The 93170-nt window shown below is 54.8% G+C and carries 87 protein-coding genes and 1 pseudogene; 77 read left to right on the top strand and 11 right to left on the bottom strand.

From position 1 onward, the window contains the following. The 5 genes from D7024_RS01375 to D7024_RS01395 all read left to right on the top strand — a co-directional run. Nucleotides 1-360 (top strand): hypothetical protein (locus D7024_RS01375; protein ID WP_121450219.1); only part of this gene is annotated, 360 nt, incomplete at its 5' end. A 119-nt stretch (nt 361-479) separates the two neighbouring features. Then, complete coding sequence (locus tag D7024_RS01380) at nt 480-1583, top strand: helix-turn-helix domain-containing protein (RefSeq protein ID WP_165859230.1); 1104 nt, start codon at nt 480-482, stop codon at nt 1581-1583. 114 nt (nt 1584-1697) lie between these two features. Beyond that, entirely contained in the window at nt 1698-1862 is a 165-nt protein-coding gene (locus tag D7024_RS01385; protein WP_243113653.1) for a PIN domain-containing protein, read from the top strand. Between the two features lie 299 nt (nt 1863-2161). Next, a complete protein-coding gene (locus D7024_RS01390) occupies nt 2162-3100 on the top strand; it encodes an ATP-binding protein (RefSeq protein ID WP_121450221.1) in 939 nt (312 codons plus the stop codon). Continuing rightward, nucleotides 3097-3396: an STAS-like domain-containing protein gene (locus D7024_RS01395; protein WP_121450222.1), complete on the top strand. Its 300-nt coding sequence runs from the start codon at nt 3097-3099 to the stop codon at nt 3394-3396. The genes D7024_RS01390 and D7024_RS01395 overlap by 4 nt, the downstream gene beginning before the upstream one ends. 92 nt (nt 3397-3488) lie before the next feature. Here the strand turns inward: D7024_RS01395 and D7024_RS15540 are convergent, their stop codons facing one another. From D7024_RS15540 to D7024_RS14900, 5 genes are all read right to left on the bottom strand, one after another. Continuing rightward, nucleotides 3489-3827: a zinc ribbon domain-containing protein gene (locus tag D7024_RS15540; RefSeq protein ID WP_353961296.1), complete on the bottom strand. Its 339-nt coding sequence runs from the start codon at nt 3825-3827 to the stop codon at nt 3489-3491. Between the two features lie 197 nt (nt 3828-4024). Continuing rightward, nucleotides 4025-4168, bottom strand: a complete 144-nt coding sequence (locus D7024_RS14670) for a hypothetical protein (RefSeq protein ID WP_165859231.1) — start codon at nt 4166-4168, stop codon at nt 4025-4027. 287 nt (nt 4169-4455) lie between these two features. Next, nucleotides 4456-5166: an exonuclease domain-containing protein gene (locus D7024_RS01405; RefSeq protein WP_121450224.1), complete on the bottom strand. Its 711-nt coding sequence runs from the start codon at nt 5164-5166 to the stop codon at nt 4456-4458. Nucleotides 5167-5202: 36 nt separating this feature from the next. Next, the gene (locus tag D7024_RS01410; protein ID WP_121450225.1) at nt 5203-5571 is read right to left on the bottom strand and encodes an ImmA/IrrE family metallo-endopeptidase; all 369 of its coding nucleotides are present in this window, start codon (nt 5569-5571) and stop codon (nt 5203-5205) included. Between the two features lie 109 nt (nt 5572-5680). Beyond that, complete coding sequence (locus tag D7024_RS14900; RefSeq protein WP_207666871.1) at nt 5681-6118, bottom strand: hypothetical protein; 438 nt, start codon at nt 6116-6118, stop codon at nt 5681-5683. 176 nt (nt 6119-6294) lie between these two features. Here D7024_RS14900 and D7024_RS01425 point away from each other — a divergent pair, with 176 nt between their 5' ends. From D7024_RS01425 to D7024_RS01450, 6 genes are all read left to right on the top strand, one after another. After that, the gene (locus D7024_RS01425; RefSeq protein ID WP_121450226.1) at nt 6295-6570 is read left to right on the top strand and encodes a hypothetical protein; all 276 of its coding nucleotides are present in this window, start codon (nt 6295-6297) and stop codon (nt 6568-6570) included. Between the two features lie 35 nt (nt 6571-6605). Further along, a complete protein-coding gene (locus D7024_RS01430; protein ID WP_121450227.1) occupies nt 6606-6800 on the top strand; it encodes a Spo0E family sporulation regulatory protein-aspartic acid phosphatase in 195 nt (64 codons plus the stop codon). Nucleotides 6801-6814: 14 nt separating this feature from the next. Continuing rightward, a complete protein-coding gene (locus D7024_RS01435; RefSeq protein WP_121450228.1) occupies nt 6815-7003 on the top strand; it encodes a hypothetical protein in 189 nt (62 codons plus the stop codon). Nucleotides 7004-7151: 148 nt separating this feature from the next. Next, a complete protein-coding gene (locus D7024_RS01440; protein ID WP_165859232.1) occupies nt 7152-8117 on the top strand; it encodes a hypothetical protein in 966 nt (321 codons plus the stop codon). A 469-nt stretch (nt 8118-8586) separates the two neighbouring features. Continuing rightward, nucleotides 8587-8829, top strand: a complete 243-nt coding sequence (locus tag D7024_RS14550) for a hypothetical protein (RefSeq protein WP_125185603.1) — start codon at nt 8587-8589, stop codon at nt 8827-8829. Further along, a complete protein-coding gene (locus tag D7024_RS01450) occupies nt 8777-10426 on the top strand; it encodes a recombinase family protein (protein WP_165859233.1) in 1650 nt (549 codons plus the stop codon). Before D7024_RS14550 ends, D7024_RS01450 begins: the two co-directional genes overlap by 53 nt. 163 nt (nt 10427-10589) lie before the next feature. Here the strand turns inward: D7024_RS01450 and D7024_RS01455 are convergent, their stop codons facing one another. Together D7024_RS01455 and D7024_RS01465 are read right to left on the bottom strand one after the other, a co-directional pair. Beyond that, a complete protein-coding gene (locus D7024_RS01455) occupies nt 10590-10823 on the bottom strand; it encodes a DUF2922 domain-containing protein (protein WP_013824350.1) in 234 nt (77 codons plus the stop codon). A 445-nt stretch (nt 10824-11268) separates the two neighbouring features. Beyond that, nucleotides 11269-11493, bottom strand: a complete 225-nt coding sequence (locus D7024_RS01465; protein WP_121450233.1) for a DUF1659 domain-containing protein — start codon at nt 11491-11493, stop codon at nt 11269-11271. Nucleotides 11494-11767: 274 nt separating this feature from the next. Here D7024_RS01465 and metK point away from each other — a divergent pair, with 274 nt between their 5' ends. The 29 genes and pseudogenes from metK (at nt 11768) to pdxA (ending at nt 44889) form a co-directional block, all read left to right on the top strand. Continuing rightward, nucleotides 11768-12958, top strand: a complete 1191-nt coding sequence (gene metK, locus D7024_RS01470; protein WP_121450234.1) for a methionine adenosyltransferase — start codon at nt 11768-11770, stop codon at nt 12956-12958. A gap of 316 nt (nt 12959-13274) precedes the next feature. Next, nucleotides 13275-13763: a hypothetical protein gene (locus D7024_RS01480; RefSeq protein WP_125185604.1), complete on the top strand. Its 489-nt coding sequence runs from the start codon at nt 13275-13277 to the stop codon at nt 13761-13763. Between the two features lie 67 nt (nt 13764-13830). Continuing rightward, nucleotides 13831-15519, top strand: a complete 1689-nt coding sequence (locus D7024_RS01485) for a GGDEF domain-containing protein (RefSeq protein WP_121450237.1) — start codon at nt 13831-13833, stop codon at nt 15517-15519. Between the two features lie 16 nt (nt 15520-15535). Then, the gene (locus D7024_RS01490; RefSeq protein ID WP_121450238.1) at nt 15536-16408 is read left to right on the top strand and encodes a ComF family protein; all 873 of its coding nucleotides are present in this window, start codon (nt 15536-15538) and stop codon (nt 16406-16408) included. 550 nt (nt 16409-16958) lie between these two features. After that, nucleotides 16959-17138 carry a hypothetical protein gene (locus D7024_RS15045; protein WP_243113654.1) on the top strand — a complete coding sequence of 60 codons (180 nt, stop codon included), beginning with the start codon at nt 16959-16961 and terminating at the stop codon, nt 17136-17138. A gap of 308 nt (nt 17139-17446) precedes the next feature. After that, complete coding sequence (locus tag D7024_RS01500; RefSeq protein ID WP_121450239.1) at nt 17447-17644, top strand: cold shock domain-containing protein; 198 nt, start codon at nt 17447-17449, stop codon at nt 17642-17644. Between the two features lie 126 nt (nt 17645-17770). Then, nucleotides 17771-18295, top strand: coding sequence for a ribosome hibernation-promoting factor, HPF/YfiA family (gene hpf / locus D7024_RS01505; protein ID WP_121450240.1), 525 nt, complete (start codon nt 17771-17773; stop codon nt 18293-18295). A gap of 133 nt (nt 18296-18428) precedes the next feature. Continuing rightward, nucleotides 18429-21068: a preprotein translocase subunit SecA gene (gene secA / locus D7024_RS01510; protein WP_121450241.1), complete on the top strand. Its 2640-nt coding sequence runs from the start codon at nt 18429-18431 to the stop codon at nt 21066-21068. 30 nt (nt 21069-21098) lie between these two features. Beyond that, nucleotides 21099-22200 (top strand): peptide chain release factor 2 gene (gene prfB / locus D7024_RS01515; protein WP_121450242.1). Its coding sequence is split into 2 segments (ribosomal slippage): nt 21099-21167 and nt 21169-22200, totalling 1101 coding nucleotides; the frame shifts between segments, so codons are not numbered across the junction. Between the two features lie 128 nt (nt 22201-22328). Next, nucleotides 22329-23054, top strand: coding sequence for a hypothetical protein (locus D7024_RS01520; RefSeq protein ID WP_121450243.1), 726 nt, complete (start codon nt 22329-22331; stop codon nt 23052-23054). Nucleotides 23055-23520: 466 nt separating this feature from the next. Then, complete coding sequence (locus D7024_RS01525) at nt 23521-24198, top strand: response regulator transcription factor (RefSeq protein WP_121450244.1); 678 nt, start codon at nt 23521-23523, stop codon at nt 24196-24198. 71 nt (nt 24199-24269) lie between these two features. Further along, a complete protein-coding gene (locus tag D7024_RS01530) occupies nt 24270-25625 on the top strand; it encodes a sensor histidine kinase (protein ID WP_121450245.1) in 1356 nt (451 codons plus the stop codon). A gap of 35 nt (nt 25626-25660) precedes the next feature. Then, nucleotides 25661-27199 (top strand): HlyD family secretion protein, encoded by a 1539-nt coding sequence (locus D7024_RS01535; RefSeq protein ID WP_121450246.1) that lies wholly within the window; start codon nt 25661-25663, stop codon nt 27197-27199. A 141-nt stretch (nt 27200-27340) separates the two neighbouring features. Then, a complete protein-coding gene (locus tag D7024_RS01540) occupies nt 27341-28096 on the top strand; it encodes an ABC transporter ATP-binding protein (protein WP_121450247.1) in 756 nt (251 codons plus the stop codon). After that, complete coding sequence (locus tag D7024_RS01545) at nt 28093-29310, top strand: ABC transporter permease (RefSeq protein WP_121450248.1); 1218 nt, start codon at nt 28093-28095, stop codon at nt 29308-29310. The genes D7024_RS01540 and D7024_RS01545 overlap by 4 nt, the downstream gene beginning before the upstream one ends. A gap of 180 nt (nt 29311-29490) precedes the next feature. After that, nucleotides 29491-30633, top strand: a complete 1143-nt coding sequence (locus D7024_RS01550; protein WP_121450249.1) for a TolC family protein — start codon at nt 29491-29493, stop codon at nt 30631-30633. Nucleotides 30634-30653: 20 nt separating this feature from the next. Next, nucleotides 30654-30797: pseudogene (gene prfB / locus D7024_RS01555) on the top strand (peptide chain release factor 2); the annotation flags it as partial. A gap of 281 nt (nt 30798-31078) precedes the next feature. Then, nucleotides 31079-31888 carry an IclR family transcriptional regulator gene (locus tag D7024_RS01560; RefSeq protein ID WP_121450250.1) on the top strand — a complete coding sequence of 270 codons (810 nt, stop codon included), beginning with the start codon at nt 31079-31081 and terminating at the stop codon, nt 31886-31888. A 165-nt stretch (nt 31889-32053) separates the two neighbouring features. Beyond that, nucleotides 32054-32902, top strand: coding sequence for a 3-methyl-2-oxobutanoate hydroxymethyltransferase (gene panB, locus D7024_RS01565; RefSeq protein ID WP_121450251.1), 849 nt, complete (start codon nt 32054-32056; stop codon nt 32900-32902). A 20-nt stretch (nt 32903-32922) separates the two neighbouring features. After that, nucleotides 32923-33951, top strand: coding sequence for a TRAP transporter substrate-binding protein (locus D7024_RS01570; RefSeq protein WP_121450252.1), 1029 nt, complete (start codon nt 32923-32925; stop codon nt 33949-33951). Between the two features lie 101 nt (nt 33952-34052). Beyond that, complete coding sequence (locus D7024_RS01575) at nt 34053-34526, top strand: TRAP transporter small permease (RefSeq protein WP_121450253.1); 474 nt, start codon at nt 34053-34055, stop codon at nt 34524-34526. Between the two features lie 25 nt (nt 34527-34551). Beyond that, nucleotides 34552-35829 carry a TRAP transporter large permease gene (locus D7024_RS01580; protein WP_121450254.1) on the top strand — a complete coding sequence of 426 codons (1278 nt, stop codon included), beginning with the start codon at nt 34552-34554 and terminating at the stop codon, nt 35827-35829. Between the two features lie 51 nt (nt 35830-35880). Then, the gene (locus tag D7024_RS01585; RefSeq protein WP_165859234.1) at nt 35881-37284 is read left to right on the top strand and encodes an FAD-binding oxidoreductase; all 1404 of its coding nucleotides are present in this window, start codon (nt 35881-35883) and stop codon (nt 37282-37284) included. Between the two features lie 21 nt (nt 37285-37305). After that, nucleotides 37306-38388 carry an FAD-binding oxidoreductase gene (locus D7024_RS01590; RefSeq protein WP_121450256.1) on the top strand — a complete coding sequence of 361 codons (1083 nt, stop codon included), beginning with the start codon at nt 37306-37308 and terminating at the stop codon, nt 38386-38388. Beyond that, on the top strand, nt 38381-39610 hold the full coding sequence (locus D7024_RS01595; protein WP_165859235.1) for a (Fe-S)-binding protein: 1230 nt from the start codon (nt 38381-38383) through the stop codon (nt 39608-39610). Before D7024_RS01590 ends, D7024_RS01595 begins: the two co-directional genes overlap by 8 nt. After that, a complete protein-coding gene (locus D7024_RS01600; RefSeq protein ID WP_121450258.1) occupies nt 39607-40851 on the top strand; it encodes a nickel pincer cofactor-dependent isomerase, group 22 in 1245 nt (414 codons plus the stop codon). The genes D7024_RS01595 and D7024_RS01600 overlap by 4 nt, the downstream gene beginning before the upstream one ends. 39 nt (nt 40852-40890) lie before the next feature. Continuing rightward, a complete protein-coding gene (ilvD, locus tag D7024_RS01605) occupies nt 40891-42609 on the top strand; it encodes a dihydroxy-acid dehydratase (RefSeq protein ID WP_121450259.1) in 1719 nt (572 codons plus the stop codon). Between the two features lie 19 nt (nt 42610-42628). Further along, a complete protein-coding gene (locus tag D7024_RS01610; RefSeq protein WP_121450260.1) occupies nt 42629-43888 on the top strand; it encodes a four-carbon acid sugar kinase family protein in 1260 nt (419 codons plus the stop codon). Beyond that, complete coding sequence (pdxA, locus tag D7024_RS01615; RefSeq protein WP_121450261.1) at nt 43885-44889, top strand: 4-hydroxythreonine-4-phosphate dehydrogenase PdxA; 1005 nt, start codon at nt 43885-43887, stop codon at nt 44887-44889. The genes D7024_RS01610 and pdxA overlap by 4 nt, the downstream gene beginning before the upstream one ends. A 64-nt stretch (nt 44890-44953) precedes the next feature. On the opposite strand, the gene D7024_RS01620 is transcribed toward pdxA, so the two are convergent. Next, nucleotides 44954-45490: an APC family permease gene (locus tag D7024_RS01620; protein ID WP_243113655.1), complete on the bottom strand. Its 537-nt coding sequence runs from the start codon at nt 45488-45490 to the stop codon at nt 44954-44956. 421 nt (nt 45491-45911) lie between these two features. Here D7024_RS01620 and D7024_RS01630 point away from each other — a divergent pair, with 421 nt between their 5' ends. The 15 genes from D7024_RS01630 to D7024_RS01700 all read left to right on the top strand — a co-directional run bounded on the left by D7024_RS01630 (nt 45912) and on the right by D7024_RS01700 (nt 60237). After that, complete coding sequence (locus D7024_RS01630) at nt 45912-46676, top strand: DeoR/GlpR family DNA-binding transcription regulator (RefSeq protein ID WP_121450263.1); 765 nt, start codon at nt 45912-45914, stop codon at nt 46674-46676. 26 nt (nt 46677-46702) lie between these two features. Beyond that, a complete protein-coding gene (gene pfkB, locus D7024_RS01635) occupies nt 46703-47653 on the top strand; it encodes a 1-phosphofructokinase (RefSeq protein WP_165859236.1) in 951 nt (316 codons plus the stop codon). 41 nt (nt 47654-47694) lie between these two features. Then, nucleotides 47695-48837 carry a PTS fructose transporter subunit IIC gene (locus D7024_RS01640; RefSeq protein ID WP_207666872.1) on the top strand — a complete coding sequence of 381 codons (1143 nt, stop codon included), beginning with the start codon at nt 47695-47697 and terminating at the stop codon, nt 48835-48837. A 69-nt stretch (nt 48838-48906) separates the two neighbouring features. Next, on the top strand, nt 48907-49359 hold the full coding sequence (locus D7024_RS01645; protein WP_121450265.1) for a PTS sugar transporter subunit IIA: 453 nt from the start codon (nt 48907-48909) through the stop codon (nt 49357-49359). A gap of 6 nt (nt 49360-49365) precedes the next feature. Then, nucleotides 49366-50487, top strand: a complete 1122-nt coding sequence (ptsP, locus tag D7024_RS14675) for a phosphoenolpyruvate--protein phosphotransferase (protein ID WP_165859383.1) — start codon at nt 49366-49368, stop codon at nt 50485-50487. Nucleotides 50488-50957: 470 nt separating this feature from the next. Then, nucleotides 50958-51800 carry a YitT family protein gene (locus tag D7024_RS01655; RefSeq protein WP_121450266.1) on the top strand — a complete coding sequence of 281 codons (843 nt, stop codon included), beginning with the start codon at nt 50958-50960 and terminating at the stop codon, nt 51798-51800. 41 nt (nt 51801-51841) lie between these two features. After that, nucleotides 51842-52660 (top strand): transketolase, encoded by an 819-nt coding sequence (locus D7024_RS01660; RefSeq protein WP_121450267.1) that lies wholly within the window; start codon nt 51842-51844, stop codon nt 52658-52660. A 17-nt stretch (nt 52661-52677) separates the two neighbouring features. Beyond that, nucleotides 52678-53622, top strand: coding sequence for a transketolase family protein (locus D7024_RS01665; RefSeq protein ID WP_121450268.1), 945 nt, complete (start codon nt 52678-52680; stop codon nt 53620-53622). A 292-nt stretch (nt 53623-53914) separates the two neighbouring features. Further along, nucleotides 53915-54601 carry a cell division ATP-binding protein FtsE gene (gene ftsE / locus D7024_RS01670; protein ID WP_121450269.1) on the top strand — a complete coding sequence of 229 codons (687 nt, stop codon included), beginning with the start codon at nt 53915-53917 and terminating at the stop codon, nt 54599-54601. Further along, nucleotides 54591-55478: a permease-like cell division protein FtsX gene (ftsX, locus tag D7024_RS01675; protein ID WP_121450270.1), complete on the top strand. Its 888-nt coding sequence runs from the start codon at nt 54591-54593 to the stop codon at nt 55476-55478. Before ftsE ends, ftsX begins: the two co-directional genes overlap by 11 nt. 20 nt (nt 55479-55498) lie before the next feature. Next, nucleotides 55499-56632: a murein hydrolase activator EnvC family protein gene (locus D7024_RS01680; protein WP_121450271.1), complete on the top strand. Its 1134-nt coding sequence runs from the start codon at nt 55499-55501 to the stop codon at nt 56630-56632. Between the two features lie 169 nt (nt 56633-56801). Continuing rightward, nucleotides 56802-57962, top strand: a complete 1161-nt coding sequence (locus D7024_RS01685) for a S41 family peptidase (protein ID WP_121452409.1) — start codon at nt 56802-56804, stop codon at nt 57960-57962. Between the two features lie 21 nt (nt 57963-57983). Next, nucleotides 57984-59225, top strand: coding sequence for a PDZ domain-containing protein (locus tag D7024_RS01690; protein ID WP_121450272.1), 1242 nt, complete (start codon nt 57984-57986; stop codon nt 59223-59225). Between the two features lie 97 nt (nt 59226-59322). Next, nucleotides 59323-59514: a CooT family nickel-binding protein gene (locus D7024_RS01695; protein ID WP_121450273.1), complete on the top strand. Its 192-nt coding sequence runs from the start codon at nt 59323-59325 to the stop codon at nt 59512-59514. 84 nt (nt 59515-59598) lie between these two features. After that, nucleotides 59599-60237, top strand: coding sequence for a uracil-DNA glycosylase (locus D7024_RS01700; RefSeq protein WP_207666873.1), 639 nt, complete (start codon nt 59599-59601; stop codon nt 60235-60237). 21 nt (nt 60238-60258) lie between these two features. Here the strand turns inward: D7024_RS01700 and D7024_RS01705 are convergent, their stop codons facing one another. Next, the gene (locus D7024_RS01705; RefSeq protein ID WP_121450274.1) at nt 60259-60564 is read right to left on the bottom strand and encodes a DUF2508 family protein; all 306 of its coding nucleotides are present in this window, start codon (nt 60562-60564) and stop codon (nt 60259-60261) included. Nucleotides 60565-60765: 201 nt separating this feature from the next. On the opposite strand from D7024_RS01705, the gene D7024_RS01710 reads away from it, so the two are divergent. Continuing rightward, entirely contained in the window at nt 60766-62250 is a 1485-nt protein-coding gene (locus tag D7024_RS01710; RefSeq protein WP_121450275.1) for a sugar ABC transporter substrate-binding protein, read from the top strand. Nucleotides 62251-62805: 555 nt separating this feature from the next. Here the strand turns inward: D7024_RS01710 and D7024_RS01715 are convergent. Further along, nucleotides 62806-63024: a transposase gene (locus D7024_RS01715; protein WP_121450276.1), complete on the bottom strand. Its 219-nt coding sequence runs from the start codon at nt 63022-63024 to the stop codon at nt 62806-62808. A 100-nt stretch (nt 63025-63124) separates the two neighbouring features. Further along, nucleotides 63125-63721, bottom strand: a complete 597-nt coding sequence (locus tag D7024_RS01720) for an IS110 family transposase (RefSeq protein WP_121450277.1) — start codon at nt 63719-63721, stop codon at nt 63125-63127. Between the two features lie 470 nt (nt 63722-64191). On the opposite strand from D7024_RS01720, the gene D7024_RS01730 reads away from it, so the two are divergent. From D7024_RS01730 to eno, 21 genes are all read left to right on the top strand, one after another. Next, on the top strand, nt 64192-65895 hold the full coding sequence (locus tag D7024_RS01730; RefSeq protein WP_121450278.1) for an IS200/IS605 family accessory protein TnpB-related protein: 1704 nt from the start codon (nt 64192-64194) through the stop codon (nt 65893-65895). A gap of 297 nt (nt 65896-66192) precedes the next feature. Further along, entirely contained in the window at nt 66193-66345 is a 153-nt protein-coding gene (locus tag D7024_RS15050; protein ID WP_243113656.1) for a lactate utilization protein, read from the top strand. 28 nt (nt 66346-66373) lie between these two features. Beyond that, nucleotides 66374-66844: a lactate utilization protein gene (locus D7024_RS01735; protein ID WP_243113657.1), complete on the top strand. Its 471-nt coding sequence runs from the start codon at nt 66374-66376 to the stop codon at nt 66842-66844. 279 nt (nt 66845-67123) lie between these two features. Further along, a complete protein-coding gene (locus D7024_RS01740; protein ID WP_243113658.1) occupies nt 67124-67831 on the top strand; it encodes a YkgJ family cysteine cluster protein in 708 nt (235 codons plus the stop codon). Nucleotides 67832-67858: 27 nt separating this feature from the next. Then, nucleotides 67859-69901 carry an excinuclease ABC subunit UvrB gene (gene uvrB / locus D7024_RS01745; protein ID WP_121452412.1) on the top strand — a complete coding sequence of 681 codons (2043 nt, stop codon included), beginning with the start codon at nt 67859-67861 and terminating at the stop codon, nt 69899-69901. Between the two features lie 25 nt (nt 69902-69926). Then, nucleotides 69927-72821, top strand: coding sequence for an excinuclease ABC subunit UvrA (gene uvrA, locus D7024_RS01750; protein WP_121450279.1), 2895 nt, complete (start codon nt 69927-69929; stop codon nt 72819-72821). Between the two features lie 14 nt (nt 72822-72835). Beyond that, nucleotides 72836-74695 carry an excinuclease ABC subunit UvrC gene (gene uvrC, locus D7024_RS01755; RefSeq protein ID WP_121450280.1) on the top strand — a complete coding sequence of 620 codons (1860 nt, stop codon included), beginning with the start codon at nt 72836-72838 and terminating at the stop codon, nt 74693-74695. A 102-nt stretch (nt 74696-74797) separates the two neighbouring features. Beyond that, the gene (locus D7024_RS01760; RefSeq protein ID WP_121450281.1) at nt 74798-75607 is read left to right on the top strand and encodes a Cof-type HAD-IIB family hydrolase; all 810 of its coding nucleotides are present in this window, start codon (nt 74798-74800) and stop codon (nt 75605-75607) included. A 15-nt stretch (nt 75608-75622) separates the two neighbouring features. Beyond that, nucleotides 75623-76609, top strand: coding sequence for an ROK family protein (locus D7024_RS01765; protein ID WP_121450282.1), 987 nt, complete (start codon nt 75623-75625; stop codon nt 76607-76609). Between the two features lie 71 nt (nt 76610-76680). Further along, on the top strand, nt 76681-78651 hold the full coding sequence (locus D7024_RS01770) for an amylo-alpha-1,6-glucosidase (protein ID WP_121450283.1): 1971 nt from the start codon (nt 76681-76683) through the stop codon (nt 78649-78651). A gap of 300 nt (nt 78652-78951) precedes the next feature. Next, nucleotides 78952-80013, top strand: a complete 1062-nt coding sequence (locus tag D7024_RS01775; RefSeq protein ID WP_121450284.1) for a bifunctional phosphoglucose/phosphomannose isomerase — start codon at nt 78952-78954, stop codon at nt 80011-80013. Nucleotides 80014-80399: 386 nt separating this feature from the next. Then, complete coding sequence (gene rapZ, locus D7024_RS01780; protein WP_207666874.1) at nt 80400-81251, top strand: RNase adapter RapZ; 852 nt, start codon at nt 80400-80402, stop codon at nt 81249-81251. A 17-nt stretch (nt 81252-81268) separates the two neighbouring features. Beyond that, nucleotides 81269-82603: a gluconeogenesis factor YvcK family protein gene (locus D7024_RS01785; protein ID WP_121450285.1), complete on the top strand. Its 1335-nt coding sequence runs from the start codon at nt 81269-81271 to the stop codon at nt 82601-82603. Between the two features lie 509 nt (nt 82604-83112). Beyond that, entirely contained in the window at nt 83113-83973 is an 861-nt protein-coding gene (locus tag D7024_RS01790; protein ID WP_121450286.1) for a polysaccharide deacetylase family protein, read from the top strand. A 138-nt stretch (nt 83974-84111) separates the two neighbouring features. Beyond that, the gene (gene whiA / locus D7024_RS01795; RefSeq protein ID WP_121450287.1) at nt 84112-85077 is read left to right on the top strand and encodes a DNA-binding protein WhiA; all 966 of its coding nucleotides are present in this window, start codon (nt 84112-84114) and stop codon (nt 85075-85077) included. Between the two features lie 220 nt (nt 85078-85297). Next, nucleotides 85298-86713 carry an RNA polymerase factor sigma-54 gene (gene rpoN, locus D7024_RS01800; RefSeq protein ID WP_121450288.1) on the top strand — a complete coding sequence of 472 codons (1416 nt, stop codon included), beginning with the start codon at nt 85298-85300 and terminating at the stop codon, nt 86711-86713. A 242-nt stretch (nt 86714-86955) separates the two neighbouring features. Further along, nucleotides 86956-87987 carry a type I glyceraldehyde-3-phosphate dehydrogenase gene (gene gap / locus D7024_RS01805; RefSeq protein WP_121450289.1) on the top strand — a complete coding sequence of 344 codons (1032 nt, stop codon included), beginning with the start codon at nt 86956-86958 and terminating at the stop codon, nt 87985-87987. Nucleotides 87988-88194: 207 nt separating this feature from the next. After that, a complete protein-coding gene (locus D7024_RS01810; RefSeq protein ID WP_121452414.1) occupies nt 88195-89361 on the top strand; it encodes a phosphoglycerate kinase in 1167 nt (388 codons plus the stop codon). Between the two features lie 13 nt (nt 89362-89374). Then, the gene (tpiA, locus tag D7024_RS01815; RefSeq protein WP_121450290.1) at nt 89375-90136 is read left to right on the top strand and encodes a triose-phosphate isomerase; all 762 of its coding nucleotides are present in this window, start codon (nt 89375-89377) and stop codon (nt 90134-90136) included. Between the two features lie 68 nt (nt 90137-90204). Then, nucleotides 90205-91773 carry a 2,3-bisphosphoglycerate-independent phosphoglycerate mutase gene (gene gpmI, locus D7024_RS01820; protein WP_121450291.1) on the top strand — a complete coding sequence of 523 codons (1569 nt, stop codon included), beginning with the start codon at nt 90205-90207 and terminating at the stop codon, nt 91771-91773. Continuing rightward, nucleotides 91770-93071 (top strand): phosphopyruvate hydratase, encoded by a 1302-nt coding sequence (gene eno, locus D7024_RS01825; RefSeq protein WP_121450292.1) that lies wholly within the window; start codon nt 91770-91772, stop codon nt 93069-93071. Before gpmI ends, eno begins: the two co-directional genes overlap by 4 nt. Nucleotides 93072-93170 lie beyond the last annotated feature (99 nt).

Here is a 93170-nt window from a genome sequence, read left to right on the forward strand (position 1 = left end):
ATGCGTTCGAAGTTCTGCCTGGCCTTCCTGCCGGACGGTACGCCCCCCGCAAAACTGCGGGTGCTGGATTATGAAAAGTTTCCGGAAGCGAAAGAACTGAAGAGTTTAAACAGAACTCAACCCTTGGGAAAGAATCGGTTACAGGATGAGCCGATGAAAGGAACCGTGATGGGAGAACGGCAGACAGAATTTTCCCGGGCGTGGGGATCCCGGTTGAAGCAAGCTGCAGGGCCCGGTATTTCCCTAACTGAACAACAAAAACTGGGTGCCGAAGCACAGACCGCAGGCGAAATGGCAGCGGAGCAAAAAGAAACCCCGGACGATGCTGCCGGTACCAGACGTGCAGCATTGCCGTGGTAAAAAAGAGAACCCGCGTGAGGTACACGCGGGTTTTTTTATGGACTTCCGGGAGGGAGGTTCAAAACAAAATGCCATTCGCTCCTGCAAGCGGATGGCAAAGAAAGGAGATCTCTGAGGTTATGGTAGTGGAAAAACCGGCCGCTGTCAAGCAGGAAATCGTCACGGAGCCTAATGTGACTTTGCAGGACGGTAGAAGGAAGAACTGGTTCTGGGATTACAACGATGTTTTCGAATCGGACCTTTCAGCCAACGCCATGCTGGTGAGATTGTACCTTGCCAGGTGTGCCAACGGAGACCGTCATGCGTGGCCATCGCTGAATACTATAGCCAGGAATTGCAAGATCAGCAAGCCGACGGTAATAAAAGCTCTCAAGGAACTTGAGGAAAAAGGATGGTTGGAAAAGATCATTCGGAAACGGCCCAATCAAGAGTACGAAACAACCGTATACGTTCTCAAGGATCCACCGGCCGCGTATGCCTCCGGTTCGGAGGAGGGGGGTGGTAAAGCAGATTTACCACCGGTAAAAAATAAAACCGGTGAAGGTGGGGGGGTGGTAAACGACGTTTACCACCTGGTAAATCAGATTGACAACCTGGTAAAGCAGGTTGACTCTAACAATACCCAGATAACAATACCCAATGAACAAGAAAAAGATCTGTCGTTTGTATCCTCACTTCGTTCAGATACAAACGACAGCGCATCGGCCTTTCAGGCCTCCGGCGCTGCCGGCGGCAGTGCCACACCTGAAAACAGAGCAGACCAACGCGATAGCCACCCACGGGCGGGTGCAGCAGATGCAGCAGGAAAGAGAAAGAGGGACGAAGATCAGGGGAACGAAAGAACCGGTGTGGATGGAGTGCCGTCGAGCAAAGAGCTGATTGCTGAACTGGTCAAAGAATACCGTGCCGTGGAGGGCGTGGAGGGAAAAAAGGGGGACTATGCCTTCATAGGGGCGCTTTACAACCGCTACGGTTATGACCGTGTACTGGAAGCAATCAACGAGCTCTCCCTCGCAACTGCCGTTCAGGAGATCGAGAAGCCCCTTTTGTACCTGAAGGCTGTTGTACAGGCCATTGCCCGACGGGGAGATCGGGAACGGGACGGGGGGAGATCTGACCGCGGGTCCGGCCGGAAAAAGGTGGAGCCGGGGATGAGCGACTGGTCCACCTGCGGGGATAAGGAGAAAAAGCGGGAACTGCTCAGGTCGCTTTATTTGAGCTAGGACCGTTGATTCCAAAATTTTTAAGAGACAAATTTTCCTTACAGGCATTGCATTTGTTTCCATGCGGTGATACAATTACCGCAATATCATTGGAACCTGGGCGACGATGCGAGTATGGACCGGGCGTGGAAGATCAGCCGTTATTTTGACCTGCCCACCCTGTACGACGCGGCTTTCATGGCCGTTGCTGAAGTGGTGGCGGAGAGGACAAGGGAAGAATGTGAGTACTGGACTGCGGATGAAAAGCTCGTAAGTGCGGTTGCCCCCGAGGAAAACTAGAAAGAATTATACCAAAATAGCTCTAAAGAGTTTGAGATGTAAAGGAAAAACCGATCTGTTGAATAGATATCCCACGAAAACCATTGTTTTTGGAGAACAAAGAAAGTGGACAGAAAAAAGATCTCTAAAATAAAATTTAGCTAATATTATTTTTCTAAAATTATTGGGGACAAACGGGCTGATATTCTTCAATTTTAATTGATTTTAGGCTACAAAGATATTTGACAAAATCCTGCATATCCATCTTTTCTCACATTTGCAACTCTCGAACTTTTTGGTTTTAAGAGGGGAGTAGTAGGGTGGGAAAGAATGAATTAATCATTCCCCTTCCAACTGTATTAAGCGTGGATAGTTTATGCGAAATAGATTTTGCATCTTTTTGGAATGCTAGGTATAATCCGGTGGGCAAGATCGTTTTCGACTTTTCCCCGATCGATTTTGTACGACCAGCAGGACTCGTTTCCATCGTATCTTTAATGAAGCTTTCAAAGTATTTAAAAGTTGCAGATCAGTATTATCTCAGGGAACCAAAAGATGATAATGTAAAACAATACCTAAAACGAATGGGGTTTTATGAACAATTCAGGATCATAAAAGAGACAGTAAGTCCAAAAGTAGAATCCTCATCTCTTTGTGAGTTGAGGGAAGTAAAAGACGAATTGGAAGCATATAAATTAACAAGTCAACTTACCAGAATCGTTAAAGAACAAGTACAACTTGAAGAAAAAATGATGCGAGCCATTTCTCATGCTCTCGGTGAAATAATAGATAACATATTTCATCATAGTAATTCGCCAATAAATGGTTTTGTCTGCGCACAAACATACAAAGGTGCAGGGGAAATCGAAATTGCTGTAGCAGATTGTGGCATTGGTATTAAAGAATCGTTAAAAGGAAATCCTATTTACAGGAAGATTAGGGACGACGAAGAAGCCATTACTACTGCGGTGGGGAAAAGAGTAACAGGCAAGCCGCACACCAATACCGGGCAAGGTCTCTTTATATGTCGAAGATTCATAAAAGAAAATTTTGGTCGAATGGACATTATTTCCGGAAGTGCACAATATACCTTAAGAAACACCGATGCTCATGTGAAATGCTACCCCTTTTGGCAAGGAACAGTAGTTTCTTTGGTATTCAATTTAAAACATCCCATTGATCCTAAGAGAATTTTGGATAGCGAATTTCCGATGGATGCCGAACTTGATGATTTGTTTGGGGAGACGGATGAAAAATGATCATGCTAGGAAGTATTAGCACTCACCTGACAACCCGAGCATTAGGAAAGAGAGTTAGGGAGTTGATTTTGAAGAGGCTAGAAAGCTCAACTCAAGTATTATTAGATTTTACCGGAGTAGAAATGGCATCACACTCTTTTTGTGATGAGGCGTTTGGTAAGCTACTCCAAGAACTAGGATTTGTAAAATTCAAGCGCAGAGTAAAATTCTCTGGTTGTTCTGCTGAAGTCGAATCTGTTATCAAGTTTGCCTTGAGAAATAGGCTTGTGGAAGAAAAGGTGTACGTTACATGCTAATTTAGTAAAGTTTTCATTATAACACATTTTTTTAGTTAGTCAAAAGTGATAAAATAAATGAAAATTTACAGGAAATTTATACTGATTTACATTTACCAACCGATAGCACTGTTAATGAATTGGTAAATAACTGAGAAGAACTTAAAGGGACTGGGCATATATCCGTCAACGGATTTAGCGTGGGGTACCCAATGGTACCTGTTCCACCGCAGTGCAACTGGCGCAGGGGTTTCGGCCTCCACCCCGTGCCTCTTCGCGGGTCCCTCAAGCAGTATGTTCAAAGCCGCGTTGGCATCGGCGTGCCAGATACAACCGCACTCTCGGCAGAAAGCCTTGTGCCTGGTTATCCGATCCACCGGGGAGTCGCAAGCTGCGCAAACGGCAGAAGTCCCGGTGGGATCGACTGCGACCACTGATACCGTACCGGGCACAGGTGGCTTCAATGGTCCTCCTCAACATGCGGAAGGCCCAGAAGTTATGCACAAGGAGGTTCTTCGGTCCGAAGTCTATATCTTTTCGGATGCCGGTCAGGTCTTCGAGGAAAACCGTGGTCACCCCGTGCTGCTTGTCCTAGAATGCGGGCAATTTCCGCGGCCAGGGCAATGAAAGCGTGTTTGAGCCTCTTCGCTCAGATGCGGTAGAGCAGGTGCAGGATGCGGGAAGTTTTCCGCTCGGCCTTGTTGAGTCTGGACTGCTCTGCCGAAATCCGCCCTGTCCAGTAGAGGAAATCTTTCCAGGGCTCGCGGCTCGAGAAGAGCAGTTGGTGACCCAAACTTGATCCTTTTCGAAATTTGGATATTACATAGTAAGGGGGGGATGCGCATTGGCCCAGTTTTTGTGCATCCTCCGCGGCCAGGTTCCGTGAGAGCCGGAACAGAAACCCACAACCTCAATGCGTAAAACACCAGAAGATTTAAGCCAGCGCCTGGCCACCCGACCGGAGGTTTAACAATAGTCGGGAAGGGGTTCCTGGTGTGCCCCTACAGAGGTTGAAAGCCCCCCAACAAATGGGGAGCTTTTACTTTTTCTCTATAAGAGCACGCTATGTAAATACGCAATTTACTTTACCCAAGACAAAGCCAATACCAACAATGCCCCCATTAATATTGGTAACAGACACCCACCGGCCTTAGAGGCCTTTTGGAGGGATGCTTCTTCTCTCGGTTCCTCTCTTGGTCCGGTAGAAGCTGCAACCTCTTTTCGTGCGACCTCCCTTTGATAGGAAGGACTTTGTAACAACTCCCAAAAATATGTTTTCCCGTTGCTGTTGCACATGGACAATAGTGTTAGGGTGGCTCTGGTGTCATGGCCAGCTCTATGCTTGGTTTCAGGCTCGATGCCATGATCTTTCAACAGGTTCTGTAACCCTTTAGATAAAAAGCCCTTTTCTTTCCAGTTGATCCCGTTCATTGAGCAAAGCCAGGGTTTTTCGGCGGCAGATGGGAACATCCGCACCACAAAACCCCAGTCGAAACGGGCATTATGTGCCACAAAAAACTCGGCCCTGGCAATCATAGATTCTATCTTGGAATGGTCCAATGTCTTTCCGCGAACCGTCCTCTTATAAATCCCATGAATCCGGCTTGTCTCCTTCCTGATTGGAACAGACGGTTCGCGTAATCCGCAATACTCATCAACGATTTCCAGGATTTCTCCCGTTTTTCGGTTGAACGTAAAGAGGATTAAGCTGAGTTCCACGATTTCGTCCGCTTTTGAATCCAGCCCGGTGGTTTCTACATCCAAAATACCGGCAATTCCAACAGATTCCATCTAGACACCTCTTCGGTTTTTGTCCTCCATTTACAATTACTTACTCGCAGCAACCTGGTAAGCAGCCGCTACTTCCCTGAAAAACATATCTGCACGTATTTCTATTTCGTGACGCTGCATGTCCAATCCCAGTATGTAGCCGGAACGGGGCATGTCCTCGATGATGTGGCATAGCTCGTGAAAAAAGACCTCCTGCCTGGTTTCATAGCTGAGGTGCTGGTTGACTATTATGTAAAACCGGTCCTTTCTGGAACGGTAGACGAAGGCGGCAACGTCCGGTTCCAGGTCTGCCAGGCTGGGGAAAATATCGAATGACCGCATGACCTCATCCGGACTGATGGTGCCCTCCAGCAGGGCCCTGATAACGGCATACCTGGACTTTTGTCTCAAGTCGTCTGCACGCATAGTCCCAATTAGTCACATCCAGTCGAATAGTGTCGATAAACCAACTGCTGCCCGTGCAGGCAGCAGTTGTGGTTTTATACGCAAATTTTTCACGAGGGCGGCCGGTCCTTTAATCTTCCATGGCTTCGGCGTCCTCGATGGCCTTGATTACCTTGATTATCTTTTTGATGGATTTTGGTGTGAGGGGCTTAACCTGCTTGAAAAGGAGCTGCAGATCCTCGCGCTTGACGAGTTCCTGCCAGAATTCCAGAAGTTCCGGATCGTCTGAGATGGCAGCCTCTATTGTCCTGGCCGCCGATTCGTTGGGATCTTGTTCTTTTTCGGGTAGATAACCAGCAGCAGCCATGAGGTCTTCGTAGGTAACATTATTATAGGCATGATCAGCTAACTTTTTTATTGTCTGTGGGGTAGGTGGAGAATCAAGTAGAGCTCGGGAAAGCCTTGAAATATGGGCAGCAGTGACTCCAGAATGTAAGGCATACTGGTTAATTGATCTGTCTCCCCTTGCTTTATTTAGTAATCGAGCAAATTCTTTTTTGTCAAACATAAGATATCCCCACCTTTGTCTTCAATAATTATACACAAAGATATTGACTATAAACAATGTAATTGAAAAACTCGCTAGAAATTTTTTAAAAAGTATTGACGGCATGTAACAACAGTAGTATAGTATTACATATAAACAATATTGACTTTATGTAACGTTCAGGGGGTGTGAAAGTCTTGTATCTGAATAAAGAAAAAATCAAAGAACTAATGCAAGTAAAAGCCGGTGGGAACTATCACGAATTTGCAAGGCAGTTAAGAATTGATGTAGCTCAACTTCATAGAGTTTTAAATACACAGGCAAAAGCTGGACCAAAACTCTTAGGCTGCTTTATGCGGTATTGTCAAGATAATGGGTTGGATTTCAAACAATATATTTTTTTAGAAGAACCATTACATGTATGTAACAGTAGTCAAACGACCGTTTTGGATACCGGTACCGAAGGGAAATAACACCTACCGACCCGTCAGCAAAGAGGAAGTGGTACATGAATAACAAGTTCTGTCTTCTACTACGGATCGAGCGCCTGCGCCGGCGGCTAAACGAAACAGGTTGGAAAGAACAGGACAGGTTGCTGACCTTGAGCCGGCGTCTTGATACGTTGATTGTTCAGTACCAGCGGCTGCTGCTGAAAATTCAAAAACCACCGCCCGGAGAAAGGAGGTGGCATGAACGTTCATAGCAGGATTAATTCTGGTGGCAGTATGCGGCAGCCTGGCCGACAGCCGGGGTCCGGTAGAATGGGTAGCCCTGGCCGGAACCCTGGCTGGAATGGGAATCATCAGCCTGCCCGACGCCATGCAGGTAAAAAGAAAAAGGGCTTTCGCCCACAAACCTCAAGCACAAACTATCACAGTAAAGAGAAAAAGTCAACTGGTTGGTTAACTCTCTTCAGAAAGGAAAGGGGCCGGGATTTTGGCCCGGCCCGCGTACATAACAATTTTCGCTGCCCCCGTACGGAACACCTGAAGCAAAACGTCAAACAAATCGCGGTCCGGCCCTTAAAAGGCGGGACGGAAGGGTGTGGGGTAAAGTGTGTCCAAGAGCCTGTCCTCCACAAAAAACCGACATGCTGGATCGCTACTTGGACGGGTTCTACCTCTGCGGCTTGACATTGGTGGCGGTGGCGGAGCGGTGTTCCGTTTCCCCCGATGCAGTGGAAAAGGCGCTGAAGCGCTACGACAGGGAAGCATATATGGTGGAGCGTGCACGCCGCAAGCAAGAAAACGGCCGCAGGCGCCGGCAAAAGGATCAGGAACGGAAGCGCACTCCAGAAGCCAGGAAAAAGGACCGCGAAAGGAAACGGCGCGAGCGCGTGGAGGAGCGCACCTATGTTGAAGCCGTGCGGGAAGCCCTCCGGGACCTGGAAGTGATCGACCTCCTCCGCCGGGCTGCCAGGGAGGCCGGAGTGGCGGAAGAGCAACTGGCGTGTGCCAGGTACCTACCCGGAGCGGCCTCGGTGCACCACCCCTGCCCCGGCAGGGCCAGGGAGGCTGCCGAGGCCATGACCCCCTCGGAGGCCGGGGGCCGGGCCGAGTACGAGTTCCGCCTGATCAGGGGCGTTATGGTGGGCGTACCCGGGCCAGCAGTACTCCTCATCAGGGAAGCCCTGGACGCGGGTGATCTGTGCCTGGCGCTACGGCTGGCCAGGGAGGCGGTACTGGGAGCCGGGTTCGTGAACCCGTTTGCCAGCGTGGAGGACCTACGGGACGGCGTCACGAGGACCTACCTGCCCGAAGAGGTGGAGACCCTGCGGGAAAGCCTGGTGTCTGCCGCCCGGGCGGCGGCCCCGGTGCCGGAGCCGCCGGCACTGCACGAGCTCACCAAGGGGGAAAAAATGAAAATGGCAAGGCGGTGGCTGGCCCAGGCCCGGGCCGCGGAGCGTGACGCGGAGCGGATATGGTACGGCACATGCGGAGGGACAGGTAAGATAGGCAAGAAGGGAGGGTTGCGCAGCCCGGAGCGGGGCGAGGCGATGAGCGGGCTGATCAGGGGTTGAAAGAAACAAAAGAAAGGAGGCGTTGGATATTGGGGAGAAATCCTGCTTTTGGATGGTGGCCGCTTGACGATGCTTTTCCCGACCAGGTGTGGAAAGTCGAAAATGATCACCTCACCTCAAGAGGTCCAGTGGCTTACCTGTGGGACCTGCGGACCGGCGAGAGAAAGACTTTACCCTGCACGGTAAAGCTTGGTTCATTCTTGATCGAAGGAGTATATTTCCCACGCCGGGAAAAGACTGCAGAGCGCGTGCGGGAGTTAGCCCGCAGGGCCGTTTCGATTTACGGGCGGAAAGACCATCTTGCGGAATACCCGCTACCGGCAGGCCTCGGCCGCAGACTGGTACCGTTCTATCGGTACTGTATTGCCAGGTTGCTTGTTAGCTGAAGGTTGCCCGGGCATGTAGCTGCCCGGTTTTTTTATGGATATGAAGAGGAGACGATCAAAAGCCAATTTAGGGGGTGTTGAATGTGGGAGGGATAAAGGAGAACACAACAGGCTCATCGAAAATAAAGGTAGAGCACAAAAAAAGCGAGTATACGGTGGTGCATGTTTTTCCGGCCAATACCGAAGATGGTGATGAACGCCTGAAAAAATTCAAGCGGCAAGTCATTGACTTAATTCTGGCCAGTGCACCACATGTTCAAGGAGTTAGTAATTATGCGGGCTGCTGCTTTATATCGCGTATCGACTTTGAAACAGGTGAAGAATAATCAAGAAGAAACCATTCCGTTGCAACAGCACGCTGTATACGCTTTTGTTGCCCAAAAGGGCTGGGAACTGGCCGTGGAGTATTTCGAGTCGGGCGTATCCGCATACAAGAAATCCTTCAAAAACAGGGATGTTATACAGGATATCATCAAGGACGCGGCCGCCGGGAAATTCGACGTCCTGCTGGTGTTTAAAGCCGACAGGCTCAGCAGGAACAGTTTCGAATATCCCCTGGTTCTCTGGGAACTGAGCAAGCTCGGTATCACAGTGATCAGTGTGGCAGACGAAAAAGTCCTCAACATCGAAGATCAGGCCGAGAAGCTTATCAGGTTTATCGAGGGGTGGCAGGCCGAAACGGAGTCCCGGAACACGTCTATCCGGGTATCCCGGGCCATGATGGACATGGCGAGAAAAGGCAAATGGTCCGGGGGGAGGCCTCCGTACGGATTCAGGTATTCGCAAAAGAAGAATGTAAGCATAGAAATTGATCCCGAGGAGGCCCGGGTAATTCAGATTATGTTTGAAATGGCTGAGGACGGTGCGGGGGGAAATAAAATCGCCAAATGGCTCAACCAGCAGGGTTACCGGACGAAAAACGGTCGTTTATGGACAGGATATACTGTTAGGAGGGTCATGCAAAACCCTATTGTGGCGGGGTTGCCTGCCTACAACCGCTCAACCAGGCGCGATAAATCTTCTTGTTCTTATGATCTTAATAATCCTGAGATCATAATCCCCCGGGATGAAAACGGGAACCCCTTGCCTATTCCCGGGTTGCAGATAATACCGCTCGAAACCTGGCTTAAGGTAACGCAAAATATGAGACAAATTGCCGAACACAGTAAAATAAGTGGAAGAGCGATAGAAAGCACATCTCTGCTGACAGGCTTTTTAAAGTGCGGTTCATGCGGGCGGGGTTTCCTTTCATCTACAAGGCGCCTGCCAAACGGAAAGATCAGGAGGGCCTACGTTTGCTCTACGAAAAACCGGCGGGGGTCTCAGTTCTGCAACGGGCAAACCCAATATGAACAGCATATTATCGATAAAATTTTTATGGACGAACTTGAGCAGTTTTTGCAAAAAATAGATCTTGGTGATTTAGCGGAATACCTGAGGGGAAAGCAGGCAGCCTCTCTTTCTATCGCTCAAAAAAGAGAAAGAGAACTGAACCGCGAAATCTCAAAGGCCAAGCGCATACTGGACTCATGGGTTGAGCGCTTGAACATGTATTTTGCGGACCCCCACAGCAGTCTATACTCTGAAGAACGTATTGCCACAGAAATCTCCAAGTGGGAGAAAAATATCCGAGAATTAGAGGAATCCCTCTCTGCTGTAAGAAACGAGTTGCAAACGGAAGTATGCGAGCAGGATAAGATTAAGGCTTTTATGCGAGTCGCGCCGCGTTGGTTGGAGCTGTTTAAGTCATCTCCTGTGCCCATTAAAAAGAAAATGCTCGCACAGATTGTAGACAGGGTGGTTTTATCTGGAAAACGAATCGAGATACATTACAACGTAAACCTTCTGGAAGTAGAGCGCACTGTCGGCGCGAGCGAGCAGCAGCAAGGAGAAATTAAATTGAAGGTAATACGTTCAATTTAATACATGTGTTTGGTCGTGACTAGGGAACAATAGGAAAGCCCAGGTTGCCTACAGCTTGCAAAATGGTTTCCACAAGGCAGCACCTCCGTCTCTCAAAATTTCTGGCTCGGGGAGGCCGGCCCCCGGCAGTGTTGCCGGGGGCCGGGATGTTGAAGGGGATGGTTTAGGCCGGGTCGTACAGGTCGTTGGTGGTGCGGTCGACGATCTGCACATCCTGCTTGGATACCAGGGCGCCGCCGCCGGTGAGAAAGACGTTCCTGCTGATGATCAGGTCCATTACGGCTTCGATTTCGGCGGCGGTAACGTTATCCCGGGGGTTGTCCAGGCTGATGGTGAAGTTGGAGCCGCTTTGATTTTTAAAAACCATGCGCAGGGTCTGGGTGGTGGTGACAGCCACAAAAATGCACCTCCTTGTTGTTTTGGCGTAAATATTCAGTGAACCTGGTTAGATGCGGCGCTGTCCCCCGCTCACTCCGGTGCTCCGCGCCGACAGCACCGCGGTTCGCTTCGGGCCGACTCTGGCTCTCTGCGGATTGCCCGCTACTAATCATTCTTCGTTGTTACCTCTTGAAACAGTATGTCTTAAAAGGTCTTCTTCCGGGTAGTTCATCATGCGTCCTCGAGAGCCGAGCCGGCAGCCTCGCTTCACCGGGTGCTGTTACCGGCGCTTCGCAAGTCGTTCGCTCCGGACAGCGCCGCATCCTCTTCATAACGGTTTTACTGAATATTTACGTTTGGGCCGGCTTTTAGCCGTGCCAGGGGAACCTGCTTTCTAATCGACAGGGGGGATCAACAGGCGGGGCCTGTATCCAAACCGGCCCCGCCTCCCTATGTGCTGATCGTTACACCTGTACCAGGCGGGCGTTGTCAATCCGGTTCACGCCGGCCAGGGTATATTCCTGCAGCCCGGCCAGGGCCTGGGCCACATCAAAGAGATCCTGGTCGGCGGCATCGGGGCGCACGTTATTCAGGTTTTTGTTGCGGTAGACCGGGTTGCCCTCCCCGTCAACGCCGGTTTGCAGCACCAGCCGCAGGACCGTGGTGTTGGGAACCTTGCTTACTGCCATAACGTGAAACACCTCCTTGAGTTTTGACCGAACACGTGTTCGCCTTGTGGTTCTATTATACCCCGGGCAGGGGGTACCGTCAAGTCCAGAATTTGTCAGCATGTGTCTAATTTTGGAGCAGTTCTATTCGGGGCATTTGCTGTATGCCAGAATATGGTTGGGCCGCGCTATTGCCGATTTTCAAGATTAATACCGATTTAATTTGACACTATTCGGGCTATTTGCTAGAATAGTCGTGGCAGTTTTTGCCCGCAAGACATGGAGGTGGGTTGTCATGGCCAGAAGGCTGTTTACTTCAGAATCAGTTACCGAAGGCCACCCGGATAAGGTGGCCGATCAGATTTCCGATGCCATTCTGGATGAGATTATTGCCCGGGACCCCGACGCCCGGGTGGCCTGTGAAACGCTGGTCACCACTGGTTTGATTCTGGTTGCCGGCGAGATTACCACCAAATGTTATGTAGACATCCCCCGGATTGCCCGGGAAACGGTACGGGAGATTGGCTATACCCGGGCCAAATACGGCTTTGACTGTGACACCTGTGCGGTGGTCACTTCCATTGACGAGCAATCGCCGGATATTGCCATGGGCGTGGATAGGGCCCTTGAGGCCCGATCCGGGGAGATGACCGATTCGGAAATTGAAGCCATTGGTGCGGGGGACCAGGGCATGATGTTTGGTTTTGCCACCAATGAAACAAAAGAGTTCATGCCCCTTCCCATTGCCCTGGCCCACCGGCTGGCCCGCCGGCTGGCTACGGTCAGGAAGACCCGGGAACTGCCCTACCTGCGCCCCGATGGCAAGGTGCAGGTGACGGTGGAATATGAAGACGACCGGCCGGTGCGTATTGATACGGTGGTCATTTCGGCCCAGCATCACCCCCGTGTTCCCCTGGACCAGATCCGGGAAGACCTGATCGAAAAGGTTGTCCGGCCGATCATACCGCCGGAACTGCTCAATTCCACCACCCGTTACTTCATTAACCCCACCGGCCGTTTTGTCATTGGCGGTCCCCAGGGGGATACGGGTCTGACCGGGCGTAAAATTATCGTGGATACCTACGGCGGTATGGCCCGCCACGGCGGCGGCGCCTTTTCGGGGAAAGACCCCACCAAGGTGGACCGTTCCGCCAGCTATGCCGCCCGCTATGTGGCCAAGAACATCGTGGCCGCCGGGCTGGCCGATAAGTGCGAGGTACAGCTGGCTTACGCCATTGGCGTGGCCCGTCCGGTGTCCATCATGGTGGATACATTCGGTACCGGCAAGGTCGGCGAAGAGCTTCTGGTCAAGCTGATCCGGGAGCATTTTGACCTGCGCCCGGCCGGAATCATCAAAGCCCTGGATTTGCGCCGGCCCATCTACCGCCGCACCGCCGCCTACGGCCACTTCGGCCGCACCGACATCGACCTCCCCTGGGAGCGCACCGACAAGGCCGAGATCTTGCGCAAAGAAGCGGGAGCTTAGGAGACCAGGCACATAGACATTGAGTTAAGCAATTTAAAAGTATTCAGTAAAACCGTTATGAAGAGGATGCGGCGCTGTCCGGAGCGAACGACTTGCGAAGCGCCGGTAACAGCACCCGGTGAAGCGAGGCTGCCGGCTCGGCTCTCGAGGACGCATGATGAACCGAGCCGCGGTGCTGTCGGCGCGGAGCACTGGAGTGAGCGGGGACAGCGCCGCATCCAACCGGGTTCACTGAATATTGACATTTAAAACGCCGGGTAACCCTTTCACCCCCGTTCGCGGTCCTGCATATGGTGGAGCAAGAGCGGATTGAGGGGTGATTGACTTGTTGGTGCAGTTTCTCCTGGCGCTCTGGCTTGTGTGGCTTGTTCTGGTAGTGGTGAAGGTGTGCCGCCTGGTTTTGGTTTACCGCTGTTATGCCGGGCAAAGCCGGGGAAAACTGGTGTTGCTCCTGAGCAACCAGGATCAGGCCTGCGAGGGGTTTTTACGCCGGCTGGCTTTTGGGTGCGAACTTTTGTTACCCCGGGTGGAAATGGCCGTGGTGGTGGATGAGCACAGTTGCGACGATACCTTTGGCATTGCCCGTATCCTTGGCCGCAAACTGGGCTTTAGCGCTCTGCGGGCCAGGGAAACCACCGGTGAGGAAAAGGCGGCCCTTTCGGCCATGCTGGCTCGCCTGCCGGGGGAGCCCCGGAACGGCCTGGTTGGCGGGAAAAGACCTGCCTGGTATTACGATGCCCGGGGATTGCAGGGCCGGAATCTTTTACGCACACCCGTATTACGACAGATGGGCTGGGCGGCCTGAAAAACGGGGAGGAGGTAATCGGTCTTTCTTGTCGAAATAGACCCTTGAGGTGAGGAGTTTGAAGGGCATGCGTCGCATTACCCACGTTGCTTACACCTGGCTGATCATCGGCCTGGGTGCGTGGGGCCTGGCGCGCCTTTTTTCTTTTCTGGACCTGGATTACGGCGGGCATTTTCTAGTCTTCATCGTCCTGGGAGTGGCCGCCGAGTGGCTGGCGGTCAACTTTCCCCACGGCCAGCTGTCGGGGGGCTTTGCTCTGGTTCTGGCCACCTTTATCCTTTTCGACGCGTCGGCAGCGGCCTGGACCGGGGCGCTGGCCACCCTGATCAGCCAGGGGTTTTTGCCCCGGGGCAATCCCCTGCGGACCGTTTTTTTCAATGCCGCCCAGCATGTGCTGGCGGTGATGGCCGGGAACTACGTTTTTCTCCGGGTTGCCGGTGCGGCCGGCAACCGGCTTACGGTGGAACTGGCTGTTGGCCTCCTTGCCTTTTCGGGGGCCTACTTTCTGGTGAATCACCTGCTGGTCTCTTTGTACGTTGCCCCCAGGAGATCCCTTTACCCCATGCTTTCCTGGTGGGATGCCCTGCGCTGGGACGGGTTTACCTGCCTGTTCAGCATCCCCATAGGGCTGCTCATGGCCTTTTTGTACCGCGAAGCAGGGTTGTCTGGTGTGGTTCTCCTTTTCCTGCCCGTTTTGGTGGTACAGTTTGTCTTGCGGTTGTACGTGCATATGGAGCTGACCAACAGGGAATTGCTGGCCCTCTACCACGTGGCCCGGGGATTGAGCCAGAGGCTTGATGTGCAGGAAATATTGGATTTGGTGCTCAAGGAGACCCGGCGGGTGGTGTCTTATCATAGCGGGGTAATTTATTTATGGTCCGAGCAAAAGGGCTATTTTGAGGCTCGAGCGGCTGCCGGTCCTTTCAGGGAAAAATTATGTAAGAGCGTGGTTTTTTCAGGGGAGGGTTTTACCGGTTGGGTCGTAGAAAACGGTGAGCCGGAAATTATTCACGATGCGCGGGAAGATCCCCGGGTTCGGCAGGAGCCGGGATTATTCCAGGTGCTGCGTTCTTTAATGGTTATTCCCCTTTTGGCCGACACAAGGACGGTGGGTGTTCTGGTCATCGGGGATAAGCGCCCCTTTGCCTTTAATGAAAACCACCTGCACACCATCTCCGTCATTTGCGGCCAGGCGGCGGTGGCCATTGCCAACACCATTTTAATGAAGCGCCTGGAGGAAAGCGCCAATACCGACGGCCTGACGGGCATTTACAATCACCGTTATTTTACCCACCGGCTGGGGGCCGAGTACCGGCGCACCCGGGATGCCGGGCTACCCCTGGCGCTGATCATGCTGGATGTGGATAATTTTAAGCTGATCAACGACCGCTTCGGGCACGTGGCCGGGGATGCGGTGCTGGTGGAACTGGCCGGGCTCCTGCGGGATGCCGTGGGTGAGGCGGGGGTGGTTTGCCGGTACGGTGGGGAGGAATTTGCCGTCCTCCTGCCCGGCTGTGATGCCGCCCGGGCCGGTGCCCTGGCCGGGGAGCTGAGGCGGCTGGTGCGGGAACATCATTTTGCGGTGGAGGGCATGCCCCGGCAGGTACGGATCAGCCTGGGGGTAGCGGCCTGCCCCCGGGATGCGGTGGATGTAAACACGCTGGTGCAACGGGCCGACCAGGCACTTTACGGGGCCAAAAAAGCAGGCAAAGATCGCGTGGTGTTGTACGAGCAGTTAGCCGAACTGCCGCGGTAAACGGGAGCTGATCGGGGTGCAGCGTCTTTTAATCCCCTTGCGGGAACTGTGGACCGATTTTCTGGATCTATTATTTCCCCCGTCCCGGGGGTGTCCCCTCTGTGGTGCCGCGGCGGAAGATGGAGAGCTTTGCTCCAGGTGCCGGGAGATGTTTTTAGACAACAGAATGCCGGTTGGCTGTACTATTTGCGGCTGCTTTCAGAGACCGTCAGGAAAAAGAACCGGCACCCCTGGTGAGGAGCCCGGAGGGTCTGGCGGTGGGGCTCTTGTTACAACTTCCCGGTCCACCGGCCGGGGCGGTGCTCCTTTCCCGCACCTGCCCTGTCCCCAGTGTGGGGCCGGGTGCCCTCCCTTTAACGCAGCCCGGGCTGTCGGTCCCTACGAAGGCGTGTTGAAGGAAGCTGTCCTGCGCCTGAAGTTTCGCCGGGAGCGGTGGCTGGCCCGTCCCCTGGGACGTCTTTTGGCCGCGGTGGCCCGGGAATTGGTTCCCCCTGGAACGCCTCCCCTTGTGGTCCCGGTGCCCCTTTCCCGGAAACGCTTACAGGCCCGGGGGTTTAATCAGGCCGAATGGCTGGCCCGGGAGCTGTCCCTGACGCTGGGCTGGTCCCTTGTGCCGGCCCTGCGCAAGGTGCGGGAAACCCCTCCCCAAACGGGACTGCCGCGCTCCGCCCGTTTGAGCAATCTGTCCGGGTCCTTTGCCCTGGCCGGTGATATTCCGCCGGGATCGGTGGCGGTCCTGGTGGACGACGTTATTACCACCGGTTCTACCGCTCGAGAATGTACCCGTACTCTTCTGGCGGCCGGAGTAGTTGCGGTTTATGTAGTTACCCTGGCCGGGCCTTTGTGCTGCGGTTCGACAGAAGGCGATACAGGCGGTCCTTTATTTTAACCTGTTGTGACAAAATTTTCGCTCACCAACAGTTTATCCAAATCCGAAAGGGTTGTCCGACGGGTTATTAACAGGCTTATCCACATTATCCACAGATTTTTCATCCACAGGAGACTTTTCCACAGGCGTTTTTCGACATGACGATCCCGGTTGGACGGTGCCGGGTGCGGTTTTCAACTGTGCGCAGCTCCTGGAATTTCCCCGGCTGGAGGTGGGTGGGTTCAGGAGTAACGTATGGTCGATTACATGGCAGGCCTGTCAACGGACAGTGAAAATGTCACCTAAAAAATGCTTTATCTGGACTGAGAAAATGTCACCCACATAGATCGTTCATCTGGACTGAGAAAATGTCACACCCCTGTTTTTAATAATGAGCCAATTGCGATGTTCGGAAGTAGAGATGAATAGGCCGTTTTAGGGCAGTGGCAAAAATATTTTACCCCGGCACGGGGGTGGAGTACGTATTCCTCTGGCAGAGGACCGGCGGGTCTTCACGCCCTTAGCGCGGTCCAGTTACAAATGGAAGACAACCTATAAGAAGCGTACGGCCGTGGAAAGGGTAAATGCCCGTTTGGATGAGGTCTATGGATTTGAAAAGCATTTTATCCGGGGCCTGAAAAAGATGAAGCTGCGTTGTGCACTGGCCCTGATGGTGATGCTGGCGATGGCCGTAGGCCGGTTACGACAAAAACAAGGAATAAATTTGAGGAGCCTGGTAAAGGCGGCCTGACAAGGACCAATCGGAGAAATTGCACTACGGGAAGGGCGCCCCAAGGGGGTGTTAGGGTAAGTATGCCCTTTGACAGGGGTAGTTAAGGATATATAAGCCATTAGCCCCAATATTAGGTTAATCTCCCTGTCCTGTGGCTTGGAAAACGTCCATGTCTGGTATGGGCGTTAGCCTCCCAGAGGGCAAAAATGTTGACAACGCAAATAGCTCATTACATGGCAGGCCTTGACATTAGGGGTTGAATATGTTAGTATTCACCTACGTGAGTGTGCAGGCACCCACGGGATTTTATGCTGGGAGGAATGTTCATGCAAGGAAGAGTCAAGTGGTTCAGCGCCGAGAAGGGTTACGGCTTCATTGAAAGGGAGGACGGAAAGGACGTCTTTGTCCACTTCTCGGCCATCCAGGAAGAAGGGTTCAAAACTCTGAACGAGGGACAACTCGTGGAGTTTGATATCGTCGAGGGTGCCCGTGGGCCTCAGGCTGCCAACGTTGTCAAGTTATAAGAATACGGGAACAAACCCCGGCCCGGTGGCCGGGGTTTTTGGCATTTTTGCCAGGAGACAGGCAGGAATTACGGTTATTTTCGGGAATAATATAAATACCAGGGACCAGAAAGGAGAGGGTACCAGATGAAAGTACAGGTACGGGGCAGAAACGTGGAAGTAACCAACGCCTTGAAGGAGTATGTGGAAAAGCGCCTGGGCAAGCTGGTGAAGTATCTGGATCTGATTGAAGAGGCGCAGGTAACCCTCACCGTGGAAAAGGATTCCCACCGGGTGGAAGTAACCATTCCCATCAACGGCATCATTTTGCGGGGCGAGGAAAGCACCGGAGACATGTACGCTTCCATCGACCTGGTGGTGGAAAAGCTGGAAAAACAAATCGAGCGCTATAAGGGCAAGCTGTTCCGCCGCCTGGGCCGCCAGAACATGGAGATGAAAGCCGGGGACAATAAGAAGGAGGAGGAAGACAGCCCCCAGGTTGTGCGTACCAAGCGGTTTGCCATGAAGCCCATGTCGGTTGACGAAGCGGTCATGCAGATGAACCTTTTGGGACACAGCTTCTTTGTCTTCTCCAACGCGGAAACGGAAAAAGTCAACGTGGTCTACCGGCGCAGGGACGGCAACTACGGCCTGATTGAGCCCGAGTTTTAAAGGTTTTACCCTCTAGAAATCCGCTGGCAGCCGTCTGTACTTGAAACCATCCCCGGCGGGTGCTACAATAATACCGGAGTTATTTTGGAAGAGGAACCTTTACGGTTCCTCTTATTTGCGAAGGTGATTTTTGATGCTGAAGTTACTGCGCAACTGGCTGGATGACAACGCGCGGGAAATAAAGCGTTTGCAGCGGACGGTAGATCAGATAAATGCCCTGGAGGGGGAGATTTCGTCCCTTTCCGATGGGGATTTGCGCGCCAGGACCGGGGAATTCAAGGAGCGCCTGGCAAGGGGTGCCACCCTGGACGACCTCCTGCCCGAGGCCTTTGCCGTGGTGCGGGAGGTCAGCCGGCGGGTCCTGGGGATGCGCCATTTTGATGTTCAATTGATGGGCGGCATTGTCCTGCACCAGGGAAAAATTGCCGAAATGAAAACCGGTGAAGGTAAAACCCTGGTGGCCACCCTGCCGGTGTATCTCAATGCCCTTACCGGCCGGGGCGTCCATGTGGTTACGGTGAACGATTACCTGGCCCGCCGGGACAGCGAGTGGATGGGCCGGATTTACAAATTTCTGGGCCTTTCCGTGGGACTCATCGTGCACGGGCTGGACACGGCCGAACGGCGTAAAGCCTACGCCGCCGACGTGACCTACGGCACCAACAACGAATTCGGCTTTGACTATTTGCGGGACAACATGGCCATCCACCCGGACCAGCTGGTGCAGCGGGAACTTTTTTACGCCATCGTGGACGAGGTGGACAGCATTCTCATCGACGAGGCCCGCACACCCCTGATCATTTCCGGCCAGGCCGACAAGGCCACCGATTTGTATTACACCTTTGCGCGCCTGGTGCCCAGGTTACAAAGGGACGTTGACTACACGGTTGACGAAAAGGCCCACTCGGTCACCCTCACCGAGGAGGGCGTGGCCAGGGTGGAAAAGATGCTGGGGGTGGAAAACCTCTATGACGACCAGCACATGCAGCTGACCCACCACCTGAACCAGGCCCTGAAGGCCCATGCCCTGATGAAGCGGGACCGGGATTACGTGGTCAAGGACGGCCAGGTGATCATTGTGGACGAATTCACAGGCCGGCTGATGTTCGGGCGCCGTTACAGCGACGGCCTGCATCAGGCCATTGAGGCCAAAGAAGGGGTGCGGGTGGAGCGGGAGTCCCAGACCCTGGCCACCATCACCTTCCAGAACTACTTCCGCATGTACGAAAAATTGGCCGGGATGACGGGTACTGCGGCCACCGAGGCGGAGGAATTCCGCAAGATCTACGGGCTGGACGTTGTGGTCATCCCCACCCACAAGCCCATGATCCGCAAGGACCTGCCCGATGTGGTTTACAAAACCGAACAGGCCAAGTTCCGGGCGGTGGTGGAGGAAATTGCTCGCCGCCACGCCACCGGCCAGCCGGTGCTGGTGGGCACCATCTCCATTGAGAAGTCGGAGATCTTAAGCCAGATGCTCAAAAAGCGGGGCATTCCCCATCAGGTGTTGAACGCCAAATATCACGAAAAAGAAGCCGAAATAGTGGCCCAGGCCGGGCGGCTGGGGGCGGTGACCATTGCCACCAACATGGCCGGCCGGGGTACCGACATCCTCCTGGGGGGGAACCCGGAATTCCTGGCCCAGGCCGAGCTGCGCCAGCAGGGGTACGACCCGGGCGACGACGATCCCGGGGTGCAGGAACTCTACCGGGTCACCCTGGAGAAATATAAGAAGATTACCGATGAGGAGCATGAGCGGGTGGTGGCCCTGGGCGGCCTGCACATCATCGGTACCGAGCGCCACGAAAGCCGGCGCATTGACAACCAGCTACGGGGCCGGGCGGGCCGCCAGGGGGATCCCGGCTCAAGCCAGTTCTTTATTTCCCTGGAAGACGACCTGATGCGCCTGTTCGGTTCGGAGAACATTGCCGGGATTATGGACCGGCTGGGCATTGAGGAAGACATGCCCATTGAGCACGGCCTGATTACCAAATCCATCGAGACGGCCCAGAAGCGGGTGGAAAACCGCAACTTTGACATCCGCAAGCACGTCCTGCAGTACGACGACGTGATGAACCAGCAGCGGGAAGTGATCTACCGCCAGCGGCGGCAGGTTCTCATGGGTGAAAACCTCAAGGAAGTCGTGCTGCAGACCATCGCCCAAACCGTTGAGCGGGCGGTGGACACCTACTGCCCCGAGGGAGTGCATGAGGAGGAGTGGGACCTGGCGGGGCTTTTGCATTATGCCGAGCAGCTCTTCCTCCCCGGCCACAAGCTTACCCCCGAGGACTTCACCGATATGGGGCGCCGGCAAATTGTCGAAGAGCTCAAGGAGAAAGCCCTGGCCGCCTACGAGGCCCGGGAGTCGGAGCTGGGTGCCGGGGTGCTGCGGGAGCTGGAGCGGGTCCTGCTGCTCCGCATTGTAGATGAGAAATGGATGGACCATCTGGATGCCATGGACCAGCTGCGGGAGGGAATTGGCCTCCGGGCGTACGGGCAAAAGGACCCCCTGGTGGAGTATAAATTTGAAGCCTACGAAATGTTCCAGAACATGATTGCCAGCATCCAGGAGGACCTGGTCCGTTACATCTACCGGGTTAACGTGGTGCAGGCCCCCCAGCCGCAGCAGCGGCAGCTGGTGGAAAACCGCTACCAGGAGGAAGGCCCCCGGCAGCCGGTGCGGCGGGAACAAAAGGTGGGCCGCAACGATCCCTGCCCCTGCGGCAGCGGCAAAAAGTACAAGAAGTGCTGCGGCCGGGCGGCGGCGGGCTAAAGTCATCAAACAACAAGAGGTGAACAGGTTATGTACGCCGAACTGTCCCGGGAACTGGAAAACCTGGGTAAACGCATTGAAGAATTGAGGGTTTCTCTTTGACATTGCCCAAAAGGAAGAGGAAATAAAGCGCCTGGAGGAAGCCATGCTGGACCCGGGCTTCTGGAACGACCCGGAACAGGCCCAGCAGGTGACGCAGAAACTGGCCGCATTAAAGGACCGGGTCACCCGTTTTCAGGAACTGGCCCGGGCCCACGAGGACCTGGCCGTCCTCCTGGCCCTGGGGGAAGAGGAGGAGGACGAGGCGGTGGCCCGGGAGGTGGCCGGGGAGCTGAAGAAGCTGGCCCGGCAGGTGGAGAAGATGGAGCTGGAGGTGCTGTTGAACGGCCCCTACGACCGGGGGAACGCCATTGTCTCCCTCCATGCCGGGGCCGGCGGCACCGAAGCCCAGGACTGGGTGGAGATGCTCCTGCGCATGTACACCCGCTGGGCGGAGGAAAAGGGTTACCGGGTGGCCATCATGGATATGCTGCCCGGGGATGAGGCTGGCATAAAAAGCGTCACCTTTTCCGTGGCCGGACCCAACGCCTACGGCTACCTGCGGGCGGAAAAGGGTGTCCACCGGCTGGTGCGCATTTCCCCCTTTGACGCCGCCGGGCGACGGCACACCTCCTTTGCCTCGGTGGATGTGCTGCCCGAGGTGGAAGAGGATGTGCAGCTGGAAATCAGGCCCGAGGACCTGAAGATAGACACCTTCCGCTCCAGCGGGGCCGGCGGGCAGCACGTGAATAAAACCGAGTCAGCGGTGCGCATCACCCACCTGCCCACGGGCATCGTGGTCCAGTGCCAGAGCGAGCGCTCCCAGATTGCCAACCGCAACGCGGCCATGAAGCTTTTGCGGGCCAGGCTTTTAGACCTGGAAATGAAGAAAAAGGAGGCCGAACTGGCCGCCTTGCGGGGTGAGCAGACGGAGATTGCCTGGGGCAACCAGATCCGCTCCTACGTCTTTCACCCCTACAGCCTGGTCAAGGACCACCGCACCGGGGTGGAGGTGGGCAACGTCCAGGCGGTCATGGACGGGGAAATAGACGAGTTTATCTCCGCCTATTTGCGGCAGAAGGCAAAGGGTTAGAACCAGTGCGAAGAGCACTGGTTTTTTACAATTTTCCACAATTCCTTGATAATTTTTCCGCATTCCACCTGTATATTTTTAAGTGTGGCGCCACATACATACTAAATATTTACAGGGAGGAATGAGTAATGAACAAATGGAAGACGAGAATTATATCAACTGCCCTGGCATTGTCGCTGCTGGTTCCAGCTGCCGCTTTTGCCGGTAATGCCGTCACTGCCCGGAAGGATATGCCTGTTAAAAAGGGATTTGCCTACCACCAACGCTTTAACAGTGAGCAGCGCCAGCAAAATGAGCAAAAGCTGATGGAAATGGTTGGCAAGTATACTCCGGAAATTCTGGAAGAGTGGAAAAATGCCCTTGCTGAGCGGGAGCAATTAATGGGTGAGTTGAAGGAAAAGGCACCGGTGCAAAGGCAAAGACCTCAAATATCCGGTGAGGTGAAAGAAAAAGTCGAGGCCATCCGTAAAGATGTCGAGAACGGCAAGCTGACGCCGGAACAGGCAAGGGAAGAGTTCAGAAAACTGGGGCTTGGCAGAGGGGAACCGCCCCAACTGCCCGCTGAGGTGAAAGAAAAAGTCGAAGCCATTCGTAAAGATGTCGAGAACGGCAGGCTGACACCGGAACAGGCGAGGGAGGAGCTCTTAAAGCTGGGGCTCGGTAAAGAAGGCCCGCGCGTGCCGGGACCCGGTTCGTCCCAGGCTGACGAAGAAAAGCAGTTGATGAATGAGTTTAGAAAAGCAGTGGAGGCCGGTGATGAAGCCAGGATTAAAGAGCTGCTGCCGCAGCTTTTGAAACAGCTGCAGGAAAGAAACAAGGGGCTGTCTGAGATGCTGTCGAAAACAAATCAATGACAGGAAAATTTTGATAGCCCCACTGCGTGTTAACTACAAAGGCACGGCGTTGTCCCATGCGGAAGCCCAGGGAGTTAGCGGGACAACGCCGTGCCTTTCTAAAGTAGATAAACCGGCCGGCCTTTTCGCCGGCCGGGCTGCAGGTGGATGTGATTGTCATGCTCATCATGCCCGGCCTGTACAGAAGCATATGATCACGAAAAACCGGTTTTCACGATTTCCCACAATTCCTTGATAATTTTTCCGTAATCCACCTGTAATATATTAATTTAAGTGTGGTGCCACATAATTGCTTAATATAAAGTAAAACATAACTTACCGGTTACGGGTTGAGCGGGAGATTGTTCTTGAAGCCCCTGGAAGCTGCCCAGGTAATGCCTGACCGGCGGCCAGTGAGGAGCGTCCTGGCCCGGCTTTTGGTATAATACGTGGTATAAATTACAGAAAAAGAGAGGGGGGCTGGCGCTTGTACCGTGTGTACCTGGTTGAAGACGAAGTAAACCTGAGCAAAATACTGGTTTCCTATCTGGAGAAAGAGGGCTGGGAAGTGCGGTCCTTTTACGATGGCCAATCCGCCCTGCAGGCCGTGGGAGAGCATCCCCATCTTTGGATTCTGGATATCATGCTTCCCGATATCGACGGGTACCAGCTCCTGCGCAGCATCAAGGAGGTGTCGCCGGAGGTTCCGGTTATCTTTATATCGGCCCGGGATGCCGATCTGGATCGAATCATAGGCCTGGAGATGGGAAGTGATGACTACCTGGCAAAACCGTTTTCACCCCGGGAACTGGTTATTCGCGTACACCGTCTCCTGGAACGGGTTTACAAATCAACGCCAAAAAACTCATTGATTAACCTGTGTCCCTATGTTCTGGATGAAGATAGGCGAATAGTTCTTAAGGGACAGGACAACATTGAATTAACGTCAAAGGAATTCGACCTTCTTTTATATTTTGCCAGACACAGGGGACAGGCCCTATCCCGGGAACAGATTATCAACCACGTATGGGGGGTGGATTACGTCGGCAGCGACCGGTCCGTGGATGATCTGGTGCGACGCTTGCGGAAAAAAATGCCGGATCTCCGTATCGAAACCATCTATGGTTTTGGTTACAGGTTGAATGCTAATGAAGAATTTCGCTGATGGTAAAAAACTGCTGCCTCTTTAACTGCCGGTCGATAAATAACCTGTTATTGAACGCAGGATGATGCCTGATGAAAAAAATTTCGCTGACAGTAAAAATGTGGCTGGCCCTTTCGCTGGTCAGCCTGCTGGTGTATGTGATTGTCATACTCATCATGCCCTTTCTGGTTCGCAACTTTTTTACAGTTACCATGATGGAACCACACGTACCGCCGAAAAAAAATGCCAGGGGAGAGGCGTTACCTCCCGGACCACCTCCCGGACCACCTGTTCTAGGTTCCCGGGACTTTCGTATTCGTGATTTTATTGTTTTAGAAGACGGGACAACCATACCCGAACAGGCCAAACAAATGTTCTCCTCTTCGTTAATACAGGAAATTATGCAAAATGCCGTATCACAGCAAACATCCATACAACTGTATGAATATAATCGTGGCCAGGAAACGGTTCGCTATGTCATAAGAAAAGAGCAGGCCTACGGGCGTCCCCTGTATCAGGTTGCGCTTATAAGAAAATCGGAAGAAGACAGGTTTATAAAATCATTATTGCTCAACTTTATGGTATTTACCGGCATTGCTCTGATAATCAGCTGGTTTGCTTCTCTTTTTATTGCCCGTTACTTAACCCAGCCTTTGATTCAAATGGAACGGCATGTAAAGCGTATTGCAAACCGCAACTGGCACGAACCCCTGGATGTAAAGCGGGGTGATGAAATAGGCCGGCTGGCCCGCTCCATTGAGATTATGCGCCGGCAGCTTGTTCGCCAGGATGAAATGCAGCAGTCCATGCTGCAGAATATCTCCCACGAGTTGAAAACACCGGTCATGGTGATCCGCAGCTATGCCCAGGCCATCCAGGACGGGGTCTACCCGAAAGGCGATCTGGCCGGCAGCATCCAGGTGATCGACGAGGAAGGTGCACGCCTGGAAAAGCTGGTTAAACAGTTACTTTACTTAACACGACTTGATTACCTGGCAACGCGGGAACAGGTTCAAAAAAAGGTAAAATTAGACAGGTTGATTGAGAATATAGTGCAGCGTCTATGCCCGCAACGGCCGGAAATATCATGCCAGCTGGATTTGCAGCCGGTAAGTATTTCTGGAGATGAAGAGGTCCTGCGGGTTATGATTGAGAACCTGCTGGAAAATCACCTGCGTTATGCGGTTTCGCGTCTTGAGATCAGCCTCGGGTTAAGCGATGAAAAAACGGAGATAGTCCTCTCTTTCTGGAATGACGGTTCCAGGATTGAGCCCCACATCCTCGACCAGTTGTTCCAGCCTTTCCATAAAGGGCGGGAGGGCAAATTCGGGCTGGGGTTGACCATAGTCCAGCGGATCGTAAAAATGTACCGGGGAGAGATCAACCTGAAAAATGAGAGGGGCGGTGTCTCTTCGACGGTTAAAATCCCGTCAAGGGGCATTGATTAAACTGGTTGTCGACCGGAATACGAGGAGGAAACGTCATGCAAAGCGAGCCCAATTTCTTTTTGAAACAACTAAATATTCTTTCCAGTGGCTTAAAAAGAAGAAAAATAATAATTGGGATATCAGCAATTATTGTCCTTGCGCTGGCAGGTTTTTATGTTCTGGGAGGAGCCAAAAAAGCAGAGGGCAATTACATTACCGAAACCGTTAAGAGGGGTACTGTCACCAGTACCATCCCGGCCAGCGGTATAGTGGAGCCGGTAAGTACTGTTTCGTTAAGTTTCAAAAACTCGGAAGTAATTAAGAAAATATACGTTAAAGTGGGCGATCGCGTGACCGCAGGACAGCTTCTGGCCGAACAGGATACTGCTAATTTGGAAGCGCAGGTAAGTCAGGCTGCAGCAAATTTGAAGGAAGCGACCGCCAAACTGGAACTCTTAAAGAAAGGCGCGAGGCCGGAAGAAATAGCCAGGGCCGAGGCAGACGTCAAAATGGCCCGGGCGAGCTACGACCTGGCAAAATCCAACCTGGAACGTTATCAACAATTCTATCAGGAAGGATACATTTCACAGGCAGACCTTGATAAAGTAGTTAATGACTATGTTACCGCGGAGGCTAAATTAAAGCAAGCTGAGGAATCTTTAAAGCTGCTTCAGGCGGGTAATCGTCCGGAAGATATCGCGGCGGCTGCCGCCCAGGTGGAAAGCCGTAGAGCCCAGCTTCAAATGGCCCAAAAAGAACTTGCGGAATCAAGGATGGTCAGCCCCATAAACGGTATTGTAAGTGCAATAAATGGTTCGGAAGGCCAGCGAGCTGTGGCCAACAACAATAATACCAGCGGAGGCGGGTTTATTGTTGTTATTTCACAGGCTTTACAGGTCAAGGCCCAGATTAACGAAGCTGACATTGGCAGGCTGAAGGTGGGACAAAGGGCAGAATTTACGGTTAACTCCTTCCCCAACAAAACTTTCACCGGCAGGGTAAGCAGCATCTCCCCTCAGGCGTACACGGAATCAAACGTGCAGCTTTATGATGCGATTATCCAATTGGACGAAAACCAGCAGGGATTAATGGCCGGAATGCCCGCGAATGTTAACATAATTGTTGAGAGGCACGAGAACACCCTCACCATACCTAAAGGTGCCGTGACTTATGCTGTCAGTTACCTGAATAAAATGAGGCAGAGCGGTGCCCTGAAGCCGGAATCGTCCGGGGGCGGGTTTGGTGGCGGCCGCCCGAACAGTTTACAGGCCGGCGGTAGTGTCAGTTCCGTCCGCGGCGGCAGCGGCAATGCAGCCGGGACTTCCGGGCCGGCAAGAGGAAATGAGCGGGAGCAGCAGGCCTTCGTCCTTGTCCTGGACAAATCCGGCAACCCCGTGCCCCGGCGCGTTGTGTTGGGGCTATCGGACCTCACAAGCTATGAAGTTTTAGCTGGCCTTGATGAAGGAGACAGGGTGGTGGTAGGGTCTCTTGGCCAGGAGGCTGCCAGCGTGCGCAGTCAGGGCAACAACCCGCCGTTTATGCCTGGTGCCGTAGGCGGCGGCATGCCTCGAGTTGGAGGTGGCGGAATGCGCTGACCGGGGCGGCCGGTTTGGTCCGTAAGCAAGCCGGAATGCGTATTTGACGAATACCAGGGGGTAAGCGAAGGTTTTCGCCGCGACATAACAGGTGATTTCACTGAAATGTTACAGAAAAACAGCTTCGGATGGTGATGCGGTATGGCCGGGAAAACGGCGATCATGCTGGAAAACATCAAAAAAGTATATAACATGGGGGAAACTCAGGTCTTCGCCTTAAAGGGTATCAGTCTGACCATCCAGGAGGGTGAAATGGTTGCAATCATGGGGCCTTCCGGTTCGGGCAAGAGCACCCTACTCAACATTCTGGGCTGCCTGGACAGGCCTACCGGGGGAACCTATTACCTGGGCGGCGAGGATGTTTCCCGGCTGAACAAAAACCAGCTTGCCCTTGTCCGCAACAAAAGGATTGGCTTTGTCTTTCAAAGTTTCAACCTGCTGGGAAGATTTCCGGTACTGGCCAATGTTCAATTGCCGCTGGTCTATGCCGGGGTGGGGAAGAAAGAGATGGCGGACAGGGCAAAAGAGGCCCTGGACTGGGTCGGGATGTCAAAATATGCACATCACTTTCCCGGTCAATTGTCGGGGGGCCAGCAGCAAAGAGTCGCCATAGCCCGGGCCCTGGTAAACAACCCTTCCTTAATCCTGGCGGACGAGCCTACGGGTGCCCTTGATTCAAGGACAAGCATGGAGATTATTTCGGTAATTCAGAGATTGAATATCGAAAAAGGCATCACTGTGGTGATGGTCACCCATGAAAAAGACATCGCCCTGTACTGCCGCCGCCTGATTAATGTGAAGGACGGCCGTGTTTTGGGCGATACCCCGGTGTCGAACCCGAGGAACGCCGCCGAGGATCTGGCAGCCATTCCGGAAGAAAGGGAGGCGTTAACTTGAGTTTTATACATAATTTAGAAGTGGCAATAAACGGCTTGAGGGCAAATAAGTTGAGATCTTTCCTGACAATGCTCGGCATTATCATTGGTGTTGCTGCAGTCATAATCATGATCTCCGTGGGGCAGGGCGCCAGTAAAAAGATTGCCAGCCAGATTGCCAGCATGGGCTCAAACCTGCTTATAGTCTTCCCCGGGGCCGGGCAGGGACCCGTGCGCGGGGCCTCGGGCAGCGTCAACACCCTCACCCTGGAAGACGCAGAAGCCATAGCCGGGCTGAGCATGGTGGCCCATGTGGCACCGGAGTTGAGTACCAACGCCACCATAGGTTACGCCAGCCAGACCTGGACCGCCCAGGTTGTCGGCACCACCCCGGAAATGCAGATGATAAAAGATTGGCCTGTCAGCGCGGGATCGTTTTTTACCGGAGATGACGTAAGAAGTGCTGCCATGGTGGCGGTTCTGGGCAAAACGGTGGTTGACAACCTTTACCTGCCCGGCACCAATCCGGTGGGTTCAACGATCAGGATAAATAAATTACCCTTTACTGTTGTGGGTGTTCTTGCCCCCAAGGGCGCTTCCCTGACCGGTCAGGATCAGGATAACGTTGTATACATACCGGTAAGTGCGGCTCAGAAAAGGTTGATGGGTGTAAAATATGTCCGCCTGATCAATGTCCAGGCCAAAACGCCGGAAAGTATGAATTTCGTGCAGAGCAATATAGAAAACCTGCTGCGAGAGAGGCATCGTCTGGTTGGCACTAACTCTGACGACTTTAACGTGCGCAATTTAACTTCCGTCCTTGAAACCGCGGAAAGCACCACTACCGTTATGACCCTGCTCCTGGCCAGTGTGGCGGCCGTGTCCCTGCTGGTGGGCGGTATAGGAACCATGAATATTATGCTGGTTTCCGTTACGGAGAGGACAAGGGAGATCGGCCTGCGCATGGCGGTGGGGGCTACCGAGAGCAATATCCGCAACCAGTTCCTGGTGGAAGCCCTGGTTCTCTGCCTGATTGGCGGGGTTGCGGGAATTCTCGTGGGAATCGTCGGCTCCAGGGTAATCTCCAAAGCTTTCGGGTGGCCGACGTATGTCACGCTGTCTTCCATATTATTATCCGCGGGTTTCTCGGCGGCGGTGGGCATATTCTTCGGGTATTACCCCGCCAGGAAGGCGGCAGGCCTGAACCCCATTGAAGCGCTCCGCTTCGAGAGGTAGAAACTGTTCCGAAAATAGCACCTGCCCGCCGTTTTGCACGCGCTCTCCGGTGAGCCTCGCAGGCCAAACTAGCGCTCGACCTCAGCCTACGGCGGGTTCCCGGCAAATTTGGACGTTGGAAGTCAGATGTCAGAGGTTAGAACTGTTGTTGGAACTCGCTACGCGATGGGAGGTAAAGTTATGAAAAAATGGATTTTGTCAATTTTCATGGCAGCTCTGGCCTTTTTTAACGTACTGCAGCCTGCAATGGCCGGGGAACCCGCCCGGCCTGAGCTTTCGTTGAACAAGGCCATAGAGATGGCTGTTAAGCAAAACAAGGCGCTTAAAAAAGCCGAACTGGAAATAAAACGTACTGAAGCGCTGCGTGAGGAAGCGGCGGACCAGCTTGACTTCACCCCCACCGGGGGCAGCGGTTACGACCCGCAGGTGGAAGCGGCGTGGGCTTCCCTGTTACAGGCAGACCTGACCTGGCGCATGTCTAAAAAAAGTTATGATGCCCGGCTCGACGGCATCACCCTGGCTGCTTGCCAGCTGTACTGGAATGTGTTGAAGGCCCAGGAAAATGTTAAGGTAAAGGAACTGGCCCTGGAGCTGGCCCGCCTGGAGCTGCAAAAGTCCCAATCTGCATACCGGCTGGGTTTGACCGGTAAGTTGCAGAGTAACTCGGCAGGCGGGACGGTTGCGGCCGTTAAGGGGCTGGAACAGGCCAGGGCGGAAATGGTAAAAGCGGAAAGCGAACTGGCGGCGGCGCAAAATGAGCTGGATAAAGCGTTTGTGGAGCTGAATCAACTGGTGGGGCTGTGGCCAGAGGACCGGCCGGTTCTGGTTGATAAGCTGGAGTTTTATCCGCTGCAGGTATCAAACCTCGACACAGAGGTAAACCGGGTGCTGGAAAGCAGCCCGTCCGTGTGGCTGGCTGAACAGGAGGTTGTGCAAAAGAAGTATACGACCGACCTGATGTGGGCCAGGGGACAGTACACTCCCTACGATGCCCGGCAGGCGGAAATGGAGCAGACCGAACTGGATGCCCAAAGCGTCAAAGATGCTGTAGGGCTGCAGGTGCGCAACCTGTACTATACCTTAAAAAATCTGGAGGAATCTTATAGATCCGCGGAGCAGGCGGCAACTATGGCCGGGGAGGAACTCAGGGCCAAACAATTCATGTACCAGGTGGGTCTGGCAACCAGAGCTGATGTATTGACGGCGGAGGTCAATCTGGCAAGGGCAAAATACGCGCTGACGGAACTCGCCGCACAGCATGCCTACAACAAAATGGTGTTCCAGAAACCCTGGGCGCCTGCGTACAGCGGCACCGGCGGGTAGCCTTCCGGCGGCATGTGATTCAAATCCGCTCCTGCGTCCTTCACCCCTACAGCCTGGTCAAGGATCACCGTACCGGGGTGGAGGTGGGCAACGTCCAGGCGGTCATGGACGGGGAAATAGACGAGTTTATCTCCGCCTATTTGCGGCAGCAGGCAAAGGGTTAGAACCAGTGCGAAGAGCACTGGTTTTTTTATGCCCAGGGGTGGCCCCTTTTTTGATCGCCAAAACCACCAGGAAGGTTCTGGTGAAGGAAGTTCCCTGGTCACAACATACGGTGCTGCAATTAGATCTAATTATTGCGTCAATTCGAAGAAAAAAATTTTTTTAACTCGCGACATTTTTTTGTTTATTCAGCAGGAAAAACCGAATTTTTGTCGAAACAACACCTATGTTCAATATATGATTAGTTATCTCAAATATTGAGATAGGGTAAGAGGTATCATATATGAAATCAGGACACAAGCCAGGAAAACGCAGTTATACCAATCAATCTGTTGAAAAAACCATCTCAATTTTCAATGCCTTCCGGCTGGACCGGCCGGAGCTTTCCTTTGCCGAACTGCAAAAGATTACTGGTTTCAACCGCAGTACCCTGCACCGTTTTCTGGTCACATTACTGGACCATGGTTACCTGGAATACGACACAGGTGCCGGATTATACCGTTTAGGCATCAGGCTTTTTGAATTAGGTGCCATTGTCATGAAGAACATGGACCTGCGGCGGGTGGCGATGCCCTTTTTAAAGGAATTGGCCGAAACGTTAAATGAAACTGTACATGTTGTCGTAAGGGAGGGCATTGAGGGCATCTATGTTGAAAAATACGAGCCGCCAGGGGCTATGGTTACTTATTCACTGGTCGGCAAACGTCTGCCCTTATACTGTACAGCAGTAGGTAAAGTTTTGCTCGCTTTTCTGGAGGAGGCCGAACGGGTCGATTTACTGGCACAGCTGGTGTTGGAGCGGCGTACCCCGAAAACCATAACAGATAAAGAACAACTAAAAGCACATTTGCAACAGGTTTATAATCAGGGTTATGCCGTAGATGATGAAGAATTAGAAGAAGGTTTAATCTGCGTAGCAGTACCCATTTTTGGTCAGACCCAAAAGATAGTGGCCGCCATGAGCGTGTCGGGTGCAGCGCACAGGATAAAAGCCAAGCTGGCTTCACCTGACGGGAAACTGATAGCTTTGTTGCAAAAAGTAGCTGCCGCCATTTCGCGTCAGCTGGGTTATGTGCCAGAACGTAAGAGTTAGTTAGGAGTCCATCATGGTGATCCATCGCCGCCACCGTGAATGAAAATGGGCTCTGGCAGGCTTACATTTTCGAGGGGGGTGAGAAAAACCTGTTCTTAATCAGCCAGCAAACTGCACGAAACAGAACATTTTACGGAACAACTCATTTCAACAGGAGGTATTAGAATGCGTAAAAAAATAATGATCCCCGACCTGTATGCCAAATACGAGAAAGGCGAGCCCATTACCATGTTAACAGCCTATGATTACCCCATGGCTTTGTTAGAAGAAAAAGCCGGGGTGGATATTATCCTGGTGGGCGATTCCATGGGCATGACGGTATACGGTCTTGATACTACCTTGCCGGTAACCCTGGATATGATCATTCGCCATGCCCAGGCCGTGCGCCGGGGTGCACCAACGGCCTTCATTGTAGGCGATATGCCCTATATGACCTATCAGGTGAACAAGGACGAGGCGATCCGTAACGCCGGCCGCCTCATGGCTGAGGCAGGGGTGGACGCGATCAAATTAGAAGGCGGACGGGAGATGGCGGAAACCATTGCGGCTATAGTTAAAGCCACCATTCCTGTGATGGGACACATTGGCTTAACGCCACAGTCAATTTCACAACTGGGTGGTTTTAAGGCTCAAGGGAGAACTGCCGAATCGGCACTTAAGCTGATTGAGGATGCCAAAGCATTAGAAGCCGCCGGCTGCTTCAGTATCCTGGTGGAAGCTGTGCCGCCGGAAGTTAACAAAGCAATTGTCGAAACAGTTAAAATACCTATCATCAGCTTGGGTTCCGGTGTCTATGGTGCCGGTCAGTGCCTGATCGTCCACGATATGCTGGGCTTCTTCGATCGCTTTACACCCAAATTTGTTAAGAAGTATGCCAGTTTGAATGCAGAAATAGTAAAGGCCCTGGAAGCTTATGTTGCCGACGTTAAGGAGAAAAATTTCCCCGGTCCTGAACACGTTTACCCCATGAGCCGGGAAGAAGTGGAAAAGTTCCTGGCCGAGCTGAATAAATAAAAAGACAAGGAGGAATAGTTATGCGTAAGCATAAGAAGCTAATTGCCCCGCTATTAGTGCTGGCCTTGTTAGCGCTGGCTTTGACAGGCTGCGGCGGTGCCAATACTGGCGGTAAGACGGACGCAGCAAAAAGCAGTGACAGCGGTCCCATCACGCTGAAAGTAGGTCACGTATTAGCACCAGACCATCCCTATAATTTGGGGCTGGAGAAGTTTGCTGAGCTGGTAGACCAGAAGACCCAGGGTAAGGTCAAGGTAGAGGTTTTCCATAGCTCTCAACTGGGTAATGAGCGGGAAATGATTGAAGGCTTGCAAATGGGTACGGTGGATATGGCCCTGGTTTCCACCGCACCTTTGATGGGATTTACCAAGAAGTTCATGGTCTTCGACCTGCCCTATATCTTTGAGACCCGGGAACATGCTTACAAAACGTTGGACAGTGAATTTGGTCAGGAACTGCTCAAGTCCCTGGAAGAAAAGGGTATTGTGGGTCTGGCCTATTGGGAAAATGGCTTCCGCCATTTAACAAACTCTGTCCGTCCCGTAGTGCACCCCTCCGATGTTAAAGGCTTAAAAATTCGTACCATGGAGAATAAAGTGCACATGGAATCATTCCGGGTTCTGGGTGCCGACCCCACGCCCATGGCTTTTGGCGAATTGTTTACCGCCTTACAGCAAAAGACTGTTGATGGCCAGGAAAACCCGCTGGCTCAGATTGAAACATCGAAGTTTTATGAGGTTCAGAAGTATCTCTCCATGACCGGTCACTTCTATGCCCCGGCACCGCTATTGATTAGCAAGCAAAAGTGGGACTCCATACCCGCTGATTTGCAGGATAAAATTAGGAGTGCTGCCATTGAAGCGAGAGATTACGAGCGGGGACTCGTTCAGAAGGCTGACACCGAGCTAAAAGAAAAGCTCAAGTCCCGCGGCATGCAGGTAATTGAAGTTGACATTAATGAGTGGCGTGAAGCCATGTCGCCGGTATACCAGATGTTTGAAGCTGAAATTGGCAAAGATGCGATTGAAAAAGTCAAAAGCTATAAATAATTTGGGTATGGATTAACTGAGCAAAAGTAGTGACGGGGCACGGTCTCCGTGCCCCCGACTAACTCTTATTTTAATACCACTGTTTAGAGGTAGGTGGGTTTATGCTGGACAGGATAGAGAAGATTATCAAGGAGAGCGGTTCCTTTTTTGCTGGGTTGCTGTTGTCAGCAATGACCGTTGTGGTGTTTTTGCAGGTGGTTTTTCGCTTTGTTATTAAGGGTTCTTTGCCGTGGTCAGAAGAATTAGCGCGCTACCTGATGGTATGGGCCACCTTTATCGGTGCCGGTTTAGCTGCGGCCAATAATGCTCATATTGGTGTCGAATTTTTTGTGAAACTTTTTGGGCCCAGGGCTAGCAAGTTATTTTTAACCTTAACTTATCTCGTTGTTATGGCTACCTCCCTGGTCCTGGTCAACTATTCGTGGGTAATAGTTAATTACCAGATTAAAACCGGTCAAGTTTCGCCAGCTATGGCTATACCAATGGTTATACCTTATCTGGCTTTACCAGTTGGGATAATTTACATGGCCATCTGTTTTACCTTAGCTTACTGCCGCAACATAAAGAATTTTTAAACGTTAAATTCAAGGAGGATAAAGAGTGGGTTGGCTAATATTTCTCTGCTTTGCCATCCTTGTTCTATTAAACGTACCCATTGCATATAGCCTGATTTTATCTTCCATTATCTATATCTGGGCAACGCATTCTGTTCCCGTTCACGTTGTAGCTCAGAAGATGTTTACAGCGGTAGATACTTTTCCCATTATGGCAGTACCCTTTTTCATGATTGCCGGTAACTTGATGGAGAAAGGCGGTATATCCCGCCGTCTGATTAATTTTGCCAGCAAGCTGGTGGGTTCCCTCCCCGGCGGCCTGGGGATGGTAACTATTCTGGCTTCGATGTTCTTTGCAGCCATTTCCGGCTCTGGTCCGGCTACGGTGGCGGCCATTGGTTCCATTATGATTCCAGCCATGATTAAGGCAAAGTACGATGAGGGTTTTGCTACCGCCCTTCAGGCTACATCTGGTTATATTGGCGTCATTATTCCGCCCAGCATTCCCATGGTAACATTTGGAGTAGTGACAGGTGTTTCAATTGGCTCTTTGTTCTTATCAGGATTTTTGCCGGGTTTTTTAATTGGCCTGTGTTTGATGGGCATTACCTATGTGGTGGCAAAAAGAAATGGCTATATTGATCGGCAAACCGTATCATTAAAAGAACTGCTCGTTGCTTTTAAGGAGGCAGCTCTTGCGCTGTTAATGCCGGTCATTATTTTGGGCGGCATTTACGGCGGTGTATTTACGCCTACAGAGGCAGCTAACGTGGCGGTAATCTATGCCATTATTGTTGGTGTGTTTGTCTATAAAGAACTTACCTGGAAGGAAGTTTTTCAAATCATTTCCCGTTCATCCATTAGCTCGGCCATAGTGCTGTTGATAATCTCTACCGCTGCGGTCTTTGGCTTGATTTTGACCCGGGAGATGATCCCCAACCAGGTAGCCAATATGATGCTTGAGATCGCCGGGAACAAGTATGTATTATTGTTGCTAATTAACATAATGTTGCTAATTGCTGGTACCTTTATGGAAACCAACGCGGCAATAATTATTTTGGCGCCCATCTTCTACCCGGTAGTTGTCCAAATGGGAATTGATCCCATCCACTTTGGTTTGCTTATGGTGGTTAACCTGGCCATTGGTATGATTACACCGCCCCTGGGTGTGAACCTGTTTGTTGCTTCCAGCATGACCAAATTGCCCATTGAAAGAATAGTGAAGGCGAACTGGGGCTTCTTAATTGCTTCTCTAATCGCTTTACTGCTTATTACCTACTTCCCTTCCATCAGTCTGCTCTTACCAAAGATCTTTATGAAGTAGGCATAAATAAATAGGCAATATGAAGTAGTCGAGATGAAAGAAGGAAGGGCTATGCATAGCAACGTTGAGTTGTTCCTGCGCGCACTGCGCCAACATTTCCGGGTTGACCAGTTAGTGGTAAACAAAGAGGTACTAAGCCTCTATAGTTATGACAGTTCCCATTATTTTGGTCAACCCGCCGCTGTCTTTTTCCCTGAAAGTACCCAGGATGTAGCCACTTTTTTCATTCTGGCTGCAAAGTTCAAAGTAGAAACGCTGCCCCGGGGTGCAGGGACCAACTTGAGCGGAGGAACTGTCCCTCAGCGGGGAGAGGTTGTTCTTTGCCTGACCCGCATGCGGCACATTTTGGCCATTGATTGGGAGCGGGAGTATGCTATTGTTCAGCCGGGGGTAACCAATTTAGAGTTACAAAGGGCTGTTGAGGCCAGGGGCTATATGTTTGCACCCGATCCGGCCAGTATGAACGTGGCAACCATTGGCGGTAATGTGGCCGAAAATGCCGGCGGCATGCGGTGTGTTAAATATGGCGTCACCCGTGATCATGTCCTGGGTCTGGAACTGGTTACTCCTGAAGGCAAAATACTCTGCCTGGGCAAGCTGGCGCAGTTAGACGGTGGGTATGCCATTAACAGCTGGGTAAATGACGCGAACCTGGTAGACCTGATAGTTGGTTCGGAAGGAACGCTGGGTGTGGTGACCCAAATTATGGTCAAGCTGGTTAGAAAACCAGTAGCCTGCAAAACCCTGCTGTGCAGTTTTAATGATCTCCGTCAGGCAGGAGAGGCGGTAAGTGAGATAATTAAGGCCGGGATTGTGCCTACCGCCATGGAAATAATTGACCAGAAGCTTACCCACGCCATTGATGACTTTGTAGGCCTGGGTCTGCCGCGGGATACCCGGGCCCTGCTCCTGATTGAACTGGATGGATGGGAGGAGGAAGACTTAAACGCCCAGGTAAACCGGGTAATGCTGATATTGCGAGCAAATGAGGTGACGAGGGTTGATGTTGCCACAGACAGTAAAGAAAGGGAACAAATATGGCTTGCGCGGCGTTCAGTAAACGGGGCACTGGGCCGAATTAAGCCATATTACGTGGTTCAGGATGTTACCGTGCCGCGCCATAAAGTAGCGGCCATGATTAAAAAGGTAGAAGAGATTGGGCAAAAACATGGGGTTACCATTGGCCTTTTAGCCCACGCAGGGGATGGCAACTTGCATCCTCACCTGCTTTACAGCGACCGGGAGCGGGAAATGCCGCAAGTTGAGGCGGCAGCGGAAGAGATTTTTAAGGCGGCAGTTGAGTTGGGAGGAACCCTTTCGGGTGAACACGGAATTGGCATGGAAAAACGTCCCTATCTTAAGCTGGTATTTAAGCCAGCTGAATTAGAATTCTTAAAGGCAATTAAAGAGGCATTTGACCCGTCCTGGTTGTTAAACCTGGAGAAAGCAATTTAAACTCAATTGTAGGTGAAAGTAATGAAGGCAACTGGCATCATGGCGCGGGAATTTAACCTATCTAACGGCCTGGAAGTCGCCGTTTATTACCCGCAGGATGAAAAAGAAATACGGGAACTGCTTAAAATGGCCGAAACTTCCGGGCGTGAAATTTGCCCCGTGGGTAATTTGACCAGGTTAACAAGATACATCTCACCCGCAAAACTTAAGCATGACCGGTATATGCTGGTCAGCATGAGTAAATTTAACCGCATTATAAGCTATATCCCGGAGAATATGGCTTTAACTGCCGAAGCCGGTGTAACTTTAGGTCAAATTTTAGAGTTAACGGGGCCACAGGGGCAGTTTTGTCCTGCTTTATTGTTTTTGCCGGCACAGGCTACGCTGGGTGGTACGGTGGCCTCTAATCAAAAGCACCTGCTCGAGCACGCCTATGGTAGCATTGCCAACTATATGGGCGGGATAGAACTTATTTCAACCTATGGGGTGCTCAATTTTGGCGGCGCTAATGTTAAAAACGTAACCGGTTATGAGGTCAGCCGCTTTTTGGCCGGTTCTGGAGGCGTGTATGGATTTATTAGCAAGGTAACGCTTTTTTTAAAGCCGGTTCCTGATGAGATGGTTTATATACTTTGGAAGACTCCTCATGCGCAAGCTATCTTCAGCAAACTGGCAGAACTTAAGCGGATGCTGTACTCTCTTAAAGGTTGTTGGGTTTGGCCGGATGCAAACCAATTATATAATGTACTGTTTGCCCTCTTTGGTACCACAGGCCAGGTCGAAAAAGAGCAGGGGCAAATTAGACAGGCTTTGGGACCAGATGCCTTTCCCATTGCGGCACCAGAAATTCAAGCGGAATTGTTTTCTCTAAACGAAAAGAAACACCAGGCCAGGGTAATTGTTTGGGATAAACAGCAAATAACTGACTTCGTTAACCGGCGTGATTTTGTTTTGTATGATTACCTGAGCGGGGAACTGTTTACCAATAGCGTTCCCGGTGAAACAGCGGGGGTTAAGTATGATGATCCAATTACCCTGGTCCGCAAGCTGAAAGTCAGATTGGACCCGGCGCAAGTATTTATTGGAGATGAGTTCTATGCTTGAGAAGGAGCAGGTTTATAAGGAGCTGTTACGTTGTAACAAGTGCGGTGGATGCCAGGTTATTTGTCCCACCTATAAAGCTACTTATTATGAAGGAAATGTGGCCCGGGGGCGCCTTTTTCTGGTGCGCAAATACCTTGAAAGTGGTGAGCAGGCTTTATTGAAAACGCCAGAAATTATCCAAAGCCTGGAGCAGTGCTTGTTATGTGAAAGTTGCACAAAAGTGTGTCCGTCCGGGGTTCGCACGGCAGAGGTGGTTTTGTACTACCGCCAGCAGCTATTAGAAGTTAAGGGGGCAAAAAATAAATGGAAGGAAAGGCTTTATCGCCTTGCCTTTTTAAACAAAGCCTTTATACCCCTGGCTGCTAAGCTGGCCTACTATTATCAAAAATTTGGTGTGATACCTGACCCCTACCAGCTAAGGTCATTTTTAAGCCAGTATCTTGATGGCCAGGTGTTAAGGGATAATCCCGGAACGGGCATAACACTGCCTGCCACCGGACAACGTAAATACAAGGTTACTTTCTTTGTGGGCTGTGCCAGTAATACTTTTTACCACAGGGCGGCCCTGGCGGCTATCAATTTGCTTCGCCGCTGGGCTGACGTAACCCTGCTGGACAATTACTGCTGTGGGGCACCACTTTTAAGTTTGGGTGCTGTGGATGGCTTTCGGGAGGTGGCAAGCCGCAATTTGGAGCTCATTAGCCGGGAGCAAACTGATTTTATTGTCACCGACTGTTCCACCTGTGCCAGCGTTTTAAAGCAGTACCCTGCAAGGTTGGGCGTTGCCGTGCCGGTCATGACAAAGCTCAGGGACCTGGTGGAAATCCTGATCCAGGAGCGGGAGCACCTGTCCCCAGTTAAAGGCAGTGGGAGACAAAAGTTTACTTTTCATTATCCCTGTCATCTGGCCAGAGGGCAAAACCTGAAAGAGCCAACCCAAAAACTGCTCGACGGCTTATTTGGTTCATCCTACCAGCCCCACCTGGAGGATGATAGCTGTTGCGGTGGGGCAGGCACTTTCGGCATCTTACACCGCGATCTTGCGCAAAAGATCACGGCAGCCAAGCTGGCCAATATCCAGAACAGCGGGGCAGCGCAGGTTGTTACTTCTTGCCCGGCCTGCTTAATGCAGTTAGGTGCCGTGGTCAAAAGATTGGCACTGCCGCTGGTGGTAAAACCTTTAGCCGTATTCTTAGAGGAAGCAATGGGGGAGAGCAGATGAAGCTTAATTTATACCGCGTGCAGGATTTAGAGGTGCCGCCCAGTTTATCGCTTGAGGAGATCCGGACTAAAATTACCCGGGGCTTCCAGCAGTATTTTGGGCAACAGGACTTCACAGGCAGAAAAATTGGCATTTTAGTAGGGAGCAGAGGGATCCGTAACCTGGCCCTCATTGTAACCGAAACCGTTAAGTACTTTCAAAATAAAGGGGCCAGGGTTTATCTCATACCGGCTATGGGTAGCCACGGCGGGGCTACATCCCAGGGTCAGAGGCAACTGGTAGAACAATACGGCATAACAGAAGCTACTACGGAGGCACAGTTCCTTTCCTCCATGGAAGTGGAGTGTCTTGAGGAAATTGACGGTTTCCCGGTCTATGCAACCAGGGATGCCCTGGCCATGGATGGACTGGTGGCGATAAATAGAATCAAGCCGCATACGGATTATCATGCCCGGCACGAAAGCGGCCTGGTTAAAATGCTGGCCATTGGATTGGGCAAGCAAAAGGGTGCAGAGACCATTCACCGGTATGGTTTGCGTGGTTTGACCGAACTAATTCCTTTAGCGGCTAAAGTGATCTGGGAGAAGCTACCCGTGTTGGGCGGTATCGCCATTGTGGAAAATAAGCTCGATGAGACGGCACTGGTGGAAGTAGTGCCCCGGGAAGCATTTTTTGACCGCGACGCAGAATTATTGTCTTGCGCCCGCCAAATGATGCCCAGGTTGCCCGTGGCGGACCTGGATGTACTGGTGGTCCGGGAAATGGGCAAAAACATAAGCGGTGTGGGCATTGATCCCAATGTCACCGGTCGTTTCCGGATTGCTGAGTACGGTGAAAAAACCGGGTTGGCCCGCAGGATTGTTGTGCTTGACCTTACCGATGCCAGCGGCGGTAACGCTTTAGGTATGGGTATTGCCGATGTTATAACAGAGAGATTTTACCAAAAGATTGACCTGAAGAAAACATACATAAATACCATCACTTCTACCTTCCTGGAGCGGGCCTTTGTACCAATTGTTGCACCTGATGATCAAGAAGCTATTAAAATTGCCATTGAAACCTGCGGGCGTTATGTGGACCCCGGGCAAGTGCGCATGGTGGTAATTAAAAATACCCTGGAACTCAAAGAATTTTACATTAGCGAGGCTTTGCGGCCAGAGTTGCCGGAAGGTTATAACATTGTGGAAGGACCGCTTGCAGACGTGTTTGATGCGGATGGGAATTTGCTTCTTGCGTTTTAATTTACTACTTTGAATTTGTTGCCCTGGAGGGTTGGCAAGATGGAACTTAAAAGTCAAATGTTGCGGCAGGTTAATTTTCAGGGTGATGGCCTGCGCATGGGCACGCTCTGGGATGAAAAAGACCTGGCTAAACCCCAGATCTTAATCGATAGCGCCTTTGGAGATAGCCATCCCGGCAGCAAGCACTTAGATAAGCTGGTGGAAGCGGCCAGGATCAGTGTTTACGAGCATCAAGGTAAGCCAATTTGCTATACAGTTACCGATATTTGCGACGGCATGGCCATGGCCCATGACGGCATGAATTACTCCCTGGTTTCCCGGGATATCATGGCTTACATGTATGAAATTCACGCCCTGGCCACCCCTATTGACGGAGCCATTTTTATAGCCAGCTGCGATAAATCCATTCCTGCGCAGTTGATGGCCATGCTGCGGGTTAATTTGCCGGCCATACAGCTGCCCGGCGGTTCCATGCTGAGCGGGCCGGGCTATATGTCGTCTGAAATCCTGTACGGCTGCGGTGACCAGGTTCTTAAAGGCAAAATGGGATTAAGGGAACTGGGATATTACACCCGTAACTGCTGTCCAAGCGCCGGGGCATGCCAGTTTATGGGGACAGCCAGCACCATGCAGTGTATGAGTGAAGCACTGGGGTTGGCCCTGCCCGGCAGTGCTCTGGTTCCGGCATATTCTAATCTGATTGGGCGGTATGCCCGGCAGGCTGGCCGCCAATTAATGGAACTGGTCAGGCAGAACTTGCGGCCGCGGGACATTGTAACTCATAAAAATATCGAAAATGCCATTATTGTGCACGCGGCCATCTCGGGGTCCACCAATGCTTTGCTGCATCTACCGGCCATAGCAAAAGAAGCGGGCATTAAAATAGACCCCGATTTATTTGACCGGGTTAACCGGAAAGTTCCCGTTCTGGTTAGTTTAAAAACCGGTGGCCAGTGGCCAACTGAGCTATTCTGGTATGCCGGCGGTGTTCCCGCCATCATGCGTGAATTAAGGGATTTCTTGCACCTCGATGCCTTGACCGTGACTGGCAAGACGGTGGGGGAAAACTTGCGTGAACTGGAAGAAAGCGGCTTTTTTGCCGAGGTAAATAGTTACCTGATAAACTATAATTTAACTCCCAACGCTATAATAAAAACCTGTAACAATCCAGTTAAACCGCAGGGCAACATAGTTATTTTGAAAGGTAACCTGGCTCCCGGAGGAGCGGTAATTAAGACCGCCGGGCTGGCGCCGGAAATGCACTGTTTTACCGGCCGGGCCCGGGTTTTCAACAGCGAAGAAGACGCTGTTGCCGCCCTGCTGGCCGATCAAATTGTTCCAGGAGATGTTATCATCATCCGGTTTGAAGGGCCGCAGGGATCCGGTATGCCTGAGATGCTGCGGATGACGGAGGCGTTGTATACCAGACCTGAATTAGCGCAGCAGGTTTTGCTCATCACCGATGGTCGTTTCTCAGGTGCTACCCGCGGTCCTGCTGTGGGGCATGTAACGCCGGAAGCTTATACAGGTGGCCCCCTGGCTTATGTCAAAGATGGTGATTTAATCCGCATGGATATACCTGCCCGTAGATTAGACGTAATTGGTACTGAAGGACAGGTAAAAGACCCGGCGGAAATTGAGGCCGTTTTTGTAGAACGAAGAAGAAATGCTGTGCTGCCGAAAAAAGAAAGTACGGGTGTTTTGAGTTTATACCGCCGCCTGGCAACATCGGTGGCCGAGGGGGCAACCATCGGGTAAAAATAAGGGGAGAGAAGATTTGTACAGGGTAATCGTAATAGCCGACGACTTTACAGGCGCCAACGATAGTGGAGCCCAGCTTGTAAAGCACGGTTACCTTACAGTTACGGTAATGGATAAGGGCGATATACAAAGGTACGAAGGTGTGGCAGATGCACTGGTAATAGATACCGAAACCAGGAACATTCCTGCTCTGGATGCCTACGAAAAACTTAAAGAGGTTTCCAGGGCGGTAAAAGAGTATAAAGCGGCCATAGTGTATAAAAAGATTGATTCCACTTTAAGAGGCAATATCGGTATGGAGCTCAACGCTCTTAGAGAGGTTTTTAAGCCGGAACTCACCGTATTTGCTCCAGCCTTTCCTAAAAACGACCGTACCACGGAAGAAGGCATTCATTTTTTGAGGGGCATCCCGGTAGATAAAACTGAACTGGCCAGGGACCCGAGAGCTCCCATTACCACTTCAAATATAAGGGATTATCTGGAAAACGAGCTGCGTGTTAAAGTCAGGCATGTGACTTTAAAGGAAATACGGCGGAACCTGGAAGCAGTTCTGCTAAGAGAACTAAAAGATTGCGATACTTTTTCTTTCGATGCGGCGAGCGATGATGATCTAATAAAGATAGCAAGGGGTGTGTTGAATTTAAATAAAAGGACGATCTGGGTGGGTTCCGCCGGTTTAGCGGAAGCCCTGATAGATTGTCTTAAGGATAAATTAAGGATTGACCCGGTTTTAGTTATAGCAGGAAGTGTTAGCCGGGTCACCCGGATGCAGATTTATAAAGCTCTGGAAGATAGCAGCACTGAGCTGGTGAAAGTGGATGTAAAGAAGTCCCTGATCTCTCCCGTCCGGGAAATAGAACGAGTTCGGAGTTTGTGTTTGGAGTTTATGAGTTCTGGGAAAAATGTGGTTATTGCTTCGGCGCCCGATGAGGATTCCATAAAGGAGGCGCTGGAAGCTGGACGGCAAAAAGGGCTTTCCCCGCAAAATACCAGCGAAGCAATTTCCGAAGTCCTTGGAGATATCGCCCTTTCAATAGTCAGCCTGAAGAAACCGGCTGGCATGGTTTTAACGGGTGGGGATACGGCTTTTCATGTTGTTAAAAAACTTTCAGCTGGTGGGTGCAGGATAGATTCGGAAATTGAACCAGGACTACCGGAACTGCTGTTGATGGGAGGGCCCTTCCATGGGCTTAAGTTAATCACGAAAGCCGGAGCTTTCGGGAGCAGGGATTCCATATTAAACGCAATGCGATTTTTGAGAGGAGAAGGAAAATGAAACCTCTTGTGGCAATAACCATGGGAGATCCGGCGGGTGTAGGTGCGGAAATTAGCCTGAAAGCTGCAAGTTCCACCCAATTATCTGATATGGCAAGGATTTTAATTTTGGGCTCCGGGCCTGTACTGGAGTACTACAGGAAATTATTAAAAATATCGTTTCCGCTTAAGGAAATAAAAACGCCCGAACAGTATGAAGAGGGATATATAAACTTCATTTCGGTCAATAAATTATCTTTATCTGACTTCGAAGCAGGTAAAGTTTCCCCGGTTTGCGGGCGGGCTGCGTATGAATACCTGGAAGTGGGCGTTAAACTCGCATTGGAAGGCAAAATTTCGGCTATAGCTACTGCTCCGATTAATAAAGAGGCCCTTCATAAAGCGGGGCTGGATTATTCCGGTCATACGGAGATCCTGGCAAGGCTTACGGGAGCGGCGGATTACGCGATGATGCTGGTAAGCGGAACATTGAGGATAATCCATGTTTCCACCCATGTGGCTCTTAAAAAGGCCTGCGAATTAGTAAAAAAAGAAAGGGTATATAAAGTCATAAAACTGGCCGATAAAGCTGTAAAGGCTCTTGGTATACCGGCTCCCCGAATTGCCGTCGCCGGCCTTAACCCCCATGCGGGAGAAGGGGGTCTTTTCGGCCGTGAAGAACGGGAGGAAATAAGGCCTGGAATAGAAAAGGCCCGGGAAGAAGGCGTGCAGGTTTCTGGCCCGTTACCCCCGGACACCGTTTTTTTGAAGGCTTATAAAGGTCATTATGATGCAGTGGTGGCTATGTACCATGACCAGGGGCATATACCGGTAAAAATTCTGGGTTTTGAAACCGGTGTAAACATAACCGTTGGACTGCCCATCATTCGTACTTCGGTAGATCACGGCACGGCCTTTGACATCGCGGGCAGGGGAATTGCCGACGAGCGTAGCATGGTGGAAGCTGTTAAAATTGCAGTAAAATTAAATCAGGGTTGCAGGAAGGTAACTGTCACCGGCTGATTGGAAGCCCGGGTGTACGCAAAAAACAGGGGCACCTTGGCCCCTGTTTTTTAAATCCTTTTTGTTAATGCCCCAGAGACTGGAAGACGGGTGGTTTTTCCGTGAAGAATCTGGTTTTAAAAGCCGCATAAACGAAGCCGACGGCCAACCAGATCAGCCCCAGGATTTTGGCTTCGGACTGCAGGCTTATCCAGACGTAGAAAATGATGGCGAAGCCGCAGGCCGGCGCCACCAGGTATTTTAACAGGGAAGCGGCGTCCGTTTTCTTCTGCCTGATCACATAATGCACGAACACGGACAGGTGCAGGAACAAAAATCCGGTCAGGGCACCGAAATTCACCATGGAAGTCAGCTTGTCCATCTGGATGAGTGCACCCATCGTAATGGCCAGCACCGCAACCAGCAATGTGCTCATGTAAGGGGTCTGGTAGCGCGGGTGAACTTTGGCCAGGAAGCCGGGCATCATTTTGTCCCGGGCCATGCTGTACAGCAGGCGGGAAATAGCCGCCTGGGCCACCAATCCGTCACCGATACCCCAGGCAATGGCCGTGGCCAGGGCGCAGAGAAAGCGCAGCCAGTCACCGCCGGCCGCCTGGGCCACGGTATAAAAGGCCGTATCCAGATTATCGAACGCTTTGTGATCCGGTACAACCAGCCCTGCCAGGTAGTAGAACCTGGCATCCTTTTTTTATTTATGATTGATCCAGCCTGTTCTGTATCTCGCGTGCCGGAACAATGCTTTGGCCTGGAAACACGGCGGGTTTTCCGGCTCCGGCCAAGTTCGCATCCAGTCGGAAGATCCCGGCCCCGGGCATCCATACCCTCGAACCTGCCCTTGCTTTTCGCCACGCCAGGATTAGCCGGGCCGTTTGGCTCAGGTTACCCGCTGCAGGTTATTTTTAACAAGTTTTTTATGCTTGACAAAGAAAATGAATAGTCTTATTATAAACACAAACGAACAGAAATAATCACAAATAAAAGTTACAACGAATATAAATGATAAAGAAGGGTAGTATGCAGTTATGTTTGCCGAAGAAAGGAGACAAAAAATTCTGGAAATCATAGGAAGGGAGCAGGTTGTTAAAGTTTTGGATTTAAGCGCTTACTTTAATGTCTCCGAGGCCACCATTAGAAGAGATCTTCAGGAACTGGAAGAGGCTGGTTTCCTGAAGCGTACCCATGGAGGTGCCATAAGCAATCAAGCCGCTACCTTCGAACCCTCTTTGGCTGAGAAAGAGGATCAGTATCAGGCCGAGAAGATAGCTATTGCCGGAATTGCCGTACAGCTTGTTCAGGAAGGCGATACGGTTATGCTGGATGCGGGTTCAACTACTTTGCAGATTGCCCGTCAGTTGAAACAAAAGAGGAATATTACTATCGTAACCAATGCGGTTAACATTGCCTGGGAGCTGGCTGCGGGAAATGCTGAAGTCATTCTTCTTGGTGGAAACTTGCGTCGAAGGACACTCTCTCTTGTCGGCCCCATTACTGAAAATATTCTATCCGGTTTATATGTGGATAAACTTTTTCTGGCCACCAACGGTCTGGATTTAAAGAAAGGTTTAACTACACCCAATCTCGCAGAGGCACAAACGAAAAAAGCGATGCTCAATAGTGCCAAAGAGGTGATTCTGGTCGCCGACCATAGTAAGTTTGGCCGCGTATCTTTTAGCCATATTTGTAATTTAGACAGGATTAATTGTTTAATTACGGATAACGGTGCTCCTGCCGCTGTTTTAAACGCATTGAAAAAGCAAGGAATAAAGGTACTTGTTGCTGATGATTAGGAAGTAATTATTGCGGCAGGAAAGGGGTGAAGGTAGTAACAAGCATGATTGCTACGGTAACATTGAATCCCGCACTGGACAAAACAGTGATTGTCCCCCATTTTGCCGTCGGCAAAACCAACAGGGTTCAGGTCAAGTATGTGGATCCCGGCGGCAAAGGGATTAACGTGGCTAAAGTTTTAAAACAGCTTGGTTCTCCCGTAATAGCCACCGGCTTCTTGGCCGGAAACAATGGCCGTTACATTTCTGAGGCTCTGGCGTCCAGGGATATCCTTACCGACTTTGTTTATCTTACTGGCGAGACGCGTGTGAATCTCAAGATCATCGATCCGGTATCCGGGATGGAGACTGAGATTAATGAACCCGGCTTTTTAATTGCCGATGAGCACCTGAAGCAGTTTAAACAAAAAACAAGGGAACTGGCTGAGCGGTGTTCGGTAATGGTATTCTCTGGGAGCCTGCCGCCCGGTGTTCCCCCGGATACCTATGCAGCGCTCATCCGCATTGCTAAAGGTTGCGGTACCAAAACAATTCTAGACACCAGCGGGGAGGCCCTGGAGATCGGGCTGGGTGCGGGGCCTGACCTGATCAAACCAAACCGGGCTGAAGTGCAGGAACTGCTTCAAATCAGGGTTGAAAAGGAAAAGGATCTTATTGATGCTGCTCGCAGGTTGCTGGCAATGGGCACCGGTACAGTAGTCATCTCCCTGGGAGCTGCCGGGGCGCTGGCTGCCTCGGGAGATAGGATGATACGTGCACGGCCTCCTTCCATCAAAACCGGCAGCACTGTCGGTGCTGGTGATTCCATGGTGGCAGCCTTCGCCTATGCAATGATGAAAAACCTCTCGCTTGGTGAAGCATTGCGTCTGGCCACTGCCGCCAGTACAGCTACTGCCACAGTAGATGGAAGCGGGGTGGGAGACTTCCAACTGATCCAGGAATTCCTGCCACAGGTAGAGCTGGAAGAGTTGCATTAAGAACATTGGGCATGGGGGAATCATCCAGGCTGTAAACCGAAATGCATTTAGTTTCCGTAGGGGAAGCTATTAAAAACGCAGGTAGCTTGATAGACCAGGCATTACAGCAAAAGGATTCTGCCACTGTAACAGACATTATCCAGCTGGTACAGCAGGAAAAGTCCAAACGGAGTGCTGAGGCTGTCGGTTTCTACAAACACTTGATGACCGGTGTATCTTATATGATTCCTCTCGTTGTAGCCGGTGGTCTCATTATTGCCCTATCATTTATTTTCGGGATTGAAGCCTTTAAGCAAAAAGGTACCCTGGCGGCGAATTTAATGAACATAGGTGGCGGAGCTGCGTTTGCGCTGATGGTACCGGTCCTGGCCGGGTTTATTGCCTACTCCATTGCGGACCGGCCAGGGTTGGTACCCGGCCTGGTTGGTGGTATGCTGGCTTCACAAATGGGTGCCGGTTTCCTGGGCGGTATTGTAGCGGGCTTTCTGGCCGGGTACGTGGCAAGAGCGCTCAGGGACTATATTAAACTTCCGGCGGGAATGGAAGGGTTAAAGCCGGTTTTAATTATCCCTCTCTTCTCCACATTAATAGTCGGCCTGCTGCTGATTTACGTCATCGGTGTTCCTATTAAGGGTATTATGGACGGATTAAAAGTCTGGCTTACCGGTATGAGTAAAGGGAATGCTGTCATTCTGGGATTAATTTTGGGCGCCATGATGGCCTTTGATATGGGCGGTCCAGTTAATAAGGCAGCTTATACCTTTGCAGTGGGTCTTTTGGGAAGCAATATCTTTGAACCTCAAGCTGCTGTGATGGCTGCCGGTATGACTCCTCCCCTGGGGCTGGCTCTGGCCACTTTGCTGGCGCCCGGGAAATTTACCAGGGATGAAAAAGAGGCTGGAAAAGCCGCAGCGGTACTTGGTATCTCATTCATTACGGAGGGGGCCATACCCTTTGCTGCAGCTGATCCGTTCCGCGTTATACCATCTATTATGATCGGATCCGCGGTGGCAGGTGCCCTTTCCATGGCATTCGGTGCTACTTTGCGGGCACCACATGGGGGAATATTTGTGCTGGCCATTCCTAATGCGGTAGGCCACCTGGGGTTATACGTCCTTGCCATCGCCATCGGGACCGTGGTTACCGCTTTATTAGTATCTATCTTGAAGCCGAGCAAACAATAGCGGCGGGGACTCCGGCCTGGTTCCGGAGTCCCGGAATATTGGTTTTTTTAAAGATGGGGGTAAGATGGGATGGATGTTCGAAGTCTAATCACTCAACAGTTGATAACCCTTAGACTGCGTTCTGAAGAGAAAAAGGCGGCTATCGAAGAACTTTCCAGTATTCTTATGGAAAACGGTTATCTAACAGATCTGGAAACATATTTACAAGATGTTTTTAAAAGGGAAGATTTGAGTACTACTGGTATTGGTTTCGGGGTAGCCATTCCCCACGCCAAATCTACGGCGGTGAACAGGCCTGTGCTTGCTTTCGGTCGTTCAATGTCCGGAATTGAATGGAACAGCCTGGACGGCCGGCCCGTACACCTGGTCTTTTTAATTGCCGTACCGGCAGAAAGTGCTGAAAACGAGCATTTAAAAATCCTGTCCGCTCTTTCGCGGAAGCTGATACATGAAGATTTCCGCCGGAGCCTGCGGGAAGCACAGGACGAGTCGCAAATACTGGCTGCGTTGACCGGAATTTGATGAGGTATCCGGGAGGGCCACCTCTCTGCAGAAGAAGCTGTTGACCGGGCGGTTGCACTGCTTATCGAAAAGTTTCAGGCTTTAAAAGATACCTATCTGCGTGAAAGGGCAGCTGACATCAAAGATGTGGGCCAGCGCCTTCTGCGCAATTTAACCGAAGGATCTTCTGAGGAAAATCGAATGACAAAATCAGGTATTGTTTTTGCGCTTGATTTAACCCCTTCCGAAACCAGTCTCCTCGATTCGTCAAAGGTTTTGGGTCTTGTAACCGAAGAGGGGGGCAAGACTTCCCATACCGCCATTCTCGCCCGCGCTTTGAATATCCCTGCGGTGGTAGGCGTAAAGGGTGCTTTGGCCCGGGTGCGTGAGGGGGATACCGTAATTGTGGACGGGGAGAAGGGAGATGTGCTTGTTTGCCCGGATGAGCGTACCCTGGAGTTTTACCGGCATCGGCTGGAGGAGGAAAGAAAAATCCGAAAGATGCTGGCTGCCAGGAAAGACCTGCCGGCAATTACCCCGGATGGATTCCAGATAAAGGTTGTTGCCAACATCGGTGGTCCTGAAGAAGCTGGTACAGTCCTGTCTGCCGGTGCGGAAGGTGTCGGGCTTTTCCGGACGGAGTTCCTGTTTTTAAACCGGCATACATTGCCGTCGGAGGAAGAACAGTTTGAGGCCTATAAAAAGGTTTTAGCACAACTGGCGCCCCGCCAGGTCATTATCAGGACGCTGGATATCGGTGGAGATAAAGAGGTTCCCCTTTTAAAACTTTTCCGAGAACAAAATCCTTTTCTGGGTCTGCGTGCTATTCGCCTGTGTCTGCGGAATAAGGAGCTATTCTATACACAGCTTCGTGCTATCTTGCGGGCGAGCGGTTTCGGAAACCTGGCCATTATGTTGCCAATGGTTTCGGATATAGTTGAAGTGAAGCAGACTAAAGAGATTATCGGCCAGATCAAGAAAGAGCTGGCAGCCAGGGGGGAAAAAATAGCGGAGGAGATCCCCTTGGGGATTATGGTGGAAACCCCTGCTGCTGCAATAATGGCAGGTTTTAATATTTTAAAAAGTTGGCCAGGACATCAAGTATATCTATCGTCCGGACAACCCCCACGACCTTGCGCTCCTTGTTAAGAACGGGGCCGAATCGTTGTTTTTAACGCCCGGCGCTGGATGAAGAAAAGGCGAAAATTTCACAAAGATTGGCGAGACTTTTGCTTTAAGAACTTTAAGAACAACAAATAATAACCTCTCCGGCAGGCCAACCTACTGCCGGGAGGTGTTTTTATGATCAAAACGCGCAATCTTTACAACAGGGGAAAAGTTCGCGGGAGCCTTAGTCTATACTTCCCGCCTCCTTTTAAGGTGTCCGGACTAACGACCCAGAATTTTCCCGAGAAGCTCAGCAACACGATCCTGGGTAAAGCAAGAAACCCGGAAAAACCGTAAACCTTTTTGTCGCTCCATGCAGGATTCTGTTGTTCGCGTTGAGAATAATTATGTTCTGTGTCATTTGATAGAGCCGCCTTATTCTGGTTAACATAATCCTGGTTTATACTGGAGTACAATCTGAACATCTACTTACTGGAGATGGTAGTTCTCCCATGGCCATTCTTAGCGAATTTTTGGGAGTAACGCTGGGGGTGGTCCTTACCGCCCTTGGGCTGGATCTCTTCCTGGTGCCAAATAAGATTGCCGCCGGGGGAGTAAGTGGCCTGGCTACAGTCTTCCACTACCTCACCGGTGCCCCCGTGGGGATGACCATGCTGGCGTTAAACGTCCCCCTTTTTGCCATGGGCATTTACCGGCTGGGTCTGAAATTTGGCTTTCGCTCTCTTTACGGCACCATCAGCCTGTCCCTGGTGGTGGACGCGCTGGCTCCCCATCTCCCCGTGCCCACCCACGATCCCCTGCTGGCCAGCATCTTCGGCGGGGTGCTCACCGGCCTGGGGCTGGGTCTGGTTTTTCGCTACCGGGGCACCACCGGCGGCACCGACCTGGCCGCCGCTATTTTGCGCACCTACACCGGCGCCAACGTGGGCCAGCTCCTTTTCCTGGTGGACGGCATGGTAGTGCTCATTGCGGGGTTTACCTTTAACTCCTGGGAGCTGGCCATGTACGCCCTGATCACCATTTTTGTTACCGCCTGGCTCATCGACCTGGTGCAGGAGGGGATCAGCTATACCAAGGCCTTCTTCATCATTTCCCAAAAGGCGGATGAAATTGCGGCCGCGGTGCTGCAGGAGCTCAACCGCGGCGCCACTGCTTTGAAGGGGCGGGGCATGTATACCGGCATGGAGCGGGACGTCCTGCTGGTGGTGGTGAACCGCTCCGAGGTGACCCGTTTAAAGGATCTGATCTACAAGGTGGACCGGGAGGCCTTTGTCATCCTGGCCGACGTGCACGAAGTGCTGGGAGAAGGATTTAAACAGTGGCGGGAATCATGATTTCATTAACATAAAAATTTTTCGTCCAGGGAGTGTTCAAGATGGATGGGGAAAAAATCAAAAGGCTGGAAGAGAAGGCCCGGGAAATCCGCCGGCACATAATCCGCATGACCGGCGCTGCCGGTTCGGGCCATCCCGGAGGGTCTTTGTCCAGTGCCGATATTGTAACTGCCCTCTACTTCGAGGTAATGCGCATTGATCCCAAAAATCCCCGCTGGCCCGACCGGGACCGCTTTGTCCTTTCCAAGGGGCATGCCGCGCCGGTGCTCTATGCGGCCCTGGCAGAAAGGGGTTTTTTCCCGGTGGAGGATCTCCTCACCCTGCGCCGCCTGGGCAGCCCCCTTCAGGGGCATCCGGACATGAAGAAATTGCCGGGGGTGGAGATGTCCACCGGCTCACTGGGCCAGGGGTTGGCCTGTGCTAACGGGATGGCCCTGGCGGCCAGGCTGGACGGCCGGGACTACCGCGTTTACGTTCTTTTAGGTGATGGGGAGATTCAGGAAGGCATGGTTTGGGAGGCGGCCATGGCGGCGGCCCACTACCGGCTGGACAACGTGACCGCCTTTTTGGACCATAATGGCCTGCAAATTGACGGGCCCGTTGCGAAGGTGATGTCCGTGGAGCCGGTGGCCGAGAAATGGCGCGCCTTTGGCTGGGACGTGCAGGTGATTGACGGCCACAACATGGAAGAAATTCTCCAGGCGGTGGAAAAGGCCCGGGCCGTGCGGGGCAAACCCCAGATGATTGTGGCCGAAACGGTGAAGGGCAAGGGGGTATCCTTTATGGAGAACATGGTGGAATGGCACGGCGTGGCCCCCAAACCCGATGAAGTGGAACGGGCCCTGGCTGAGCTGGCTTAAAAAGGGGGTATTGATCTATGAGAAAGATTGCCACCCGGGATGCCTACGGTGAGGCTCTGGTGGAGTTGGGGCGGGAAAACCCCGACGTGGTGGTGCTGGACGCGGACCTGGCCAAGTCCACCAAAACCATTGAGTTCGCAAAGCACTTCCCGGAACGCTTTTTCGATATGGGCATAGCCGAACAAAACATGATTGGAACGGCCGCCGGCCTGGCCGCCGCCGGAAAAATTCCCTTTTGCAGCACCTTTGCCATCTTTGCCACCGGCCGGGCCTTTGAGATAATTCGCAACAGCGTGGCCTACTCGCGGCTCAACGTCAAGATTGCCGCCAGTCACGCCGGCATTACGGTAGGGGAGGACGGCGGCTCCCACCAGTCGGTGGAGGACATCGCCCTGATGCGGTCCCTGCCCAACATAACCGTGCTCGTCCCCGCCGATGCGGTGGAAACCCGGGCGGCGGTGCGGGCGGCGGTGCAAATCCAGGGCCCGGTTTACATCCGCCTGGGGCGTCCGGGTGTGCCCGTGCTGCACGGGGACGATTTTCATTTCGAGCCCGGCCGGGCGGTAACCATGCGGGGAGGCAATGACGCCACCATTATTGCCACCGGGATTATGGTGGCCACCGCCCTGGAAGCCGCCGGCCTGCTGGAGCAGGAGGGCATAGGGGTACGGGTGGTCAACATGCATACCATCAAGCCGCTGGATGAGGAGGCGGTGATTGCGGCCGCCCGCGAGACGGGGGTCATCGTTACCGCCGAGGAGCATTCCGTCATCGGCGGCCTGGGCGGGGCGGTGGCGGAAGCCGTCTGTGCCCGCCATCCCGTGCCCGTCTACCGGGTGGGCGTCCCCGATGTTTTTGGCGAATCGGGCAAGCCCGGGGAGTTGCTGGAAAAATACGGTCTCACTGCTGCGCACCTGGCGGACAAAGTGCGGGAGGCAGTAACAAAGAAAGTTGGGAGGTAAAATATTGCAATTTATACAACCCCTCTCTTTCCGGGAGGGGTTGTCTGCTTTTTTCTGGTTTTTTAAGAGGATTTCTGGAGAGCCTGTCGAAGTGTATACGAAAAAGCTGAAGTATCCCCAATTTTTTTTAAAGCCCCTGCTTTGGTTTCGGTAGCGAGCGACTTGAGCCGAGCGTTATTATGGGGAGGATGCGGCGCTGTCAGCGCGTGACAACGCGGCACCATAGCGGGATCACTAAATTTACCTGAAAAAGCTTGTGCAACATGGTTTTCGACGTAACTGAGGTGGGATAATGATCCGTTTTTACGGTGTGACTAAAATCTACCCCAACGGGGTTAAGGCCCTGGATAATGTGAACCTGCATATTAGAAAGGGTGAGTTCCTCTTTCTTGTAGGCCCCAGCGGAGCGGGCAAGTCTACCCTGACCAAGCTGATTTTCCGGGAAGAACTGCCCACCCGGGGGCAGGTCCTGTTTAACGGCAAGAACGTGGCCCGCCTGCGGTCACGGGAGGTACCCTACCTGCGCCGCAAGATAGGGATGGTGTTTCAGGATTTCCGTTTGCTACCCCAAAAAACGGTTTTTGAGAACGTAGCCTTTGCCCTGGAGGTAACTGGAGCCTCCTACCGGGAGATCAAAAGGCGGGTCCCGGAAGTGCTCAAACTGGTGGGTCTGGAGGGTAAGGCCAACGTGCTGCCCGCGCAGCTTTCCGGAGGGGAACAGCAACGGGTGGGTATTGCCCGGGCCATTGTGAACAACCCCGTACTGCTCATTGCCGATGAGCCTACTGGCAACCTGGATCCGGAAACTGCCTGGGAACTGATGGAGCTGTTTCAAAAAATCAATAACGCCGGAACCACCATCCTGATGGTTACCCACGCCCGGGATATTGTGGATGCCATGAAAAAACGGGTGGTGGCTCTGGAATCCGGGCGCATTGTGCGGGACGAGGAAGGCGGGGGGTACCGCAATGAGGATTAGAACCCTCGTTTACTATTTCCGGGAGGCCTTTTTGTCCATCTTCCGGAACAGCTGGCTGTCCCTGGCCGCGGTGGGCACGGTGACCATATCCCTGCTTATTTTGGGTTGTTCCCTGCTGCTGGTGGTGAACACAAACCAGCTTGCGGATCACCTGGAATCCAGTTTGGAGATCAGCGCTTTTCTAAAGGACGGCCTCAAAGACGAGGAAATCCAGGAGTTAAACGATAAAATCCGCTTCCTCCCTGGCGTGGTACAGGTGCAGTTTATTTCCAAAGAAGAGGCTCTGGAGGAAATGCGCCGTAGCTTCAGCCCGCGTAAAGAGATTTTGGACGGCCTGGAGGAGGATAATCCCCTGCCCGACACCTTTCGGATCAAAACCCGGCGGGCAGATCAGGTAGTGGAAGTGGCCCAAAAGGTTGCCTCCATGGACGGGGTGGAGGATGTGCGCTACGGCCAGGGCGTGGTGGAGAGGCTGGTGGTGGTAACGCACTGGGTGCGGGTGGCCGGAATAGGAGCCATGATCCTGGTAGGTGCGGCGGCGGTGTTCTTAATTTCCACCACCATTCGCCTGTCGGTGTTTGCCCGCCGGCGGGAAATCGGGATTATGAAGTACCTGGGGGCCACCAACTGGTTTGTGCGATTTCCCTTTTTAATTGAGGGGATGGTCCTGGGACTGCTGGGGTCTTTGCTGGCGGCCGTTCTGGTTTACACCGGGTATTTGTCGCTGGTGGAACATTTGGCCCGGGCTATGCCCTTCATCCCCCTGGTTTCCGACGGACAGGTCCTGTTCAGCCTGCTGGGGGGCCTGGTGGGGCTGGGGCTGTTTATCGGTGCCCTGGGCAGCGCCATATCCATTCACCGGTTTTTAAATGTTTAGTTTTTTGGGGGGGAGATGGTTTGAAAGGTCTTACCGGCAGGATCGTGGCCCTGGGGCTGGTTCTGGCCCTGTCCGGGGCCGGAATGGGCATGGCCCAGGGGGCCAGTTTGCAGGAAAAGCTCCAGGAGACCAGGCAGAAGCTCTTCCAGGAACAACAAAAGGTCCGGGAGTCAAAACAGGCGGTGCGCGGCTATGCCGACCAGGTGGCCGATTCGGAGCGGGCCATCGTAGCTACGGAACAGCGCATCCGGGAGCTGGATGAAAACCTGCAGGTGGCCCTGCGTGAGGTAAACCGTGCCCGGCAGGAATTGGCCGAAGCCGAAGCAAAGCTGGAGGAGAGCCGCCGGGTGATGAAACAGCGCCTGCGGGAAATATACCAGTGGGGAGAGATTGATTACCTGGAAGTTCTGCTGGCCGCCCGGGATTTCAGCGACTTTATCAACCGTTACGAGCTATTAAAACGGGTGGTGGCCCGGGATGCGGCCATAGTGGACGATTTTACGGCCCGGCGCCAGGAAGTGGCCGAAAAGAAGGCCCGGCTGGAGGAGCGGCGGGACCGCATAATAGCTTTGATGCGGCAGCAGCAGGCCGCCCGGCAGCAGCTGGTGGAGCAGCAAAGGCAACAAAAGGTGTTGCTGGCCCAGGCGCAATACGAATTGAGCCGGCATGAGGAAGAGGCGGAAAGGTTAAAGGCCCAGGAGCAGGAAATTTTGCGGCAGATCGCCCTGGAAAGGGCCCGCAGCCACCCCTCGGCGCCCCGGGGCAGCGGTGTGATGACCTGGCCGGTACCCGGTTACTCGTCCATTTCCTCGGGGTTTGGCTCCCGCCGCCACCCCATTCTGGGTTATGTGCGCATGCATAATGGCATTGATATCCCGGCTCCCACGGGTACGCCGGTGGTGGCCGCCCAGGAAGGAACGGTCATTTACGTCGGCTACATGAGCGGCTACGGCAATATGGTCATGCTCGATCACGGCGGTGGCATAACCACCCTTTACGCCCACCTTTCGGCCCAGCTGGTTTCTGTCGGCCAGGAGGTGGACAAGGGGCAAACCATTGCCCGGGTGGGCAGCACGGGAATGTCCACCGGTCCCCACCTGCACTTTACCGTCATGGTCAACGGTTCGCCGGTGGATCCCATGGGTTATTTGTAACTGTGATCCCTGCCGCGATTCCGGATGTCCCGGAGCCGCGGTTTATTATTTTTTCCGGGTTGGCTCCCTTCCGGTTCATTTGTCCGGCAACTGTTGTAATTACCCCGGCGTTGTTGTAGTATAATACGTGTGTACAGGAAAGATAAGGCAGGTGGGTGTGAAGGTGGGCATGACAAATTATCACCGGACGGGAAGCAGATGGATCCGCTGGCTGGCTGCCTTAAGCGTCGTGGTTTTTTTAATTATCGCGGCTTTTGGAGGCATGCTGGCCAGTAACTATAAGCACCTGGGGACCCTGCTGGAGGTTATTCACCTGGTCCGCACAAGGTACCTGGAACCGGTGAGCGCCACTACGCTTGTTGACGGGGCCATTCGCGGCCTGGTCAAGTCGTTGAACGATCCCTATTCGGTTTACCTGGACCCCGGGGAATATGCCCGCTTGCAGGAGCAGATCCGGGGTAGCTTTGGCGGCCTGGGCATTTTGGTGGGCATTAAGGATGAATACCTGACGGTGGTACGGTCCTACCCGGATACGCCGGCCCAGCGGGCGGGGATCAAACAGGGAGATGTGATCACCCGCATCGACGGCCGGGATGCCCGGGGGATGGACCTGGATACGGCCGTGAGCATGATGCGGGGGGCAGTGGGCACGGAGGTCAAATTGACCATCGCCCGCAAGGGAGTGCCTCAACCCTGGGATGTAAAGCTGGTCCGGGAGGAGATTAGCGTACCTACCGTGGAGGGCAGAATGATATCGGGCAAAGGGATCGGTTATATTTCCCTGACCCAGTTTACCGAAAAAACGCCGGAAGAACTGGAGGCCACCATTTCCCGTTTGAAAAAAGAAGGAATGCGGGCAGTTCTCCTGGATTTGCGCAACAATCCGGGGGGTGAGCTGCGTTCGGCAGTAAAGGTGGCCAGCTACTTTATCCCCAGGGGGCCGGTGGTTTACATCCAGTACCGTTCGGGCCGGGAGGAAACATATGCCTCCGAAGGCAAAAACCTCAACCTGCCTCTGGTAGTGCTCATTAACCGGGCCAGTGCCAGTGCCGCAGAGATTCTGGCCGGGGCCGTTAAAGACACCAGAGCAGGTATCCTGGTGGGGGAAAAAACCTTCGGCAAGGGCATTGTGCAAACGGTGTTTGACCTGGACAACGGTGCCGGTCTGAAACTAACCACGGCCCGTTACCTGACTCCCTCGCGCCATGACATCCATAAAAAAGGGATTACACCGGACGTGGTGGTGGAACAGGAGCCCCAGGCGGAAGTGGATCTGCAGCTGGAACGGGCCATTGAAATTCTGGAAAGCGAGATGGCCAGGGCCGCCTGACGTGGAAAGAGTGGTGAAAAAATGTTCCCCTTTAGCCAGATATTACCGGCCATTATTGCCACCCTGGCCACTGTGTTTTTCGACCCCCTGTTCTGGGTGGTGGTGCTGCTGGTGGCCCTGCAGTACCGGCGCATGGCTGCCACCAGGAGGGAATTTTTTGGCCTGCCGGGCATTGGCGGGGTGTGGCGTGACACTCTGACCGCTACGGGGTACGGTCTTCTGGGCGGCTTTCTGGGCAGTTTCCTCATGGTGCTTATCGGGCTTTCCCTTACAGGCTCCGGGCTGATTTATCTCTGGCCGGTGGCCATTTTATTAATGCTGATCAATGCACGTTTTCTCTGTTTTGCCTATGCCGGGGGGGTGCTATCGCTCAGCAACCTCCTTTTCGGCTTTCCGGAAATACACATCGCCCAGGTGCTGGCCCTGGTGGCTGTTTTACACCTGGTGGAAAGCGCGCTGATTCTGGCCGGCGGTCACCTGGGAGCCGTGCCGGTTTACTTTAAATCGCCCGCAGGGCAGGTGATCGGTGGGTTTACTTTACAGCGTTTCTGGCCCATTCCCATTGTTGCCCTGGCTGTGGTCGGCCCGGCAACGGTACAGCAGGGGGTGGCCATGCCGGACTGGTGGCCCCTGCTCAAACCGGGAGTAAGCGGTGATGCGACCGATCTGGTTTATACCCTCATCCCGGTGGTGGCCGGGTTGGGTTACGGGGACCTGGCCATTTCCCGCAGTCCGGGAGAGAAGAGCCGCCTTTCGGCCCTTTTTCTGGGCGCCTATAGCCTCTGCCTGCTTCTCCTGGCGGTACTTTCCCAATATGTTCGTGGTCTGGCTTTTCTGGCCGCACTCTTTTCCCCCCTGGGTCACGAAATGGTCATCTATATCGGCAAAAAAGTGGAATTTTTGCGGCGCCCCCTCTTTGTGCCTCCACCCCGTGGGGTGGGAGTGCTGGACGTCGTTCCCGACAGCCCGGCCTGGCGCGCGGGTGTTCGATCGGGGGATGTGGTGTTGTTCCTGAACCAGTGCCCGGTAAATTCCCGCCCCGAGCTGGAGATGGTTCTGGCTAACCTTTGGGGTCCGGTGGAGGTGCAGTTCCTGCACGGGCCGGAGCAGGCTTTTCACCGGGAGGTGGCCTTCCGGGCCCCGGGCCGGCCCTTCGGTTTTGTACCTGTACCCGACGGCAGTGAGGAAGCAGTAATGGACCTCTCCACCGCCGGTCCCCTGGGGCGCTGGTGGCAGGACTTCTGGCGGCGCATCAGGCGTTAATCTTTCTGCAGTTCTGCCCTCGAAACCGGATATAATTTGCCGTTGACACATGCCGGAAGCCGGGGCTATAATCGTTTATGAAAAGGTGGTGTGGCGTATGTGTGAAGCAAACGCTTACCTGCGTAAGGACGGTAAAGAAGAACTCTTTTTAGAAAATGTGGACCGGGTGATCCCCCACGAGGACGGGATTTTGCTGGAGGACATCTTCGGGCGGCGCAAAATAGTGAAGGCCAGAATTGTGGAGCTGGCTCTGGTGGATCACCGCATCATTTTAGAAAAAGAAGAATAAACGGCATGACACAAAGGCTTAAAGTGAAAGGGGCAGTGAAACCTGCCCCTTTTCCTTAGAGTGTGCACTGGCGGGGTGAGATAGTTGTTCTGGTTGCAGGAGAACCTGTTCGGCGATCCCGAATGGGACCTCTCCGGGATAAACGATATGGCCGCCCTGGAGGAAAAGGTCAAAACATGCAACCGCTGCGGCCTGCGGGCGGGCTGCCAGGGAGTGGTTTTTGGCGAGGGCAACCCCGCGGCCAAGGTGGTGCTCTGCGGTGAAGGGCCGGGGGCTGACGAAGATCGTTTGGGCCGGCCCTTTGTGGGTAAAGCCGGCCAGCTGCTGGACAAGATTCTGGAGGCCTGCGGCTTCGGGCGTTTTGAGCATGTTTACATACTGAACACCGTGAAATGCCGGCCTCCCGGCAACCGGATACCCACCGAGGAGGAACGGGCGGCCTGCCGTCCCAACCTGGAGGCCCAGCTGCGCATTTTACAGCCGCGGATCATGGTCCTGCTGGGAGCCACCGCCCTGCAGGCCATCCTGGATCCCCGGGGGCGCATTACCCGGGACCGGGGGCGCTGGGTGGAAAAAAACGGAGTGTGGATCATGCCCACCTACCACCCGGCGGCCTTACTGCGCAACCCCAACTTGAAAAGGGATACGTGGGAAGATTTTAAGCAGGTGGTGGCCAGGTACCGGGAGCTGATCGACCCCAACCACTACTCTCCCCATTGTTAAAAACGCCACGGGGGACAAGGGTTATCCCGGAGAGTCGCTTATATTTCTGACAGGTCCCGGCAGGTCCGGGGGCCAGGCGGTAACTCCCATGCGCCGGGCCTGGAGCAAAAGCGCGATAAACCTGCGCTCCGCGGTATTAATCTTGAAAATTACATAATCAACCATTTCATTGTCCACCAGGTGAAATTCCCTTAAGGCTTCCTGCCAGTCCCGGCGGGCCTCGTCAATGATTTCCACCAGGGTTAGCATCCGGCGCTGGCAAAACGATCCCATCCATCTTAAAAAGCTCCTGAGCAGTGATTTCCAGAGAGCCAGCAGTTTATTCAAAGGGGACCACCTCCCATAACCTATGGTTATGAGCCTTTTGCCCCCTGTAGAAGGGCTTATTTTGTTGAACGCAAAAAACCCGAATTATATTTCCGGTAGCACGTAAGCATAATACGCTTTAAGGATGCATTCCATGCGAGGCAATTTCGGGTTCAAATGTTGTAACGTATTAGAACTTTCACTGCAGGGGGGGGGTTAAGAATGAGGGGCCGGTGCGCCGGGTGGAAGAGGGCCGGGCTGCCTGTTTTCCTGGCCGCATTACTAATGTTATCCGGATGTCCTGGGCGGGGTGAAGAGCAGCAAATAACCCCCCAGTTGCGGATTGCCGTCAGCCTGGCCGATATGCAGCGGGACGGCAACCAGATCATCAAGCAGGTGATAAACCGGCGCAGCCGTGAGGAAAAGGTGGAAATCACCTGGCTGGATGCCAAAAACGATCCCGCGCAGCAGGAAAAACAGCTGCGGCAGCTTGCCGGACAGCGGATTAAAGCCGTGGTGCTCCAGGCGGTGGATCCGGCGAGTGCCCCCCGTCTTGTGCAGCAGCTCGTACAGAATAATATAAAGGTGGTGGCCCTGGAAACCCTACCCGCCAATACACCGGTGGATGCCTACGTGGCCTCAGATCACGCCAGGGCGGGAGAGCTGCAGGCACAGTTCATTAACGAGGCCCTGCGGCAGGCCGCCGGTATGCCTGCCGGGGCGGGCGCTTCCCCCGGCGGTCAGGGCGGCCAGACCGGCGGGCAGGGCCAGAGCCAGGCGGGCGGCCAGAGTGGTCAGGCCGGCGGCGGTCAGTCGACCATGCCCGGCATGCAGCTGCCTTCCAGGCGCCCCCTCAACGTAATGATCCTGGCCGGCGATCCCCGGGATAACGCCGCCCGGGAAATTGTGGCTGCGGCCCGGAAAGCGCTGGAGGGCAACCCCCAGGTACGGGTGGTGGAAGAGGCCCAGCAGCCGGGAAACCAGCCGGCTCTGGCCTCCCTTGCCGTGCAGCAGACCCTGACCAGGTTCAATAATAAAATTGATGTGATTCTGGCCAGTGACAGCCGGCTGGCCATGGCCGCGGTGGAGGTCCTGCAGGCCGCGGGCTTAAACAGCCGCGTGCTTACAGTGGGGGTGGGGGCCGATAGGGAGGTTTCCCGGACCCTCCTGGCCGGGGAGCATGATGCGGAAGTGGATACCAGGCCCGATTTGCTGGGGCAGTACGCCCTGGACGCGGCGGTAGGCCTGTCCAAAACGGGACACTGGCAGTACGATACCCGGGTGACCAGTGGCGACTATAGCATTCCGGCCCGCATTGTACCCGTGCGGTTAATTCAGTCCGCCAACGCCTATTTGCTGCAGGAGCGCTGGGGAAGGGAAATAGTCCAGGAGCAGGGCGGCGGCCAGGGCCAGGGCGAAAGGCAAACTGGAGGGAGCGACCAGGGAAGCGGTTCCTCCGATCAAGCCGGCCAGCAGAGCGGGCAGGCCGGTGGGGGGGAACAAAAGCCCCGGACTACTTTGCGCATTACCACCCGCGAGGGAAAAACGGTGGAGGTGCAGATCCAGGGCGAAGTGGAGCGCATTGAAAGTGTGGAGGGCGGCAGGGCCGGCCTCCAGCAGCAAATGCCCATGCAGGCCGGGGGCGCCGGTGGCGGCGGTCCCGGCGGAGGAGGCGCCGGCGGCGGTGGCGGCGGTGGTGGTACGTAAGTATATGCGGGGTTTCCCGCGGCGCTCAACGGCATGTTTGCGGCTGGAGAAGTCATCCAGGAACGTGACGCTCAAACAGTGTAAACAACCATATCAACACTTTAAAGACCTTCTATGTCAATAGGTTTATCAAAAAATTTTAGGCAGTACAAATGTTCGTGGCCTTTAAAAAGGACGGGCTTCGCCCGCTCCGCCCGGCGAGGGCCAGATTAAAATCCAGCCCTCGCCGGCGGCTAAAGAACATTGATAACCGAATATTTAACATTATGCTGCCCGACTAAGATGCCTGGCGCGGGCTGCTATAAACGTGGCTTCATCGTAGCAAGTACGGTTTTTCCACATGGCAAAGATTATTCGTACCCAGATATTTGCCAATGCCCGCAAAGCCTCATGGTGGGTTTTGCCCTGGCTTCTCTTGGTGTCGTAATATTCCCGTGCCCAGGAAACCTGCCTGATGCTCTGGAAGGCGAACAGGTGCAGAGCTCGTCGGAAAGGTTTTACGCAGGATCTGCGCTGCCTGGCAAAGCGGTACTTGCCGCTTTGAAAGAGAACCGGCTAGGTACCCGCTAAAGCCTGGACCACGGCCGCATTTTCGTAACGTTCCCGGTCGTCCCCCCACTCCGCCAGCAGTCTTGGCGCAAGCCGCCCGGCTGCCCCTGGCAGGCTAGCGAAGATCCTGCTGTCGGAGTGCTGCTGAAAAAGGCGGTTTATCTCCTCGTCGTAAGCAGCGATTTGGTCCTGGACTAATTCCAGCTGTCTCACCAGGGCGAGCATTAAGCGGCCTTTTGCCCGCACGGTGGGAGCGCTGGCCTGAAGCTGCGGCTCCTGCGCCTTCTGCCAGATGGAGATGGCCGTTTGATTGGGCCGGGGGTGCTTATGCTTTTTCAGAAAAGCTGCTATCTCCGGAACGGTAGCTTCTTTTACCAGTTCCGGGATGGGATAGCGCTTGTAAAAACTCCAGAGCTACCGGCAGGGTTGGCTTCGAGAAGAATGCCAGGGCTACCGGGTAATACTCCTTCAGGCAAGCAATGAGCTTATTGGTCAGCCGGGTGGATTCCTGGATAAAGCTGTCCTGGTCCCGGGTGAGCATCTTTAGTTCCGCGATTAGTTCCGCATCTGGCTTTAGCCTCTTCAACTGCGCCAGATCGGAGCGGCCGATGTTGGCCAGCAGCCGGGCATCGATGGGGTCGCTCTTTGCCCCGGAGGGCTTTCGCCGGTAATCCACAATCTTCGGATTTTGAGCGGGTAAACCGGAAAGCCGGCTTCCAGCAGAAACTGCACCAGAAGACCGTTTTTGGTTTCGAGCAGGCAGGCGAAGTTTTCCGGTTCGGGATCGATGCTCACTTTCCTTTAATAATTCCATGCCTTTCCTGTTGTGAGGGATGGTGAAATACTTAAGCTCTTGACCCTTTTCATTGAGCACAGCTACGTCATGATGCAGGTCAGACCAGTCAATTCCTACGAAGTACATGCCGAGGACCTCCGGTATAGAGATTGGTTGCAGACTGGCAGTGGGCCTTATCTAACGTGGTGCTCGAAGCACAACCCTTCTATGAACCGCAGTCTGCAAATTTGATCCGGGAAAGGTAGCTCTTTTTTAAGCAGTCGAACTGCCAGGAGGTGAAATCCTTTTCCCGGAAACCTTTGGCTATATTTTTGGCTAGCTTAGGCTAGCTTTCCTGCTATCTAATTTGAGTTTAACAGATAAGGAGGTGTATAGCAGCTGCTAACAGGCCAACAATTGTTGACAAAACATAATAAAATAGCTACCATAAACTTATGGAACTTTTAACCATCAGCAAAGCGGCTAAAAAGTTGGGTGTCCACCCAAACAGCCTGCGCAACTGGGAAAAGCGCCCTTTTCGGCCCGGTTGTACGGCGCCGGGGGCGGCAAAAAAATCAGGCAGGGGTTTCGGGAACTGATCGCGGGGGTGACGCGAGATGAGGAAGCCGAAAATTAAGAAAACGGTTAACCCGGAAAACGGTATAAAATACACCGTCTGTGGCGAGTTTTTCCCAGAGGTCTACCCTGCCTTTCGCTTCCAGAAGTGGGGCCGGGGCGACGAAGGCCCTCTGGCCACCGAGATGCGCCTTTTTTGCTCGTGCGAGCGCTGGGCCTTCAACCGGCTGCAGGAAGGCCGTTCCCGTGAAGAGCTCAAAAAAGAAGGCCAGAAGTTATTTGGCATAAACTCCCGTTTTTGTGACGATGCCATATTGAAGGCAAAGGCCATTATTGAATCACAGAGGGAACTGCTGGCGCTGGAAATCGAAGAAACCGGAACGAAACTGGCCCGGGCAATGAAAAAACTCAACCGGGCGGAAAAAGACCTGGATAAAACTGTTGAAGCAAACGACCCGGTAAAAATCGAAAAAGCCGAACGCACCGTGCACGGCCGCAAAGCGCGGGTTAAGAAACTGAGTGATAAGCTGGATGAGTTGAAAACCCATCAAAATAACGGCACCATACCCACAGTAATCTTCGGCGGTCGTTCTTTGTGGAAGCGGGTTTGCAAGGGTAGAGTCACAAAAGAAGAATGGCGAAACGCCCGGCAGAACCGGTTGTACGCCCGGGGAGACGAAACCAAGGGCGGCAACCCGAACATCAAAATAAGCTATCGCAACGGAGAATTTGCTTTGTCCGTGACTGTCTCCCACCTGTCCGAGCAGACAGGCACAGACAGCAGAGGCAGGCCGGTAATGACGAAGGCACCCCGGGTAACAGGAAAGCTCTGGCTGCCGGAAAAGCACCGGCTCAAGGTGTGGGAGTTGCTTCTTTCCGGCACTCCCTATAACATCGAGTTAATCAGAAGCCGGGACGGCCGGTACAGGGTGCACATTACCTTCACCATAGCAGCACCTGAACCGGTGACCAATCCCAACCGGGGCTACCTGGGCATGGACACCAACCCGGACGGTGTAGCTTTGGCCAACGTCAATTATTTCGGCCAACCCGAACCCTGGCCGGAAGGATTCGCTGTTCCTTACCCGAAGGCACTGCACAAATTTGCCGGGGAATTCCAGATGACAGTACACCCGAACGGTTTTCTCTACATCAAAGTACCGGAACTTGCTTACAGCCGTGGATACCGGCGCACCTACCTGATAGGCGTGCTGGCCAAAGTGGTGGTGGACATCGCAAAAGCCTTGGGCAAACCCATCGCATTAGAGGAGCTGGACTTAGGCAAGGACCGGCTGGACACGGACAGGAAATTCAACCGCATGGCGGCCAACTTCCCGTTCAAGAAGATAATCGAGGCCGTCACGCGCAGGGCATTCAAGGAAGGTATCGTCGTAAAACCGGTTAGGCCGGCGCACACGTCAACCATCGGCTATTACAAGTACATGGAGCGGTATGGAGTAATCATTCACCACGCTGCCGCATTAACTATCGCCCGGCGGGCGATAGGTTTCAAGGAACGCATTACCGGTGAACTGAAGCAGAAAATCCAGGCTGTCAAAGAGAAGCTGAACCGAAAGGTCAATGCCTTACCTGGGGAAGGAAAAGGGATGACCCGAAAGGTGAAGCGGCTCTTCAACCGGCTGGACGAAAAGATTCCCGTATATAACGGTTTGGACCGTTTCAAGCAGGAATCGTTTTATTCCGTCTGGCACGACTTGAAGCAGCTTGCTTTGCTGAGCAGGTGACCCCGTTTAGCCGGTGTCGGACAAACCGGTAGGCCGTATCTAACAGATCGCGGGAGGCAGTGTTTTCCGCGAAATAGTCAACATTGATGAAGGCGCAAGCTGGAAGTGCCTATTTCGCGCAGTTCTCCCGTCCGGGTGGGACTCCCGGGGCCGAGGTCTCCCTGTCGCTATAGCCTGCTCCCAAGGGTAGGCAAATCCAATCCAGAAAGGAGCGAAAGCCTGGTCATGGGGAGGCCGGGTTCACAAAAACCAACAGCTTGTTGGGTATTGTGAGCTTTTTTGAACCAGGTTTGACATATGAGCGTAACCACCGGTGTACTGGTTGACTGGACGTACGAACAAAAATGCCAGAAAGCGGTGCAAGCCCTGGGCAGAAAAGGGTTCACCGCCATTTACTGCAAAACAAAACAGGAGGCAGTCGATTATATCTTGAAGGAAGCGGCGAGCTGACACCATCGGTTTCGGTGGCTCTCTGTCGGTGGCTGATTTAAAAGTAGCCGAAGCGTTGCGGGAGATGGGAAAAGAACTGCTTATACACGGCTTGCCTGAACTGTCTCCTGAGGAAAGGCTGACCATTATGCGCCGGCAGCTCACCTGCGACCTCTTTTTAACGGGCACCAACGCTCTGACTCTGACAGGGTGCCTGGTTAATATCGACGCCACCGGCAACCGGGTGGCCTCCATGGTCTTCGGCCCGAAAAAAGTTATTATCGTAGCCGGGCGCAATAAACTGGTCGAGGATGAAGAGGAAGCAATCAAACGAATTAAGGCCTATGCCGCCCCGCCCAATGCCAGACGCCTCAATTGCAAGACCCCTTGCGTAGAGACCGGTTTCTGTGCCGACTGCAATTCGCCCGACCGTATCTGCCGCATCATCACCGTCATGGAGCGCAAACCCAGGCTTACCGATGTGCGCGTACTGGTGGTCAACGAGGATTTGGGGCTTTAAGCAGGGGTTTTCTCTCGTTGACCATTAAATATAATATTTATTAAACAAAGAAAGTCCTGGGGACTGACTGAAAATATCAAAACCGGCTTCCGTCCTTGAACGGAACCGGTTTTTACTTTACTTGCCTAAACCGGACAGCACCTGTGCAGACTTAGTCGTTCTTTATGCACCCATACCTTCGGGGGGATGGTCTTTTGCACCCGGACCGCAAAATATAGTATAATGTTTCGTTACAGGGCAATCTGGTTATCTGGTTACTTAACGGGAGGAGAATCCCTTTTGAAAGTACGCATCAACGACTGCCTTCTGGGCGGAAAACCGGCCTATGATGTGCAAATAATTGACGAAGGCGCCACGGTACAGGATTACCTGGATGCCTTAAACGATTTTATCCGGGGCCACTGTCCTCCCTGCAACGGCTGCACCGCCTGCTGCTGGGAGAGGGTCCCCCTTACCTACCCCGATGTGGCTGCCTTCTTGCAGGACGGCTGGTTCGGGCGGCAGTTCCAGGAGCTGCCTGCGCCCCTGTCATCCTTCCTGCAGCAGTACGGTTACGTTTACGTGGAAGGGCCTGTGGTGGATATCAGCCTGGGGTTTAAATCCGACGGTTCCTGCATTTTCCTGGATACCCGGCGGGGTCGCTGCTCCATTTATCACCTTCGCCCCCTGGTATGCCAGACCTACACCTGCCGCCGGGTCACGCGGCGGGCCAGGGAGCTCAGGGGTGTGGTGGTGAATGCCGGCATGGATGAACTGGTCCGGCGCTGGCTCCTTGAAGGCCGCCGCTGCGGCCGGCCGCCGGTGATCCACGAAGGCTGCCGGCCCCGCCCTCGCCTGCGGGATTACCCTCCCGGAGCTTTCAGCGGCAAGGAGCGTTTTGCAGAGGTCCGGTTGAAGAATCTCTGCCCGCCCGGGCTGTGGCGGGAATTGTATGGTCTGCCTGGAACTGGCTCCGGCCACATTGACAGGCAATTAAAAGGGGGATAGAATCAATTAAGAAGTGGGGTGGTGAAGTTGTCTTACCAGGAGCGTCCTTTCAAACTGAAATCGGATTTCCAGCCCCGGGGCGACCAGCCCAGGGCCATTGCCCGGCTGGTGGAAGGGCTGCAAAAGGGCTACCCCATGCAAACCCTTTTGGGTGTCACCGGTTCCGGGAAGACCTATACCATGGCCCAGGTAATCCAGGCGGTGCAGCGCCCCACCCTGGTGCTGGCCCCCAACAAGACCCTGGCCGCCCAGCTCTGCAGCGAGTTCCGGGAGTTCTTTCCCGAGAACGCGGTGGAATACTTTATCAGCTATTATGACTATTACCAGCCCGAAGCCTATATACCGCAGACGGATACCTATATCGAAAAGGATTCCTCCATCAACGATGAGATAGATAAGCTGCGCCACTCGGCCACCTGCGCCCTTTTTGAGCGGCGGGACGTGATCATTGTGGCCAGCGTGTCCTGCATTTACGGTTTGGGTGACCCCGAGGAATACCGCACCCTCGTCCTATCGTTGCGCAAAGGGGGCACCTATGACCGGGATGCGGTGCTGCGCAAGCTGGTGGAGATCCAGTACGAGCGCAACGACGTGAACTTCACCCGGGGAAAGTTCCGGGTGCTGGGGGATGTGGTGGAGGTCTTCCCCGCCTCCTACACCGAAAGGGCCATCCGTATCGATTTCTTCGGGGACGAAATTGAGCGGCTGCTGGAGTTTGACGTGCTCACCGGCGAGATCATCGGGGAACGCCAGCACGTGTCCATCTTCCCGGCCAGCCACTACACCGTTTCCCGGCCCCGCATGGAAAGGGCCATCGCGGCCATTGAGGCCGAACTGGAAGAAAGGCTGGCCGAACTGAGGAAGCAGGGCAAATTGCTGGAGGCCCAGCGACTGGAGCAGCGGACCCGGTACGACATCGAGATGATGCGGGAGATGGGTTACTGCAAGGGCATTGAGAACTACTCCCGCCACCTGACGGGCCGGGCTCCCGGGGAGCCGCCCTATACCCTGCTGGATTATTTCCCGCGGGACTTTTTACTTTTCATTGATGAATCCCACGTGGCGGTGCCCCAGGTGCGGGGGATGTACGAGGGCGACCGTTCCCGCAAGGCGAGCCTGGTGGAATACGGGTTCCGCCTGCCCTCGGCCTTTGACAACCGGCCCCTCAAGTTCGAAGAGTTTGAGCAGAAGATCAACCAGGTCATCTTCGTCTCCGCCACCCCCGGCCCCTATGAACTGGAGCGCAGCAGCCAGGTTGTGGAGCAGATCATCCGGCCCACGGGGCTGGTGGACCCCGAGCTTTCGGTGCGGCCCACCCGGGGCCAGATTGACGACCTGGTGGCGGAGATCCGGCAGCGGGTGGCCAGGAACCAGCGGGTGCTGGTGACCACCCTGACCAAGAAAATGGCCGAGGATCTTACCGACTACCTGCGGGAGCTGGGCATCAAGGTGCGCTACATGCACTCGGAGATCAACGCCATCGAGCGCATGGAAATTGTCCGGGACCTGCGCCTGGGGGTCTTTGACGTACTGGTGGGGATCAACCTTTTGCGGGAGGGCCTGGATCTGCCCGAGGTCAGCCTGGTGGCCATCCTGGATGCCGACAAGGAGGGCTACCTGCGCTCGGAGCGCTCCCTGATCCAGACTATCGGCCGGGCCGCCCGCAACGCGGAGGGAAAGGTGATCCTCTATGCCGACCGCATTACCGAATCCATGGACCGGGCGATTAAGGAAACGGAACGCCGGCGCCGCATCCAGATGGAATACAACGAAAAACACGGCATTGTCCCCCGCACTGTGGTCAAGGGGGTGCGGGACGTGATTGAGGCCACCCGGGTAGCAGAACCCAAGGCCGCTTACCAGGCCAAAGAAAAGCTGCGGCCGAAAAAGCGGACCAGGAAAGAGCTGAAGCAGATCATTGCCCGCCTGGAAAAGGAAATGCGGGAAGCCGCCCGCCACCTGGAGTTCGAGAAGGCGGCGGAGCTACGGGATACGATCATCGAATTGCGGCTGGAACTGCAGGGCCTCGACAGGCGCCTGGTGCCCATAGGGGAGGTTGTGGGGGAGTAAAGAGACGATCAATGGAGGAAGCATTATGCTGGAAAAAATTATCGTTAAGGGAGCACGGGTGCATAACCTTAAAAATATTGACGTGGAGATTCCCCGGGGAAAGCTGGTGGTGCTGACCGGCCTTTCCGGTTCCGGGAAGTCTTCCCTGGCCTTCGACACCATCTACGCCGAAGGCCAGCGCCGCTACGTGGAATCCCTGTCGGCCTATGCCCGGCAGTTCCTGGGCCAAATGGACAAGCCGGACGTGGACTACATCGAAGGTCTTTCCCCGGCCATCTCCATTGACCAGAAAACCACCAGCCACAACCCCCGTTCCACCGTGGGGACGGTGACGGAAATATACGATTACCTGCGCCTCATTTTTGCCCGGGTGGGCCGGGCCCACTGCCCGTCCTGCGGCAGGCCCATTTCCCGGCAGACGGTGGAGCAGATGGTGGACCAGCTTACGGCCCTGCCGGAAGGCACCCGCCTGCAGATTCTGGCCCCGGTGGTGCGGGGCAAGAAGGGCGAGCATCAGAAGGTGCTGGAGGAAATCCGCAGAAGCGGCTTTTCCCGGGTACGGGTGGACGGCGAGGTCAGGGATCTGGCCGAGGGGGTCAAGCTGGATAAGAATAAAAAGCATACCATAGAAGTAGTGGTGGACCGGGTGGTCGTCCGCCCCGGCGTGGCCCGGCGCCTGGCCGACTCCCTGGAAACGGCCCTGGGAATGGCCGGGGGTGTGGCCCTGGTTGCCGTGGTGGACGGCCCCGAGATGCTCTTCAACGAGAACTTTGCCTGCCCGGAATGCGGCATCAGCCTGCCGGAGATAGCCCCCCGGCTGTTCTCCTTTAACAGCCCCTACGGGGCCTGCCCGGTGTGCACCGGCCTGGGAGTGAAGCGGGAGATTGACCCCGACCTGGTCATTCCCGACAGGCGCAAGTCCATTGCCGATGGGGCCATAGAGGGCTGGTTCCGCGGTACCAACGCCTATGCGTGCCTGGAAGCCCTGGCCGAAAAGTACGGCTTTTCCCTTTCCACCCCGGTGGCCGAGCTGACCAGGGAACAGCTGGACAAAATCCTTTACGGCACCGGCACGGAGAAAATCCTGGTCAATTACCGGGACACCTACGGCCGGCGGCACCAGTACATGGCCACCTTTGAAGGAGTAATCAATAACCTTTCCCGGCGCTACCGGGAAACCACTTCCCCCCACATCCGGGAGGAAATCGAGCGGTACATGAACGACCGTCCCTGCCCGGCCTGCGGCGGAGCCCGCCTGCGGCCCGAGGCCCTGGCGGTGAAGCTGGGAGGGCTCTCCATTGTGGAAGTTACCCGCCTGCCGGTAAAGGAAGCCCGGGAATTTTTCCAGCGCCTTGAGCTGACGGAAAGGGAGCAGCTAATTGCCCGCCAGGTGCTCAAGGAGATTAACGCGCGGCTTGGTTTTCTGGTAAACGTGGGTTTGGACTACCTGACCCTGGACCGGGCGGCGGGTACGCTGTCCGGGGGGGAGGCCCAGCGCATCCGCCTGGCCACTCAGATCGGCAGCGGGCTGACCGGGGTGCTCTATATCCTTGATGAGCCCAGCATCGGCCTGCACCAGCGGGACAACCAGCGGCTTTTAGATACCCTGCTGTACCTGCGGGACCTGGGCAACACGGTGATCGTGGTGGAGCACGATGAAGACACCATCCGCACGGCGGACCACATCATCGACATCGGCCCGGGAGCCGGGGAGCACGGGGGCAGGGTGGTGGCCCAGGGCACCCTGCGGGACATCCTCAACAACCCGGACTCGGTTACCGGCCAGTACTTAAGCGGCCGCCGCTTCATCCCCGTCCCGGCCGTGCGCCGGAAGCCCAACGGCAAGGTGCTTGAGGTGATCGGGGCCGCGGAACATAATCTCAAGCAAATTGACGTGGTCTTCCCTTTGGGGGTGTTCATCTGCGTCACCGGGGTTTCCGGTTCGGGCAAGAGCACCCTGGTGAATGAAATCCTGTACAAGTACCTGGTCCGGGAGCTCCACGGCAGCCGCACCCAGCCGGGGGCCTGCCGGGAGATCAGGGGCACCGAGCACCTGGACAAGGTGATCAACGTGGACCAGTCCCCCATCGGCCGCACGCCCCGGTCCAACCCGGCCACCTATACCGGGGTGTTCAACGACATCCGGGATCTCTTTGCCAACCTGCCCGAGGCCCGGATGCGGGGCTACAAGCCGGGCCGCTTCAGCTTCAACGTCAAGGGCGGGCGTTGTGAGGCCTGTGCCGGGGACGGCATCATCAAGATTGAGATGCACTTTTTACCCGACGTCTACGTGCCCTGCGAGGTCTGCAAGGGCCGGCGATACAACCGGGAGACCCTGGAGGTAAAATATAAGGGTAAGAACATTGCCGATGTACTGGACATGACGGTGGACCAGGCGGTGGAGTTTTTCCGCCACATCCCCAAGATCCACCGGCGGCTGAAAACCCTGCAGGACGTGGGTCTGGGCTACATCCGCCTGGGCCAGCCGGCGCCGGAACTTTCCGGGGGTGAGGCCCAGCGGGTGAAGCTGGCCACCGAGCTTTCCCGGCGCTCCAACGGCCGCACCCTGTACATCCTGGACGAACCCACCACCGGCCTGCACATGGCCGATGTGCACCGCCTGCTTCACGTGCTGCACCGCCTGGTGGAGGCCGGGGATACGGTGGTGGTCATCGAGCACAACCTGGACGTCATCAAGACCGCCGACTACATCATCGACCTGGGCCCCGAGGGCGGGGACGGGGGCGGCCGGGTGGTGGCCTGCGGCACGCCGGAAGAAGTGGCCCGGGTAAGCGAATCATACACCGGTCAGTTTCTGGCCCGGGTGCTGGCCAGTTCGCCCAGGGCCGACCATTTCCTTGATGTTGAAGAGGATCGGCAGGACACCCTTCTCGATGATGTGCGGGCGGTCGGAGGTTGAGGGAGGGAAGTTACATGACCCCCGAGGAGAAACTGCAGCACCTCCCGGACAAACCCGGCGTGTATCTCTTCCGCGATACGGCCGGGGAAATTATTTATGTGGGCAAGGCCGTTTCCCTGAAAAACCGGGTGCGCTCCTACTACCAGTCCGGTGCCCGGCAGAGCCCTAAAGTCCGGGCCTTGATGAACCGGGCGGCGGACTTTGAGTACATTGTGACGGACAACGAAGTCGAGGCCCTGATCCTGGAATCAAACCTGATCAAGGAGCACCGCCCCCGCTATAACATCTACCTTAAAGATGATAAAAGTTATCCTTACCTGAAAGTAACCCTGGGGGAGGACTTCCCCCGGGTGCACGTCACCCGCAGGGTGGTCAAGGACGGCTCCCGTTATTTCGGCCCCTACACTTCGGCGGGAGCGGTGCACGAAACCCTGGACCTTTTGCGCCGGCTCTTTCCCTTCCGCACCTGCAAGCAAAAGCTGGCTGAAGGTGTGGTGCCGGCCAGGCACCGTCCCTGCCTCAACTTTCACATTGGCCGCTGCCTGGCTCCCTGCTCGGGCCAGGTGGATAAGGAAGAATACCGGGCCATGATCCGGGAGATCTGCCTGTTCCTGGAGGGCCGCCAGGACGACCTGATTAAGGAGCTCACCAGGCGCATGAATGAGGCGGCGGAAAAACTGGAATTTGAGCGGGCGGCCCGCCTCCGGGACCAGCTGCAGGCCGTGCGCCAGGTGCTGGAGAATCAAAAGGTGCTGTCAACCAGTAAGGAGGACCGGGACGTGGTGGCCCTGGCCCAAAATCATGACCTGTCCCTGGTTATGGTTTTCTTTGTGCGGGGCGGCAAGCTCATAGGGCGGGATCAATTCCTGGTACCCGGTGCGGAAAACACTCCGGCAGAAGTGATCACCGCCTTTGTCAAGCAGTATTATGCCCGTGCCGATTTTATCCCCGGCGAAATTCTCCTTTTGGAAATTGATCCCCAGGAACGCCCGGCGATGGAAGAATGGCTTTCCGGCATCAGGGGGGCCCGGGTGCGCCTGGTGGTGCCCCGCCGGGGAGAAAAGAAACAACTGGTGGATCTGGCGGCCAAAAACGCCCTGCTGGCCCTGCAGGAGGTCGAACAGGAACAGAAGTCCCGGGGGCAGGGCAGGGATGCCTGCGCCGAGCTGGCCCGGGAACTGGGCCTGGAAAGCATACCTTACCGCATCGAATGTTTTGATATATCCAATACCCAGGGCGAGGAAAGCGTGGCCTCCATGGTGGTTTTTGAGGAGGGGCGGCCGGTGCCCGACCAGTACCGGCGGTTTAAAATCCGCACCGTGGAAGGGCCAAACGACTTTGCCTCCTTGAAGGAAGTGCTCACGCGCCGCTTTACCCGCGCCAGGGAAGAGCGGGAACTGGTCCAGACCGGGCAGCTGTCCACCAGGCAGGCCAAATTTTACCGCCTGCCCGACCTGGTCATTGTGGACGGGGGCAAAGGCCAGCTGTCGGCGGTACGGGAGGTCATGAAGGAGCTGGGCTTTGCCCACATCCCGGCCTTTGGCCTGGCCAAGAAGGAAGAATTGCTCTTTGCCGGGGACCGCTCCGGGCCCATTCGCCTGCCCCGGGATTCCCGGGCCCTGCACCTGTTGCAGCACCTGCGGGATGAGGCCCACCGCTTTGCCGTGACCTACCACCGGCAGCTGCGCACCCGGCGCAACCTCAAGTCCCTTTTGGACGAGATCGAGGGCATCGGTCCCGTGCGCCGCCGGGCCCTGCTGAAAGCCTTCCCTTCCCTGGACGATATGGCCCGGGCTACGGTGGAGGAACTGGCCGCCGTGCCGGGGATGAACCGGGCGGCCGCCCTGGCCGTTTACCGTTTCCTGCGTGGTTAGGACTGGTTTTTTCAGAAAACCATGGTATAATATCCAGAGATATCTTGATTGCAATGTTACTGCAGGAGCAGGTTATTAATGTCATTCTGGAGGAATGGACCCTTGTATCGACTGCTGGCTGTGGATCTGGACGACACCCTGTTGGATAAAGACCTGCGTATCAGCGAAGACAACCGGCGGGCCCTGGCCCTGGCCCGGCGTGCCGGCGTGGTGGTTACCCTGGCTACGGGGCGCATGTACCGGGCCACCCTGCCCATTGCCCGGGAACTGAAAATCGACGCCCCGCTGATCACTTACCAGGGAGCTCTGGTCAAACACGCCGTCACCCGGGAGGTGGTGGTCCACCGGCCGGTGCCCCTCGCCTGCGCCCTGGACATCATTGCCCGGGTTGAAACTCGTGGTTACCACATCAATATCTACCTGGACGACCACCTTTACGTTGAGCGGCACACTGATGAAAGCAGGCTTTACCAGTCTATTTCCGGGGTCCAGGTCCGGGCAGTGGGGCCGCTCGTTCCTTTTTTGAAAGAAGCGGGGCAGGATCCCACCAAGGTACTGGTGATTGCCGGAGAAGATGAACTGGACGAGCTGGCTGCGGAATTAAGGCCCCTGTACGGGGATAACCTTCATGTCACCAAATCCAAACCTTACTTTCTGGAGTTCTCCCACCCGCAGGCCACCAAGGGGCACGCCCTGGCGGTGGTGGCCGCCGCTTACGGTTTTAAGCCCGAGGAGGTCATTGCCGTGGGGGACAGCTACAACGACCTGGAAATGATTGAATGGGCCGGTTTGGGAGTGGTGGTGGCCAATGCCCGGCCCGAGGTCAAGGCCCGGGCCGATTACGTTACGGCTTCCAATGAAGATGGCGGCGTGGCCCGGGTGGTGGAGAAATTTATCCTGGGATCGGCTTGAAAGAGGAGGAGCAGAATGAGGGAATTGGTTGCCGCTGTTGACCTGGGTGGTACGAAAATCTATACCGCCCTGGCCGACCAGAGCGGCCGCGTGCTTGCCGAAGTCATGGTTCCCACCCGGCCCTGGGAGGGAGCCGGGGCAGTGATCGGGCGGATTGTGGATACGGTGGACCAGGTGTTAAAACAGGCCGGGGAACAAGGGCCGCCCCTGGTCCTGGGTATCGGCGCTCCCGGTCCCTTGAATGCCGCCACCGGGGTGGTCTACCAGGCCCCCAATCTGGGCTGGTACGATGTTCCCCTGAAGGAACTGCTGGAGGAGCGGCTTGGTATTCCCGTAGCGGTGGACAACGATGCCAACCTGGGCGCTTTAGGGGAATATGTCTACGGGGCCGGGCGCGGCGAGGAGGAGATGGTCTACATCACCGTCAGCACCGGCATTGGGGGCGGCCTGGTTCTGCAGGGCCGCCTGTACCATGGCGCCGGTTACGGGTCCGGCGAAATCGGCCACATGACCATAGATCCGGACGGCCCCCGGTGTGGCTGCGGCAATTACGGCTGCCTGGAGGCCATGGCTTCCGGGACGGCCATGGCCCGGGAGGCCCGCCGCCTGGTGGAGTCCGGCGGGGGCAGGGCCATCCTGGAGGCGGCGGGAGGGGATGTGGACGCCATCACCGCCCGGGCGGTGGCCCGGGCAGCCTCTACGGGTGATGGCGAGGCCCGGCAGATAATCGAGAGTGCCGGCCGGGCCCTGGGTATCGGAGTGGCCAACGTCATCAACCTGTTAAATCCAGCCCTGGTGGTGCTGGGGGGCGGGGCCATGCAGGTGGGCCCCCTTTTGTGGGAAACCATGGAAGGGGAAGTGTACCGGCGCGCCTGGGCCCCTGCCCGCAGGCAGGTGCGGCTGGTGCCGGCAGAGCTGGGCGGGCGGTCCGGTTTAATGGGGGCGGTGGCCCTGGCCCTTCAGAAGGCGCGGGGGGAAAAACCACCCAACGCCGTGGTATAGAGGTAGCTGTAATGGATTATTCTATGCATATTACTGAAACGATCCGGGCTATTGGGAAAGGAGGAGGGGCGTTGCGCTTTGGCAAAGGGGAATGGCGCAACTTTGAGCGGGGTATTGAAAAGGAATGGCTGGTCACCAACGGTCTGGGTGGTTATGCCTCCTCCACCATTATCGGTGTTAATACCCGCAAATACCACGGCCTGCTCGTGGCTTCCCTTTCCCCGCCGGTACGGCGCAATTTGCTTTTAGCCAAACTGGATGAACGCCTGGAAACCCCCCAGCGGACGTACAACCTGGCCACCAACCACACCGGGGGGGGCGTAACGGAATTCGGATTTGTTCACCTGCAGCAGGTACTGTTTAACCCATTTCCCACCTTTGTTTTTTCCTTTGGTGACATAACCCTGCAAAAGCAAATTTTTATGATCTACGGTGAAAACAGCACCGTCATCCTGTATCGCGTCATCAACGGTGCCGAACCGGCCGTCCTGCGCTTGACTCCCCTGGTTAACTGCCGGGACTTCCATTGGACCACCCGGAAGGGGCAAATTAACTTTTCCCGGGAAGAAATTCCTTTCGGGGTGGCGGTAAAGGCAGAGCCGGGGATTCCCGCCCTGCGCCTGGTTTGCAGTGAAGGTAAATTCAACGGCTGCGATGATTGGTTTTACGATATGTTTTACGTGGAAGAACAAAGGCGGGGGTTGGAAGCCCGGGAGGATCATTTTATACCCGGGGATTTTACCATTCCCCTTGAACCGGGGGAGACAAAAACCATAACTTTTATTGCCACCCTGGAAGAAGTTTTTACCCTCGATGGAAAAGCCCTTTTGGAACTGGAAATTCGCCGCCTGCAGGAGCTGGTGAAAAGGGCCGGGTACCGGAGCGTTTTAGCCCGCCAGCTGGTGCAGGCCGCCGACAGCTTTATTGTCTACCGCCGGTCCACGGGCGCGAAAAGTATCATCGCCGGTTATCACTGGTTTAACGACTGGGGAAGGGACACCATGATTGCCCTGCCCGGGCTGACCCTGGTTACCCGCCGTTATGATGACGCCCGGGACATCCTGGTTACCTATGCCCGTTACTGCAGGGACGGGCTCCTGCCCAACATGTTTACCGATGCCGGCAAAGAGCCCCTTTACAACACGGTGGATGCCTCCCTGTGGTATTTCTGGGCGGCCTGGAAGTACCTGCAGTATACCCAGGACCATGCCTTTATCCGCCAGGTGATCTACCCGGTCCTCAAAGAGATTGCCCACCATTACATCAAAGGGACTCACTTTAACATTAAAGTGGATGAAGATGGGCTCCTGGCGGCAGGTTCCCCGGAGCTGCAGCTGACCTGGATGGATGCCAGGGTGGATCAATGGGTGGTTACGCCCCGCCACGGCAAGGCGGTGGAGATCAACGCCCTCTGGTACAATGCGCTGTGCGTATTGCGGGGACTGGCCGTCCGGTACGGGGATACTTTTCCCTACCAGGACCTGCTGGAAAAGCACAGGGAAAGTTTTTTGCGGGAGTTCTGGTTTGAGGAAGGTGGATATCTCTACGATGTGGTCGGTGAGCAGGGGAAGGACGCTTCCCTGCGCCCCAACCAGGTTATTGCCTTAAGCCTGCCCTTCACCATAGTTGATGCCGGAAGGGGGCGAAGGGTGCTGACCCGTGTCTGGCAGGAACTATACGCCACCTACGGGCTGCGTACCTTATCTCCCAGCGACCCCCGGTACCGGGGGGTCTATAGCGGCGACCGGTGGCAGCGGGATGGAGCCTACCATCAGGGGACGGTCTGGAGCTGGTTGATCGGGCCCTTTGTCACGGCCTGGCGCCAGGTACACCATTACTCCCCGGCCAGCCGGTTGCAGGCGGCACGTTTTCTTGCTCCTTTCCAGGACCAGCTGCGGGACCACGGGGTGGGCTATATCTCCGAGATCTTTGACGGCAACGAGCCCATTATCCCCCGGGGGTGTATTGCCCAGGCCTGGGGTGTGGCGGAAGTGCTCCGGGCCTACGTGGAGGACGTGCTGGAAATCAGACCGCAAATTTAAAGATAAGACACCTATTCATGACGCATTCAGCTCCACCAACAAAGGATGAAAATGGCGCCGTTTTGCACGAAGCGAGCGACATTGAGCCGAGCAGATGCCAAACTTAGCGAGACCGAGGGCGGAGGCGGGGCTGAGGGGCATGGATGCCCTCAGCCGGCCCCTGAGGCATGGACGCCGAATGGGCCGGGAACCCCGGCGGAGCCCGAGGTCGAGCGCTAGTTTTGGCCTGCGAGGCGAACGGAGCGAGCGCGTGCAAACGGCGGGCAGGTAAATATTTTCATTAATAAGGAGGGGTCCATTTTGCCCATTCTGGATGATGCACAGGCCATGTATAATGCCGATACGAAGGGAATGCTCAAAGCCCTGTGGGAGCTGCCCGAACAATGTGCCCGGGCCTGGGAGCTGGGTATGGCCGCCGACGTTTCTCCCATGGATGATCTCCGCCAGGTAGTGGTTACCGGTCTCGGGGGTTCGGCTATCGGGGGCGATCTCCTGCGGGTTTATGCCACGCAGCGCCTGGACGTGCCGGTGGTGGTCAACCGGGACTACGTGCTGCCCAAATTTGTCGGACCGCACACCCTGGTTTTCGCCGTCAGTTATTCCGGCAATACCGAGGAAACCTTGAGCGCCTACTCCCAGGCCCGGGAAAAGGGCGCCAGGCTTGTGGTTTTAACCACCGGCGGCAAATTGGGAGAACTGGCCAAAAATGACGGCGTACCGGTGATTACCGTGCCCGGCGGCATTGCCCCCCGTTCGGCAACGGGATACCTCTTCATTCCCACCCTGGCCGTGCTTTACCGGATGGGTCTGTTGCCGGACCTCAGCCATGAGGTGGCCGAGTGCACTTCCCTGTTGCAATCCATGCGGGAGAAGCTCAAGCCGGAAGTTCCCCTGGATTCCAACCAGGCCAAGATGCTGGCGGCGAGTTTCCACAACCGCATTCCCGTAATCTGGGGTTCCAGCGGTACCACGGAAGTGGTGGCTCAGCGCTGGAAGGGGCAGATCAATGAAAATGCCAAGGCCCCGGCCTACTGGAACGTATTTCCGGAGTTAAACCATAATGAACTGGTTGGCTTTGAGTTTCCCGGTGAACTCCTGCGCCGGCTTTATGTGGTTATTTTGCGGGATCCCCAGGATCACCCGCGGGTTCAGAAACGTTTTGCCATCACCCGCGAAATCATGGAAGGTGCGGTGGCCGGTGTTGTCGAAATTATGGCCCGGGGCAGCGGTGCCCTGGCCCGCATGTACTCGCTGGTTTATATCGGAGACTATGCCAGCGTGTACCTGGCCATGCTGTACGGCGTGGACCCCGGCCCGGTCAGGGTGATCGACACGCTCAAAGCCCGCCTGGCGGAGGAGTGAGCGGGACAACGCCGGGGAGCCTTTTGTATTCCGGTAAATGTTCAGTAAAACCGCTCTGTTTACTACAATGGCACGGCGTTGTCCAGAGCGAACGATTTTGCGGAGCGCCGGTAACAGCACCCGGTGAAGCGAGGCCGCCGGCTCGGCTCTCGAGGACGCATGATGAACTGTTCGGAAGAAGACACCGAAAACATATTAAGTTAAGATGTAACAACGAAGAATTATTAGTGCCGGGCAATCCGCAGAGAGCCAGAGCCGGCCCGAAGCGAACCGTGGTGCTGTCGGCGCGGAGCATATGAGTGAGCGGGACAACGCCGTGCCTTAAGCGGGTTAACTGAACATTTACGTATTCGACAAATTGAGCCGGGCAACGAGTGGTGATAATTATGCGGCTGGTAATTGTTACCGGCCTTTCGGGGGCCGGAAAGACCCAGGCCTTAAGGATTCTGGAGGATCTGGGCTTCTTTTGTGTGGACAACCTGCCTCCAAGGCTCATTCCCAAGTTTCTGGAGCTTTGTTCACAATCTTCCCGGGGGATTAATAAAATAGCTGTAGTGGTGGATATCCGTGGTGGGGAGTTTTTCGACGCCCTTTTTGAAGTGCTGGCCGACCTGGAGAAGGAGGGGCTTCGTTACGAGATATTGTTCCTGGAAACCTCCGATGCTACTCTGGTCCGCCGGTACAAGGAGTCCCGCCGCAGCCACCCCCTGAGCGTGGACGGGGAAGTGCTGCAGAGCATACGGCAGGAAAGGGAGCGGCTGCGGGAACTGCGGGGGCGGGCCCATAAAATAATTGACACTTCCGAAATGACTCCCCAGCAGCTGAAAGAAGAACTGGTCAGTTTATTTGGGGATAATGCCGGGGCGCCCTTGCGCATTACAATAATTTCCTTCGGGTACAAGTACGGCATACCCCTGGACAGCGACCTGGTTTTTGACGTGCGGTTTTTACCCAACCCTCATTACGACCCGGCGCTGCGCCCGCTGACCGGAAACGATCCGGCCGTGCGGGATTATGTCCTGTGCGCCCCGGTGAGCCAGGAATTCGTGAACCGGTTCTATCAGTTTATTGATTTTCTACTTCCCCACTACATCCAGGAAGGCAAAACCACCCTGACCATTGCCGTTGGCTGTACCGGTGGCCAGCACCGTTCCGTAACCCTGGCCAACTGTCTGGGGTCCCACCTGGCGGAGCAGGGTTACCGGGTGGCCGTGCGGCACCGGGATCTCTCCCGTTAAGACAGGGGTGAAAGGTGATGCAACTTTTCAAGTGGCTTTACCCCGGTTTGCATTTCAAGCGCTGGCTGGCCCTGTCCTTTTTGGGCCTGGTGCTGGCCGCCACCGGCATCGGCCTTTTAGGCCGATCTCTGCCCCGGGAGCACCAGGCGGTGCTGATGACCTGGTTCGCGGAGCTTTTCGGCCCCGGGCGGGTTTGGCTCGGGGGCGCGCTTCTCCTGGTGCTGGGCCTGCCGGCTCTGGTCTACGGCAACTTTAAGGCCTTTCGTTCGGTGGTGGACGCCCTGGCCCCCGGGGAGAGCACGCGCCTGGTGGATATTATCTATACCCGCCAGCACCTGCGCCGGGGGCCCCGGATAGTGGTAATTGGTGGAGGCACGGGGCTATCGGTATTGTTGAGGGGCTTGAAACAATATACCAGCAATATTACGGCCATTGTCACCGTGGCCGATGACGGCGGGAGTTCCGGCCGGCTGAGGGGGGAGTTAGGCATGCTTCCCCCGGGGGACATCCGCAACTGCCTGGTGGCCCTGGCGGATAAGGAATCGTTGATGGAGGACCTGCTCCAGTACCGCTTTAAAAGCGGGGACCTGGCCGGCCACAACCTGGGCAACCTGCTCCTGGCGGCGCTGAACCACGTGGCCGGGGGGTTTCATGAAGCCGTGCAGGCCTTGAGCAAGGTTCTGGCCATCAGGGGGCAGGTATTGCCCGTTACCCTGCAAAATGTGGTTCTGGGGGCGGAACTATCCGACGGCACGCTGGTATACGGGGAATCTTCCATTCCCCAGTGCAGGAAGCCCATTAAACGGGTCTTCCTGGTGCCCGGGGATTGCTATCCCCTGCCCGAGGCGCTGCAGGCCATTGCGGAGGCGGATGCGGTGGTCCTGGGGCCGGGGAGCCTTTATACCAGCATCCTGCCCAACCTTCTGGTGCGGGGAATTCCGGAGGCCATTGCCCGCACCCGGGCCGTGCGCGTTTATGTCTGCAACGTGATGACCCAGCCCGGAGAAACCGACGGTTACGCCGCCAGCGACCATCTCCAGGCCATCTTTACCCACGCCGGTCCCATTGTGGATTACGTGGTGGTCAACCAGGGCGGCATACCGTCCCGGTTAAAGGCGCGCTACCGCCGGGAGGGAGCAGTGCCGGTGGTGGTGGATGGGGATAAGCTGCGGCAGATGGGGGTGAAGGTAATTGGTGCCAACCTGGTGCACGAAAGCAACGTGGTCCGCCATCACCCCGATAAACTGGCCCGCCTGATCCTGGAGCTGGCCCTCCTGGAGCGGAAAGCGGGAGAACCCTTCGGGTCGTTCAACGGCTCTTTAAACGGCAGCCTGCGTTCGGGGCGCATGTGACCCGGTTAGTGTGTCGGCCAGCCTTCCGTAGCCAACGGGGGGCTTTTTTGTCGAATGGCAGTTGTCAGGGCCAAAGGCGGGTGTTAAGATCTTGTTAGGACACGGTTGGGTGCTGTCGCAAAGCCCACCGGGGGCGATTACCCCTTACTCCCGGGCTTTGCGGCAGTCAATGTTGGGGAAAGTGAATATGCAGTGAACCCGGTTGGATGCGGTGCTGTCCTCGCTCACTCCAGTGCTTCGCGCCGACAGCACCGCGGCTCGCTTCGGACCGGCTCTGGCTCTCTGCGGATTGCCCGTGACTAATTACGTTTCGTTGTAAGCTCTTAACTAATGTGTTTCAAAACTTTTCTTTCGATTAGTTGATCTTGCGTCCTCGAGAACCGAGCCGGCTGCCTCGCTTCACCGGGTGCTGTTACCGGCGCTTCGCAAGTCGTTCGCTCCGGACAGCACCGCATCCCTGTTATAGCGGTTTTACTGATTATTTACAGGAAAAGGATCTGGAGGGCTGGATGAGCGCGAGAATTTTGATCGTCATCGTGACGCTGCCGCTGCTTTTACTGCTGGTTCTGGCCGGCGCCCGGCACGCGGCCGATTCCCTGGCCCAGAGCCTGGCTCCCCCCCTCCCGCCGCCTGAGCGGGGAGAGATGGAGATACCCATTCTGATGTACCACAAGGTAAACCCCGATCCCCGTATGGGAGGTCTGGGTCTGCGGGTGCCCCCGGAAAAATTCGCCCGGCAAATGGAATACCTGGCCGGCCAGGGGTTTCACACCGTTTCCCTCATCGACGTGGTGGATCACCTGCAGTGGGGGAAACCCCTGCCGCCCCGGCCGGTGGTGATTACTTTTGACGACGGCTACCTTGACAATTATACTTATGCCTTTCCCATTTTAAAAAAGTATGGTTTTACCGCTACCGTTTTTGTGGTGGCCCATACGGTGGGCAAGACAAATACCTTCGATGCTGGAAGACAGCCGGTAAATAAAATGGCCGGCTGGCGGGAGCTTAAGGAGATGGCCGATTACGGCATAACCATTGGTGCCCATACCCTGGATCACCCCAGGTTGACCCAGCTTTCTTTGGAGGAAGCCCGGCGCCAGATTAAAGAAAGCAAGATCCTCCTGGAAGCGGAGCTGGGGCGGCCGGTAGAGGTTTTCAGCTATCCTTACGGCAAGTACAACCGGGAGCTGGCCCGGGTGGTGAGGGAAAGCGGGTACCGGGCTGCCGTTACGACCGAGCAGGGCCTGGCAGGCCCCGGGGATGACCCCTTTACCCTGAAACGGGTGCGTGTCATGGGTAGCTACGACCTGCAGAAGTTCATTACGGAACTGGTGAAGCATTATTATCCCCCCTCACCAGTTGAGAAGTGAGAGGTGGGAAGTGGGAATTGGGATTAAGAAGGAATTCGGCTAAAGCCGAATTCCGACCTTAAAATCTCACCTCACAAATCTCACCTCACGCCTCTCAAATAGCTCCGTTGTGGTATAATATCTTCAAGGTGAGCTTAAATGTCCTTTTCTACCCTGACGAAAAATGAACTGGCCCGGGTGGTGGGGAAGGAAAAATGCTGCAGGCTGGCCGAACTGGCCGCCCTGGTGAAAATGGACGGCAGCCTGTCCATTGGCGCCGGGCCGAAGACTGCACTGACCATAAGCACGGAAAATGCAGCCGTTGCCCGGAAAATTTTTTCTCTTTTCAAAGAAATCTTTGGTGTGTATACCGAAGTCCTGGTGCAGCGCAAGAACCGGTTGCGCAAAAAGAACCTCTACCAGGTGCGGGTCTCCCCCCCGTCCGGGATGGCCGATATTTTGCGCCGCCTGGGTATGGCGGATGCCCGGGGCCAGTTGACCGAGGGTATTCCCAGGGAGCTGGTGCGCCGGGAATGCTGCCGCCGGGCCTACCTGCGGGGAGCCTTCCTGGGAGGAGGGTCGGTGAACAACCCCGAGGGCACCTATCATCTGGAGATCATCACGGGAAACGCCGAGCTGGCCCGGGCGCTCGGCCGGCTGATGCAGGAATTTGGCCTGGAGGCTCGGGTGAGCGCCCGTAAAAACTGGCATGTGGTTTATTTAAAGGACAGCGACCAAATTGTAGCCCTGCTGAATATTATGGGAGCCCATACGGCCCTGCTGAATTTTGAAAACGTACGCATATACAAGGACATGCGCAACCAGGTGAACCGCCTGGTGAACTGTGAAACGGCCAATCTGAATAAAGTGGTGGATGCGGCCCTGCGCCAGGTGGAGAATATTCGTTTCATTGCCGCCACCATGGGGCTGGAAAAGCTTCCGCCGGCTTTGCGGCAGGTAGCCGAGGTTCGCCTGCAGTATCCCGACGCAAGTTTGCGGGAACTGGGGGAAATGCTCGAGCCCCGGGTGGGGAAGTCCGGCGTAAACCACCGGCTGCGCAGGCTGGATGATATTGCCAAAAAGCTTCGCGAACCTTCGTGCGAGGCTCCCGCCGAAAAAGGGTAGGGTACGTCGCCGGGTGCTGCCGGCGCATAATAAAGTACGCGGGGGACGGCCCCAGCATGGTGGGGAATGAAACAATTACCGCCCAAATATGCTGGTATCGGGCAATAGGCGGCAGGAGAACCCCCCGGCTTTAGAGAATAAATATTGCTTGGAGAATTAATTAATCTTCAGAGAATTAATTAACATTATTAATGGCGGAGCTTTGGAGGAGTGAAGGCCCATGCGCCTGGGTTACGGACTTAACGTGGAACAAACACAAAAGTTAATCATGACTCCCGAGCTGCGTCAGGCCATAACCGTGCTGCAGCTGTCTTCCCTGGAGCTTTCCCTGTATATAGAACAACAGCTGCAGGAGAATCCTCTTCTGGAGTTGCGGGAAGAAGAAGCGGACGGGAACGGGGAAGAAGGAGAATTTGAGTGGGAGCTTGAGGGGGAGGAAGAAAAGAGAGAATATGACCTGGACTGGGAGGAGTATTTCCAGGATTCCAGCGATCTGGGCTTTCCCCGGGTGGAGCGGGATCCCGAGCCCCCCGCCCACAATTATGAAAGTTTCCTTTCCCAGGCGCCTACCCTGATGGAACACCTGATGTTCCAGCTGTATTTAAGCAAGTGCAGCCCCGAAGCGCGGGCTATCGGTGAATACCTGATCGGCAATATTGATGAACACGGCTACCTCCAGACCAGTGTGGAGGAGGCGGCCAAACAACTGGCCGTACATCCCCGGGCCGTGGAAGAGACGCTGGAACTAATCCAGACCTTTGACCCGCCGGGGGTAGGTGCCCGCACCCTGCAGGAATGCCTGCTGATTCAAGTCAACCAGTTGGGTATTAAAGATCCGCTGCTGGAACGGATCATCCGCTATCATCTGATGGATCTGGCCAGGGGCAAGTTTAACCGCCTGGCCCAGCAGTTAAATGTTCCCGTGCAGGAAATCCAGCGGGTGGCTGATATTTTAAAAACCCTGGACCCGAAACCCGGCCGCAACTTTTCCACTCCCCATGACGTGCGCTATGTGGTACCGGATATAGTGGTGGAAAAAGTGGGAGATGACTATATCATCCTCATCAACGATGTGTCCGTGCCCCGCCTTACCATCAATCCCGCCTACCGTGCGGTGCTCAGCCAGCAGGAAAACTATGATTCCCGCACCCGCCGGTTTGTGGAAAGCAAGCTCAATGCGGCGGCCTGGTTGATCCGCAGCATTGAACAGCGGCGCTTGACCCTCTATAAGGTGGCCAGCTGTGTAGTACAGCTGCAGCGTGATTTTCTGGACCACGGGGTGAAATATTTAAAACCCCTTAATTTGAAGCAGGTGGCTGAAATGGTCGGCCTGCATGAATCTACCGTGAGCCGGGCCACTTCCAACAAGTATATCCAGACCCCCCAGGGGGTATTTGAAATGAAATATTTCTTCCCCACGGGAATTAACAGCGATGGCGGGAACCTGACCTCTGCCGAAAGCATTAAGAAGATGCTCCAGGAAATTGTGGCGGCGGAGGATCCCAAAGAGCCTTTAAATGACCAGAAGATTGTGGAAATTTTATATAAACAAGGAATTCGCATCTCCCGGCGCACCGTGGCTAAATACCGGGGTGAACTGGGTATTCCTCCCGTCCAGCAGAGGAAGCGCTACTAGTCTCTTGCCAGGCCATTCCGCGGGACGGTCACTTTTCCAGGACGACCGCCCGCGTGTATCTGGAAGACCTTAAACGTGGGTAACTTTCCACCCGGGTACCGGTTTTGTTACCGGTACCCAATTTTTTATTTCAATTAACCAGAAAAAGGAGGAACTATTTGACTGGATGGCGAATAAGAATGTCATAATTCAAATAAATTTTACTAAATGAGGTATACTATTGAAAGGAGCGAGAGGGAATAATGACGGTAAAAATAGGGATTAATGGTTTCGGCCGGATAGGGAGAAATGTTCTGCGGGCATCGCTCCGGCATCCCGAGATCCAGGTGGTGGCCGTAAACCACAAGTCCCGGCGGCTTCCGGTGAATGGAAACTACGCCCGCACCCTTGCCCACGCTTTGAAATACGACTCGGTACACGGCCGGCTGGATGCCGATGTGCAGGCCGATGAGCGCTCCCTGGTGGTAAACGGCCGGGAGATCGTGGTCCTGGCCGAGGCAAATCCCGCCAGCATCCCCTGGGGCGAACTGGGGGTGGATGTGGTGGTGGAGTCCACCGGCAGGTTCAAAACGGCGGAAGATGCCTCCGTGCACCTTACCAGCGGGGCCAAAAAGGTGGTGATCAGCGCTCCGGCCAAGGGCGACATCCTCACGGTGGTTATGGGCGTCAATGAGGAACTGTATGATCCCGCCGTACATCACGTGGTTTCCAACGCCTCCTGCACCACCAACTGCCTGGCGCCGGTGGCCAAAGTACTGGATGAGCAATTCGGCATAGTCAAGGGTCTCATGACCACCGTCCATGCCTATACCAACGACCAGCAGATCCTGGATATGCCCCACCGGGACCTGCGCCGGGGCCGGGCCGCAGGCATGAGCATTATTCCCACTACCACCGGTGCGGCCAGGGCAGTGGAGCTGGTGCTCCCGCAGTTGAAAGGCAGGCTGAACGGTATGGCCATGCGGGTGCCTACGCCCAATGTCAGCGTGGTGGATTTTGTGGCCCAGCTGCGCCGGCCCGTTACGGTGGAGGAGGTCAACGGGGCCCTGAAGGATGCTTCCGAGGGTGAGCTCAGGGGGATCCTGGCCTACAGCGACCTGCCTTTAGTATCGGTGGATTACTGCGGGGATCCCCACTCGGCCATTGTGGACGGCCCATCGACCATGATCATTGGTGAGGACATGGTTAAAGTGGTGGCCTGGTACGACAATGAATGGGGTTATTCCAACCGCATCCTGGACTTAATTTTATACATGGCCAAAAGAGGATTTTAGTAAAACATGTCAAAGAGTATAATTAGGCAGGCATTTCCGGCGGGCCCCTGACGCGGTGCCCGCCGGAACAGATAATGGGCAAGACCAAAAGATGAAAAGGGCGGCAGTCCTTCCGCGGCTTTTTCACCAGGGGGGAAGAGTACCGCCCGAATATTATGTTACAATTTCCATTAGGGAGGTATATGCGTGATCAAGACCATCCGGGACATGGAAGTGACCGGTAAGCGGGTACTGGTACGGGTAGATTTTAACGTACCCCTGGACCAGGAGGGTAATGTTGCCGATGACACCCGGATCCGGGCGGCACTACCGACCATACAGTACCTGATTGACAGGCAGGCCAGGGTAATCCTGGCCTCCCATTTGGGGCGTCCCAAGGGCAAAGTGGACGACCGCTATCGCCTGGACCCGGTGGCCCGGCGTCTCTCCCAGCTGCTGGGCAGGCCGGTGGTCAAAGTGGACGATTGTGTCGGGGATGAACCCAAAAAGGCCATTGCCGGGATGCGGCCCGGCGATGTGGTGCTGCTGGAAAATGTGCGTTTTTACCCCGGAGAGGAAAAAAACGATGAAAAGTTTGCCCGGCAGCTGGCCGAACTGGCCGACGTTTATGTGAACGATGCCTTTGGCACCGCCCACCGGGCCCACGCCTCCACCGAGGGGGTGGCCCACTTTTTGCCCGCCGCGGCCGGGTTCTTGATGGAAAAGGAAATTACCGTGCTGAACCAGGCCCTGTCCAATCCCACCCGTCCCTTTGTGGCCATCCTGGGTGGGGCCAAGGTTTCCGATAAGATTGGGGTGATTGAAAACCTCCTGGGCAAGGTGGACGCCCTGCTCATTGGCGGGGGCATGGCCAATACCTTCCTGGCCGCCCGGGGATTCTCCCTGGGCAAGTCGCTGCTGGAAGCGGACCGGGTGGCCCTGGCCCGGGATTTAATGGCCCGGGCGGAAAAGGCGGGCGTCAAACTGGTGTTGCCCGCGGACCTGGTGGTTGCCGAGGCGGCCCGCCCGGAAGCGGAACCCAGGGTGGTAGCGGTGGATGCCGTGCCGGAAGAGTGGATGGCCCTGGACATCGGCCCGAAAACGGTAGAGTCCTTTGCCGCCGAAGTGCGGGATGCCGGTACCGTCATCTGGAACGGCCCAATGGGTGTCTTTGAGATGGCCCCCTTTGCCGCGGGCACCTTTGGCCTGGCAAAGGCGCTGGCCGGGAGCAAAGCCACCACCATCGTGGGCGGGGGAGATACAGCGGCGGCGGTGGAAAAGGCCGGGGTGGCCGACAGGATGTCCCATATCTCCACCGGCGGCGGCGCCTCCCTGGAGTTTCTGGAAGGGAAGGTCCTGCCCGGCGTGGCCGTGTTAATGGACACGGGGAAGTGAGGGAGAGATAAACATGCGTATACCCCTTCTGGCGGGTAACTGGAAAATGTATAAAACTGTCACCGAAGCGGTAGAATTCGTGCGGGGGCTAAAAGAGGCCCTGGCCGGCGTCCGGGGGGTGGAGGTAGCCGTTTGTCCCCCCTTTACCGCCCTGCACGCCGTGGCCCGGGAACTGGAGGGCAGCAGCATCGCCCTGGGTGCCCAGAATATGTACCGGGCCGAAGAAGGAGCCTATACGGGGGAAATTTCCCCGGTCATGTTGAAGGAAGTCGGCTGCCGCTACGTGATCCTGGGCCACTCGGAACGGCGGCAGTATTTCGGCGAAAGTGATGAAGATGTTAACGCCAAGGTAAAAGCGGCCCTTAAACACGGGCTCGTCCCCATTGTTTGCGTGGGCGAACGCCTGGAGGAAAGGGAAGCGGGACATACGGAAATGGTTGTCGGTGCCCAGGTGCGCCGCTCACTGGCCGGCCTTTCCAGCACCGAGCTGGCCGGCCTGGTGGTGGCCTACGAGCCGGTGTGGGCCATCGGCACCGGCCGTACGGCCTCGCCGGAAGACGCCCAGCAGGTGAACGCCTTTATCCGCCGCCTGCTGGCCGAGATGGGCGGCCGGGAGGCGGCCCGGCAGGTGCGCATCCAGTACGGCGGCAGTGTCAAGCCGGAAAATGCCGCCGAACTGCTGGGGCAGCCCGATATAGACGGCGCCCTGGTGGGCGGCGCCAGCCTGAAGGTGGACAGCTTTGCCGCCATTGTCCGGGCGGCGCTGCGGGAATAGATCGCCAAACGGCGCTTTTGTTGCAAAACAAAGCAGGCCAACTATTTTCGACATCCTGGAGGTTTCTGATGGAAATAAAGCATATCCCCATGGTCCTGGTCATTTTGGACGGCTGGGGCCTGAGGGATGAACAAAAAGGAAATGCCATTGCCCGGGCCAGAACACCCAATATGGATCGCTTTTGGACCACCTATCCCCACACCACCCTGGGAACATCGGGGGAGGATGTGGGTCTGCCCGACGGCCAGATGGGCAACTCGGAGGTGGGGCACCTCAATATCGGGGCCGGGCGCATTGTCTACCAGGAGCTGACCCGCATTACCCGGGCCATCAGGGACGGCAGCTTTTTTACCAATGAAGCCCTTGTGGCGGCCGTGGAGCATGTCCGGGCCAACCACGGGGCCCTGCATTTGATGGGCCTTTTGTCCGACGGCGGCGTGCACAGCCATATCACCCACCTCTTTGCCCTGCTGGAACTGGCCAGGAGGCATAATTTGCCGCGGGTGTACGTACACTGTTTCCTGGACGGGCGGGACGTTCCCCCCGACAATGCGGGGGAATACATCCGGCAGCTGGAAGAAAAGTGCCGGGAACTGGGTACGGGCACGATTGCCACGGTCATGGGGCGCTACTACGCCATGGACCGGGACCGCCGCTGGGACCGTACCAGAAGGGCATATGAGGCCATGGTTCTGGGGGAAGGGTTAAAGGCGCCTTCCGCCATGCAGGCCCTGGAAGAATCCTACCGGCGTGGGGAGACCGATGAGTTTGTACAGCCTACGGTAATTACCGGGAGAGGTGCTCCCGTGGCGGTGGTCAAAGACGGCGATGCGGTGATCTTTTACAATTTCCGCCCCGACCGGGCCAGGCAGATCACCCGGGCCTTTGTGGACGAGGATTTTGCCGGCTTTGAGCGCCCGGCAAACCGCCCGCGGGTGCATTTTACCTGCATGACCCTTTACGATAAAACCATAAACGCCCCGGTGGCCTTCAAGCCCCACCATCCTACCAACACCCTGGGGGAAGTGATCAGCCGCCTGGGGCTCAGACAGCTGCGCCTGGCCGAAACGGAAAAATACGCCCACGTCACCTTTTTCTTCAACGGGGGAGTGGAAACGCCCTATCCCGGGGAAGACCGCATTTTAATTCCCTCTCCCAAAGTGGCTACCTACGACCAGAAACCGGAAATGAGCGCCCCGGAGGTTACGGACGCCTTCCTGGAACAGCTGGCTGCGGATAAGTACCAGGTAATCATCATGAATTATGCCAATGCGGATATGGTGGGCCATACTGGCGACATGGCTGCGGCGGTCAAGGCCATTGAAACCGTAGACCAGTGCCTGGGGAAGGTGGTGGGGGCCGTGCTGGAAAAGCGCGGTACGGTCATTATTACCGCCGATCACGGCAATGCCGATGAAATGCTGGATCCCAACGGGCACCCCCATACCGCCCATACCACCAACCGGGCCCCATTTATACTGATCGGGGAGGATCTCGGGCAAGTAAAACTCCGTCCGGGGGGCATTCTGGCGGATATTGCCCCGACCATGCTGGACCTGATGGGGATTCCCAGGCCGCCGGAAATGACCGGCGAGTCGTTAATTATAGAATACAAACGAGGAGGAAGAGATTCATGAGCACAACCATAGTTGACGTATACGCCAGGGAAATTCTCGATTCCCGGGGCAACCCCACCGTGGAGGTGGACGTGCTGCTGGAAGACGGCACCCTGGGACGGGCGGCCGTTCCTTCCGGGGCCTCTACCGGTGCCCACGAAGCGGTGGAACTGAGGGATGGCGACCCGTCCCGTTACCTGGGCAAGGGCGTGCAAAAGGCCGTAAACAACGTAATTGAAAAAATCGCCCCCGAGATCATCGGCTTTGACGCCACGGATCAGGTGGGCCTGGACATGACCCTCATCGAGCTGGACGGCACGCCCAACAAGAGCAATCTGGGCGCCAACGCCGTCCTGGGTGTTTCCCTGGCTGTGGCCAGGGCGGCGGCCCAGTCGGTAGGACTGCCCCTCTATCAATACCTCGGCGGAGTCAATGCCCGGCGGCTGCCCGTACCGATGATGAACATTTTAAACGGGGGCAAACATGCCGATAACAACGTGGACATCCAGGAATTCATGATCATGCCCGTGGGGGCCCCCAGCTTTGCCGAGGCCCTGCGGATGGGGGCCGAGGTCTTCCACAACCTGAAAAAGGTGCTCAAGAAAAAGGGCCTGAATACCGCCGTGGGTGATGAAGGCGGCTTTGCGCCCAACCTCAGTTCCAATGAAGAGGCCTGCGCGGTAATTATAGAGGCCATCGAGGCCGCCGGCTACCGCCCGGGGGAAGATGTGGCCCTGGCCATCGATGCCGCAGCCACGGAGTTCTTCAAGGACGGCCGTTACATGCTGGAAGGGAAGACCTTCACCCCGGAGGATTTAATCGACTTTTATGCCTCCCTGGTAGAGCGCTATCCCATCCTTTCCATTGAGGACGGCCTGGCCGAGGACGATTGGGAGAACTGGCCGAAGCTCACCGCCCGCCTGGGTGACAGGGTGCAGCTGGTGGGGGACGACCTTTACGTTACCAACACGGAAAGGCTGCAGAAGGGAATTGAACTGCGGGCCAGCAATTCCATTTTGATCAAGGTGAACCAGATCGGCACCCTCACCGAGACCCTGGAAGCCATTGAAATGGCTCGCCGGGCCGGGTTTACCGCGGTGGTCAGTCACCGTTCCGGTGAAACGGAAGATGCCACCATTGCCGACCTGGTGGTGGCCACCAGTACCGGCCTGATTAAAACCGGGGCGCCTTCCCGTACCGACCGGGTGGCCAAGTACAACCAGCTGCTGCGCATAGAGGAAGAACTGGGAGATACCGCTATTTATCCTGGCCGGAACATTTTGAGAAGTGGGATGTGGGAAGTTAGAAGTGGGATTTAAGAAGGAATTCGGCTTAAGCCGAGAGCCAATTGCGATGTTCGGAAGTAGAGATGAATAGGCCGTTTTAGGGCAGTGGCAAAAATATTTTACCCCGGCACG

This window comes from Desulfofundulus salinus (genome assembly GCF_003627965.1).
In the GTDB taxonomy this organism is placed as follows: domain Bacteria; phylum Bacillota; class Desulfotomaculia; order Desulfotomaculales; family Desulfovirgulaceae; genus Desulfofundulus; species Desulfofundulus salinus.

Excerpts from the sequence above, each read along its gene's own strand:
- D7024_RS01380 (WP_165859230.1), top strand. The coding sequence starts at position 480 with ATGGTAGTGGAAAAACCGGCCGCTGTCAAGCAGGAAATCGTCACGGAG.
- D7024_RS01385 (WP_243113653.1), top strand. The coding sequence starts at position 1,698 with ATGGACCGGGCGTGGAAGATCAGCCGTTATTTTGACCTGCCCACCCTG.
- D7024_RS01395 (WP_121450222.1), top strand. The coding sequence starts at position 3,097 with ATGATCATGCTAGGAAGTATTAGCACTCACCTGACAACCCGAGCATTA.
- D7024_RS01405 (WP_121450224.1), bottom strand. The coding sequence starts at position 5,166 with ATGGAATCTGTTGGAATTGCCGGTATTTTGGATGTAGAAACCACCGGG.
- D7024_RS01410 (WP_121450225.1), bottom strand. The coding sequence starts at position 5,571 with ATGCGTGCAGACGACTTGAGACAAAAGTCCAGGTATGCCGTTATCAGG.
- D7024_RS14900 (WP_207666871.1), bottom strand. The coding sequence starts at position 6,118 with ATGTTTGACAAAAAAGAATTTGCTCGATTACTAAATAAAGCAAGGGGA.
- D7024_RS01430 (WP_121450227.1), top strand. The coding sequence starts at position 6,606 with ATGAATAACAAGTTCTGTCTTCTACTACGGATCGAGCGCCTGCGCCGG.
- D7024_RS01450 (WP_165859233.1), top strand. The coding sequence starts at position 8,777 with ATGCGGGCTGCTGCTTTATATCGCGTATCGACTTTGAAACAGGTGAAG.
- D7024_RS01465 (WP_121450233.1), bottom strand. The coding sequence starts at position 11,493 with ATGGCAGTAAGCAAGGTTCCCAACACCACGGTCCTGCGGCTGGTGCTG.
- metK (WP_121450234.1), top strand. The coding sequence starts at position 11,768 with ATGGCCAGAAGGCTGTTTACTTCAGAATCAGTTACCGAAGGCCACCCG.
- D7024_RS01485 (WP_121450237.1), top strand. The coding sequence starts at position 13,831 with ATGCGTCGCATTACCCACGTTGCTTACACCTGGCTGATCATCGGCCTG.
- D7024_RS01500 (WP_121450239.1), top strand. The coding sequence starts at position 17,447 with ATGCAAGGAAGAGTCAAGTGGTTCAGCGCCGAGAAGGGTTACGGCTTC.
- hpf (WP_121450240.1), top strand. The coding sequence starts at position 17,771 with ATGAAAGTACAGGTACGGGGCAGAAACGTGGAAGTAACCAACGCCTTG.
- secA (WP_121450241.1), top strand. The coding sequence starts at position 18,429 with ATGCTGAAGTTACTGCGCAACTGGCTGGATGACAACGCGCGGGAAATA.
- D7024_RS01520 (WP_121450243.1), top strand. The coding sequence starts at position 22,329 with ATGAACAAATGGAAGACGAGAATTATATCAACTGCCCTGGCATTGTCG.
- D7024_RS01530 (WP_121450245.1), top strand. The coding sequence starts at position 24,270 with ATGAAAAAAATTTCGCTGACAGTAAAAATGTGGCTGGCCCTTTCGCTG.
- D7024_RS01535 (WP_121450246.1), top strand. The coding sequence starts at position 25,661 with ATGCAAAGCGAGCCCAATTTCTTTTTGAAACAACTAAATATTCTTTCC.
- D7024_RS01540 (WP_121450247.1), top strand. The coding sequence starts at position 27,341 with ATGGCCGGGAAAACGGCGATCATGCTGGAAAACATCAAAAAAGTATAT.
- D7024_RS01550 (WP_121450249.1), top strand. The coding sequence starts at position 29,491 with ATGAAAAAATGGATTTTGTCAATTTTCATGGCAGCTCTGGCCTTTTTT.
- D7024_RS01560 (WP_121450250.1), top strand. The coding sequence starts at position 31,079 with ATGAAATCAGGACACAAGCCAGGAAAACGCAGTTATACCAATCAATCT.
- panB (WP_121450251.1), top strand. The coding sequence starts at position 32,054 with ATGCGTAAAAAAATAATGATCCCCGACCTGTATGCCAAATACGAGAAA.
- D7024_RS01570 (WP_121450252.1), top strand. The coding sequence starts at position 32,923 with ATGCGTAAGCATAAGAAGCTAATTGCCCCGCTATTAGTGCTGGCCTTG.
- D7024_RS01575 (WP_121450253.1), top strand. The coding sequence starts at position 34,053 with ATGCTGGACAGGATAGAGAAGATTATCAAGGAGAGCGGTTCCTTTTTT.
- D7024_RS01585 (WP_165859234.1), top strand. The coding sequence starts at position 35,881 with ATGCATAGCAACGTTGAGTTGTTCCTGCGCGCACTGCGCCAACATTTC.
- D7024_RS01590 (WP_121450256.1), top strand. The coding sequence starts at position 37,306 with ATGAAGGCAACTGGCATCATGGCGCGGGAATTTAACCTATCTAACGGC.
- D7024_RS01595 (WP_165859235.1), top strand. The coding sequence starts at position 38,381 with ATGCTTGAGAAGGAGCAGGTTTATAAGGAGCTGTTACGTTGTAACAAG.
- D7024_RS01600 (WP_121450258.1), top strand. The coding sequence starts at position 39,607 with ATGAAGCTTAATTTATACCGCGTGCAGGATTTAGAGGTGCCGCCCAGT.
- ilvD (WP_121450259.1), top strand. The coding sequence starts at position 40,891 with ATGGAACTTAAAAGTCAAATGTTGCGGCAGGTTAATTTTCAGGGTGAT.
- pdxA (WP_121450261.1), top strand. The coding sequence starts at position 43,885 with ATGAAACCTCTTGTGGCAATAACCATGGGAGATCCGGCGGGTGTAGGT.
- D7024_RS01630 (WP_121450263.1), top strand. The coding sequence starts at position 45,912 with ATGTTTGCCGAAGAAAGGAGACAAAAAATTCTGGAAATCATAGGAAGG.
- D7024_RS01640 (WP_207666872.1), top strand. The coding sequence starts at position 47,695 with ATGCATTTAGTTTCCGTAGGGGAAGCTATTAAAAACGCAGGTAGCTTG.
- D7024_RS01645 (WP_121450265.1), top strand. The coding sequence starts at position 48,907 with ATGGATGTTCGAAGTCTAATCACTCAACAGTTGATAACCCTTAGACTG.
- D7024_RS01655 (WP_121450266.1), top strand. The coding sequence starts at position 50,958 with ATGGCCATTCTTAGCGAATTTTTGGGAGTAACGCTGGGGGTGGTCCTT.
- D7024_RS01660 (WP_121450267.1), top strand. The coding sequence starts at position 51,842 with ATGGATGGGGAAAAAATCAAAAGGCTGGAAGAGAAGGCCCGGGAAATC.
- D7024_RS01665 (WP_121450268.1), top strand. The coding sequence starts at position 52,678 with ATGAGAAAGATTGCCACCCGGGATGCCTACGGTGAGGCTCTGGTGGAG.
- ftsE (WP_121450269.1), top strand. The coding sequence starts at position 53,915 with ATGATCCGTTTTTACGGTGTGACTAAAATCTACCCCAACGGGGTTAAG.
- ftsX (WP_121450270.1), top strand. The coding sequence starts at position 54,591 with ATGAGGATTAGAACCCTCGTTTACTATTTCCGGGAGGCCTTTTTGTCC.
- D7024_RS01685 (WP_121452409.1), top strand. The coding sequence starts at position 56,802 with ATGACAAATTATCACCGGACGGGAAGCAGATGGATCCGCTGGCTGGCT.
- D7024_RS01690 (WP_121450272.1), top strand. The coding sequence starts at position 57,984 with ATGTTCCCCTTTAGCCAGATATTACCGGCCATTATTGCCACCCTGGCC.
- D7024_RS01695 (WP_121450273.1), top strand. The coding sequence starts at position 59,323 with ATGTGTGAAGCAAACGCTTACCTGCGTAAGGACGGTAAAGAAGAACTC.
- D7024_RS01710 (WP_121450275.1), top strand. The coding sequence starts at position 60,766 with ATGAGGGGCCGGTGCGCCGGGTGGAAGAGGGCCGGGCTGCCTGTTTTC.
- D7024_RS01715 (WP_121450276.1), bottom strand. The coding sequence starts at position 63,024 with ATGCTCGCCCTGGTGAGACAGCTGGAATTAGTCCAGGACCAAATCGCT.
- D7024_RS01720 (WP_121450277.1), bottom strand. The coding sequence starts at position 63,721 with ATGTACTTCGTAGGAATTGACTGGTCTGACCTGCATCATGACGTAGCT.
- D7024_RS01730 (WP_121450278.1), top strand. The coding sequence starts at position 64,192 with ATGAGGAAGCCGAAAATTAAGAAAACGGTTAACCCGGAAAACGGTATA.
- D7024_RS15050 (WP_243113656.1), top strand. The coding sequence starts at position 66,193 with ATGAGCGTAACCACCGGTGTACTGGTTGACTGGACGTACGAACAAAAA.
- uvrA (WP_121450279.1), top strand. The coding sequence starts at position 69,927 with ATGCTGGAAAAAATTATCGTTAAGGGAGCACGGGTGCATAACCTTAAA.
- uvrC (WP_121450280.1), top strand. The coding sequence starts at position 72,836 with ATGACCCCCGAGGAGAAACTGCAGCACCTCCCGGACAAACCCGGCGTG.
- D7024_RS01765 (WP_121450282.1), top strand. The coding sequence starts at position 75,623 with ATGAGGGAATTGGTTGCCGCTGTTGACCTGGGTGGTACGAAAATCTAT.
- rapZ (WP_207666874.1), top strand. The coding sequence starts at position 80,400 with ATGCGGCTGGTAATTGTTACCGGCCTTTCGGGGGCCGGAAAGACCCAG.
- D7024_RS01785 (WP_121450285.1), top strand. The coding sequence starts at position 81,269 with ATGCAACTTTTCAAGTGGCTTTACCCCGGTTTGCATTTCAAGCGCTGG.
- D7024_RS01790 (WP_121450286.1), top strand. The coding sequence starts at position 83,113 with ATGAGCGCGAGAATTTTGATCGTCATCGTGACGCTGCCGCTGCTTTTA.
- whiA (WP_121450287.1), top strand. The coding sequence starts at position 84,112 with ATGTCCTTTTCTACCCTGACGAAAAATGAACTGGCCCGGGTGGTGGGG.
- rpoN (WP_121450288.1), top strand. The coding sequence starts at position 85,298 with ATGCGCCTGGGTTACGGACTTAACGTGGAACAAACACAAAAGTTAATC.
- gap (WP_121450289.1), top strand. The coding sequence starts at position 86,956 with ATGACGGTAAAAATAGGGATTAATGGTTTCGGCCGGATAGGGAGAAAT.
- D7024_RS01810 (WP_121452414.1), top strand. The coding sequence starts at position 88,195 with ATGGAAGTGACCGGTAAGCGGGTACTGGTACGGGTAGATTTTAACGTA.
- tpiA (WP_121450290.1), top strand. The coding sequence starts at position 89,375 with ATGCGTATACCCCTTCTGGCGGGTAACTGGAAAATGTATAAAACTGTC.
- gpmI (WP_121450291.1), top strand. The coding sequence starts at position 90,205 with ATGGAAATAAAGCATATCCCCATGGTCCTGGTCATTTTGGACGGCTGG.
- eno (WP_121450292.1), top strand. The coding sequence starts at position 91,770 with ATGAGCACAACCATAGTTGACGTATACGCCAGGGAAATTCTCGATTCC.